Source organism: Rhodococcus sp. P-2 (assembly GCF_016598535.1).
In the GTDB taxonomy this organism is placed as follows: domain Bacteria; phylum Actinomycetota; class Actinomycetes; order Mycobacteriales; family Mycobacteriaceae; genus Rhodococcus_F; species Rhodococcus_F baikonurensis.
In genome coordinates, this window is the sequence record NZ_CP066779.1 from 1,153,430 (window position 1) to 1,265,840 (window position 112,411).

Annotated in this window: 117 protein-coding genes (2 of these 117 cut by a window edge); 38 read left to right on the top strand and 79 right to left on the bottom strand. The window is 63.5% G+C overall.

Annotated elements, in window-relative coordinates:
* Positions 1-1,020: the 5' portion of a 2-succinyl-5-enolpyruvyl-6-hydroxy-3-cyclohexene-1-carboxylic-acid synthase gene (gene menD, locus I7X09_RS05345; protein ID WP_060939060.1), read on the bottom strand. Its footprint begins 594 nt before the window's first position; 1,020 of the gene's 1,614 nt are visible here — the first part of the coding sequence; the start codon lies at positions 1,018-1,020; its stop codon lies off the left edge, out of view.
* A gap of 69 nt (positions 1,021-1,089) precedes the next feature.
* Between menD and I7X09_RS05350 the strand changes: the two genes are divergently transcribed.
* Complete coding sequence (locus I7X09_RS05350) at positions 1,090-1,692, top strand: flavin reductase family protein (RefSeq protein ID WP_200315925.1); 603 nt, start codon at positions 1,090-1,092, stop codon at positions 1,690-1,692.
* Positions 1,693-1,750: 58 nt separating this feature from the next.
* The gene (locus I7X09_RS05355) at positions 1,751-2,578 is read left to right on the top strand and encodes a siderophore-interacting protein (RefSeq protein WP_050655828.1); all 828 of its coding nucleotides are present in this window, start codon (positions 1,751-1,753) and stop codon (positions 2,576-2,578) included.
* A 66-nt stretch (positions 2,579-2,644) separates the two neighbouring features.
* On the opposite strand, the gene I7X09_RS05360 is transcribed toward I7X09_RS05355, so the two are convergent.
* Genes I7X09_RS05360 through I7X09_RS05370 form a run of 3 tightly spaced genes read right to left on the bottom strand, consistent with a single transcriptional unit; the run spans position 2,645 to position 4,781 of the window.
* On the bottom strand, positions 2,645-3,091 hold the full coding sequence (locus tag I7X09_RS05360) for a DUF6918 family protein (RefSeq protein ID WP_003941973.1): 447 nt from the start codon (positions 3,089-3,091) through the stop codon (positions 2,645-2,647).
* 48 nt (positions 3,092-3,139) lie between these two features.
* A complete protein-coding gene (locus I7X09_RS05365) occupies positions 3,140-4,135 on the bottom strand; it encodes an o-succinylbenzoate synthase (protein WP_166811192.1) in 996 nt (331 codons plus the stop codon).
* Between the two features lies 1 nt (position 4,136).
* Entirely contained in the window at positions 4,137-4,781 is a 645-nt protein-coding gene (locus I7X09_RS05370; protein WP_095970475.1) for a PaaI family thioesterase, read from the bottom strand.
* Between the two features lie 83 nt (positions 4,782-4,864).
* Here I7X09_RS05370 and I7X09_RS05375 point away from each other — a divergent pair, with 83 nt between their 5' ends.
* Both I7X09_RS05375 and I7X09_RS05380 read left to right on the top strand, forming a co-directional pair.
* The gene (locus tag I7X09_RS05375) at positions 4,865-5,758 is read left to right on the top strand and encodes a 1,4-dihydroxy-2-naphthoyl-CoA synthase (protein ID WP_024487301.1); all 894 of its coding nucleotides are present in this window, start codon (positions 4,865-4,867) and stop codon (positions 5,756-5,758) included.
* Between the two features lie 29 nt (positions 5,759-5,787).
* The gene (locus tag I7X09_RS05380; RefSeq protein WP_095970345.1) at positions 5,788-6,177 is read left to right on the top strand and encodes a VOC family protein; all 390 of its coding nucleotides are present in this window, start codon (positions 5,788-5,790) and stop codon (positions 6,175-6,177) included.
* Between the two features lie 64 nt (positions 6,178-6,241).
* Here I7X09_RS05380 and I7X09_RS05385 read toward each other — a convergent pair whose 3' ends face one another.
* Genes I7X09_RS05385 through I7X09_RS05405 form a run of 5 tightly spaced genes read right to left on the bottom strand, consistent with a single transcriptional unit; the run spans position 6,242 to position 11,838 of the window.
* Positions 6,242-6,601: a hypothetical protein gene (locus I7X09_RS05385; protein WP_003942018.1), complete on the bottom strand. Its 360-nt coding sequence runs from the start codon at positions 6,599-6,601 to the stop codon at positions 6,242-6,244.
* 2 nt (positions 6,602-6,603) lie between these two features.
* On the bottom strand, positions 6,604-7,362 hold the full coding sequence (locus I7X09_RS05390) for an ABC transporter ATP-binding protein (protein WP_234036802.1): 759 nt from the start codon (positions 7,360-7,362) through the stop codon (positions 6,604-6,606).
* Entirely contained in the window at positions 7,359-8,102 is a 744-nt protein-coding gene (locus tag I7X09_RS05395) for an ABC transporter ATP-binding protein (protein WP_020968954.1), read from the bottom strand. The genes I7X09_RS05390 and I7X09_RS05395 overlap by 4 nt, the downstream gene beginning before the upstream one ends.
* A complete protein-coding gene (locus I7X09_RS05400; protein WP_200315927.1) occupies positions 8,095-10,353 on the bottom strand; it encodes an ABC transporter permease in 2,259 nt (752 codons plus the stop codon). The genes I7X09_RS05395 and I7X09_RS05400 overlap by 8 nt, the downstream gene beginning before the upstream one ends.
* Before the next feature lie 60 nt (positions 10,354-10,413).
* Entirely contained in the window at positions 10,414-11,838 is a 1,425-nt protein-coding gene (locus I7X09_RS05405; RefSeq protein ID WP_124568215.1) for an ABC transporter substrate-binding protein, read from the bottom strand.
* 284 nt (positions 11,839-12,122) lie between these two features.
* On the opposite strand from I7X09_RS05405, the gene I7X09_RS05410 reads away from it, so the two are divergent.
* The 5 genes from I7X09_RS05410 to menE are packed head-to-tail and all read left to right on the top strand — an operon-like array spanning position 12,123 to position 15,434.
* Positions 12,123-13,322 carry an inorganic phosphate transporter gene (locus tag I7X09_RS05410; RefSeq protein ID WP_095970349.1) on the top strand — a complete coding sequence of 400 codons (1,200 nt, stop codon included), beginning with the start codon at positions 12,123-12,125 and terminating at the stop codon, positions 13,320-13,322.
* A gap of 15 nt (positions 13,323-13,337) precedes the next feature.
* Positions 13,338-13,601 carry a hypothetical protein gene (locus tag I7X09_RS05415; protein WP_003942079.1) on the top strand — a complete coding sequence of 88 codons (264 nt, stop codon included), beginning with the start codon at positions 13,338-13,340 and terminating at the stop codon, positions 13,599-13,601.
* Between the two features lie 54 nt (positions 13,602-13,655).
* Positions 13,656-13,991: a DUF3349 domain-containing protein gene (locus tag I7X09_RS05420; protein ID WP_095970350.1), complete on the top strand. Its 336-nt coding sequence runs from the start codon at positions 13,656-13,658 to the stop codon at positions 13,989-13,991.
* A 4-nt stretch (positions 13,992-13,995) separates the two neighbouring features.
* On the top strand, positions 13,996-14,298 hold the full coding sequence (locus I7X09_RS05425) for a DUF3349 domain-containing protein (protein ID WP_095970351.1): 303 nt from the start codon (positions 13,996-13,998) through the stop codon (positions 14,296-14,298).
* Positions 14,295-15,434 (top strand): o-succinylbenzoate--CoA ligase, encoded by a 1,140-nt coding sequence (gene menE / locus I7X09_RS05430; protein WP_200315929.1) that lies wholly within the window; start codon positions 14,295-14,297, stop codon positions 15,432-15,434. Before I7X09_RS05425 ends, menE begins: the two co-directional genes overlap by 4 nt.
* Here the strand turns inward: menE and I7X09_RS05435 are convergent.
* Entirely contained in the window at positions 15,431-16,381 is a 951-nt protein-coding gene (locus tag I7X09_RS05435) for a hypothetical protein (RefSeq protein ID WP_234036803.1), read from the bottom strand. The genes menE and I7X09_RS05435 overlap by 4 nt on opposite strands.
* A 154-nt stretch (positions 16,382-16,535) precedes the next feature.
* On the opposite strand from I7X09_RS05435, the gene I7X09_RS05440 reads away from it, so the two are divergent.
* Complete coding sequence (locus tag I7X09_RS05440; RefSeq protein WP_095970353.1) at positions 16,536-17,543, top strand: ATP-binding cassette domain-containing protein; 1,008 nt, start codon at positions 16,536-16,538, stop codon at positions 17,541-17,543.
* Entirely contained in the window at positions 17,540-18,367 is an 828-nt protein-coding gene (locus I7X09_RS05445) for an ABC transporter permease (protein WP_095970354.1), read from the top strand. The genes I7X09_RS05440 and I7X09_RS05445 overlap by 4 nt, the downstream gene beginning before the upstream one ends.
* A gap of 21 nt (positions 18,368-18,388) precedes the next feature.
* On the opposite strand, the gene I7X09_RS05450 is transcribed toward I7X09_RS05445, so the two are convergent.
* Positions 18,389-21,637 (bottom strand): BTAD domain-containing putative transcriptional regulator, encoded by a 3,249-nt coding sequence (locus tag I7X09_RS05450; RefSeq protein WP_200315931.1) that lies wholly within the window; start codon positions 21,635-21,637, stop codon positions 18,389-18,391.
* 49 nt (positions 21,638-21,686) lie between these two features.
* Here I7X09_RS05450 and I7X09_RS05455 point away from each other — a divergent pair, with 49 nt between their 5' ends.
* Positions 21,687-22,556, top strand: coding sequence for a 1,4-dihydroxy-2-naphthoate polyprenyltransferase (locus I7X09_RS05455; protein WP_166811182.1), 870 nt, complete (start codon positions 21,687-21,689; stop codon positions 22,554-22,556).
* Positions 22,557-22,568: 12 nt separating this feature from the next.
* Here the strand turns inward: I7X09_RS05455 and I7X09_RS05460 are convergent, their stop codons facing one another.
* Genes I7X09_RS05460 through I7X09_RS05475 form a run of 4 tightly spaced genes read right to left on the bottom strand, consistent with a single transcriptional unit; the run spans position 22,569 to position 24,629 of the window.
* A complete protein-coding gene (locus I7X09_RS05460; RefSeq protein WP_003941998.1) occupies positions 22,569-22,949 on the bottom strand; it encodes a phage holin family protein in 381 nt (126 codons plus the stop codon).
* 49 nt (positions 22,950-22,998) lie between these two features.
* On the bottom strand, positions 22,999-23,580 hold the full coding sequence (locus I7X09_RS05465; protein ID WP_200315933.1) for a Clp protease N-terminal domain-containing protein: 582 nt from the start codon (positions 23,578-23,580) through the stop codon (positions 22,999-23,001).
* Between the two features lie 5 nt (positions 23,581-23,585).
* A complete protein-coding gene (locus I7X09_RS05470) occupies positions 23,586-23,837 on the bottom strand; it encodes an HTH domain-containing protein (RefSeq protein ID WP_095970357.1) in 252 nt (83 codons plus the stop codon).
* 54 nt (positions 23,838-23,891) lie between these two features.
* Positions 23,892-24,629 (bottom strand): lysophospholipid acyltransferase family protein, encoded by a 738-nt coding sequence (locus tag I7X09_RS05475; RefSeq protein ID WP_095970358.1) that lies wholly within the window; start codon positions 24,627-24,629, stop codon positions 23,892-23,894.
* A gap of 122 nt (positions 24,630-24,751) precedes the next feature.
* Here I7X09_RS05475 and I7X09_RS05480 point away from each other — a divergent pair, with 122 nt between their 5' ends.
* Positions 24,752-25,390 carry a GNAT family N-acetyltransferase gene (locus tag I7X09_RS05480; protein WP_200315935.1) on the top strand — a complete coding sequence of 213 codons (639 nt, stop codon included), beginning with the start codon at positions 24,752-24,754 and terminating at the stop codon, positions 25,388-25,390.
* Here I7X09_RS05480 and I7X09_RS05485 read toward each other — a convergent pair.
* Complete coding sequence (locus tag I7X09_RS05485) at positions 25,288-26,391, bottom strand: PLP-dependent cysteine synthase family protein (RefSeq protein ID WP_095970360.1); 1,104 nt, start codon at positions 26,389-26,391, stop codon at positions 25,288-25,290. The genes I7X09_RS05480 and I7X09_RS05485 overlap by 103 nt on opposite strands.
* The gene (locus tag I7X09_RS05490; RefSeq protein WP_095970361.1) at positions 26,388-26,774 is read right to left on the bottom strand and encodes a DUF4229 domain-containing protein; all 387 of its coding nucleotides are present in this window, start codon (positions 26,772-26,774) and stop codon (positions 26,388-26,390) included. The genes I7X09_RS05485 and I7X09_RS05490 overlap by 4 nt, the downstream gene beginning before the upstream one ends.
* Before the next feature lie 272 nt (positions 26,775-27,046).
* On the opposite strand from I7X09_RS05490, the gene I7X09_RS05495 reads away from it, so the two are divergent.
* Entirely contained in the window at positions 27,047-27,259 is a 213-nt protein-coding gene (locus tag I7X09_RS05495) for a BldC family transcriptional regulator (RefSeq protein ID WP_003942029.1), read from the top strand.
* 164 nt (positions 27,260-27,423) lie between these two features.
* Positions 27,424-27,630, top strand: coding sequence for a hypothetical protein (locus I7X09_RS05500; protein ID WP_019744349.1), 207 nt, complete (start codon positions 27,424-27,426; stop codon positions 27,628-27,630).
* A gap of 24 nt (positions 27,631-27,654) precedes the next feature.
* Here the strand turns inward: I7X09_RS05500 and I7X09_RS05505 are convergent, their stop codons facing one another.
* The 7 genes from I7X09_RS05505 to hemL all read right to left on the bottom strand — a co-directional run bounded on the left by I7X09_RS05505 (position 27,655) and on the right by hemL (position 35,662).
* Positions 27,655-29,070, bottom strand: a complete 1,416-nt coding sequence (locus I7X09_RS05505) for a nucleotide-binding protein (RefSeq protein ID WP_442800592.1) — start codon at positions 29,068-29,070, stop codon at positions 27,655-27,657.
* 466 nt (positions 29,071-29,536) lie between these two features.
* Positions 29,537-30,499 carry a c-type cytochrome biogenesis protein CcsB gene (gene ccsB / locus I7X09_RS05510; protein WP_050656206.1) on the bottom strand — a complete coding sequence of 321 codons (963 nt, stop codon included), beginning with the start codon at positions 30,497-30,499 and terminating at the stop codon, positions 29,537-29,539.
* The gene (gene resB / locus I7X09_RS05515) at positions 30,496-32,160 is read right to left on the bottom strand and encodes a cytochrome c biogenesis protein ResB (protein WP_095970362.1); all 1,665 of its coding nucleotides are present in this window, start codon (positions 32,158-32,160) and stop codon (positions 30,496-30,498) included. Before resB ends, ccsB begins: the two co-directional genes overlap by 4 nt.
* Positions 32,157-33,005, bottom strand: coding sequence for a cytochrome c biogenesis CcdA family protein (locus tag I7X09_RS05520; RefSeq protein WP_095970363.1), 849 nt, complete (start codon positions 33,003-33,005; stop codon positions 32,157-32,159). The genes resB and I7X09_RS05520 overlap by 4 nt, the downstream gene beginning before the upstream one ends.
* 2 nt (positions 33,006-33,007) lie before the next feature.
* Positions 33,008-33,613: a TlpA disulfide reductase family protein gene (locus I7X09_RS05525; RefSeq protein WP_095970364.1), complete on the bottom strand. Its 606-nt coding sequence runs from the start codon at positions 33,611-33,613 to the stop codon at positions 33,008-33,010.
* A complete protein-coding gene (locus tag I7X09_RS05530; RefSeq protein WP_003941868.1) occupies positions 33,610-34,269 on the bottom strand; it encodes a histidine phosphatase family protein in 660 nt (219 codons plus the stop codon). Before I7X09_RS05530 ends, I7X09_RS05525 begins: the two co-directional genes overlap by 4 nt.
* Positions 34,270-34,336: 67 nt before the next feature.
* Positions 34,337-35,662 carry a glutamate-1-semialdehyde 2,1-aminomutase gene (hemL, locus tag I7X09_RS05535; RefSeq protein ID WP_200315939.1) on the bottom strand — a complete coding sequence of 442 codons (1,326 nt, stop codon included), beginning with the start codon at positions 35,660-35,662 and terminating at the stop codon, positions 34,337-34,339.
* Between the two features lie 110 nt (positions 35,663-35,772).
* Between hemL and I7X09_RS05540 the strand changes: the two genes are divergently transcribed.
* Together I7X09_RS05540 and I7X09_RS05545 are read left to right on the top strand one after the other, a co-directional pair.
* The gene (locus I7X09_RS05540; RefSeq protein WP_166811172.1) at positions 35,773-36,120 is read left to right on the top strand and encodes a hypothetical protein; all 348 of its coding nucleotides are present in this window, start codon (positions 35,773-35,775) and stop codon (positions 36,118-36,120) included.
* A gap of 60 nt (positions 36,121-36,180) precedes the next feature.
* Positions 36,181-38,112 (top strand): acyl-CoA dehydrogenase family protein, encoded by a 1,932-nt coding sequence (locus I7X09_RS05545; protein WP_095970479.1) that lies wholly within the window; start codon positions 36,181-36,183, stop codon positions 38,110-38,112.
* A 40-nt stretch (positions 38,113-38,152) separates the two neighbouring features.
* Here I7X09_RS05545 and I7X09_RS05550 read toward each other — a convergent pair whose 3' ends face one another.
* Positions 38,153-39,169, bottom strand: a complete 1,017-nt coding sequence (locus I7X09_RS05550; RefSeq protein ID WP_200315941.1) for an ABC transporter permease — start codon at positions 39,167-39,169, stop codon at positions 38,153-38,155.
* Positions 39,170-39,300: 131 nt separating this feature from the next.
* Between I7X09_RS05550 and I7X09_RS05555 the strand changes: the two genes are divergently transcribed.
* On the top strand, positions 39,301-39,861 hold the full coding sequence (locus I7X09_RS05555) for a TetR/AcrR family transcriptional regulator (RefSeq protein ID WP_200315943.1): 561 nt from the start codon (positions 39,301-39,303) through the stop codon (positions 39,859-39,861).
* On the opposite strand, the gene I7X09_RS05560 is transcribed toward I7X09_RS05555, so the two are convergent.
* The 9 genes from I7X09_RS05560 to I7X09_RS05600 form a co-directional block, all read right to left on the bottom strand.
* Positions 39,852-40,727, bottom strand: coding sequence for a TIGR03619 family F420-dependent LLM class oxidoreductase (locus I7X09_RS05560; RefSeq protein WP_200315944.1), 876 nt, complete (start codon positions 40,725-40,727; stop codon positions 39,852-39,854). The genes I7X09_RS05555 and I7X09_RS05560 overlap by 10 nt on opposite strands.
* A gap of 68 nt (positions 40,728-40,795) precedes the next feature.
* On the bottom strand, positions 40,796-42,436 hold the full coding sequence (locus tag I7X09_RS05565; RefSeq protein ID WP_200317679.1) for an ABC transporter substrate-binding protein: 1,641 nt from the start codon (positions 42,434-42,436) through the stop codon (positions 40,796-40,798).
* 23 nt (positions 42,437-42,459) lie between these two features.
* The gene (locus I7X09_RS05570) at positions 42,460-43,521 is read right to left on the bottom strand and encodes a DUF1214 domain-containing protein (RefSeq protein WP_166811163.1); all 1,062 of its coding nucleotides are present in this window, start codon (positions 43,519-43,521) and stop codon (positions 42,460-42,462) included.
* 39 nt (positions 43,522-43,560) lie between these two features.
* Positions 43,561-44,706, bottom strand: a complete 1,146-nt coding sequence (locus tag I7X09_RS05575) for a sulfotransferase family protein (RefSeq protein ID WP_124568198.1) — start codon at positions 44,704-44,706, stop codon at positions 43,561-43,563.
* A 23-nt stretch (positions 44,707-44,729) separates the two neighbouring features.
* Complete coding sequence (locus tag I7X09_RS05580) at positions 44,730-45,521, bottom strand: SDR family oxidoreductase (protein WP_200315946.1); 792 nt, start codon at positions 45,519-45,521, stop codon at positions 44,730-44,732.
* Positions 45,515-45,874 (bottom strand): nuclear transport factor 2 family protein, encoded by a 360-nt coding sequence (locus I7X09_RS05585; RefSeq protein WP_166811157.1) that lies wholly within the window; start codon positions 45,872-45,874, stop codon positions 45,515-45,517. Before I7X09_RS05585 ends, I7X09_RS05580 begins: the two co-directional genes overlap by 7 nt.
* Before the next feature lie 15 nt (positions 45,875-45,889).
* Positions 45,890-47,800, bottom strand: a complete 1,911-nt coding sequence (cysN, locus tag I7X09_RS05590) for a sulfate adenylyltransferase subunit CysN (protein ID WP_166811155.1) — start codon at positions 47,798-47,800, stop codon at positions 45,890-45,892.
* Positions 47,800-48,705: a sulfate adenylyltransferase subunit CysD gene (cysD, locus tag I7X09_RS05595; RefSeq protein WP_200315948.1), complete on the bottom strand. Its 906-nt coding sequence runs from the start codon at positions 48,703-48,705 to the stop codon at positions 47,800-47,802. Before cysD ends, cysN begins: the two co-directional genes overlap by 1 nt.
* Complete coding sequence (locus tag I7X09_RS05600; RefSeq protein ID WP_200315950.1) at positions 48,702-49,448, bottom strand: 3'(2'),5'-bisphosphate nucleotidase CysQ; 747 nt, start codon at positions 49,446-49,448, stop codon at positions 48,702-48,704. The genes cysD and I7X09_RS05600 overlap by 4 nt, the downstream gene beginning before the upstream one ends.
* Positions 49,449-49,702: 254 nt before the next feature.
* Here I7X09_RS05600 and I7X09_RS05605 point away from each other — a divergent pair, with 254 nt between their 5' ends.
* Positions 49,703-50,314 carry a TetR/AcrR family transcriptional regulator gene (locus I7X09_RS05605; RefSeq protein WP_200315951.1) on the top strand — a complete coding sequence of 204 codons (612 nt, stop codon included), beginning with the start codon at positions 49,703-49,705 and terminating at the stop codon, positions 50,312-50,314.
* Between the two features lie 11 nt (positions 50,315-50,325).
* Here I7X09_RS05605 and I7X09_RS05610 read toward each other — a convergent pair whose 3' ends face one another.
* The 12 genes from I7X09_RS05610 to I7X09_RS05665 all read right to left on the bottom strand — a co-directional run bounded on the left by I7X09_RS05610 (position 50,326) and on the right by I7X09_RS05665 (position 59,104).
* Entirely contained in the window at positions 50,326-50,607 is a 282-nt protein-coding gene (locus I7X09_RS05610; protein WP_003942012.1) for a metal-sensitive transcriptional regulator, read from the bottom strand.
* A gap of 31 nt (positions 50,608-50,638) precedes the next feature.
* Positions 50,639-50,911 (bottom strand): hypothetical protein, encoded by a 273-nt coding sequence (locus tag I7X09_RS05615; protein ID WP_124568191.1) that lies wholly within the window; start codon positions 50,909-50,911, stop codon positions 50,639-50,641.
* Positions 50,904-51,419 (bottom strand): hypothetical protein, encoded by a 516-nt coding sequence (locus I7X09_RS05620; RefSeq protein ID WP_124568190.1) that lies wholly within the window; start codon positions 51,417-51,419, stop codon positions 50,904-50,906. Before I7X09_RS05620 ends, I7X09_RS05615 begins: the two co-directional genes overlap by 8 nt.
* A complete protein-coding gene (locus tag I7X09_RS05625; protein WP_200315953.1) occupies positions 51,412-51,849 on the bottom strand; it encodes a hypothetical protein in 438 nt (145 codons plus the stop codon). The genes I7X09_RS05620 and I7X09_RS05625 overlap by 8 nt, the downstream gene beginning before the upstream one ends.
* Positions 51,850-51,864: 15 nt before the next feature.
* Positions 51,865-52,020, bottom strand: coding sequence for a hypothetical protein (locus I7X09_RS05630; protein ID WP_003941930.1), 156 nt, complete (start codon positions 52,018-52,020; stop codon positions 51,865-51,867).
* Between the two features lie 57 nt (positions 52,021-52,077).
* Positions 52,078-52,740, bottom strand: coding sequence for a hypothetical protein (locus I7X09_RS05635; protein WP_095970375.1), 663 nt, complete (start codon positions 52,738-52,740; stop codon positions 52,078-52,080).
* A gap of 73 nt (positions 52,741-52,813) precedes the next feature.
* Positions 52,814-53,788 carry a porphobilinogen synthase gene (hemB, locus tag I7X09_RS05640; RefSeq protein WP_200315955.1) on the bottom strand — a complete coding sequence of 325 codons (975 nt, stop codon included), beginning with the start codon at positions 53,786-53,788 and terminating at the stop codon, positions 52,814-52,816.
* 75 nt (positions 53,789-53,863) lie between these two features.
* Complete coding sequence (locus I7X09_RS05645; protein ID WP_003941969.1) at positions 53,864-55,426, bottom strand: uroporphyrinogen-III synthase; 1,563 nt, start codon at positions 55,424-55,426, stop codon at positions 53,864-53,866.
* 60 nt (positions 55,427-55,486) lie between these two features.
* A complete protein-coding gene (gene hemC / locus I7X09_RS05650) occupies positions 55,487-56,461 on the bottom strand; it encodes a hydroxymethylbilane synthase (RefSeq protein WP_050656226.1) in 975 nt (324 codons plus the stop codon).
* Entirely contained in the window at positions 56,458-57,819 is a 1,362-nt protein-coding gene (locus tag I7X09_RS05655) for a glutamyl-tRNA reductase (RefSeq protein WP_003941867.1), read from the bottom strand. Before I7X09_RS05655 ends, hemC begins: the two co-directional genes overlap by 4 nt.
* Complete coding sequence (locus I7X09_RS05660; protein ID WP_095970377.1) at positions 57,816-58,703, bottom strand: redox-sensing transcriptional repressor Rex; 888 nt, start codon at positions 58,701-58,703, stop codon at positions 57,816-57,818. The genes I7X09_RS05655 and I7X09_RS05660 overlap by 4 nt, the downstream gene beginning before the upstream one ends.
* Before the next feature lie 140 nt (positions 58,704-58,843).
* Positions 58,844-59,104 (bottom strand): glutaredoxin family protein, encoded by a 261-nt coding sequence (locus I7X09_RS05665; protein WP_095970481.1) that lies wholly within the window; start codon positions 59,102-59,104, stop codon positions 58,844-58,846.
* Positions 59,105-59,304: 200 nt separating this feature from the next.
* Between I7X09_RS05665 and I7X09_RS05670 the strand changes: the two genes are divergently transcribed.
* Complete coding sequence (locus tag I7X09_RS05670; RefSeq protein WP_124568188.1) at positions 59,305-60,300, top strand: HAD family hydrolase; 996 nt, start codon at positions 59,305-59,307, stop codon at positions 60,298-60,300.
* 39 nt (positions 60,301-60,339) lie between these two features.
* Here the strand turns inward: I7X09_RS05670 and I7X09_RS05675 are convergent, their stop codons facing one another.
* From I7X09_RS05675 to I7X09_RS05705, 7 genes are all read right to left on the bottom strand, one after another.
* Positions 60,340-61,377 (bottom strand): lysophospholipid acyltransferase family protein, encoded by a 1,038-nt coding sequence (locus I7X09_RS05675; RefSeq protein ID WP_200315957.1) that lies wholly within the window; start codon positions 61,375-61,377, stop codon positions 60,340-60,342.
* Complete coding sequence (locus I7X09_RS05680; protein WP_124568186.1) at positions 61,374-62,507, bottom strand: NAD-dependent epimerase/dehydratase family protein; 1,134 nt, start codon at positions 62,505-62,507, stop codon at positions 61,374-61,376. The genes I7X09_RS05675 and I7X09_RS05680 overlap by 4 nt, the downstream gene beginning before the upstream one ends.
* 216 nt (positions 62,508-62,723) lie before the next feature.
* Positions 62,724-62,825 (bottom strand): 30S ribosomal protein bS22, encoded by a 102-nt coding sequence (locus I7X09_RS05685; RefSeq protein WP_003402602.1) that lies wholly within the window; start codon positions 62,823-62,825, stop codon positions 62,724-62,726.
* Between the two features lie 244 nt (positions 62,826-63,069).
* Positions 63,070-63,306 carry a helix-turn-helix domain-containing protein gene (locus I7X09_RS05690; protein WP_003941845.1) on the bottom strand — a complete coding sequence of 79 codons (237 nt, stop codon included), beginning with the start codon at positions 63,304-63,306 and terminating at the stop codon, positions 63,070-63,072.
* Positions 63,307-63,432: 126 nt separating this feature from the next.
* Complete coding sequence (proC, locus tag I7X09_RS05695; RefSeq protein ID WP_124568185.1) at positions 63,433-64,248, bottom strand: pyrroline-5-carboxylate reductase; 816 nt, start codon at positions 64,246-64,248, stop codon at positions 63,433-63,435.
* Positions 64,249-64,282: 34 nt separating this feature from the next.
* Positions 64,283-65,128 (bottom strand): thioesterase family protein, encoded by an 846-nt coding sequence (locus I7X09_RS05700; RefSeq protein WP_124568184.1) that lies wholly within the window; start codon positions 65,126-65,128, stop codon positions 64,283-64,285.
* The gene (locus I7X09_RS05705) at positions 65,128-65,763 is read right to left on the bottom strand and encodes a MerR family transcriptional regulator (protein ID WP_124568183.1); all 636 of its coding nucleotides are present in this window, start codon (positions 65,761-65,763) and stop codon (positions 65,128-65,130) included. The genes I7X09_RS05700 and I7X09_RS05705 overlap by 1 nt, the downstream gene beginning before the upstream one ends.
* Positions 65,764-65,918: 155 nt before the next feature.
* On the opposite strand from I7X09_RS05705, the gene I7X09_RS05710 reads away from it, so the two are divergent.
* From I7X09_RS05710 to I7X09_RS05725, 4 genes are all read left to right on the top strand, one after another.
* The gene (locus tag I7X09_RS05710) at positions 65,919-66,542 is read left to right on the top strand and encodes a TetR/AcrR family transcriptional regulator (RefSeq protein WP_200315959.1); all 624 of its coding nucleotides are present in this window, start codon (positions 65,919-65,921) and stop codon (positions 66,540-66,542) included.
* A 159-nt stretch (positions 66,543-66,701) separates the two neighbouring features.
* On the top strand, positions 66,702-68,168 hold the full coding sequence (locus tag I7X09_RS05715) for a wax ester/triacylglycerol synthase domain-containing protein (protein ID WP_200315961.1): 1,467 nt from the start codon (positions 66,702-66,704) through the stop codon (positions 68,166-68,168).
* Positions 68,169-68,171: 3 nt separating this feature from the next.
* Positions 68,172-70,508, top strand: coding sequence for a glycerol-3-phosphate 1-O-acyltransferase (locus I7X09_RS05720; RefSeq protein ID WP_124568180.1), 2,337 nt, complete (start codon positions 68,172-68,174; stop codon positions 70,506-70,508).
* On the top strand, positions 70,505-71,938 hold the full coding sequence (locus tag I7X09_RS05725; protein WP_003941905.1) for an HAD-IB family hydrolase: 1,434 nt from the start codon (positions 70,505-70,507) through the stop codon (positions 71,936-71,938). The genes I7X09_RS05720 and I7X09_RS05725 overlap by 4 nt, the downstream gene beginning before the upstream one ends.
* Here I7X09_RS05725 and I7X09_RS05730 read toward each other — a convergent pair.
* From I7X09_RS05730 to I7X09_RS05740, 3 genes are read right to left on the bottom strand one after another with little or no spacing between them, the layout of a single operon-like run.
* Complete coding sequence (locus I7X09_RS05730) at positions 71,918-72,802, bottom strand: sugar phosphate isomerase/epimerase family protein (RefSeq protein WP_095970386.1); 885 nt, start codon at positions 72,800-72,802, stop codon at positions 71,918-71,920. The two genes, I7X09_RS05725 and I7X09_RS05730, sit on opposite strands and share 21 nt — an antisense overlap.
* Before the next feature lie 7 nt (positions 72,803-72,809).
* Complete coding sequence (locus tag I7X09_RS05735) at positions 72,810-73,937, bottom strand: hypothetical protein (protein ID WP_200315963.1); 1,128 nt, start codon at positions 73,935-73,937, stop codon at positions 72,810-72,812.
* Positions 73,937-74,887, bottom strand: a complete 951-nt coding sequence (locus I7X09_RS05740) for a Ppx/GppA phosphatase family protein (RefSeq protein ID WP_003941975.1) — start codon at positions 74,885-74,887, stop codon at positions 73,937-73,939. The genes I7X09_RS05735 and I7X09_RS05740 overlap by 1 nt, the downstream gene beginning before the upstream one ends.
* 66 nt (positions 74,888-74,953) lie before the next feature.
* On the opposite strand from I7X09_RS05740, the gene I7X09_RS05745 reads away from it, so the two are divergent.
* Positions 74,954-75,739 carry a hypothetical protein gene (locus I7X09_RS05745; protein ID WP_003941928.1) on the top strand — a complete coding sequence of 262 codons (786 nt, stop codon included), beginning with the start codon at positions 74,954-74,956 and terminating at the stop codon, positions 75,737-75,739.
* 74 nt (positions 75,740-75,813) lie between these two features.
* Here I7X09_RS05745 and I7X09_RS05750 read toward each other — a convergent pair whose 3' ends face one another.
* The 8 genes from I7X09_RS05750 to I7X09_RS05785 form a co-directional block, all read right to left on the bottom strand.
* Positions 75,814-76,503, bottom strand: a complete 690-nt coding sequence (locus tag I7X09_RS05750) for a response regulator transcription factor (protein ID WP_003942020.1) — start codon at positions 76,501-76,503, stop codon at positions 75,814-75,816.
* Complete coding sequence (locus I7X09_RS05755; RefSeq protein ID WP_003941938.1) at positions 76,500-77,735, bottom strand: sensor histidine kinase; 1,236 nt, start codon at positions 77,733-77,735, stop codon at positions 76,500-76,502. The genes I7X09_RS05750 and I7X09_RS05755 overlap by 4 nt, the downstream gene beginning before the upstream one ends.
* Positions 77,736-77,897: 162 nt before the next feature.
* Positions 77,898-78,653: a phosphoglyceromutase gene (locus tag I7X09_RS05760; RefSeq protein ID WP_003941992.1), complete on the bottom strand. Its 756-nt coding sequence runs from the start codon at positions 78,651-78,653 to the stop codon at positions 77,898-77,900.
* A gap of 46 nt (positions 78,654-78,699) precedes the next feature.
* A complete protein-coding gene (locus I7X09_RS05765; protein WP_200315965.1) occupies positions 78,700-80,301 on the bottom strand; it encodes an AMP-binding protein in 1,602 nt (533 codons plus the stop codon).
* A 139-nt stretch (positions 80,302-80,440) separates the two neighbouring features.
* Positions 80,441-80,938, bottom strand: a complete 498-nt coding sequence (locus I7X09_RS05770) for a YbjN domain-containing protein (protein ID WP_047268888.1) — start codon at positions 80,936-80,938, stop codon at positions 80,441-80,443.
* Positions 80,935-82,263, bottom strand: coding sequence for a D-inositol-3-phosphate glycosyltransferase (mshA, locus tag I7X09_RS05775; protein ID WP_095970485.1), 1,329 nt, complete (start codon positions 82,261-82,263; stop codon positions 80,935-80,937). Before mshA ends, I7X09_RS05770 begins: the two co-directional genes overlap by 4 nt.
* A gap of 42 nt (positions 82,264-82,305) precedes the next feature.
* Complete coding sequence (locus tag I7X09_RS05780; protein WP_166811132.1) at positions 82,306-83,133, bottom strand: alpha/beta fold hydrolase; 828 nt, start codon at positions 83,131-83,133, stop codon at positions 82,306-82,308.
* Positions 83,079-84,305, bottom strand: coding sequence for an MFS transporter (locus I7X09_RS05785; protein WP_095970486.1), 1,227 nt, complete (start codon positions 84,303-84,305; stop codon positions 83,079-83,081). Before I7X09_RS05785 ends, I7X09_RS05780 begins: the two co-directional genes overlap by 55 nt.
* Before the next feature lie 111 nt (positions 84,306-84,416).
* Between I7X09_RS05785 and I7X09_RS05790 the strand changes: the two genes are divergently transcribed.
* From I7X09_RS05790 to I7X09_RS05800, 3 genes are all read left to right on the top strand, one after another.
* Positions 84,417-85,190, top strand: coding sequence for a PIG-L family deacetylase (locus I7X09_RS05790; protein ID WP_019744397.1), 774 nt, complete (start codon positions 84,417-84,419; stop codon positions 85,188-85,190).
* A gap of 64 nt (positions 85,191-85,254) precedes the next feature.
* Entirely contained in the window at positions 85,255-85,647 is a 393-nt protein-coding gene (locus tag I7X09_RS05795; protein ID WP_042452984.1) for a PaaI family thioesterase, read from the top strand.
* Entirely contained in the window at positions 85,644-86,648 is a 1,005-nt protein-coding gene (locus I7X09_RS05800; protein WP_200315967.1) for a tocopherol cyclase family protein, read from the top strand. The genes I7X09_RS05795 and I7X09_RS05800 overlap by 4 nt, the downstream gene beginning before the upstream one ends.
* On the opposite strand, the gene I7X09_RS05805 is transcribed toward I7X09_RS05800, so the two are convergent.
* The gene (locus tag I7X09_RS05805; RefSeq protein WP_200315969.1) at positions 86,614-87,483 is read right to left on the bottom strand and encodes a LysR family transcriptional regulator; all 870 of its coding nucleotides are present in this window, start codon (positions 87,481-87,483) and stop codon (positions 86,614-86,616) included. The two genes, I7X09_RS05800 and I7X09_RS05805, sit on opposite strands and share 35 nt — an antisense overlap.
* A gap of 70 nt (positions 87,484-87,553) precedes the next feature.
* On the opposite strand from I7X09_RS05805, the gene I7X09_RS05810 reads away from it, so the two are divergent.
* Positions 87,554-87,913 carry a YybH family protein gene (locus I7X09_RS05810; RefSeq protein WP_166811125.1) on the top strand — a complete coding sequence of 120 codons (360 nt, stop codon included), beginning with the start codon at positions 87,554-87,556 and terminating at the stop codon, positions 87,911-87,913.
* Between the two features lie 15 nt (positions 87,914-87,928).
* Here the strand turns inward: I7X09_RS05810 and I7X09_RS05815 are convergent, their stop codons facing one another.
* A complete protein-coding gene (locus I7X09_RS05815; RefSeq protein WP_124568173.1) occupies positions 87,929-89,200 on the bottom strand; it encodes an ROK family transcriptional regulator in 1,272 nt (423 codons plus the stop codon).
* 342 nt (positions 89,201-89,542) lie between these two features.
* Here I7X09_RS05815 and I7X09_RS05820 point away from each other — a divergent pair, with 342 nt between their 5' ends.
* From I7X09_RS05820 to I7X09_RS05830, 3 genes are read left to right on the top strand one after another with little or no spacing between them, the layout of a single operon-like run.
* The gene (locus tag I7X09_RS05820) at positions 89,543-90,538 is read left to right on the top strand and encodes a TauD/TfdA dioxygenase family protein (RefSeq protein ID WP_234036804.1); all 996 of its coding nucleotides are present in this window, start codon (positions 89,543-89,545) and stop codon (positions 90,536-90,538) included.
* Positions 90,535-92,856 (top strand): arylsulfatase, encoded by a 2,322-nt coding sequence (locus I7X09_RS05825; RefSeq protein ID WP_095970395.1) that lies wholly within the window; start codon positions 90,535-90,537, stop codon positions 92,854-92,856. The genes I7X09_RS05820 and I7X09_RS05825 overlap by 4 nt, the downstream gene beginning before the upstream one ends.
* Positions 92,857-92,871: 15 nt before the next feature.
* Positions 92,872-93,621 (top strand): SDR family NAD(P)-dependent oxidoreductase, encoded by a 750-nt coding sequence (locus I7X09_RS05830; RefSeq protein ID WP_095970396.1) that lies wholly within the window; start codon positions 92,872-92,874, stop codon positions 93,619-93,621.
* 15 nt (positions 93,622-93,636) lie between these two features.
* Here the strand turns inward: I7X09_RS05830 and I7X09_RS05835 are convergent, their stop codons facing one another.
* From I7X09_RS05835 to I7X09_RS05850, 4 genes are all read right to left on the bottom strand, one after another.
* Positions 93,637-94,395, bottom strand: coding sequence for an ESX secretion-associated protein EspG (locus tag I7X09_RS05835; RefSeq protein ID WP_200315971.1), 759 nt, complete (start codon positions 94,393-94,395; stop codon positions 93,637-93,639).
* Positions 94,392-95,927 (bottom strand): hypothetical protein, encoded by a 1,536-nt coding sequence (locus I7X09_RS05840; RefSeq protein ID WP_200315973.1) that lies wholly within the window; start codon positions 95,925-95,927, stop codon positions 94,392-94,394. Before I7X09_RS05840 ends, I7X09_RS05835 begins: the two co-directional genes overlap by 4 nt.
* 128 nt (positions 95,928-96,055) lie before the next feature.
* Complete coding sequence (locus tag I7X09_RS05845) at positions 96,056-97,252, bottom strand: L,D-transpeptidase (protein WP_095970399.1); 1,197 nt, start codon at positions 97,250-97,252, stop codon at positions 96,056-96,058.
* Positions 97,253-97,284: 32 nt separating this feature from the next.
* On the bottom strand, positions 97,285-98,328 hold the full coding sequence (locus tag I7X09_RS05850; protein ID WP_200315975.1) for a UDP-N-acetylmuramate dehydrogenase: 1,044 nt from the start codon (positions 98,326-98,328) through the stop codon (positions 97,285-97,287).
* 74 nt (positions 98,329-98,402) lie between these two features.
* Between I7X09_RS05850 and I7X09_RS05855 the strand changes: the two genes are divergently transcribed.
* From I7X09_RS05855 to I7X09_RS05865, 3 genes are all read left to right on the top strand, one after another.
* Entirely contained in the window at positions 98,403-98,900 is a 498-nt protein-coding gene (locus tag I7X09_RS05855) for a DUF2505 domain-containing protein (protein ID WP_095970400.1), read from the top strand.
* A 77-nt stretch (positions 98,901-98,977) separates the two neighbouring features.
* Positions 98,978-99,478, top strand: a complete 501-nt coding sequence (locus tag I7X09_RS05860) for a DUF2505 domain-containing protein (protein WP_095970401.1) — start codon at positions 98,978-98,980, stop codon at positions 99,476-99,478.
* A gap of 7 nt (positions 99,479-99,485) precedes the next feature.
* Positions 99,486-100,274, top strand: coding sequence for an SAM-dependent methyltransferase (locus I7X09_RS05865; protein ID WP_095970402.1), 789 nt, complete (start codon positions 99,486-99,488; stop codon positions 100,272-100,274).
* Positions 100,275-100,344: 70 nt separating this feature from the next.
* On the opposite strand, the gene I7X09_RS05870 is transcribed toward I7X09_RS05865, so the two are convergent.
* The 3 genes from I7X09_RS05870 to I7X09_RS05880 form a co-directional block, all read right to left on the bottom strand.
* Positions 100,345-102,378: an Ig-like domain-containing protein gene (locus tag I7X09_RS05870; protein WP_200315977.1), complete on the bottom strand. Its 2,034-nt coding sequence runs from the start codon at positions 102,376-102,378 to the stop codon at positions 100,345-100,347.
* Between the two features lie 81 nt (positions 102,379-102,459).
* Complete coding sequence (locus I7X09_RS05875; protein ID WP_234036805.1) at positions 102,460-103,890, bottom strand: Ig-like domain-containing protein; 1,431 nt, start codon at positions 103,888-103,890, stop codon at positions 102,460-102,462.
* Positions 103,891-104,202: 312 nt separating this feature from the next.
* A complete protein-coding gene (locus tag I7X09_RS05880) occupies positions 104,203-104,781 on the bottom strand; it encodes a type IV toxin-antitoxin system AbiEi family antitoxin domain-containing protein (protein ID WP_200315981.1) in 579 nt (192 codons plus the stop codon).
* 127 nt (positions 104,782-104,908) lie between these two features.
* Between I7X09_RS05880 and I7X09_RS05885 the strand changes: the two genes are divergently transcribed.
* Positions 104,909-105,679, top strand: coding sequence for an LmeA family phospholipid-binding protein (locus I7X09_RS05885; RefSeq protein WP_007735358.1), 771 nt, complete (start codon positions 104,909-104,911; stop codon positions 105,677-105,679).
* Here the strand turns inward: I7X09_RS05885 and deoC are convergent.
* On the bottom strand, positions 105,676-106,341 hold the full coding sequence (gene deoC, locus I7X09_RS05890; protein ID WP_095970489.1) for a deoxyribose-phosphate aldolase: 666 nt from the start codon (positions 106,339-106,341) through the stop codon (positions 105,676-105,678). The genes I7X09_RS05885 and deoC overlap by 4 nt on opposite strands.
* Positions 106,342-106,405: 64 nt before the next feature.
* On the opposite strand from deoC, the gene purU reads away from it, so the two are divergent.
* A complete protein-coding gene (purU, locus tag I7X09_RS05895; protein ID WP_003941509.1) occupies positions 106,406-107,293 on the top strand; it encodes a formyltetrahydrofolate deformylase in 888 nt (295 codons plus the stop codon).
* Between the two features lie 12 nt (positions 107,294-107,305).
* Here the strand turns inward: purU and I7X09_RS05900 are convergent, their stop codons facing one another.
* The 5 genes from I7X09_RS05900 to I7X09_RS05920 all read right to left on the bottom strand — a co-directional run bounded on the left by I7X09_RS05900 (position 107,306) and on the right by I7X09_RS05920 (position 111,600).
* The gene (locus I7X09_RS05900; RefSeq protein ID WP_021333908.1) at positions 107,306-108,337 is read right to left on the bottom strand and encodes an alpha/beta fold hydrolase; all 1,032 of its coding nucleotides are present in this window, start codon (positions 108,335-108,337) and stop codon (positions 107,306-107,308) included.
* 168 nt (positions 108,338-108,505) lie between these two features.
* Complete coding sequence (locus I7X09_RS05905; protein WP_003941505.1) at positions 108,506-108,802, bottom strand: DUF2516 family protein; 297 nt, start codon at positions 108,800-108,802, stop codon at positions 108,506-108,508.
* Positions 108,803-108,898: 96 nt separating this feature from the next.
* On the bottom strand, positions 108,899-109,726 hold the full coding sequence (locus I7X09_RS05910; RefSeq protein ID WP_095970406.1) for a heparin-binding hemagglutinin: 828 nt from the start codon (positions 109,724-109,726) through the stop codon (positions 108,899-108,901).
* On the bottom strand, positions 109,719-110,225 hold the full coding sequence (locus I7X09_RS05915) for a helix-turn-helix domain-containing protein (protein WP_234036806.1): 507 nt from the start codon (positions 110,223-110,225) through the stop codon (positions 109,719-109,721). The genes I7X09_RS05910 and I7X09_RS05915 overlap by 8 nt, the downstream gene beginning before the upstream one ends.
* 103 nt (positions 110,226-110,328) lie before the next feature.
* Positions 110,329-111,600 carry a DUF445 domain-containing protein gene (locus tag I7X09_RS05920; protein WP_185564633.1) on the bottom strand — a complete coding sequence of 424 codons (1,272 nt, stop codon included), beginning with the start codon at positions 111,598-111,600 and terminating at the stop codon, positions 110,329-110,331.
* A gap of 179 nt (positions 111,601-111,779) precedes the next feature.
* On the opposite strand from I7X09_RS05920, the gene I7X09_RS05925 reads away from it, so the two are divergent.
* On the top strand, positions 111,780-112,411 hold the 5' portion of the coding sequence (locus I7X09_RS05925) for a TetR/AcrR family transcriptional regulator (protein WP_003941527.1). It continues 103 nt past the right edge of the window; 632 of the gene's 735 nt are visible here — the first part of the coding sequence; the start codon lies at positions 111,780-111,782; its stop codon lies beyond the right edge, outside the window.

The following is a 112,411-nucleotide window of genomic DNA, read 5'->3' on the forward strand; positions in this document are numbered from 1 at the left end:
TTGTTTGCGGACGGCAGTTTCGGCGTGTTCGGTCAGCGCGGCGCAGCGAGCAATCCAGGCGGGATCGGGCGTCCCGGTGACCACTGCCCTGGTTCCGGTGGCGAGTACGTTGCCGGACACGTCGGGCCAGCGCGGCCCGGTTGTCAGCGCATAGACGTCGACGCTCGGGTCGGCCAGCACCTTCGAGACCTGACGATGCAACGTCGGGCGGCCGGTGATGATCGCCTGCTTGGGCTTGAGTTGCGAGAGCGCGAGTGGATGCAGTGCGATCCCGTGCATCGGAGCCGTCGGCTCGGCCACCGTCGGCAGGCCGGCCAGCTCGGGTCGAAGTGCGCTGCCGTGTCCGGAAATGACCACCGTATCTGCGGTGAGGTCCAGATCGACCGGAACATCGAGCGTCGCGTTCTGGGTGGTGGTCCAGGCTGCACCGCCGGGACGGCCTTCCGGAACCGGTCCCTGGACGTGCACGTCCGGCACCAGCGGCTCACGGAGTGGGATGTCGAAATGCACCGGACCCGCGTTTCCGGATCGGGTTCCGCGGGCAGCGGCGAGGACCCGGCAAACCGCCGAGCGCCATTGGCTGTTCTGCGTCGAATCGTCCTCGGCCAAGCCCAGGCTGATGGTTGCGCGGACTTGACTGCCGAAGAGCCCGAGTTGCTCGACGGTCTGGTTGGCTCCGGTGCCGAGCATCTCGTACGGCCGGTTAGCGCTCAGGACCACCAAGGGCACTCGGGCGTAGTTGGCCTCGAGGACCGCAGGTCCGAGATTCGCGACGGCGGTCCCGGAGGTCATCACGATGGGGACCGGGCGTTTACCGGCGATTGCCAGTCCGAGTGCCAGAAAGCCGGCCGTCCGCTCGTCGATCCGCATGTGCAGACGCAACCGGCCGTCGAGATCGGCAGCCTGGAGGGCAAATGCGAGGGGCGCGTTGCGAGAGCCTGGACACAGCACGACTTCACGCACGCCACCACGAACCAGTTCGTCGACGACGGCTGTGGCTTGTGCAGTGGACGGATTCACGCCTTCAAGAGTGTCAGATGTTCAGGTGCAGGCGTGCCGAGGGGCAGCAAGGAGCGGCATTATGTGTGGGTGCGCACACTCTTCGATCCAGCCGAGCTCGAACCCCGCCGGTTCTATCAGTTACTCACCGCTTCGGTGGTTCCCCGGCCGATTGCGTGGGTGTCCACGGTGTCGGCCGACGGCGTCGGCAATCTGGCTCCGTACAGCTTCTTCACCGTGGCCAGTTCGGCGCCGCCGATCGTGCAGTTCACGTCGGTCGGACGCAAGGACAGTCTGCGCAACATCGAAGCGACCGGCGAATTCGTGATCAACCTGGCGACCGCCGCGCTCGCCGACGTGGTGAACGAGAGTTCCGCCTTCTACGACGCCGAGGCCGACGAATTTCTCGAGTTGAACATTCACAGCGAGCCGAGCGAGCGGGTTCGCCCCGTCCGGGTCGCCGACTCCCCGATCGCCATCGAATGCACGCTCCACCAGGTCATCGAGGTCGGTAATTCCTTTGTCGTGATGGGAAACGTGGTCGCGGTCGCAGTACGTCCCGAGGCCGTCGCCGACGACGGGCTACCGGACTTCGCGGCAATCGCACCGATGAGCCGACTCGGCCGAGCGCAATGGGGTCTTCCGCCCGAAGTCGTCGAAAAGGACAGACCCACCACTCCACAGCGACCCTAAATCAGGTTAGGGTTACCTGATTAGGTACGAGTAACAGATAATCAGGGAGCAACCAGTCATGGCCAAGCGCGCCAAGTTCGTGAAACCGGCCTCACGCAGCATCGTGTCGGCGCAGGTCGTGGCGAACAAACGTATAAGCCCCAGCTTCATCCGAGTGACCATCGCCGGCGAAGAACTGTCCACCATCGCACCGATGGGTGCCGATCAGTGGTTCCGCATGTTCATCCCACAGGTCGGCCAGAGTGAACTCCGATTGCCGAGCGCGGCAAGCAATCTCTGGTACGCGCAGTACCTGTTGATGTCCAAGGACACGCGACCCGTCGTGCGCAACTACACGATTCGCGCCTACCGTGCTGCCGGAGCAGGCCTCTTCGGCGAGACCACGGAGATCGACATCGACTTCGCCTACCACGGCGACATCGGTCCGGCATCCGCGTGGGCGGACACCGCGTCGGCCGGCGACAAGGTCGCGCTGCTGGACGAAGGCTGCATCTACAACCCCACACCCGAGGCCAAGTGGCAACTGCTCGTCGGCGACGAGAGTGCGCTCCCAGCGATCATCGGCATTCTGGAAACCGCGCCAGCAGATCTGCGTGCCGAGGTCTTCGTCGAGATTCCGAACATCGAAGACAAGCAAGACATTCCGGAGCTGGCGAACGTCAACGTTCACTGGCTCGTTCGCGAGGACGAACATGCGACGCCGGGTGTTCTCACGCTCGAAACCGTCCGCGCTGCCGAGCTGCCCGAGGGGCCGTCGTACACGTTTGTCGCCGGCGAACAGGCTCTCACCACAGGGCTGCGTCGACATCTCGTGAACGACCGAAAGTTCGCCAAAACCGACATCACCTTCACCGGTTTCTGGCGTCACGGACATTCGGCTCACTGACAAAAGCACCGACAACGACGAGTGGCCCGGGAGAAACTCCCAGGCCACTCGTCGTTTTACGTTCGCTTATGCAGCGTGCTTCTGGATCACATCGCCCAGACGCGGCAGAGCTGCAGTCACATGCTTCTTGGCCGAACCGCGCAGCTTCGAGTACATCGACTTGACGACAGCCTTGTCACTACCCTCGATGCGCTCGTCCGTCACCTCGAGGAGGGAATCGGCGACCGCGTCGCCGCGGGCACTGATGAAATCGGCGAAGCTGCCTTCACCGGAAGCCGAGAATTCCTGCCAGTACGGCTCGAGCTTTGCCACGAAAGCCGGCAGAAGCGCGGTGACGGCGTCCGGCACGATGGACGGGCTCACCTTCTTGACCGCGCCGTAGCCACCCTTGAGAGCCAGCCCTGAGGCCCCCGACTTATCCGAAACCTCTGCGTCGATCAAGGTCTGCACGTCCGCGACGACCGCGGGAACCCGTGATTCCTCGAGCAGGGTTTCGTTCAGAGCTGCAACCACTTTCGATCCCTTCATTCTTCACTGATGTTCATCAGGTCGCGCCCGAGACTATACGAAATTCGGCTGGTCTCTACTGCCGAGTATCCGATGGCAGCGCCTGGCGCGCTCCAACCACCAGTCGCGCCGGTCGGCGGGCGCCGCCAACGTCTCGAGCAGAACCGGATCAGGCTCGACGGCACCAACGGACAAAGCGCCGTCGGCGGCTGCTTCGGTGACCGCGACATCCCGGACGAACAAGCCACCCGTGCCGAGTCCACAGGCAAACGGAAGCGAGGGCAAGGCCGCCGCGGCCGCCAGTCCCGCGGACATCCCCACAGCCGTGTCCAGCGCACTCGAGACCACCACAGGTACCCCGTAGTCCGCCAGCTGCGCCGACAGCGCCACCACAGCACGCATCCCGCCCAGCGGCGGCACCTTCACGACGGCGACGTCCGCTCCCCCGGCTCGTACGACACGCAGCGGGTCCTCGGCACGGCGAATGCTCTCGTCGGCAGCGATCCGCACACCGGTCCCCGCCGCGCGGACCCTGACCAGTTCCTCGACGCTTGCACACGGTTGCTCGGCGTATTCGAGTTCACCGTCTTCGGTGACGGCACGCAAAGCCGTGATCGCCTCGTCCACGCTCCAACCGCCGTTGGCGTCGACGCGCACGTTCGGGATGTGCCGACGCACCTCGTTCACCCGGGCGACGTCCTGCGCCAACGTCTGTCCCTTCTCGGCGACCTTGACCTTGGCGGTCCGGGCCCCGGGGAAACGCTCCAACAATTGCGGAACGGCAGACGCGTCGATCGCCGGAACGGTGGCGTTGACTGGCACTGCCGGACGAAGCGCAGGTGGTGGCCCCAGCCACGCCGCCTCGATCCCGGCGAGCAACCACTGCGACGCCTCGCCGTCGTCGTACTCGACGAAGGGGGCGAATTCTCCCCACCCGGCCGGGCCACGAACGAGCAGAGCCTCACGAGTCGTGATGCCGCGAAAGCGAACTCGCATCGGCAGCGCGAGCACCACGGCGTCCGCGATCAGATCGTCGAACGAGGGGAACATGTCAGGGCTGTCCTGGAAGCAGTTCGATCATGAGCGCATCACCGTCGGCGAGGAGCTTGCCGTCGAGGTCGGTCAGGCGCGCGCTGACGAAGGTCTTGCGCCCCTCGACCCGATCCACCTTCCCTTCGATCACCAGTTGCGTGTTGAGCGGAGTGATCGCGCGGTAGTTGATGTGGAGGTAACCGGTCCGGGAGATCGGACGGCCACCCGCGTGGACCGTCATCCCGAAGATGTCGTCGAACAACAGGGGCAGTACACCGCCGTGAGCGGCGCCGTTGCCACCCAGGTGGTAGCGGCGGAAGACGCCGGTACTGCGGACTCCTTCGGTGTCGAACTTCTCGACCATCCACGGGAGCATGAGGAGGCTGCCGCGTCCGGGCAGTTGGATGTTCGAGCCCGCGGGTGACTTGCCCTCCGGCACCTCGTACGGCGTCAGCCGATCGGCAAGCTCTTCGGCTTGCGTGGCGATGTCAGCGAGTACGTCGTCGGGAACGTTGGTCGAGACCGCAAGGTCCTGCAACCTGCGCATAGCCTCGACGAAACGCCCGAAGTCCGGACCTGCGGGAGTGTGCCGGAACCGCGGAAATCCGCCCCGGTTCTCACCGTCTGTGACGATCTCCGTGCCATCTGCGGTTTGTTCGCTCATGACCTGCACGTTAGCGCGCCCGGGAACGTGTTCTACCTCAGGTATCCGTTAGACGCGCGACGCTTGCCTCTATCGTGGCTCAGGTGACCTTCAACCCGCAGCTCTGGCGCCCTGTCCCCGGATTCGAGAACCTCACCGACATCACGTACCACCGGCACGTCAGCCAAGGCACCGTTCGCGTCGCCTTCGACCGACCGGAAGTACGTAATGCGTTCCGCCCGCACACCGTCGACGAGTTGTACCGGGCCCTCGATCACGCACGTATGACCTCCGACGTAGGCGCAGTGCTCCTCACCGGCAACGGACCGAGCGAGAAGGACGGCGGCTGGGCGTTCTGCTCCGGCGGAGACCAGCGCATCCGTGGTCGCAGCGGTTACCAGTACGCCGAAGGTGAGACGGCGGACACCGTCGACAAAGCACGCGCCGGACGCCTGCACATCCTCGAGGTCCAGCGACTGATCCGCTTCATGCCGAAGGTAGTCATCTGTCTGGTCAACGGCTGGGCTGCGGGCGGCGGCCACAGCCTGCACGTGGTGTGCGACCTGACGCTCGCCAGCCGCGAGCATGCGCGCTTCAAGCAGACCGACGCCGACGTCGGAAGCTTCGACGGCGGATACGGCAGCGCCTACCTGGCAAAGATGGTGGGCCAGAAGTTCGCCCGCGAGATCTTCTTCCTGGGTGAGACGTACACCGCCGAGGAAATGCATCAGATGGGCGCCGTCAACAAGGTTGTCGACCACGCGGAACTCGAGAACGTCGCGATCGACTGGGCCGGCAAGATCAACGGCAAGTCGCCGCAGGCGCAGAGGATGCTCAAGTACGCATTCAACCTGCAGGACGACGGATTGGTCGGTCAGCAGCTGTTCGCCGGTGAGGCAACACGTTTGGCGTACATGACCGACGAGGCCGTCGAGGGTCGCGACTCGTTCCTCGAAAAGCGTGACCCCGACTGGTCACCATATCCCTGGTACTTCTGAGACAGTAGGTGTGAGACGGGAGGCCGGACGTGGAGATTCTGAGTAGCCGTACCATATTGCGCCCGAGCGAGTACGAACGAACGCTGAGCTTCTACCGAGACACCCTCGGTCTGGCGATCGCTCGTGAATACCCCGGCGGCACAGTCTTCTTCGCCGGCCAAGGGCTGATCGAAGTCGCCGCCCACGGTGGCACCGGCGAGGGTGGGTTTCGCGGCGCGATCTGGCTCCAGGTCCGTGATCTCACTGCGGTGCAGACCGAACTGGTTCTCGCCGGAGTCAAGATCGCCCGCGAGGCGAGGCAGGAACCGTGGGGTCTGCACGAGATGTGGATCGCCGACCCCGACGGGACGCCGATCGTGATGGTGCAGATTCCCGAGGATCATCCGATCCGAAAAGATTCCCGGCCGCCGGCGGAATAGTCGAGCAGCGACAGATGCCCGCCACGAACTTCCGTGGCGGGCATCTGTCGGTTCTTCGCAGAGATCAGTTGCGCGTGCTCAGCGCCTGCGAGATCTGATCTGTCTGGGCCTGGCCCTCGAGCAGTTGGCGAACCAACCACAGCCTCAGCACCTTTGCCACCGATGCGGCCAGGAAGAGCGCAGCACCGACCACTGTCAGGGCGAGGAAAACCACCGTGAGAATCTGGTACGACACCAGATCCCGTAGGTCCGAGAGCGTCAGCGAAGAGATGTAGACGACGAAGGCGCCGACCACTCCGACGACCATGAGCACCAGGCCTGCGATGCGCGTCGCCGCGTCGCCGCCTGCCTGCTTCTTGTCCAGCTTCAACTCTGCGATGTTCTTCTTGAATTCCTCACGGCGATCTTCGGCGAGAGTAGTCATCGTCATCCTCCTAGATAACTGGTAGAAAGTTCGTTTTCGATGTCGTGTGGATCGCCGGTCTTCACGACGCGTCCCTGCAACATCAGTGCGGCCGAGGTCGCGATGGGGAGCACCGCTCGTGCGAACTGCTCGGCAACCAGAATGGAAATGCCTTCGGCTGCAAGCGAGCCGACGACGTCGTACATCTGCGAGACGATTCGAGGTGCGAGACCCATCGACAGCTCGTCGAGCAGGAGCACCGTCGGGTGAGTGCCGAGTGCCCGAGACAGCGCCAGCATCTGCTGCTCGCCACCGGACATCGATCCCGCCAACTGACCACGCCGCTCCCCCAGGATCGGGAACCTGCCGTACGCAACCTCTTCGAGTTCGGCCAAGCCGACGCCCGTTCCGGTCGCGATCCACAGATTTTCCCGCACAGTGAGGTTGGCGAAGATCCCGCGTCCCTCGGGGATGGAGCAGACCCCCAGCCGAGCCAACTCCGAAGGCTCGACGCCGTTCACGACCTGGCCCGCGAGCCGGAACTCGCCGCGGGTGACCGGAAGGACACCCGAGCAGATCTTGAGCGTCGACGTCTTACCACCACCGTTGGGTCCGAGTAGCGCCACCACGGCGCCGGGTTCGAGAACCAGATCGACCCCGTGCAGAACCTCGATGGATCCGTAACCGGCACGGACACCGGAGAGTTCGAGCAGCGGTTCGGGGCGGTCGGCGCCGCGTAATCCCTCGCCGATTTTCGCCTCGCCAATTTTCGCTGAGGTCATACTGCCTCCTCCTCGGTCCCGATGTAGGCCGCGATCACTTCCGGATCCGTCCGGATCTTCTCCGGATCACCCGAGGCGAGGACTGCGCCGTAGTCCAGTACGTGGATGGTCGAGCACACCTTCATCACCAGTGGAATGTCGTGCTCGACCAGACAGATTCCGAGTCCCCCCGCTGCCAGTTCGGTGAGCATCTCGGCAAAGACCTCGGTTTCCTGCTCGGTCTGACCCGAGGCCGGTTCGTCGAGCAGAAGCACTCGCGGGTCGGTCATGAGGGCTCGCGCAACTTCGACGACGCGAGCGCGTCCGGTGGGGATGTCTGCGACGTCCTTGTCCGCGACATCCGTCAGCCCGGTCAGCTCCAGCAGACGATCTGTCTCGCTGTCCACGTCGATCTTGTTGCGGCCGTTCGCCTTGTGGATGTCGCCGGCGACGCGCAGGTTGTCACGCACCGACAGCGAGACGAACAGTTCGAGCCGCTGGAATGTACGTGCCAGCCCGCGACCTGCCCGCTTGTGCGGTGGCAGCTTCGTCACGTCGACGCCGCCGAGAAACACCTGACCGGAGGTGGGTTTCTGCAGCCCGGTGATGGTGTTGAAGAGCGTCGTTTTGCCGGCGCCGTTCGGTCCGATCAGTCCGGTCACGGTTCCGGGTTGCACGGTGAGCGAAACGTCCTTGACCGCGACGTGCCCGCCGAAACGAACACTCACACCGCGTGTTTCGAGTAGTGGTGCATCAGACATGGGCGGTCAACTCCTTCCGCGAGCTGCCCTGGTACTGAGGAAGCCTCAGTTCGCGGTCGATCTCGTCACGGATCTCGGGGCTGTACGGGACGTCGATCCCGACGTCCTCGGGGACGACTGTTGCCTTGGCGGCCAGTTCTTCCGTGGTGAGAACCGCACGGGGCATCACCATCTCACCGATCACCGGCAGCATGAACACCACTGCGATCGTGATGGACGCGAACCACCAGTTGCCCAAAACGCCGGTCAGAGCAAGGACGTAGGTCAGCAGAACGACCGCGCCGCCGCCGATCAGAACCGGCTTGGCATCGGCGAGCCGTCGGTAGCCCTCGATCACGCTGTGCACGGTGCCACTGGGGTTCGCGCCGACACCGATACCGATCAGCGCCGGGCTCACCGCGGCGATGTTGCCGAAGAGCAGCCACATTCCCTCCAACTCCGGTTGCGCCGAAGCCAGATTGGTGAACGAGACCATGATGACGGCAAAACCGATTCCGGCCATGAGCCCACCGAACAGTGCGCCGGTGACGTATCCGATTCCTGCGACGACGGTCAGCATGAGCAGCGAGAGGCTGACCATGATGGCAAAGCTCTCACCCGAGACCGAACCCATCGCACTCGACATCAGAATGCCGCCAAGTCCGGCGATCCCCGAAGAGATCATGAAGACGCTCAGCTTGAGCCGAACCAGGCTCTGGCCGAGCATGGCCGAACCGGCCGGGCTGTCCTTCATCGCAGCGAGTCGGCGCCCGTAACCGCTGTTACGCAACGCGATGACGCCGACGCCGAGTACCGAGAACAGGGCGGTCACGGTCATCAGGAACACCGTCTCGTTGCTCAGATCGAGCGGGCCGATTTTCAGCGGCGGGAGGGCGATGTTGCCGTCCTTGAACAGCGAGTACTTCATGCCGAACATCTCGTGTTCGGTGGTGTCACGAAGAACCATGTTGGAGAGGAACACTCCGAAGGCCATGGTTGCAAGCGCAAGATACAGCCCTCTCAGCCGCAGCGCCGGCAGGGCGACGAGGCCGCCGATGACTGCGGTGACCAGGACTCCGACGACGATGCCCCACAGGTTGAGGTGCGCAGCCAACCCGGAACCGGAGATCCCGAAGTGAAAGGCCACGATGGTGGCGATAGCACCGAAAGATACCGGCGCCAAGTTCAACTCACCCGCGTAGCCGGTGAGGAGTGTGAGCGAGAGCGCGATGATCGCGAACGTCATTCCGATGGTCAGTGTTGTGACGGCGGACGTCACCATCAGCAGACGGATCAGGTACACGATGACGATCAGCGCCACGCCCCAGACGACGGCCTTGCGCACGCTCGGCACGTGGTAGCGCTCACGGGTACGAGTGACCGCACCGCGAAGCCGGTCCTGAGGTAGGACGATGAGTACGACGAACAGCGCGATCATCGGCAGGGAGACACGGAAGTTCGATGTCCAACTCCAACTGGTCGGGAAGTACGCCAACACGTACGTACCGGCAAGGCCGAGAACCACGGCGCCGACAAACGTGCGCGGAATGCTGCGCAACCGGCCGAACATGGCCGCGGCAAACGCGTCGATCACCAAGAGCGTCAACATGTTCGCCTCGAGTGTGCCGCCGCTGATCGGGGTGATCAGGATGCCGGCGAGCACTGCGAGCGTCGAACCCATCGCCCAGGACAGTGCCGCGAGACGCTCCGGGTTGTGGCCGTTGAGGCGCAGTAGTTCCGGATCGTCGACGACGCCGCGCATCGCAACACCGGCGCGGGTGCGTGTGAAAAGAACCCGCAGGCCGACTGCGATTGCGATCGCAACGAGGATGCAGATCAACTCGTGGTAGCGGATGCTCGCTCCGAACACCGTGATCTTGGACTGGTCCCCGAAGAACATCTGCATCGTTCGGGCGGTCTCGGGATGCCAGAACCAATGCGAAATCGAGAGCATCCCGAGCAGGATCGAGACCGTCACAACGATTTTGGTGACCTCGGCAGTATCGCGCAGGCCCTTCATGATCAGGACGTAGAGCCCGAGACCCATCAGTGGCCCGACGAGGACCAGTGAAATCAGCAAGGCGACGACGGTGGGAAGTTCCCAGCCGTAGCGCAACTGCCAGTAGATGAACGCACCGAGCATTGCCTGTGCACCGTGCGCGAAGTTGAAGATGCCTGACGTGTTGTACGTGAGCACCAACCCGGAGGCGGCGATCGCGTACACCGACCCCAGGACCAGGCCCAGGATCGTGAAAGTGACAAAAGTGTTCATGGCTGAACCCTCGTTAGGGACTCGGGCGGCGGTTGGCGCGCGCCGCCCGAGTCGGAAGAATCAGGACTGCGGCTTGATGACGTTGGCGTTCTGGTACTTCGTCGACACGCGGTCAGCGCCGAGTTCGGTTCCCCAGGTGCTCTTGTCGGTCGCGACGAGGTACTTGGGGTCGCACTTGAATTCGCCCGCGGTGGACGGGAACGCCTGCGCGTAGGTATTGCCCTTCAGCGAGGTCATGAGGCCGCAGGTGGCCGGCATGTTCTTGCCGGGATCGGTGACGGCATGCAATCCGCCGCCGTCCCACTCGTGAATGTTCGAGAGTTCGTCGACCATGCACTGGCGCGTCAGATCGCTGCCGCACTCGTCCGCGGCGGCGGCCCACAACAGGAACGACGACGCCGCCTGCATCCCGAGGAGCGCCGTCTTGCCGCCCTGCTCGGAGACCAGATCCACGTACTTCTTCACTGCGGGCACCTTGTCCGCGTTCTCGAGCATCTGGAAGGTCATGCCCGCGTTGAGGTTGTCGAGCAGTCCGGTGTCCTTGTTCCAATCCGAGACGGTCGCGCCGTACCAGGTGGCTTCGCCGAAGAAGACGGGGTCGATCCCGACCTGGTCGAGGGCCTTCACGAAGTTCAGCTCCGACGGGCTCGCCGATCGTGACGTCCAGATACCCTTCGCGCCGCACTCCTTGTACTTCTCGGCAAACGGCACGTAGCTCGATTCGCCCTCGTAGTTGAGTGTGACGCCGCAATCCTTGAGCTTGAAGCCCGCGGCCTCGGCAATCGAACGAATCTTCGTGGTGGAGCTGATGATCGTGGGCATCGTGCTGTTGACGACGTCGAAGTCGTTCACCAGATCGGGGTGCATCTCGGCCATCTGGAACCACTGCGAACCGTTCGCGTAGTCGACGGGGAACGGAACTCCCTGGAAGGTCATGGGTCCGTTCGCGGCGTCCGGCGAGACGGTGAAGCCCGGTACGGACACCAGGTTGCAGGCGACACGCGTCTGCTCGGCGGTCTGATCCATGGCGAAGCCGTACCCGACCATCATGAACTGACTCGCGCACGCTTCCTGCATGACCGAGTTGGCCTGCGTCATCGCGGCGTCGTAGTCGGTACCGACGACCTTGCGGCCGTTGATGCCGCCCTGATCGTTGCACCAAGAGATGAGCGCGTTGACGGCATCGCTCATTTCCTTGTTCAGCCCCGGTGACTTCACGTACCCGCGGTCGTCACCGAACCCGATCTTGATCTCGGTGTCGCTGACGCCTTGATCGGTTGCGCCGGTGGCGTCGCCTTCGCCACACGGCGAATCGAGGGTGCCGAACTTCGCATCGGAGGTGCTCGACGCGAGGTCGGCGCCGACGCCGGATCCGCCGACAGCGACGGCGTAGGGATCGTCACCACGATTCGATGCGCAGGCTGACGCCAGAACGGCGGTCGCGGCGAGTGCCACGATCAGCTTCGTGGACTTGTTGGGCTTCACGGTCGGAGCTCTCCTTCTCACTGACAGACACCGAGAAACAGGGGTGAAACCCCTGTTCCGGTGCGCTCGGTGCCCGTAGGTAATCAGCGTTTAAAACGGTCCGAATGCGCCTTCCCGGTGAGTGAGACCAAAAAGTGAGGTCCCACACAGGGTTCCGATTTCGTGGCGCTGAACACATCGCGAACGGCAGCGCCGCAGCCCACGCACGGGGACGTACTCCACGGAGCCCCTGTTCGCATCCCGTTCGCTGTACTTTTACGCGTTCGATACGCACAATTCACGTTGTGACCGCAGAGCTCGTAATCCTCCTGGTGGTAGTTGTCACCGCCCTCGCGTTCGATTTCACGAATGGTTTTCACGACACCGGTAACGCAATGGCCACCTCCATCGCGACCGGTGCACTCAAGCCCAAAGTTGCGGTCACACTTTCCGCGATCCTGAACCTGGTCGGTGCGTTCCTGTCCGTCGAGGTGGCAGCGACGGTGGCCAAAGGTGTCGTCAACCTCGGCGCGGTCAGCGGGCAGGATCTGCTTCTGATCGTGTTCGCCGGTCTTGTCGGCGGAATCATCTGGAACCTGGCGACGTGGCTTCTCGGATTGCCGTCGAGCTCCTCGCACGCACTGTTCGGCGGATTGATCGGCGCCGCAATCGCCTCCATCGGTATGGGCGGAGTCGAGTGGGGTGGAGTTCTGACCAAGGTCGTCGTCCCCGCAATCCTCGCGCCGGTCGTCGCGGCTCTGGTCGCCGGCGTCGGCACCAAGCTCGTGTACCGCATCACCGCATCCGTGAAGGAAGACGAGCGCGAGCGCGGTTTCCGTTTCGGACAGATCGGCACCGCCTCACTGATCTCACTTGCACACGGCACCAATGACGCCCAGAAGACGATGGGCGTCATCTTTTTGGCCCTCGTCGCTCACGGCACCATCACCGCCGAGACCGAGATGCCGTTCTGGGTGAAGTTCACCTGTGCCGTTGCGATCGCCCTCGGGACCTACCTCGGCGGTTGGCGCATCATCCGCACCCTGGGCAAGGGCCTCGTCGAGATCGCCGCTCCGCAGGGACTTGCTGCCGAAGCGTCGTCCGCCGCCATCATCCTCACGTCGAGCCACCTCGGACTCCCCCTGTCGACCACTCACGTCGCCACCGGATCCATCCTCGGTACCGGCATCGGCCGCAAGGGCGCCGAGGTCCGCTGGGGCGTCGCGGGCCGGATGGCCGCTGCCTGGCTGATCACGTTGCCGTCGGCCGCGGTCGTCGGCGCCATTTGTTGGGCACTCGCGCATCTGATCGGCGGACTGGCCGGCGTGCTCGTCGTCTTCGCTGCACTCATCGCCTTCGCGATCTTCATGTACATACGCTCGCGTAAGGAACCCGTAGACGCGGCGAACGTGACTGCCGAATGGGACGAGAATTCAGATGCGGCAGTTGCCGAGATCCCGGCAGCCGAACCCACTCCGTCCACCGAAGCCACCCGCAACTCCTGAAAGGGGCGCAAGAGAATGCATCTACTCACCGATACCCTCGATTCGCTCTGGCAGGTAGTGGCAGTCGGACTGCTCTTCGGAGCGGGACTTCCGGCGATCTTCGCCTTCGGCCTCAAGTCACTGAGCCTGCCGAACGCCGACGGCACCGAAGGACCGTCCACCCTGGGTAAAATGGGTGCGTACCTCTGTTTTGCGGTCGTGCTCGTCACGATCTTCGCCGGAATACTGTTGTTGATGAAGAACTTCTTGGCCAGCACGTTCGGAATACACGTCTTCTGAGTGGTCGTCGCGGTACACCACTGAAACCACCGAAACGAAAATGAGGCCGAGGATTTGAGCAAGTATTCATTGCGCAGCGTGCTCGACTGGCTGCGTGCCGGGTACCCCGAGGGCATCCCGGACAAGGATCATTTCGCGCTGCTCGCGGTTCTCCGTCGTCGTCTGACCGACGAGGAGATCGAGCAGGTCGTTTCGATGTCCATCGAGTCCGCACACGAGGTACCGGACCGGCACGTCGACTACGACACCATCCGCGCCATCATCGAGGGAATCCTCAACGAGGAGCCGTCCGAGGACGACGTCGATCGTGTCACCGAAAGACTGCGCGCAGGTGGATGGCCGGTTATCGAAGACGCGGACGCCGACAACGAAGTTCGAGACGTGAGCTGACGTCATGGCCCTTCCGCCCTTCCTCACGTCGATAGTCGGCTGGTTGCGGGCCGGCTATCCCAACGGCGTCCCCGAACAGGACTACATCCCGCTCTTCGCGCTCCTCACCCGCAGACTCTCCGAATCCGAGGTCGACGCCGTCGCCGACGCGTTGATCGAGGACGGCGATCTGCCTATCGAGAAGACCGACATCCAGGTCCTCATCACGAAGATCACCAACGAGATGCCTCTCGAAACCGACGTCGACCGCGTGCGAAGCCATCTGGCTGACGGTGGTTGGCCGCTTGCCGGGCCGGACATCCGGTGAACGTTCTTCGCACGCTCGCGGTTCCGCAGGGCGAGGCGGTCTTCGAGGTATTGCCGCGCATCGCGCAGATCCTGGGCGGCGAGCACGACGCCGTGCTCCCCGTCCCGGCGACCGACGCACGCGAGACAGCTCGCCTGAGCGACGCTCTGCTCCCCGATCAGCCCATCGACGACGGTATTTCGCTGGTAGTCGCCACGTCGGGAACCACCGGCACTCCCAAAGGGGCAATGCTCACCGCGGCCGCACTGCGAGCCAGCGGCGACGCGACCCACGAACGCCTCGGCGGCACCGGATCCTGGTTGCTGGTCCTGCCCCCGCACCACATCGCCGGTATGCAGGTTCTGTTGCGCAGTGTGCTCGCCGGAACACAGCCGGTGATCGTCGACGTCAGTGCGGGTTTCGACCCGGCAGCGCTTCCGGGCGCCGTCGCCGCGATGAGCGGACCGCGCCGCTACACCTCGTTGGTGCCGACGCAGTTGGTCAAGGCACTCGGTGATCGCGCCGCGGTCGAGGCGTTGGCTTCGCTCGACGCCGTTCTGCTCGGCGGCGCTGCGACGCCTGCGCCGGTGCTCGCGCAGGCCACCGAAGCGGGCATCACCGTCGTCCGCACCTATGGGATGAGCGAGACCTCCGGCGGCTGCGTGTACGACGGAATCCCGTTGTCCGGGGCAAGGATTCGCATCGACGACGGCCGGGTTCTACTGGGTGGACCGATGCTCGCGTCCGGGTATCGTGGGCTTCCCGACCACCCCGCGTTCGCCGAACCCGGATGGTTCCGGACCGACGACGCCGGATCAGTGGTCGACGGAGTTCTGCGTATCAGCGGCCGGTTGGACGAGGCAATCTCCACCGGCGGACTGACCGTCGTACCGCAGGTCGTCGAGGCCGCGCTGGCCGATCACCCCGCCGTTCGCGAGTGCGCGGTGATCGGCATCGAAGACCGGCGACTCGGGCAGCGGGTGGTGGCCGTCGTCGTCGCCGAGGGCGAAGCTCCGACGCTCGAGGAGTTGCGCACACATGCTCAGCGGACACTCGACGTGACCGCAGCGCCGCGCGAGTTGTTCGTCGTGGACGCGCTCCCCCTCCGTGGCCCGGGCAAGCTCGATCGCGCCGCCCTGGTTGCTCGGTTCAGCTAGCAGCCGCAGCACGTTTCTTCAGCCGCAGGCCTGATCAGCGCCGCGGCTGCACAATCAGCGCGCGGCTCCGCGGAGGCAAGCCCGCTCGAACCTTCCCGCACGCGTTCGAAGTCGCGCAGATCCGCCCATACCCACCGGAACACCTCGAACCCCGCGTCCCGAATCGCGTCCTCGCGCAGTTTCTCGCGCTCCACCGCCCTACCCGGATCGTCGCCGCGGTACTTGACCATCCCGTCGAACTCGCCCACCACACCGTGCTCTTTCCAAAAGAAGTCGACCCTTCCGACAAACCGTCCACCGTGACGGATCTCGTGCTGCAAGGTCGGCTTCGGCCAACCGTCGTCGCGCATCCGTACGCGGCTGATGGACTCCCCGGGACTCTCGGCACCCGGTTCGACGAACTCGGCCACGACCCGCGCCCGGCTCATCCCCAGCCGTCCGCGCGCATGATCGAGAGAGGCGTCGACGTCCTCACGTCTCATCCCGCGTCGCAGGGCGCAATCACCGATCACCACGGCGTTCTCGAACGACGTCGTCCGCGCGAGGTCTACGAACGTTCGCGCCAACGACGTGGTTGCGACACCGTCGATCAGCACGACTTCCTCGGGCGGGACCACCGCCGGGTGAAGATGCAAGGTCTGGCTCTTCCGCCCACCCGAGGGTCGGCTACGCGTCATGTGTACGGTGTCCAATCGCAATCCGCCGCAATCCAATCCGTGCATGACAGCTGCCGAAGCATGGCTCACGATTGCGCCGGGTCCACAGGTTTCGGCGGCTGCCATGACAGCGCAGCGATGGCGTGCTCTCGCATCGAGTTCGCGGAAGTGATCGGCCCGCATGTAGATCCCCGCCGCAATTCGGTGCAGCTCACCTCGCTTGACCGCTCGTTGCAACTGTTCGTCGCTGGTGCCGTCGCGGTGTGCCTGTGCCCGCGTGAGAATTTCCATGCAGCGAGCCTGATGCCACCGCGCCCGCGGACCGACGAGCAAGATCCGTCTGGGGAGTGTTTGCCGGTTGTGGAGCACCGACCCCGCGCGCTGTGCAAGTAACCGCAAGTTCCACGCAAGGTCCATGCAAGATCGATCTGCCAAGCTTCACTCCATGAACCACACAGCTTCGCCTCTTGCCATCGAGGCCGACGGACTCGTCAAGAAGTTCGGCGAGCACCGCGCGGTCGACGGCGTCAGCCTGACCGTCCCCACCGGCTCGGTGTTCGGCGTCCTCGGGCCGAACGGTGCCGGCAAGACCACCACCGTCCGCATGCTCGCGACCCTCCTACGCCCCGACGGCGGTGAGGCACGCATCTTCGGCCACGACGTCAGCCGTGAACCCACCGCGGTCCGTTCCCTGATCGGCGTCACCGGGCAGTACGCCTCCGTCGACGAGGACCTCACTGCAACCGAAAACCTCGTGATCTTCTCGCGACTACTCGGTCTGAGCCGCCGCGACGCACGCAGCAAGTCCCTCGAACTCCTCGAGGAGTTCGACCTGGTCGAGGCCGCAACCAAACCGCTGAAGAACTTCTCCGGCGGTATGCGTCGACGCCTGGATCTGGCGGCCAGCCTGATCGCTCGCCCGCCGCTGCTGTTCCTCGACGAGCCCACCACCGGCCTCGATCCGCGCACCCGCGCCCAGATGTGGGTGACCATCCGGCGACTCGTCGCCGAGGGTTCGACGGTGTTGCTCACCACGCAGTACCTCGACGAGGCCGATCAGTTGGCCGATCGCATCGCGGTGATCGACCGCGGCCGCGTGATCGCCAACGGCACCGCCGACGAACTCAAGGCGTCGGTCGGGATCTCTTCGCTACAGCTCAAGTTGGTCGATCGTGATCGAACCGAGGAAGCTCGCTCGCTCATCGCCGCTGCGCTGAGCGTCGAGGTGGGTGTCACGCCCGAGGTCGGTCGGATCACCGCCCCGCTGAGCGACCCGTCGATCACCGCGGACCTGTTGATCCGCCTGCGCGAGCAAGGTATCGCCGTCGACGAGATCAACGTACAGAAACCCAGCCTGGACGAAGTGTTCCTAACCATCACCGGGCACCAGCCCGAAGACGGTGGACGCAACGACGCCCAGTCCGACAACGACTCCGATCGGAGCGTCGCATGACAACCACCCTCACCAAACCCCGGTCGCCGATTGCGCAACCGGACTCTGCGCCCCGCCGGATCAGTCTGCAGCAGAGCTTCGCGAACACGTTCACGATGGCGTACCGCGGAATTCTCAAGATCAAGCACAACCCCGAGCAACTGTTCGACGTCGTCATCCAGCCGATCATCTTCACGTTGATGTTCACCTACATCTTCGGCGGCGCGATCGCCGGTGACGTGACTGCCTACCTGCCGACGATCATCCCCGGCATTCTCGTTCAGACCGTCATCACCGGTTCCATCGTCACGGGCACCCAGCTTCGTGAAGACATGGACAAGGGTGTGTTCGACCGCTTCAAGTCCCTTCCTATCGCGCGCATCGCCCCGCTGTCCGGTGCATTGCTCGCCGACGTCGTGCGTTACGGCATCGCCACGACGATCACGTTCATCGTCGGTTTCGCGATGGGATACCGCCCGGCAGGCGGCGTGGTCGGCATCCTGTCCGCTGCGATCCTGGTCATGGTGTGTGCGTTCTCCATCAGCTGGATCTTCGCCCTCATGGGCGTGCTGATGAACAAAGCATCCACGGTGCAGGGCGTTTCGATGCTCGTGCTGTTCCCGCTGACATTCCTGTCGAATGCGTTCGTCGATCCTGCCACCATGCCGAGCTGGCTTCAGAAGTTCGTCAACGTCAATCCGGTCTCGCACTTGGTGACCGCGGTTCGCGAGCTGGCCAACGACGGCCATTTCGGCATCCACGTGGTCTGGTCCTTGGTCGGCGCCGCGGTGATCGTTGCCGTCATGGCACCTCTGACCGTCCGGATGTACATGCGCAAGACGTAAGTCCCGCAACATCGTCCAGCTCTAGTCCAGCACCGGTCCGCGAAGCGCAGCCAACACTGCTTCGCGGACCGCTCTGCGCGAGTAGCCCGACACCTTCTCGGTTTCCACAGACCACCTGTCGGATCCGACCACACCGACAGCGAAGTCGGACAGGCGCGCATGGTGGAGCGAGACGAAGTCCTGTCTCCCCGGCATTTTCAACGACAGTGCCATCAGTTCGACCCCGCGGTCGATGTTGCCCGTCACAAGATCGAACGACCCGATCGCCGACGCCAACGAACCCGCGAGCGGCAGGTCCGCGTAACCGTTGGGATCGAGCTTGAGAGCACTCGACTCCTTCATCTGCAGAACGCGACCCGCCACGAGTTCGTGCCGGCCGTGAACCGCGTGAGCGCACACGGCCGCGGCACCGAGCAGAACGACGAAGGGATCACCGAAGATGTTCTCGATCGCAGAACCCAACAGCTCCAGCGCTTCTCGATACCGAGCCAGGCCGTCCTCGATACGGCCGTCCGCGAGATCCGCCTCGGCGATACTCGCCATGAGCGCCGCGCGCCGTTGATCGGTTTCGATGGCTCCGGTCCCACCCGAGTGGGCCAAGGCCGGGCGTGCCCGATCGAGAAGTACCCGACCACCAGCGGTGTCACCGGCCGCGATCATTGCTCCGGCTTGAAAGCAGATGAGCTGCATCGCCTCGTCACGCGCACCGAGACGTTCCATCGACGCCGCCGCGATCGCGTAGAACTCGATGGCCTCGCCGTAGCGGGCGGATTGGCTGTGAACCGACCCGACATGTTGGGCCGCCATCGCCAGACCCCACTCGTCACCGATGCTGGTGGCGTAGTCGAACAACGCCTCGCCGTCCAGCAATGCACCGCGCAGATCTCCGATGTTCTCCCGCATGTTCGAACGCGCCGACAGCGCCGCCATTCGGGTCTCGGGATCGGAACTGCGAACGCCTTCGGCCACCAACCGCGCAAGTTTGTGGTTGGCGATCCCACTCGTGGTCAGCTTGATCAGAAATGCGAACAGCGGACCGAGATCATCGCGCTCACGCAACAGCTTTCGAAGGCGGACCCGAGCACGGGCATGGTTTCGATCGGCCTCCCCGAAGAAGAGATGCATCGCCACCAGGATGAACGTCGCGCCGACCAGTTCCGCATTCACGTCGCGCAGATCGTTGTCCGCGGTCGCCCCCACGATCTTCGACGCCCAGTTCGAGATTTCCGAGTTCGATCCTCGTACGGCCCACAGAATCGCGAGGACGGGAAAGACGTTGGCCACCGTAACCGCGTCGCCGCGCTCCACGGCCCAGCGAAGAACAGCGAGAAGGTTGTCGTGCTCGGCGTCCAAGTCGGCAATCAGGCGAAGCTGGTCCGTTCGTGATCGCACGACGGCGTCCTCGGCGATCGCGATCGCCCAGTCGTCTAGGCGCCGAATCACTTCCGGCCCCTCCCCGGACGCGGCGAGTTGCTCCTCGCCGTATTCACGGACCGTCTCGAGCATGTAGTACCGAAGATCGCCCTGTCCGTCGCTGACGGAAAGAAGCGACTGATTGACCAGAGCTTCGACGGCGCCCGCCACATCGGTCAGCTCGCCCCACCCTGCAACTGCCTGCGCCGAAGAAAGCGTGAAGCCTGCCGGGAATCGGCACAGCCGACGCAGCGCGATCTGATCCCCGCTGCCCAGCAGATTCCAACTCCAGTCGATCACCGCGTGCAGCGTCCGATGCCGGTCCGGAGACGTCGGATCGTCGGAGCGCAACAACGCGAACCGATCTCGCAGTCTCGAACCGATTTCGTCGACGCTCATCGTGCGGACCCGAGCGGCAGCGAGCTCGATCGCCAACGGGAGTCCGTCGAGCGTCGTACACAGCTTGACGACCGCGTCGAGGTCCAGATGAACCGACGGCCGCACCGCGCGGGCTCTCGCCGAGAAGAGTTCGACTGCCGACCCGGTTCCGTCGTCGATCGCCAACGGCGGCAACGGGTACACCGCCTCGGCACTGATCATGAGCGGAGATCGACTGGTGGTCAGTACCGTCAACTGAGGACCGGCCGCGATCATCTCGGCCACGATCTCCGAACACGCGCCGATCACGTGCTCGCAGTTGTCGAGGATGAGCAACATCGGACCGGCCGACAGCGCCTCTTTGAGTCGCTCTCGCGCCGAATGCGTCCGGCCGACGGTCAATTTGCCTGGCGCCAGATCGGATTCGCTGATTCCGAGGGTGCCGCCGATGGCCGCGATCACGTCTTCGCTGCTGCGCAACGACGCCAGCTCCACGAGTACCACCGAGACGCCAGGCCGGTTCACGGATGCGCGCAGGCCCAATTCGTGTGCGAGGCGGGTTTTTCCGGCACCGCCGGGTCCGAGAATCGTGACGACGCGAGAGCGGGCGAGCAAGGATTCGATCTGGTCGATGTCACCATCGCGACCGAGCAAGGTGTTGGGGGCAGCGCGTAGACCGATCGCACGCGCAGCCCGTGGTGTAGCTGCCGGCGCGCCCAGAAGTTCTGCGTTCAGAGTCACCAGCGCAGGTGACGGATCAGCGCCCAGACGGTTGGCGAGGTGGTTTCGAAACTCTGCGAACACCTCCAGTGCCTCGTTGACGCGGCCGGCTCCGGCGAGCGCGCGCATCAGTGCTTCGGCTGCCGTGTCGTCGAATGGACTCGCCAGGTGCCGTCCTCGCACCAGTGGAATGGCTGCCGCGTACTCCCCCAACGTGAGGAATGCGTCGATCTGCGCCGACTCCAGTTCGTCGTACACGCGGCCCGCGTCGAGCGCGAGGCGATCTGCGACGTCGCCGACGACGTCGCTTCCGGGGGTACCGCGCCACAGGCGCAGCGCGTCGGTCGTGACGGCAAGCGCCTCGGACGCGTCGGCGCCGCCCGAGCGCAACCGACGGGCCGCGTCCGCTGCCCTGGCCAGGTCGACACGCTCCCGAGCGAGAGTGAGCCGGTATCCGGCCGCCGTCACCTCGAGGGCCCCGTCCGGGAGTGCAGATCGCAGGCGCGAGACCTGAGTGTGGAGCGCGTTCATCGGTGAGCGCGGCGGCTCCAGCCCCCAGACGTCGCCGATCAGGCTCTGCGCGGTACGTGGCTCACCGGGATTGCGAGCCAGCGCCACCAGGAGAGTTCGAGCTCGCGGCCCAGGGAGGGGCACCAGACGATCGCCCACTTTGGTCGAAACGGGTCCGAGCAAGGCAATGTCTGCCAGGTCTGCGCCCGACTGCGCGTACCTGGCGCGCTCACTCACGTCTCGAGTCATGTGCTGATCCACCGCGTTCGATCGTATTGCACAGTGCAAAGATCGTCGTATGGCAACAGCTGCTCAATGGATCGAAGGCGCGAGGCCGCGCACACTCCCGAACGCGATTGCGCCCGTGCTGGTCGGCACCGGAGCCGCGGCGTCACTGGACCTCGCAGTGTGGTGGAAGGCGCTCCTGGCACTGATCGTCTCCTTGGCCTTGATCGTCGGGGTGAATTTCGCGAACGACTACTCCGACGGAATCCGCGGAACGGACGACGACCGCGTCGGGCCACTGCGCTTGGTCGGATCGAAGTTGGTCAGTCCCGGAGCGGTGAAGGCCGCCGCGATCAGCTGCTTCGCCGTTGCCGCGGTAGCCGGTTTCGTTCTGGCTGCGACCACGGCCTGGTGGCTGGTCGCGGTCGGAGTGTTCTGCATCATCGGTGCGTGGTTCTACACCGGCGGCACGAAGCCGTACGGATACAGCGGGTTCGGCGAGATCGCCGTGTTCATCTTCTTCGGGTTGATTGCAGTGCTGGGAACTCAGTTCGTGCAGGCCGAGCGGGTGGACCTGGCCGGACTGGCCGGAGCGATCGCCATCGGTTCGTTCTCGAGCGCAGTGCTTGTCGCCAACAATCTTCGGGACATCCCGACCGACACCGAGTCCGGAAAGATCACTCTCGCAGTCCGACTCGGCGACGCGAAGACCCGCACGCTGCACGTGATCCTGCTGGCCGTCCCGTTCGTCGCGACCCTGCTGCTGATCCTGCGTACTCCGTGGGCATTGCTCGGATTGCTCGCGTTGCCACTCGCAATCCGAGCCAACGCCCCGCTGCGTTCAGGGGGCCAGGGAATGGCTCTGATCCCCGCGTTGCGCGACACCGGACTCGCCATGCTCGTCTGGGGTGCCGCGACCGCAGTTGCGCTCAGTCTCGCCTGAACTTCGCCGTACTCAACGGTTGTCGGGGACGAACGCGCTGAGCAGAAAGTTCACGATCGAGATGATCAGCGCGCCCCAGACTGCCGTCCAGAAGCCGTCGACCGTCAAGCCGTAGGACGTTCCGGACGAGATCCACGCCGTCAGCATCAGCATCAGGGCGTTGATCACGAGTGTGAACAGTCCGAGAGTCAGGATGAGCAGCGGTAGCGAGAGAAGCTGCACTACCGGCTTGATGAAGGCGTTGACCACCGTGAAGATCAAGGCGATCACCGCGATCACGAGAACCGTGCCCCAGGTGCCGTTGTCGTGGTTGGCGATCGTGATGCCGGTGACCCACGCCGACGCCAGCCAGATGGCTATGCCGTTGATGATGAGACGTGCCAGAAATGTCATGTCTGAATGCTGGCACATCCCGCCCCGTGCATGCGGAGCCGTGCCGAATCTAGGCGGCGCGATTCATCTTCGCTTCCAATCGCTCACGGATCACCGACATCGTGACCTGCGTTTCGAGGGCCTGACGGGTGGGCCCGTCGGCGACACGCAGGATGCCGAGCAGGATGTGTTCGGCACCGATTCGGTTGTCCTTGTGCGCGAGCGCTTCACGGAGCGAGAGTTCCAACACCTTCTTGGAGTCCTTCTCGAATCGCGATCGAGGAAACCCGAATCGGCCTTTCCGCGAAGTATCGACACCGTCCGGCACAGGAGTCTCGTCAAGCACACCTTCACCGAACGACTGCTCCAGACTTTCCCGCACCGCATCGAGATCGATGCCGATCGACTTGAGTATCTCGGCGTCGTCGTCGAGGTTGTGCGAGTCACCGCCCTTCGAGTCACCGCCTTTCGCGCCGGCGCCGGCGCGGCGGATCGCGTCGAGGGTGACACCCGACTCGGTGAGCACCTCGGTGGCGATGCCCCGATCAGCGGTGAGCAGGGCGGTCAGAAGTTCCGTCGGCGTGACAGGACCGGATCCGGCGACAGCATCGACGACTACTCCCCTCGCCTGCGCGGAGAACCTTTCGAACATGGCACTTACCTGCCCTTCTCGCGCAGTGAACGCAGCATCGATTCCGACTGCGCGGACGCATATTTCTTGTGGACGGCTTGACGGCTGACCTCGAGAGCTTCCGCGATCGCCTGCCAGGACCATCCGTGCCGGCGCGCATTGGCGACCTGAATGGCCTCGAGTTTGTCGAGCAGACGTCGCAGCGCTCGAACGGCACGCAATCCCTCGGTGGGATCCGGGCTGCCGGCGGCAGCGGCTAGAGAGGTTGCTTCGGTCATGTTGTCAATTTAGGTTGACACACGGAATCTGTCAACCAAAATTGACAACATGCCTCAGTACCCTGCGACTGCCCCGTTCACTGCCACCTGCAGATCAGCCTGCACAGTTCGGGCGATATCCATCGGCTTGTCCGGAAGTTCGGTCACCGGCATTCCGACAAAGACACTCGCCGCCTTGACGTCACCGGAAACCGGGCCGTAGTTGATGCCGATCGACACCAGAGCCGGCGAGCACCCCAACTTCTCGGCCCGGGCCACGATGTGGCCGATTCCGCTGTTGACATGCTGCAACTGCGTCGGATCTTCGGTATTGCACGTCCCCTCGGGAAAAATCGCCAGACAATCGCCATTGCCCAGACGCTCCGCCGCGACGTCCATCATCACTCGGCCGGCATCCGAAACAGCGCGAAGGCCGTAGTTCTTGCTGCGAAAAACCGGGATACTGCCCATCATGTCGATCTTCTTGCGCTGTGAGGGATCAACGAAGAGTTCGTCTTTGGCGAGGACCCTGGTCCGTCCGATCACTCGGCGCAACGGAGTGCGCCACGCGGTCGCGGCGAGCGTGAACTGGTCGCTCTCCGTCAGATGATTGACCGCCACGACCAATTGCGTCTTGCGCTCGAGCAGAGTCTTCAGCGCAGCCTCCGCCCCCGGCGCGTATCGCACTCGCGGGCGGTACTTCAGCGCCAAGGCGGCGTAGGCGAGCTTCGCCACAAACCGGTTCTGCTGATGGCTGCGGTAGTACTCGTACACCGCTTCGTAATTGTCGAGTGAAACTTCAGGATTGCCCATGATCCGCCCTCGCTGGAGAAGTGCCCCTTGGACAAACGATACACAACCTACGGTTGCGTAGGTTTGTGTTTCACACGGCGTAGCGCTGGGCGAAACTCCGCTCTCGAGGTAAAACGGTTTCTGTGATCCGCTCGGCCATATCCACCGACCTACCCGCACTGCAACAGATCGAGATCGCCGCGGGCGAACCGTTCCGAGACATCGGGATGGACGCCATCGCAGACGATCCACCGCCCACGCTCGACGAGTTGAACGATTTCCTCGCGGCCGAGCACATCTGGGTTCAGACCGACGCTAACGACGTACCCGTGGCGTACGCACTCGTCGAAATCGTGGACGGCGGCGCACACATCGAGCAGGTTTCCGTTCACCCCGATCATGCCCGCCAAGGCCTCGGCGCCCAGCTGATCGACGCCGTCACCGAATGGGCGGCGGACCATCACCACGATCTCGTGACTCTGACGACTTTCGTCGACGTCCCGTGGAACGCGCCGTACTACGAGCGACTCGGGTTCGTGCGCCTGGCCGAGAACAGGCTCTCCCCCGGACTGATCCGCATCAGAACCGACGAGCAATCGTCCGGGCTGGATGCCTGGCCACGCGTGACGATGAGCCGCCCCGCCCGTGGTCACGTGTCACCAGCGCAGAAGTACACGGCTCAGGAATTCGCCGTCCAAGCACCCGACCGTACGAACTCGTCCAGCACGGCCGTCGGACCGAGCAGGTCGATCCCTTCCGACGCCACCCATTCGTCGTTGTAGTACGTGCCCGAATAACGCTCTCCGCCGTCGCACAGCAGCGTGACGACGCTGCCGCTGCGTCCGGCCGCCATCATCTCCGCGATCAACGCAAAGGCGCCCCACAGGTTCGTACCCGTCGAGCCGCCGACTTTGCGCCCCAGGGCGGCGCTGGCGTGCCGTGCAGCCGCGATCGAGCCTGCATCAGGGACCTTGATCATTCGGTCGACCACCTGACCGACAAACGACGGTTCGACGCGCGGACGGCCGATGCCCTCGATCCGGGAACCCCGAGTACCGACGATCGACGGATCGCCGGCCCGCCACGCGTCGAAGAACACGGAGTGCTCCGGGTCCACGACGCACAGTCCGGTGTCGAATTTCCGGTAGCGAAGGAAGCGGCCGATCGTGGCGCCGGTTCCGCCGGTCCCGGCTCCGACGACGACCCAGTCGGGAATCGGGTTTTCCTCGTGCTCGAGCTGAGTGAAGATGGATTCGGCGATGTTGTTGTTTCCGCGCCAGTCCGTTGCGCGCTCGGCATGGGTGAACTGGTCCATGTAGTGGCCGTTCGACTCACTCGCGAGCCGATGCGATTCCGAGTAGATCGAGGACGGATCGCTCACGAAATGACAACGTCCACCCTGCGCCTCGATCAATGCGATCTTGGCGGGACTCGTACTCGCGGGCATCACCGCGACAAAATCCAGGCCGAGCAACTTCGCGAAATACGCCTCGCTGACAGCCGTCGAACCGGACGACGCCTCGATGACGGTGGTCTCTTCGGTAACCCAGCCGTTGCAGATCGCGTACAGGAAAAGCGACCGCGCGAGTCGATGCTTGAGACTCCCCGTGATGTGGGTCGACTCGTCCTTCAGATAGAGCTGGACGGTCCAGTTACTCGGTAGCGGATACCGCAGCAGGTGAGTGTCCGCGCTGCGTTGCGCGTCGGCTTCGATCAACCGCACCGCGTTGTCGACCCACTGGCGTGACGTCCGACGATCGACGTCGAGCGACCCCGTGGTCACCGCCCGTCCCCGCGCAGCTTGGAGCGAAGATCGTCACGATCGGACCGGCGCTGGGCGTCGACGGCCGCGATGCCCGCATTGACACGCTTGCGGAGTTTCGCGAAGAGCAGCAGCGACAGTGGCAGCGCGATCAGAACTGCGAACAGTGCCGCGACGATCAGGGGAACGTCAGTGCCGGCGAGCTTTCCACCGCCGATGATGACGGCACCGATCACGACGACCAAGAGCAGTCGAGCGACCGAGTACAGCACCACGTCGCGGGCCAGTTGACCCTTGGTCACCGGCCCGGCAGTCGACTTTGCCTGCGCAGAGTTTGCGGAGGGTTTACTGGCTTTGACCGGCTCAGAAGGAACATTTTCGGGGTTTTCAGACAACTGGCTCACCCTCTCAGGTTACCCATTCCGAATGCGGGTGGGATCAAGCCCGCTATATCCATTTTGTCCTTTACTTAAACATTACTTTGTCTTGAAAGATCGACTACCCGGCTATATCTGTGCAAACATTGCGCTACCACTCAGAAAACGGTCGAATGTGAGCGAAGGACTTCGAAACAAACTCGACGCAGGTTTTTGGCAACTGCTCGACACACCGGTTCGGTATCACTGTTCAGAGTCACTGCTCGTCAACGTTCGACATCAACATGGAGGACCTCACAATGAGCGCACCAACCTTCAATACCGCCGCAGACGCACTCATGACGCCAGGACAGGTAGCGGCATTGTTTCATGTCGATCCCAAGACCGTGACCCGCTGGGCACACGCAGGACGTCTGGGCTCGCTTCGCACGCCAGGGGGACATCGTCGATTCCGTGAGACCGAGGTCATGCAGCTTCTGCGCTCACTGACCACCGAAGCGGACAACAACTGAGCAACTTCAGCTCACTTCGAAGTACTTGTAGCACCCGACAGATCTTGCAGCACCCGACAGATACAGCACTGACGCACTGAACCGAAACCCTTCTCCACACCGCTTCTGGTGAAGCGGGCCGGAGACTGAGTAGGCTCGACCTCAGTTCCCTGAGGAGGTGCGCCGTGTTGTATCTGTTGGCGTTGGTGGGTTTGGTGACATTGATCGTTCTGATGTGGAAGGCATTCGGGCCCGATCCGTCGACGCGTACCCCGGTGAGCGGCGTGCGCGGGCCGGACGACGATCCCGAATTCCTGTGGAATGTGAACCAGCAAACACGACGCAAGCGCACGGAAGGTCCGGACGTACCGCCGACTGACACGTCGACGTAGCGTCCGGGCTCACCCGGCTACCGCTTACCGCCCCGGAACGCCGAACGGGGAGGTGGGAAAGTCCTGTGCAACCACCGCGGCCAATTCCAACACCGCTTGGCGGGTGCCTGGACGCAGCCGGTCCAGATCGATTTCGGCACCTTCTTCCAGATGCGGATCGAACGGAATAAGTCTCACCGCTCGACAGCGCTGCTCGAAATGCTCGACGACCCGTGGCAGATCAACCTTGCCCGAGCGAGGGCGTACCGCATTGATGACGGCTACGGACGTGGCGACCAACCTGCTGTAACCGTGAGCATCGAGCCAGTCCAGTGTTGCGGAGGCGCTACGTGCACCGTCGACGGATCCGGAACTGACGACGATCAACGAGTCCGCACCTTCGAGAATGGCCTGCATCGCCGAGTGCATCAATCCGGTACCGCAGTCCGTCAAAACGATGCTGTAGAACTTTTCGAGCATGTCGACAGTACGCGTGTAGTCCCCGCCGCTGAAGGCCTCTGAAACTGCTGGATCACTGTCGGATGCAAGCACTTCGAGTCGGTGGCGATTTTGTGATGTGTAACCACGGACGTCGCTGTACTTCTCGATGCTGTTCTCGTCGCGCAGCAGGTTCCGCACTGTTGCCGGAGTCTCGAGCGGGATCTTCTGGCTCAAGGTTCCTCTGTCGGGGTTTGCATCGACTGCGACGACGCGATCACCGCGAATCGACGCGAACATCGATCCCAGCGTCGCGGTGGTCGTGGTTTTGCCGACGCCACCTTTGAGACTGAGAACCGCAACCTTGTAGCAGCCCTGCAGGGGCTGGTTGATCTGGCGCGTCAACTCGACGACATGCTGATCCTTTGCACCGTTTCCAAGGTTCACCGATCGGCCGGACATCGTGTACAACGCCTTGCGCCAACCACCGGCCGGGGCGGGTCGAACGGGCTTGACGAGCAGCGCGGCCGAAAGGTCTTGTGCCGTCATGGGGAGAGCCTGCTCAGGGAGATTGCCGGGAGCGGAGTTGAATCCGGTCTGCTGCATCTGAGGGTGAACCGGCGCCGCCGGAGCAACTGGCAGCCCCTGTCCGTTCGGCAGCGCCTGTCCGTTCGGTATCGCCTGCCCGTTCTGCAGCGCCTGCCCGTTCTGCAGCGGTTGACCGTATTGCAGGGTGTGGCCGTTCTGCACCGGCGCAGCGCCAGGGTGGCCGAACTGCCGAATCTCGGGGTTGGGTGGCTGAACGGCAGGCGAAGAAAGTGCCTGTGGTTGCTGGGGTGGTCCCGCGGACGGTCGCGCGGCCGGAGCGGGCTGGTTCTGGAGGGGCGGCGCGCTCTGGACGGGCTGTGGGTGCTGGACGGGCTGTGGGTGCTGAAAGGACTGTGGGTGCTGAAAGGACTGTGGAGCGCCAGTTCGCGAATCCGGAACCGACCCTGCACGATTCGTGGGTTCGTAGGTCTGCATCGGCATCGCGGGCGAGGTCGAGAACTGGCCGTTGACGGGGCCAGGTTGTGCTTCCGGATATTGGATGACCGGGGTCTTGGGGCCTGGCGCCGGAGCTGCCGGCGTCGTCAGCGGTGGCTGAGCGGCGGGTGCACTGGGCCCCGGGCCGGCGACCTGCTGGAGCGGACCGGAGTCGACCGGGGCCACGAATAGACTACGAACATCGCTGGGAACCGAGTCGGATGACGTCTCGGGTGCGGATGTGCGCAACTCGCTCCGCGTCGGCTCGGCAGGGCGCACCGGCTCCCACAATCCTGCTCCGGCGTCTTCGATCTTGTCGGCCATCTCGCCGTTCCCCCTCGTCGATCCCACAGCTACCAAGCAGCTAGTAACTCACCGAGCTGCATCGTAACTGTTGCCGCCCCTGACCTACCTACCGGTAATACCTACAGACCGGTCGGCAGCCACCCACGGTACCTCGAGAGGATCAGTTGAGTCCCGCGTAGGAGTGCAGGCCGGACACGACCATGTTGATGATGAAGAGGTTGAACAACATCGCGACGAATCCGGCGATGTTGATCCAGGCCGCCTTCGTCTCCCGCCAACCGGACGTTGCTCGCGCATGGAGGTAAGCGGCGTAAATCACCCAGGCGATGAAGGACATCGTCTCCTTGGGATCCCAACCCCAGAAGCGTCCCCACGCAGCTTCCGCCCAGATGGCACCGAGGATCACACCGGCGCCGAACAGCGGAAAGGCAATGATCGTGCTCTTGTAGGCCAAGCGGTCGAGGGTCTGGGCGTCCGGCAGTCGCTCCGCGATCCGGCCACCGATGCTCGAGCCTTCGTCACCGGGCGGGAACTTCAGTCGGAGCAGGAACAAGAGGGAAGCGATACCGCCGATCATGAAAATGCCGGAGCCGACGCTGACGATCGTCACGTGAATCGGCAGCCAGTACGAGCGCAGCGCCGGAACCACGGGAGCAGCGTCGGCGTAGAGAACCGTGCCGGCGAGGAACATCAGAATCAGGACGGGAACCAGCAGGAAGACCCACATCGGACGGTACGCCGGCTTGATCAGCAGGACGTGCCCGACCAGCAACGACGCCGCACACGCCATCGCCACGAACTCGTACATGTTGCCGAGCGGGAACCGTTCCGTCGCAAATCCGCGGAGCACGATCGACGCGATGATCAGAACCGTTCCGACAACCAGGACAGCTCGGCCCATTCCGCCGAACCGCTCCGAGAGCGACTTGGTCGGAGTCTCCGCGACCCTGCCCGGCACGGAAGCGTCGACTCCGCCGGCCGAGACCAGTTCCTTGTCCTGAACCGCCTTGGCTCTGGCCGACGCGTACTGCACGATAAGCAGCACGAACGCCAGAACGAGCACGGTGAAGGCGGACTTGAAGGCCCAGTCGCTGTACTGCGCGAGTGTCTCGTTGGTTGTCATCGGGCGTTCTCCTGCGCGTGCGGTTGGTTCACCGCGGTGGTCGGATTGCTTTTCAGCAAGCGGTCGGCGAGGCGGTCGAACTCGTCGCCCCAGCCTGCGTGGTCGGTGCGGGCAAGCCCACCAAGTTCTACTACAGTACGTCGTTCGTCATCGGGATAGATACGTGCCCAGACGCGGCGACGCTTGATCACGAGCGAGACGAGCAGACCCGCCATCATCGTCAACGCCGAAACCAACACCCACACCTGAGCGGGATCGTGGGACACCTGAAGGTTCACGAAGTCGACGGCACCATCGAATCGCACCTGGGTGCCGTCGGCAAGCGTCGCGCTCTCCCCTGGGAAGAGATTGACTCGATCCTGCTTGACCAGTCGACCCTGATTGATCAGTTCGGTGTTGAGTTCGAACAGCGATTGCGGGTTGCCGGTGTCGAGTCCGGTATCGCCCTTGTAGATGTCGATGGCGACTGCCGGGTCGTTCATCGCCGGGTAGCTCGACGACAGAAGGTTGCCGTGGAACAGCGCGGTGGGCGCGAACAATCCTTCGATGGCAATCTGATTCTTCCGACGCTCGTCCGCATCGGGATACATGCCGCCCGGCGGGTCGAAACGCATCGCGCCACTGCTCAGGAACGTCGTGGCGTCGTCGGGACGCCACTGGAGCGTCTCGGTGCGGGTCTCGCCGTTCGGGAAGGTGACGGTGAATGTCGGCGCGTATCCGTGTCCCTGCAGGTACACACGATCGCCGGCGATCCGCAGCGGGTGGTTCACCTGGATGGTCGTGTCCCGCCAGGTATCGGACTCGAGGTCGTCGCCTGCCTGGTACGAGATGTCCGAGGTGAACATCTCGGCCTGACCGGTCTCGAGGTAGTCGGCCTGGAAATTTTTCACACGGACACACAGCGGGGTCATGCCGGTGCCGTCGAGGCTCAAACCGGCGACGAAGGAGTCGAACACGGCCGGCGAGGTGGTGCAGAAGCCAGGTCCGTCGTTGGCGATGACGATGCGGTTGCCCTCGTAGCCGAACAACTTGCCCGCGGCGATCGCGATCAACAATCCGACCAACGACAGGTGGAACACGAGGTTGCCGAATTCGCGGAGGTATCCCTTTTCCGCCGAGATGGTGATCTCGCCTTCACGGCGCGATTTCGTATCGCCGCGACGCGTTTCGACGCGCCACCCACGCAGTTCTTTCGACACCCGGGCAGCAAGTTCGTCGGGAGTCTCGCCGTCGACGACGCTCTTGGTGTGGTGCGGCAGGCGAGCAAGATTGCGCGGCGCATTCACCGGACGGGTACGCAGCGCCTTCGCGTGCTCCACGCAACGCGGCAGGATGCAGCCGACCAGCGAGATGAAGAGCAATGCGTAGATCGCGGTGAACCAGAAGCTGCTGAACACGTCGAACAGTTCGAGGCGGTCCATCCACGGGCCGAGCGTCGGACGCGCGGCGATGTAGTCGGCGACCTTGCCCTCGTTGAGGGTTCGCTGTGGCAGCAGAGCGCCGGGGATAGCAGCCAGCGCGAGGAGGAACAGCAGAACCAGCGCGGTCCGCATCGAGGTGAGTCCGCGCCAGGTGTTGCGCCCGAGTGCAACGACTCGACCGATCACCGACTGCTTCGGGAGCGCGGGTTTCGGGTTGTCGTTATTGTCGTCAGCTGTCATATCGGCAGCGTCACCTCCGAGATAAATGCGTCGCGAACCCAGCCGACGAACTGGTCCCACGCGCCTGTGACGAGGGCGATTCCCACTGCCACCAACATGATTCCACCGAAAATTTGAATGGTGCGTGCATTACGACGCAACCAGCCGACGCCGGTCAGCGCTCGCGCCGATCCCAGCGCCAAGATGATGAACGGCAGGCCGAGTCCGATGCAGTACGCGACGATCAACGTGACACCACGCGCAGCGGTCATCCCGTCGGTTCCCGCGGCTACGGACATCACGCCTGCCAGCGTCGGTCCGAGGCACGGCGTCCAGCCCAGCGCGAACACTCCCCCGAGCAACGGGGCGCCCACCAGTGACGAGACACGACGGGGTTCGAAACGAACGTCTTTCTGGAGGGCGGGGATCAGTCCGATGAACACGAGGCCCATCGCGATCGTGATCACGCCGCCGACACGCATCAGAACCTCGCGGTTGACGAGCAGAGTCGAGATGACACCGAACACCGACGCAGTCGCGAGAACGAAGACGACGGTGAAGCCGGCGACGAACAGTCCGGCCGCACCGGCCACCCTCAGGCGACTGCTGCGGGTGATCGTTCGCGTCTTCGCCTCTTCGGCTGTGATCGCGGGAGCGTCGGCACCGACGACGCCGGCGAGGTAGGACAGGTAGCCGGGAACGAGCGGAACGACGCACGGCGAAGCGAACGACACCAGACCGGCGAGCACGCAGGCGCCGAGGGCCAGCAGAAGCGGACCCGAAGACGCCGCGTTCTGAAATGCCTCGCCCACACCGGCGCTCAGTGTTTCGCTGCCGGCCAGCAGCGTGGTGGTCGTGGTTGTCATGTCTACTGCGCGTCTTCCTGAGCTATTCGTTGGACGACGGGCAGCAAATCCTCGGCGAGTAGTTCTTGGAGGAACACCGCGGCGACGCGGTGTTGACGGTCCAGGACGATCGTCGTCGGAATGACCGACGTGGGGTAGCCCTTACCGAGGGCGATCAGCGAACGCATCGACGGGTCGTAGATCGACGGGTACGAGACCTTGTTGTCGACCACGAAGTCCTGCGCCTTGTTCTTGGTGTCGTCGCGGACGTTGATGCCGAGGAACTGCACGCCCGAATCCTTGGTCTGCTCGTAGACCTGTTCCAGGTCGTCGGCTTCGGCCCGGCACGGTCCGCACCACTGACCCCAGACGTTGAGAACGACGACTTTGCCCTCGAAGTCGTCGACGCCGACCTTCTGGCCTTCGTTCATCAGGTCTGGCCCGGAGAGCTTGCCGATGGTGCCTCGGTCGGACGGCGGATCGTAGAAGATCTTGGTTTGTCCGCCCGGTGATACGAAGTCGAAAGTTCCGCCCTGTGCGACGGCGTCGTCGCCGGTCGCGCAGGACGAGAGAAGAAGCATCGCGGACGCAGCGGCTGCGAGTGCTGCGGCGATGCGGCGCGAAATCATGCTCCTGTCACTCTCGGGTCGGAGGCGCCGGCGGGTTCGGAGTAGACGATGTCAACCAGGGTGTCGCCCTCGTAGACCAGTGAAGTCAACGAGGCCAGGCCGCACTGACGGTGACGAGGGTCGTGCCAGAGTCGCTCGCCCTGCAGGAATCGGCGCAGGGTCCAGACCGGCAGCTGATGGCTGACGACGACGGCTTCGTGTCCGACTGCCGCAACGCGTGCGGCGTTGACGGCTGCGAGCATGCGATGCGCGATCTGCAGGTAGGGCTCGCCCCAGGACGGGGTGAACGGGTCACGCAGTTTCCACCAGTGACGCGGACGTGAGAGCGCACCGTCCCCGACGGCAACCTTGAGACCTTCGAACTCGTTGCCTGCCTCGATGAGGTTTTCGTCCGTGACGATGTCGAGCTTATGTGCCTCGGCGATCGGCGTTGCAGTTTCCTGTGCTCGCTGCAGCGGCGACGCGACCACGTGCGTGATGTCGTGATCGGCGAGCACTGACGCGACCGCACGCGCCTGGGCTTCGCCCGCCACCGACAACCGGAAGCCCGGGAGCCGTCCGTAGAGGATCCCGCGCGGGTTGTGAACTTCGCCGTGGCGAAGGACGTGGACGATGGTGCGGGTGGACGTGTGGTCGGGGTGATCGGCGTCGGTCACAGTCGAGGGTCCTCGCTGAAGAAGATGGATGTCGGAAGCGTGCGGTTGTTGCTCGAGCTTGAACGTGTCAGGACTTGACGGCAGCGGCTGCGGCCTTGGCAGCGTGGGGCATGGCGTCGGCGATGATCGAGAATGCTCGATCGTCGAGTGCTGCGGAGACGAACCACGCTTCGAACGCGCTCGGCGGCGGGTACACGCCGCGGCGGAGCAGTGCGTGGAAGAACGCGGGGAATCGCCAGGTCTGCGCGGCTTTGGCTTCGTCGTAGTTGATCACGGTGTTCTCGGTGAAGAACACGCTCACCAAGGTGCCTGCGTACTGCACTCGGTGCTCGACGCCTTCGGCGGTGAGTGCTTGGGTCATGAGGTCGCCGAGGGCGGTCGCGTTCCGACCGAGCTTGGCGTACACCTCGGCGTCGGCGGCGCGCAGACTTGCGAGTCCGGCGGCGACAGCTACGGGGTTACCCGAAAGGGTGCCGGCCTGGTAGACGGGACCGTCTGGCGCGAGGTGGCCCATGATGTCGGCGCGGCCGCCGAATGCTGCGGCGGGCAGTCCGCCGCTCATGACCTTGCCGAAGGTGTAGAGGTCGCCGGCGACGTTGTCGATGCCGTACCAACCCGAGGCGCTGACGCGGAATCCCGTCATCACCTCGTCCATGATCAGGAGCGCGCCGTGCTCACGGGTGAGACGACGCAGACCCTCGTTGAAACCGGGAAGCGGCGCGACGGCGCCCATGTTTCCGGCGGCAGCTTCGGTGATGACGCACGCGATGGCGCCCGGATTGGCGGCGAACGCCGCGGCCACTGCATCGAGATCGTTGTAGCGGACGACGATGGTGTCTTCGGCTTGAGCGCCGGTCACACCGGGAGAGGTCGGCAGCCCGAACGTCGCGAGGCCCGATCCGGCATCGGCGAGAAGGGCGTCGACGTGGCCGTGGTAGCAACCGGAGAACTTGATGATCTTGGTGCGTCCGGTGAATCCGCGGGCGAGGCGGACTGCGCTCATCGTGGCTTCGGTTCCGGAGTTGACCAGGCGAACCTTTTCCACGGGCGCGACGCGGGCGACGATTTCCTCGGCGAGGGCAACTTCGCCTTCGGTCGGCGCACCGAAGGAGAGACCACCGAGGGCTGCTTCGCGAACGGCTTCGACGACTGCCGGGTGAGCGTGCCCGAGAATCATCGGACCCCAGGACGACACCAGGTCGACGTAATCGTTTCCGTCGACGTCGGTGAGGGTGTAACCGGACGCCTCGCGGATGAACCGCGGTGTTCCGCCGACCGAACCGAACGCGCGGACGGGCGAGTTGACGCCACCCGGAATCACGTTGCCGGCACGTTCGAAGAGCCGAGCGGAGTTCGTTGCATGCACGTCGGGATCACCGGAAGACACAGTCACGGCTTCCAGTGTCCCAGTTCTGTCGAATCTGACAACGACAGGGTGTAGGACTTCGGTGCTCGAGGCGAGTTTTCCGGTCGAACCGGGCCCCGCGTGAGACGATTTCCGGCATGAAGCGACTGTTGACGACGCTGATGGTCTCGGCTGCGATTCTTCTCACATCGTGTGGTTCGGACGCTTCGAACGACGACAAGGCGACAACGTCGTCGCCGCCGAGCGCCACCGACTCGGCTCGAACCACCGCGGCAACGAGCACCGACCCGGCGTTTCTCGGAGGGTGTTCAGCGGTGTCCGTCTACGTTCAGCAGCGTGTTCAGAGCGGCGAGACGTCGACGCAGACAGCGGGCGCCGACTTCCTGAAGATCGTCGAGAACGACCCTTCGTACCAGGCTATGTCCGAGAGCGAGAAGGAACTCTTCCGCCAAGGAATCGAAGCGGGTGCCGCGGGCTCCTGCTGAATGTGAGGGTTGGGATCGAACCGGGTTGCCCGCGGTGCGCTACGCGCTATCGTCGGTTCCATGGCCACCACAGCGGACCACCTCAGGACAACACTCGACGGACGCTGGCGGGAGGTGCGTGAGCGCGTTCGCGGCGAATTGAACGACGAACGTTTTGCTCCGCACTACACACCCAACACCGCCATTGCGCGCTCCAAGGCTCTCGAACAGATGCGCGTCCTCGCCGATCTCGGCTACGCCGCAAACGGTTTCGCGGTCTCTCACGGCGGAACGGGCGACGCGGGTGGCGCCGTCACCAGCATCGAGATGCTCGCGATGTCCGACCTCTCACTGATGGTCAAGGCCGGTGTCCAGTGGGGTCTGTTCGGCGGCGCCATCGAAAACCTCGGCACCGAGCGTCACCACCAGGCATACGTCAAGCCGCTGATCGATCTGGACCTGCTCGGTTGCTTTGCGATGACCGAGACCGGTCACGGCAGCGACGTCCAGGAACTCGAAACCACGGCAACCTACGACGTCGAGACGGGTGAGTTCGTCGTCAACTCCCCCACTCCGTCCTCTCGCAAGGACTACATCGGCGGCGCTGCCCAGCACGCGACCGTCGCGGCGGTGTTCGCACAGCTGATCACCGGAGGCGAAAGTCAGGGCGTCCACTGCTTTGTCGTGCCGATTCGTGACGACGCCGGCAACGACCTCCCCGGTGTCACGACGTCCGACTGCGGGCTCAAGGGTGGACTACCCGGAGTCGACAACGGCCGCATCGTCTTCGACCAGGTCCGCATCCCGCGTGAGAATCTGCTCAACCGTTACGCCGACGTCGCCGAGGACGGCACGTACAGTTCGGCGATCGAGAACCCGAACCGTCGTTTCTTCACGATGGTCGGCACGTTGGTTCGCGGACGTGTGACCGTCGGTGGTTCGGCGGCAGCGGCCGCCCGCGTCGGATTGGCCATTGCCGGTCGATATGCCCTGCAGCGCAGACAGTTCAGTGCTCCGAAGAGCGACGACGAGGTCCTGATCATGGACTACCTCGTCCACCAGAAGCGTCTGCTGCCGTTGATCGCCCGCTCGTATGCTCTGCAGTTCGCACAGAACGAGCTTGTTGCCGCGATGCACGACATCCAGAGCAGCGACGACCCGGATCCGCAGGAGCAACGCGAACTAGAGGGTCGCGCCGCCGGACTCAAGGCCGCCAACACGTGGCACGCCACTCGGGCCATCCAGGAGGCACGCGAAGCCTGCGGTGGCGCAGGCTATCTCGCCGAGAACCGCCTCACCGCGCTCAAGGCTGACACAGACGTCTTCACCACGTTCGAGGGTGACAACCACGTTCTGACTCAGTTGGTTGCCAAGGAACTACTCACCTCCTACGCCGACGAAGTTCGCGGCATGAGCCCGGTCGACTGGATGCGCTTCGCCGCTACGACGGTCTCCGACGTGGTCAAGAAGCGCACGGCAGCGCAGCAGATCCTGCAGACGATCGTCGACACCCGCCAGGACAACGAAGAGGACGGCAGCCTCTTCAACCGCGGCACCCAGATGAAGATGTTCGAAGATCGCGAAGAGTACCTACTCTCCACTGCGGCAAGGCGATTGCAGGCAGCACAGAAGCGCGAGGAAAACCCGTTCGACGCGTTCAACTTCGTGCAGGACCACGTGCTCAAAGCCGCTCAGGCGCACATCGAGCGCGTCATCCTGGAAGCATTCGTCGCGGGCATCGACTCGTGTGAGGACGAGACCGCGAAGGAACTCTTCGGCGAGGTGTGCGATCTCTACGCGCTGTCCGTCATCGAGGAGGACAAGGCCTGGTTCATGGAGCACCGGCACCTGTCGGTGGAGCGTTCGAAGGCCGTGACGCGCGGAATCAACGAGCGGTGCCGCACCCTGCGTCCGCACGTCGAGACGCTGATCGACGGCTTCGGCATCCCGGACATCCTGCTGGGGTCGGCGATGTTGGACGGTCCGGGCACGGACGCCGTACGGCTGAAGTAAACAGTTCGGGTGGGGTCGGCAATCGCCGGCCCCACCACGCTCAGTGCGCTGCTGCCTTCTTCGACTGCCGAGAGGCGAGCAGTCCGGTCAGGCCGAGTGCCGCGACCAGCCAGATCCCCAGAACGAGCAGGTGCGGTCCGGCGCCGTTCCCACCGAAGTAGATGACGGAGCGGATGGGCTCCATGGCCGCTGATCCGAGCCAGAACGAATGGATGTGCTGCCAGAATCCGGGCAGGAACGACACCGGGATGGCACCGCCCGAACTCGGGAAGTTGATGAAGACGAGCACCGTCAGCACCGCGAAGATCGCGGCCTGCCCGAGCAGTCGATTGAGCAGGATGCTCACCGCACCGACGGTGAACGTGTAGAGCATCGAGATCCCCAGCAGTTGCAGGATCTGACCGACCGACGCCCCGAAGGCGTGCATGAAGATGCTGGTGATTCCGAAGGCGATGAGCGGGGTGAGTACCGCCGCACCGGCCAGGATCGAATACTGCTCTCGCAGCCGCATTCTCGGCGCAACCTGACTGAGCACCGTGATGGTCAGGTAGCCACCGAGGGTGCAGACGATCAAGAAGTAGAAGAGCCCGACGGTCGAGGAGTCGCGCGCCGTGACGGGCGCCGAGTCGATCACCGTGACCTGCTGCCCCGTCTGCTCCGCGACGGAATGCGCCAAGCTGCTCACCACGGAAACCGTCGAGGCGCCCGCGCCGGTGGCGATATGTGCGGTCACGATGTCACCGATCTCGATGGCGCCGATCGCGTCGCGGTTGTCGATCCGAGAGAGTGCGTCGGCGGCGTTGGCGGTGGCAACGATGTCGAACTTGTCACCCGACGACGCCTGGATTCCGTCGATCAGCGGGGCCGTGACGGACGACGGACCGACCACCACGATCGGGGCCTGATTCGGCGTCGGCGAGTGGAACGCGCTGACGTAACACAGGCAGAACATGATGACGAAGAACAACGGAAATGCGAGTCCACTGCCCACCATCTTCCAATTGGTCGGCGGATCGACAACCTCTTCGCTGGGAACCCGGACGTCGGTATCTGTCATATTCCACGCTCTCTTCACTCACCGCATCTAGCTGTCAACGCCGTTGACAGACTCAACAGTCAACACCGTTGACACGTTATAGTCAACGCCGTTGACAACGAAGTCGGCACGCGAGCACAGAGGTCGATGTCGTGACACCCACGAAGCACACGCCAGAGCAGGAACAGCCCTCGACGTCCGAGGCGATTCGCGCCGCAGCATTCCGACTATTCGGTGAGCACGGGTTCGGTGGCACGTCGGTTCGCGCCATCGCCAAAGTTGCCGGAATCGATCCGGCCCTGGTGATCCGGCATTTCGGGTCGAAAGAAGCGCTGTTCCTGGAAACCACGCCGGTTGCGGACTACTTCGAAGGCCAGTTCGACGGCCCACTCGACACCCTCGGTAAGCGGATCGCAGCATTCGTCCTGGGCAAGGCCGACGCCCGGATGCTGTCGGTGTACACAGCGCTCATGCGGGCGTCGGACAGTCCACGGATCCGGGAGCGACTGCGCGAGATGACCGGTACGTTTGCCACCAATCTCGCCGCTCGCCTCGACGGCGAAGACGCGTACACCCGAGCACTCCTGGTCTCCGCCCAGGTGTCCGGCTTGTTGAGCGTCCTCAGCGACGAGAGCATCCCCCAGTCGGCAGATCGCGACGAGTTGGCAAAACTCTACGGCCGGGCGATGCAGACGCTGATCGATCAGTACTGAGCGATGACCTCGTCGGCAAACCGTCGAATCGAGTCGAGTCGCGCCTGGCGATCACCGACATCAACTCCGTAGCGATACCACGGCAACACTCTGATTTCCGTGACTCCGAGAGTCTCGAGTTCGCGATATCCGTCCAGATCGCGAACATCCGTCGGCGAGACGTTGACGCCGAAGGGAGCATCGGCACGACCGTACTCGTCCCGCAATTCCGTGAGACGATCGATGGCGGAGGCCAATTCGGCTTTCGTCGTGTTCACCGACATCCAACCGTCAGCCAACCTGGCTGCGCGCCGCAATCCCGGTTCGCTGTGCCCACCGATGTAGATCGGAACAGGAATCTCCGGAGCAGGACTGATCATCAGCGCGTCGAAATCGTAGTGCTTGCCATGGAATTCGACCCATTCGGGTCCACGTCCCGCACACACGGCCTTGATGATCTCGATGGCTTCGTCGGTACGCGCACCGCGGGTTCGCATCTCGGTACCGGTGAAGGTGAATTCCTCGGGAATCCAGGACAAACCGACGCCGAGAGCGACGCGGTTCCGCGACATCACCGCCATGGTCGATACCTGCTTGGCCGTCAACAGCGGATCACGCAGTGGGAGTTTGAACACGTTGGTGTAAAACCGAATTCGCGACGTGACGGCCGCCATTGCGGCCATGGCAATGAAAGGATCGGGCATCGGCGTCTCGGGCGACCACATCCGCTTCCCGTCAGCGGTGTACGGATACGGCGCCGACACCCGCTCTGGATAGAACACGGAATCCGGCATCGCGATTCCGTCGAAACCCCCCTCTTCTGCGACCTGCGCCAACTCGCACAACTCCAGGGCGTCGATCATCGCGCCCGCCAAGGACCACTTCATCGTTCCACCATTTCGCCGCTACACCATTTCGTCAATCGCACGTCGAAAACCCTTCCATCTGCAGGAACTCACGCCGGCGACATCCAAGCATCGCCGAAGAACATGATGTCGGTGATAGTGCGTACGACGCCGTGAATGTTGCCGTCCCAAGCAGTCAACACCGATGCGGGACCCCAGATCACGTAAGGCACAGTCACATTGGCGTACTCCTGCACCCTGCTGATCGCCTCACGGACAGCATCGTCCGTCGATGCAGTCTGCACAGCCGTGATCAGCGCGTCCATCTCCGGGTCCGCGAAGCCGGACGGGTTGTTCTTCGAATCACTGGCCATACTGTTGTACACATTGAGGTACGGCGCTTCTTCTCCGACCGGAGCGCCACCTCTGGTCATGTCGAAATCGTGGTCCCTGTATACCCGTCGAACCAGATCGGTCACATCGGTGGCGTAGTCGATGGTGACGTCGAAACCGATCGCGTTCAGCGACGCCTGAACCGTCAGTGCCGTCGCTTGTTGGCTCGGCTCCGAGGTGGTGAGATAACGGAGTTTCCCGTCGTACCCGTCGGACTTCGCTTGATCGAGCAGCGCTTTTGCCTTCGCCGGGTCGAACGGAATGCCTGCTGTGTTGTTGTACCAACGTGATGTCCGCGGGACCAGTTCGGAACTGGCGGTGCCCAATCCGTTGTTCGCACGGGTATTGACTGCCGCCGGATCCACCCCGGAGGCGATCGCCTGACGAATACGCACATCGGCCCCGGGCTTGCCCTCGCGATTGTTGATCGTGCCGATCCCGTTCTGTCCGGTCGGACTGAGGTAACCCGAGTATCCGTCGTCGAGAGCTTGTTTGATGACGGCCTCGTCTCGCAGAATGTACGTCATGTCGATCTGACCGCTCTTCAGCGATTCGTACTGAGACTGTGCGCCCGAAGTAGGAACGAACCGCAGTGTGTCCAGTGAAGGTTTACCGCCCTGATAATCCGTACGTGCGGCGAGTACCAGTTCTTCGTGCGGCGCGAACTTGGCCAAGGTGAACGGGCCCGCCCCGATCGGCGTGAACGCTCCGTCCCCGGTTCCTGAAACAGACCCTGCCTCTCCGCCTGAACTTCGCGCAACGATCATTCCGGGGCCGAGCGACAACAGCGCCGGGAATTGACTCCAGGGCCGCTCGAGGATGAATTCGACAGTGGTGGCGTCGGGCGTCTCGATCCGATCCACGATGTTGAGCCAGGTCTGCGATACATCGCCCTTACCTGCCACGAATCGATCGATACTCCACTTCACCGCTTCCGCGTCGAGCGGACTCCCGTCACTGAAGGTGAGACCATCAGCCAAAGTGACGGTGTACGAGGTGAAGTCGCTGTTGTTCGACAGAGTCTTCGCGAGTTGCGGTACGAAGCCCCCGCTTGTGGAATCGCTGCGTACCAGCGTGTCGTAAATTGCGGCCATTTCGGTTCCGCCGGTCGAACCGGCGGCTTGCGTTCTGGCGGGGTCCAACGAGGAAGGGAACGAATAGGACCCGAAGGTGAGAACACCTCCGTCGACCCGTTCCCCAGTATCCCGAGCTCCCACGAAACCCGCTGCGCCACTACTGCTCGGTGAATCCGATCCCGCGGTGCCCCCACTACTGGAGGCACACCCGGTCAACCACAATGCACCGGCAAGCCCGAGCGCGACAAAGCGAGGTACGAACCGAATCTTTTTGGTGTACATACGTTCCCAATCTCGTCCGCTGATCAGATCTTGACTACCGTCGACGTCGGGATCGGATGCGAGTCCGCCTTGATCCAGCGCAGCGCCCATGTCCCCTCGGTGTGCGAATCGGTGTCGATCCAGTTGCCGTAGCCGGGATCCTTCGCCGCCACGACGATCGTCATGGTGCCGTCGTCGTTGAGCTTCGCGGTGTGATTGTTGATGTAGATGTTCGTGCGGTTGTAGTCGAGAGACTCGACCCAGAAGTTCTGCAGCACGAAGTTGAAGTACTCGCAGTTCGGGACCTCGGTCTCGATGACCCACGCCTCGTCCTCGGCGAGCTTCCAGTAACCGTGGAAGTAGAAGATCGTCGGATCACCGCCGGCGTCCTGGAAGTAGTCCTGTCCCCAGTCGAAGATCTCGTTGGCGCGGGGCTGGAATTTGCGCGACCACTCCAGGAAGGTCTCCGCCATCCCTTTCACGATCCCGACGGACTTGGTGAGGCGCTCGCCGATCTCTTCCGGAGTCAGCGGGACGAACTCCCCGTCCGGGTTCAGGCATTCGATGGTCAGATCACCGACGACCTCGTTGCGCCGATCCTTGTGGGTTTGCCGAACGGAGATGAGGTTACTTTCGGGCGCCAAAGGCAGCCAGGCACCCTCGGCGGGCTTGTCGACGCTCGCGATGAACTCGAAACGGCCGTTCTCGTCGACCTCGAGGTCGTGGATATGCAGATCGCCGGTCTGCAGCATGGTGCCGTCGATGTGGTACCGATTTACGCGCGAGCCGAAGGTGATCAGCGGGACGGTGCCTCGGGTGCCGATGATCCGGTAGTTGTACTTACCGGAGATGTTGGCACGCATGTAGACGTTGTCCGGGTTGTCGGCACCGATCTTCGTCATCATGTTCGGGTTCGGAGCGGACGAGAACTGCGGCCACCGTGGATCGGTGTACTCGACACAGTTGATCGTGCCGTACCGAAGCAACCGGCTCAGGTAGCGAACGCCCTCGGCTCGAGTCAGCGGATCCTGAGGGACGATCTCGTCTTCCAGGACCTTTCCGACCTCGAGCAGATCTGCGCAAAACTTTTCCCAAACAGCGTTCATGTAAATCTCCTTGTTGTAGTGGGGCTAGGTCTGGGTCGATCAGGGTGTGGTGGCGAACTTCGCTTCGACGTCGGCAGCGCTCACGCCGAACTCCTCGAGCGAATAGCGGTGAGACGGACGACGGTGCTCGGCCAGGCTCGCCTGATGCGACGCCTCCACCGCGGCGCGGGCGTCGTCTGTGAAGGGCAGATCGAATTGTGCGTAGATCTTCTCGACTGTGCCGACCGCGTCGGAGATGAAGTCCTTGTAGTCGACGTCGATGAACTGATCCGGGTTGTAGCGGCTACGGGCACTGTTGAAGTTCGCATTCCCTCTTGCCCACAGGTCCAGTTGCGTGCGCCCGATGGCCGGACGGTCGAAGGCTTTCGACATGTCGTGTCCGCCCTGCTCGGCAAGGCTGAAGGTGGACGCCATCGACGTCAACGGGTCCCGGAAGGTCCGGACGAACAGCGCATCCGGATAAACCGACATGATCTCGTCGATCGCGAAGACATGACTCGGGCTTTTGAGCACCCACCGTCGGTCCTGGTCGTGCAGCCCGATCAACTGCAGGTTCTTCTTGTGCCGCGCATATGTTTCGGTCCAGTCCTGCTTCGCCAGCCACCGGGTGTAGCTCGGTACGTACGCCACGGTCTCGAACGCGGTCGAGAGCATCGTCTGCTGCAGCAGACGCCAACATTCCTCGACTTCCTCCGCCCCCATGAAATGCACCTTCATCAGGTCCGCCTCGTTGCGCTGGCGCGCACGATAGAAAGTGTCGGAGCGAACGTAGTCTGCGTTCTCCGACCACTTGTCGCGCTCGGGGCGCGGCTGCGGCGTCTCGGCGAGCCACATCTCGGCGCCCTGATGCGCTGGGTCGGCACCGAGCAAGCGGTGCAGCGCGGTGCTGCCGGTGCGGGTCAACCCAACCACGAAGATCGGGCGCTCGATCGGAACGTCCATGTGCTCTGGATATTTCGCAAATCCGGCCTCACTGGTCAGGCGACCCGCGAGCGCTCCGATGATCATCTTGCGAGCGATCACCTTGCCGTGCGGAGTGAGGTCGGCCTCGTTCTGGAACGACTCGAGGAGAACTCGAAGCCCTTCGAGATAGCTGTCGCTGCCGAAGTTTTCGTACCCGGTCTCCTCACGCGCGACCTGGTGCAAGTCGTCGACGGAACCGATGCCGTCGTAATCCTGTGTCATCTGTAATTCCTTGTGGGGTGGGTTCAGTGGTGGGTGTGACCGCAGTTGACGTCGAGACATTGCCCCGCGATGGCCCTGGCCGAATCGGACAGGAGGAAGACGACAGCATTGGCAATGTCGTCCGGCTCCGGTAGCCGGCGTAGATCGGTGCCCGCCGCGATTTCGTCGTAAATGGCCTTGGGGTCGACTCCTGCTGCCGCTGCCTTCTTCTCGAACATGTTCTTCACCGAGTCCGCCCAGATATAGCCGGGAGCAACCGAATTGACTCGAACGCCTTTGGGGCCGAGATCGATCGACAAACTGCGTGCCATTGCCAGGAGCCCGGATTTCATGATGCGGTAGGCCCCGAAACCGGGAAGTTGGTTGCGCAGCACCATGGACGTGACCATCACGACGGACCCGTGCGACTCGATCAATGCCGGAGCAAATTCCCTGGTCACGTTCAACGCCGCGAGCAAGTTGATGTCGATGCCCGACTGGATGGACGCCACGTCGGCGTCCAGGAGTGGCACCTGCGCGGGTTGAACAAACGCATTGTTCACCAGGCAATGCACCGCACCGAACTCAGCGACAGTTGTCTCCGCCAACGAAGCGATCGAATCGACGTCGGTGAGGTTCGTCGGTACGGCCAACGCAATTCCGCCGCGGTCTCGGATCTCCCTTGCCACTGATTCCAAGCGCTCGGGTGTGCGGGCAGCCAGAACAACTTTCGCTCCGGACGCCGCACTCTGCAGCGCAATCGAACGACCCAGCGCCGGGCCCACTCCCGAGACGACGACAACCTTGCCTGCCAACAGGCCCGGATGGGTCAGCACTGTGCCTGCGGATCGAGAACAACACTGAGAGAAACGATCTTGCAGTCATCGTCGAACTCGAACAGGTCGGTGGCGGCGAAGTCGGGCATCCCGACCCGCTGAACCCGAAGCTGCATGGCTGCGTACTTTCCCGTCACCGAAATCGGCCCGAGCAGGCTGACGGTGAAGTCGACCTGGGCGCACGCCGTGTCGAATGCGCGAATCTCGTCGATCCCGCGGTAAGTCGTGACACCCAGCGGCTCATGTTGAACTGCGTCGGGCGCAAACAGCGCAACCAGGCCGTCGACGTCGTGACTTGCGAGACAATTGACGTAATCTTCTACAGCAGAAACTATTTCAGCCCTGTCAGGCATGGATGCTCCTCGAGTTCAGACGGATCGAGAAATGGTTCCGCGGGCGCGGAGATAGTCGATGATCGCGATCGCAGCGTCCTCGGTCGTCGTGACACTGGTGTCGATGTGGATATCGGGGTGCTGAGGTGGTTCGTACGGCGAATCGATGCCGGTGAAGTTCACCAATTCCCCACGTCGAGCTTTCTTGTACAGCCCCTTGGGATCTCGCTCCTCTGCGACGGCAAGAGCGGTGTCGACGAAGATTTCGACGAACTGTTGGTCGCCGATCAATTCACGGGCGGCATGACGCTCGGCCTCGAACGGTGAAATGAAGGACGCGAGCACGATCAGGCCGGCATCCGCCATCAGGCGGGTGACTTCCGTGACGCGGCGGATGTTCTCGACGCGGTCGGCTTCGGTGAATCCGAGGTCTCGATTCAGCCCGTGACGGACGTTGTCTCCGTCGAGGAGGTAGGTGTGCGCGCCGAGTGCGTGCAGTTGACGCTCGACATCGTTGGCGATGGTCGACTTTCCCGAACCGGAGAGGCCCGTGAACCACAGAACTGCGGGTTGGTGACCCTTGAGCCTGGTGTGCGCGGCCTCGTCGACGTCGACGGATTGCCAGTGAATGTTGTCCGATCGACGCAGCGAGTGCGTGATCATGCCCGCACCGACAGTGCTGTTGGTCAGGCGGTCGATGAGGATGAAGCTACCGGTGTCACGGTTGCCGACGTACGGGTCGAACGGGACGGGCCGATCGAAACTGAGGTTGCACACTCCGATTTCGTTGAGCGCGAGAGTAGTCGTTGCAGTCTTCTCGAGAGTGTTGACGTTGATCTTGTGTTTGGGTTTCGTGATGCGCGCAGTGACGGTGACGGTACCGATCTGGCACAGGAACGGCCGCTCAGGCAGCATGGGAGCCTCACCCATCCAGACGATGCAGGCCTCGAACTGATCGGCGACGGCCGGCGGGTTGTCGCCGATGGACAGCACATCACCGCGGCTGATGTCGATCTCGTCGGCGAGCGTGATGGTGACCGAGCGGCCCGCGCCCGCAACGTCGAGGTCGCCACCCATGGTCACGATGCGCTCGACCGTGGACGTCTTTCCACTGGGGAGTACGCGGATGGGATCTCCGGGAGATACGGTGCCGGAGACGATCTGGCCGGAGAATCCCCGGAAGTCGAGGTCCGGTCGGTTGACCCACTGCACCGGCATCCGGAACGGAGCCGCAGCGGCAGCATCGTCGATGTCCACGCTTTCGAGATGTTCGATCAGGCTGGGTCCGGAGTACCACGGTGTATTCGCGCTGCGCTCGGTGAGATTGTCACCCATGTATGCCGACATCGGAATGGCGACGAACCCGTCGAGACCGATCTCGTGAGCGAACTCTGCGTAATCCGCGGTGATGGCATCGAAGACCTCTTGCGAGTAGTCGACGAGGTCTAGCTTGTTCACGGCCAGCACCACGTGCTTGATCCCGAGCAAGGACACGAGATACGAGTGCCGACGGGTCTGAGTCAGTATGCCCTTGCGGGAATCGACAAGGATCACAGCAAGATCGGCCGTCGATGCGCCCGTCACCATGTTCCGGGTGTACTGCTCATGCCCCGGAGTATCAGCGACGACGAACTTGCGTCGCTCGGTCGTGAAGTAGCGGTAGGCGACGTCGATCGTGATGCCCTGCTCACGTTCGGCGGCGAGACCGTCGACCAGGAGAGCGAAATCGAGCCCCTCCCCCTGCGTTCCGCTCTTGCGCGAATCGGCTTCGAGCGCCGTGAGCTGGTCGTCGAAGACGAGTTTCGATTCGTAGAGCAGACGGCCGATCAAGGTGCTCTTGCCGTCGTCGACGCTGCCGCAGGTGATGAATCGCAGCATGCTCTTGTTCGCATGACGTTCGAGGTACGCCTCGATGTCGTCAGCGATCAATTCAGAGGAAACAGTCATCAGAAGTACCCCTCTTGCTTCTTCTTTTCCATCGACGCACTCGAGTCGTGGTCGATGACCCGTCCCTGGCGTTCGGAAGTGGTGGTGAGCAACATTTCCGAGATGATCTCGGTCAGACTCGTTGCGGTCGATTCGACGGCACCGGTCAGCGGGTAACAGCCGAGGGTGCGGAAACGAACGCTCTTGAGTTCCGGAGTCTCGCCCGGCAGCAACGGCATCCGGTCGTCGTCGACCATGATCAGCGCACCGTCCCGCTCGACGACGGGCCGCTTGTCGGCAAAATACAGCGGAACGATCGGAATCTCTTCCTGGCGTATGTATTCCCACACATCCAGCTCGGTCCAGTTCGAGAGCGGGAAGACACGCAGGCTTTCGCCCGGCGCTTTGCGGACGTTGTACATCCGCCACAACTCTGGTCGCTGCTGCTTGGGATCCCAGCGGTGCGCAGCTGATCGGATCGAGAAGATCCGTTCCTTGGCACGGGATTTTTCTTCGTCGCGCCGGGCACCACCGAACGCCGCGTCGAATTTGTAGTGATCGAGGGCTTGTTTGAGACCTTCTGTTTTCCACATGTCGGTATGGACAGCGCTGCCGTGAGTGAACGGGTTGATCCCCTGCTTCACGCAGTCCGGATTGGTGTGGACGATGAGATCGAGATCGCCTGCAGCAGCGGTACTGTCACGAAGTTTGTACATTTCGCGAAACTTCCACGTGGTGTCGACGTGCAACAGCGGAAACGGCAGCTTCGACGGATAGAAGGCCTTGCGCGCCAGATGCAGCATCACCGCGGAGTCCTTGCCCACCGAGTACAGCATCACCGGGTTCTCACTCTGCGAGGCAGCTTCACGCATGATGTGAATACTCTCGGCTTCGAGTCGTTCGAGGTGCGTCAGTGTCGCGGTCATCGGCCCAGTTCCTCCAGTGCTTTCGGGGCGAGTTCGGGCAAGCAGATGAGGAGATCCGGCAACCACGGCTTTTCCTGGTTGTAGCACAGCTCACTGCCGTCGATACGTGAAACATGCAGTCCTGCAGCACGTGCGACGGCAACGGGCGCCGCCGAATCCCACTCGTACTGTCCGCCCGCATGTGCATAGATGTCTGCGTCACCCGAGATGACCGCCATTGCCTTGGCTCCGGCGGATCCCATTTCGATCAACTCCGCGCCCATCGAGTCGGCCATGCGCATGACCGGTTTCGGACGTCGCGTCCGCGATACGACGACACGAACCGGCGTCGCGGAATCCCGCCCGGTTCGATCATCACCGCTGCAATAGGTGACGCCAAGGGCAGGCATTGCGACCGCACCTGTTGTGAGAACGCCGTTTTCGGTCAGTGCAACGTGCACGGCCCAGTCCGATCGGCCGGCCTCGCCGTACTCACGGGTGCCGTCGAGAGGATCGACGATCCACACCCGATCCGCGGCCAGCCTCGCGAGGTCGTCAACACCTTCCTCCGACAGCACTGCATCCGCAGGGAAGCGTCGGGCAAGTTCGGCGACGATGAATTCGTGACTGAGTCGATCGGCCGCGTTCTTGAAAGTCGCGACATCACCGTCGTTTTCGCCGAGGGATTTGCGGTGTTCGAGCAGAAGTTCTCCAGCCGCGGTGGCGATGTCGATCGCCGCGCGTTCATCGTTAGTGCGTGTCATAGGTACTCCACAACTGTGTAGACCTCCCGATCGATACGGGAAGAAAGGTCAGGCCGACCGCAGAGTGTCCAGCGCGATGCACTGGTCTCGATGTGGTCTGCGCCATACCGTAACACCAGAATGAACGATGTTCATTCTATTTCGAACAATGTTCATTCTATGATCTGAATCACGTTTTGTTCCGGGTGGCGTTCAACAACGAACGGTGTTCGATGTGAATTGAGGATGCCGACCACCGCGACTACGGTGATCAAATGAGCAGTACCAGCAGCAAGTCGATCTACGGCGACGCCGAAGTGCGTCGACGCCGAACGCTCGACGCGGCGATTTCGCTTCTGGACGAGGGCGGCTACTCCGCGCTCACCATCCGCGCGGTCGCCAAACGAGCCGGCACCAGCACCGGACTGATCTACCAGTACTTCGTCGACAAGCAGGACATCTTCGCCGCCCTCCTCAGCGAGAGTCAGCTGGAAATGGCCGATTTCGTGAACTCGCTCCCCCGCGAGCAGGGGCTGAGCGCATTACTGGAGTCCGTGATCTCCGAGTTTGCTCGGCACTGGGCACGGGTGGGCCGACTCACCACCACCTGGCGCGACATCGAAGGCATGGCCGGCTCCGACCGAGAGAGCATGCGGGAACTTCACGCATCCGTAGCGGTCTTCAACTCGGCGTTGGTTCGAGCGCTCACGGAATCTGCTGCAGCCGAAGGAAACCGGTTGATCGACGACCCCGCGCTTGTCCATGTGGTGCTCTCCGGGCTCAAAGGCCTGTCGGACACCATCGTCATCAACGTCGCCAAAGAGATCACACCCGAGCATTTCGTGAACTTCTCCGCCCGGGCGCTCGCGCGGTCCATCACGCAGTGACGGACCGCACCTTACGAACGAACGAGACGAGCGATGGCCGCCTGAGCTTCCTTGATCTTGACGTCCGCTTCCGGACCACCCTGCTTGGCAGCTTCGACGACGCAACCAGCAAGGTGGGCGTCGAGAAGCTTCAGGGATACGGACTGCAACGCGCTCGTCGCGGCGGACACCTGGGTGAGCACGTCGATGCAGTAACGGTCGTCTGCGACCATGCGCGAGATTCCGGCTACCTGACCTTCGATACGACGAAGGCGCTTGAGCAGATCGTCCTGCTCGGGGCTGTAACTACTCATACCGCAACTATACCCCCTACCCGTATGAGGGCTACCGGGATGCGACGAAGCCCACCCGGACGCGGCGCACGACATCGATGGCCATCAGCCCCGCCACCAGAATCGACAGCCCGGCACCCGAGATCCAGAGCCCGTCGTAGTGTGTGCTCTCGAACGGCGGAGCGCCCTCCAGTATCGGCCCGAAGTCGGACGTCGTGGTACCCGCTCGCCAGCACACGACCGCCAGAATCGTGGCGGCGACGATCCCGAGGACACCGATCCACGTCTTCACATCGACGAATGGAGACGACTGCGGCTCACTCATCGGCAGACCCGTCCGGTTCTACACCAACCGTGACAACCTGGCTCAACGCCTCGCGAAGTGCCCGATCGTCCTTCGCCCACGCTCGCACCAGTCCCCCGGTGGTCAGACGCAAGCCGATCCCGTGCCGTCGCCGGGGCACTCCGGACAACTCACCGAGCGCGCGAGCCGTTTCCCACGGCTCCATTTCGTCCTCGTAGGCGGCGTCGTCGGACTCCGGGAACACCTCGGCGATCTCGGTGATCGGTACCTCTTCGGTTCCCTGACGCAACGTGGTCGCGGTCAGAAGCACGCTCGCATGCCGGCGCGCGGCAATCACCTGCACGTACACCAATCCGGTGAGGATCACGGCGAACATCGCCAGACCGAACCAGTGCACCACCGGGCCGGTGAACAGTTCGATGACCAGGGCGATCAGGCAGAAGATCGGACCGAACGCGATGGCCCACCACCGAGAACCCGGTTCGTAGTACAGAACGTCCGGGCCGCTTTCGGGAGCACGGTCAACCACGGGCGAACCAACTTCGGGTGGTGTCGCGATAGATCGCGACGCAGGCACAGATCAGCATGACGGGAACGACAAGCGCGAGCACGGTACTGATCCCCGCGACGACCAGCGCGATTTGCAGCACCGCGAACACCCCGGACACGATCACCAGGATCCGTCGGCACAGAGGTTTGCCGGCGCGAGTGGGACCGGCGAGGCCGCCGATCGCGAGGCCGATCAACAGCAGAACCAGTCCGGACACCCGCACGAAGGTGACGTAGATGTCGATGTTTCCGGCCGAAACGCCTTGATCGGTGAACTGCTCACGCAGCGAATACGACGCGCTGGTGACATTGATCAGGCCGAAGAGTATGAGCAGGAACGCGCTGGCGATCCACAGCCAGAATGCTGCCTCGACGGCCGTCGGGCGCCTGACCTTCGTAGAGATACTCACGGGTTCAAGTGTGCGCTATCCGCTGACGATGCCCGGAATCATGAGCATCAGGAGTGTCACCAGAACAGAGGCTCCGAGGATCGCGAACAAGATCACTTCGGTGCGTGAACCACGTTGGCGCAGTGGCGCGTCGTGGGTGCTTTCCGTACGCAGGGCTTCCTGAGAACTCATCGCGTCCGACCTCTCCCCTACTACTTCAGTGACCCGTTTCACAGTACCCCGAGCTACCTACCGGTTCCCCGCCGGGGGGAAACGAAGAAAGTACGGATTGGACTCTTTTCGGTGCATCATCACGATCGCCCCGACAGCCGCAACTGCCTGCAGGATTTCCGCTCCGCCGAACAGCAGAGTGGCCGCACCGCCGTCGCCGCCGAGCCCGAAGATCACCGGGATCGCGGAGACCAGCATGAAGACGCCACAGAACGTCAGCAACATTCGAGCCCAGTTCTTGCCGCGACTCATCGCGCGCACGAACAGGAGGAACACCGCGGTGACGATCACGACCAGAACCGCAGAGAACACGATGACCAGTGGGAACATGCCCTCCACGTCGGAACGCGTCAGGCCGGCGTCGACAGCTGCTTGGTTTCTGAGCATCTCGTCGACGAACATCGACTTCTGCCCGAGCAGCATCCAGATCATCGCGCCGCCCTGGACCAACCCCAGAGCCGTCACGGCCCACCACAGCTGAATCGCAGTCACGACGTCCGTCGGCGGCTCGAGCTTCGGCTGGGGCCCCGGGTATCCGTTGTAACCGGGGCCGTATCCCGGGATCTGACCCGTCGGCATCGGTCCGAGTTCGCGGTACGGCTGATTCTCGAACGGCTGGTTGTCGTAGGGAGGTTCCCGGCGGGGCGGTTCCTGGCGCGACGGCGGCCACTGCTCGGTCATGACACCAGCGTATCGGTCGACGCCGGCGCAGCCACCATGTGTGACTCCGTCACAGCCACCATGTGTGACTCCGTCACAGCCATCCGGCAACTTCCGACGCCCAGTACGTGAGGACCACGTCGGCACCGGCGCGGCGAATGCTGGTGAGCGATTCGAGAATCGCCGCATCCCGATCGATCCACCCGTTCTGCGCGGCGGCGGTGATCATCGAGTACTCCCCCGAGATCTGGTACGCAGCGACCGGAACCGGAGACCGGTCGGCGGTCTCACGCAGAATGTCGAGGTAGGACATTGCCGGCTTGACCATCACCATGTCGGCGCCCTCGGCGATGTCGAGGTCTACCTCGCGCATCGACTCGCGGCGATTGGCCCCGTCCTGCTGATAAGTACGACGGTCGCCTTGCAGTGAGGATCCGACGGCTTCACGGAACGGCCCGTAGAACGCCGACGCATACTTCGCGGCATAGGCGAGCTGGCCGACCTCCACATACCCGGATGCATCGAGTGCGCCGCGGATCGCGGCCACCTGACCGTCCATCATGCCACTGGGACCGAGCAGATGCGCACCCGATTCAGCTTGCGCGAGAGCCATTTCGACGTATCGGATCAAGGTTGCGTCGTTGTCGACGGTGCCGCCTGCAGTCAACACGCCGCAGTGGCCGTGATCGGTGAACTCGTCGAGGCAGGTATCGGCCATGATGACCGTCGAATCGTCGAGTTCGTCTGCCAGAGCACGCAATCCGACGTTGAGGATGCCGTCGGGATCGGAGGCGCCGGACCCCTGCGGGTCCTTGTCCTCCGCCTTCGGTACACCGAAGAGCATCAGGCCACCGACTCCGGCTTCCACCGCTTCCACCGCGGCGGACCGCAGCGAATCGAGGGTGTGCTGGAAAACGCCTGGCATGGAACTGATCTCACGCGGCGCGTCGATGCCGTCTGCAACGAACATCGGCAAAACGAGGTGCCGGGGTTCGAGCGAGGTCTCAGCCACGAGTCGCCGGAGCGCAGGGGTGCGCCGGAGCCGGCGAGGGCGATGAGTGGGAAACACGAGAAGTAGCCCTCCTTCGTCGGGACCTGTGAGTGGTTGAGGAGTCCACAGACTCCTCAACCACTCACAGGTGCGCTAGCGCCTTCGAGACTTCTTGCGCGGGGGCGGCAAAGCGCCTTCGGCACGCAAGCGAGCTGCGTGCTCGGCGAGAGCCTCCACCAGCGGTCCCACCTGCGAGGTCTCGGGCTGCACGTCGACGCGCAGACCGAACTCGATAGCGGTTTCAGCCGTCTTCGGGCCGATGCACGCGACCAACGTGCGGGCGTGCGGCTTGCCGGCGATGCCGACGAGGTTGCGCACGGTCGAGGACGAGGTGAAGCAGACGGCGTCGAATCCACCGGTCTTGATCATCTCGCGGGTCTCGGCCGGCGGCGGCGCTGCCCGGACGGTGCGGTAGGCGGTGACGTCGTCGATCTCCCAACCACGTTCACGTAGGCCCTCGGCGAGGGTTTCGGTTGCAATGTCCGCGCGCGGCAACAGAACCCGGTTGACCGGATCGAAAACGTCGTCGTACGGGGCGAATTCGGCCAACAGGCCTTCGCTGGACTGCTCACCGGTCGGGATCAGCTCGGGGTTGATACCGAACGAGCGAACCTTGGCAGCGGTTGCTTCGCCGATGCAGGCGATCTTCACACCGGAGAAGGCGCGAGCGTCGAGACCGAACTCCTCGAACTTCTCCCACACTGCGCGAACGGCATTGGTGGAAGTGAAGACGACCCACTGGTAGCGACCGTCGACGAGACCCTTGACCGAACGCTCCATCTGGGCCGGGCTGCGGGGCGGCTCGACGGCGATGGTCGGAACCTCGATCGGGATGGCTCCGTGAGTGACCAGACGGTCGCTCATCTCGCCGGCCTGATCCTTGGTGCGCGGAACGAGGACGGTCCAGCCGTACAGTGCGCGCGATTCCCACCACGACATCTTGTTCCGCTGCGCGACAACCTTGCCGACCGTGACGATGAGCGAGCCCACCAGTTCGGATCCGGCTTCGTTGAGAGTGGCGAGAGTTGCCTCGACGGTTCGCTGCTGACGAGTGGTGCCGCGGACGGTGATGGCAGCGGGCGTCTGCGGAGCCAAGCCGTTCTCGACCAGCGCGCTGGCGGTCTCGGCGAGATGTCCTGACGTTGCATGCAGGACAAGCGGTCCCGGTGCAGCGGCCAGTGCAGCCCAGTCGACTTCACCGCGAACGTCGGCCTCGGTGTGACCCGAGCCGAGCGCCATGCCTGCGTAACTCGGCACAGCCGAACCGGAAGGCAGACCCGGGAGAACCTCGAACTGAACCTGCGTGCGGGCGACTGCGGTGACCTCCGCGATCACGGAATCCGTGGTCAGCGGGTCGCCGGAGACCAGACGCACGACGTCGTGGCCGTTCTTGGCCTCGTGAACCAATGTCTTTGCAACCTCGGCAGGTTCACCGAGTGCCGGACGCACGTCCGCGATCAGCTCGCCGGTCTCCTCGTCGCGGCCCATGTCGATGCCGACGAGCGCGACGACGCCCTTGTCGACGTCCGGATCGGTGAATGCCATTGCGGCGCCGGTGAGGACGTCACGTGCGCGAACGGTGAGCAGGGCGGGGTCGCCCGGTCCCGATCCCACGAACAGGATCCGTCCGGGAGTGTTCTTTCGGACTCGGGTCATCGGTGATTCTCCAGTGCGCTGTATCGAAATGGGAACTTGGTGCAAGTGCAAAGTGGGGCGTCAAACATCGGCTGCCTCGCCTGTAGTCACGTTCATCAACTCACGGGCGCCGAGTTCGAGTAACTCGCGCGCTACCGCTCGGCCGAGTTCCTCGGCCTTGTCCGGCGCACCCACTGCGCCGGTACGGATGACGTCCGAACCGTCGATGGCGGCTGCGCAGCCGCGTACCGACAGTTCGTCGAAGATTCTGCCGTCGTCGTCGAGAGATTCGACGATTTCCGCGATCGCACCGACCGGCGCGGTGCAGCCGGCTTCCAACTCGGCGAGCAGGGCACGCTCGGCAGTGACTGCCGCACGGGTACCGGCGTCGTCGTGCTCGGCCAGGATCGCCGCCAATTCCGTATTGGCAGAAAGGCATTCGACAGCCAGAGCACCCTGGGCCGGAGCGGGGAGCATCTGGACGGGCTCGATGTTCTCGGTGATGAGGTCGAGCAGACCGATCCGGGACAAGCCGGCGCGAGCGAGGATCACGGCGTCGAGTTCACCGGATTCGACCTTGCCCAGACGGCGTTGCAGGTTGCCCCGCAACGGCACGATGTCGAGGCCGAGCCCGAGTGCCTTGAGCTGCGAAACACGGCGGGGCGCCGAGGTTCCCACCTTGGAACCGGCCGGAAGCTCCCCGAGGACCAGACCGTCGCGGGCGACGAGCGCGTCACGCGGATCCTCACGAGGCGGAATCGCAGCAATGACGAAGCGCGGATCCTGAGCGGTCGGCAAGTCCTTGTAGGAATGCACAGCAACGTCGACGCGGTTGTCCAGCAAGGCTTCCCGAAGCTCTGCGGTGAACACTCCGACGCCGATCTTCTGGACGGGATCGGTGGACTGGTCGCCCTTGGTCTTGATGATGACCAACTCGGCGGGATGTCCCGCTGCAATGAGGGCATCGCGCACGGTGCCGGCCTGCGTGGTCGCGAGAAGACTTCCGCGAGTGCCGATCCGCAGCGGGCTCCCCGATCGAGGGGTGGTGACGCTCATGCCTGCAGGTCCCTTCCAGTGCGGTCGCCGTCCACCAGATCGGTGGGTGTGGCCACGGCCGCGGGAGATCCGGGGCTGAGTTCGAAGAGTTCGCGCAGCGCTGCTGCGTAGGAGTCGCCCCCGGGGGCCGACGCCAGTTGCTTGACGCGCACGGTCGGGGCGTGGAGAAGCTTGTCCACGACGCGTCGCACGGTGCGCGCAACCTCGTCGCGCTGCGGATCGTCCAGGCCGGGCAGACGCGAATCGAGACGCATCAGTTCGGCTTCGACGACGTCGGCGGCGCGCTGACGCAAAGCCGTCACGGTCGGAGTGACCTCGGCGAGGCGTTGTCCGGCAAGGTAGGTCGCAAGTTCGCCGGCGACGATGGTGCGTGCGGCATCTGCGTCGGACGCGGCTGCGCCTGCCGCCGGATCACGCTGCAGCGTCTCCATGTCGAGAACGGTGACACCCGGCAGGCCGGCGACGGCGGGATCGATGTCGCGCGGCAGCCCGAGGTCGCAGATGACCAGGTGCTTGGTGTTGTCGCGATCGGGCTCGGCGAGTGCGCGGTGCACATCCGCCAGGGTGACCACTGCCCCGACCGCGCCGGTACAGGTGACCATGACATCTGCCTGCGCCATCGCGGCCGAAAGCTGGTCGAAGGCAACACCGTCGGCGTCGACGCCGTTGGATCGTGCCGTCTCGGCGAGGTGCTCGGCGCGTTCCTGGGTCCGGTTGACGACGACGATGCGTGCGATTCCGGCGCGGGTGAGATGCGCAACCGACAGACCGCCCATCGAACCTGCCCCGACGACCACGGCGGTGCGGCCGACCAGGCCGCCCTCGCCGATGATGCCGGCTGCACGATCGAGAGCCACGGACACGACAGATGCTCCGGCGGAGTCGATTCCGGTTTCGGAATGCACTCGCTTGCCGACGCGCAATGCCTGCTGAGCCAGTTCGTGGACGACGCGTCCGGCGGCCTGTTGCGCGTCCGAAGATGCGTAGGCCGAACGGATCTGGCCGAGAATCTGCTGTTCGCCGATCACCATCGAGTCGAGGCCACTGGCCACGGCGAAGAGATGTTCGACCGCTGCTTCGCTGTAGCGGACGTACGCGTGAGCGTGCAGCGCCGTCAGATCGAGACCCGAATGGTCGGCCAGGATTTCACCGACCTCGGTGAGTGCACCGTGGAACGCGTCCACCACCGCGTAGACCTCCACCCGGTTGCAGGTGGAGACGATCATCGCTTCGGAGATGTGCGAAGACGCCAGAAGCTTGTCGATCAGCTTCGGACGATCGGTGTCGGTAACAGCCACTCGCTCGAGCACCGGGACGGGCGCGGTTCGATGCGAGACCCCGACAAGCAGAACACTCACGGCGCGATCACTGATCCGTTTCTTGTCGAACCTGCTCCGACCGGAGCGGGTGAACTGGTGGATGGGACTGACGAAGCGGATGCGGCGTGAGCCACGCGTACTCGCGGCGCACTGGATGCCTGATCGGCATTGCGTGCGCTGTTGAAGGAAAGAACCTGCATCTCGACGGCAAGATCTACGCGTCGCAGTTCCACGTGATCGGGAACGTCGAGGGCGATCGGCGAGAAACTCATGATGCAACGCAACCCGGCGCTGACGAACTGGTCGCACACGCCCTGTGCTGCCTCGTCCGGGGTGGAGATGACGCCGATGGTCGCGTTCAGTTCGCGGCAGGCGACGGTCAGTTCCTCGGTGCTACGCACGACGAGGTCGCCGACTCGGCTTCCGATTCGATCTGCGTCACTGTCGAAGAGTCCGACCATCTCGAAACCTCGGCGACTGAATCCGCCGTAACCGACAAGCGCCTTGCCGAGATTTCCGACTCCGACGAGAACGACCTTGTGCCCGCGATCGAGTCCGAGTGCACGCTCGATGCGAATGCGGAGCCTGTTGACGTCGTACCCGACACCCCGGACGCCGTTGGGTCCGAGGAACGAGAGATCCTTGCGCAATTTCGCTGATCCGACGCCCGACGCCTGGGCGAGCTCCTCGCTCGAGACGATGGAGGTACCGCGATCGGACATCACTCCGAGGACCCGCAGGTATGCGGCCAAGCGCGTCACCGTAGCCTGGGGGATGACGCGATCCTGAGTGATCGAGTCGGTAACCGAGGCGCTGGCAGCGTCGGTGACGGAAGAGCCCGCAGCGCCGGTGACGCGCTGAGCCACAGGCTCATGCGTCTGGTGCGGTTCGGTCACGTCGCTGGCTCCTCGTCCGGTCGACACGACTGTCGACCTCCACGATGCTCCGGGGGAATGTTCACACCACGGTAACCGCTTGTGAACCCATGCACAAAGTTGCTCGAGACGGGTTCGATGTGCCGTTCACCTGCAAAGCGGCTCCGCGGACAACTTTGAGGGTTGCCTTACTTGCGTAAATCGTCACGAAGGCGCTCTTCGTCAACTTCCCAATAACCGTGCTCGCGTCCGTCGAGAAGAATCACCGGCAACCGGTCTCCGTATTCCGCTCTCAGCTCCGGATCCGTCGCAGCAGCTTCGTCCACGTCGATGCACGTCAATTCGAGCTGGAACTCGGAACAGACCCGTCGTAGTACCTCCGCCGCGCCGACACAGGACGCGCATCCTGCGCGTGTCAACAGGGTTACTTCATGCGTAGCTGTAGTCATCGACGCATACCTTTCTTCTACTGGGACGCCATCTACTTGATCGGTCGAGTGTGCCTCCGGAGCCCCACTCGGTACCAAATCAGCGGAGAGGAACGTCACACACCACAGGGAAGGTCGCCATCCAACCCATCGGGCCTCACCGCGGAGGATAGGCTGACTCGAAGAGTTCTCTGCTCGAGAGTGCAACACGGGAGGTGCGGGTGCCTGCGCGATCACTACCGAACGGCTCCGGATTCGGATCAGGGCTGGCCGGGGTCATTCTCCCCGGACGTCGACATGTGAAGAATCCGCTGGGCCCGAGTGAGTCGGAAGTTCGAGCCAATCTCGCCGGCGAGGCGAGCGCTGACGCAGCTCTGGCATTGCACGAAGCTGCCAATCCCTCCGAACCGGAAACCGGCGAAGAGCCCCCGGCCGTTCCGCGCGACCTCACGGCCGCCGCATTCTTCGACGTCGACAACACCATGGTGCAGGGTGCCTCGATCATCCACTTCGCCCGTGGTCTCGCCGCACGCAAGTATCTCAAGACCTCGGATCTGGTGGATTTCGCGTGGAAGCAGATCAAGTTCCGAGTCACCGGCCGAGAAAGCAGTGACGACGTCGCGGAAGGCCGCGAGAAAGCACTGTCCTTCGTGGCCGGTCGATCCACCGCCGAACTCGCCCGCCTCGGCGAGGAGATCTACGACGAGGTCATCGCCGACAAGATCTGGCCAGGCACGAGGGCGTTGGCCCAGATGCACCTCGATGCCGGGCAACAGGTGTGGTTGGTGACGGCCACTCCGGTCGAACTGGCTCAGGTGATCGCCGAGAAACTCGGACTGACCGGTGCACTGGGCACCGTCGCCGAGAGTGAGGACGGCGTCTTCACCGGTCGACTCGTCGGTGACATCCTGCACGGCATGGGCAAGGCGCACGCCGTGCGGACGTTGGCGGTGCGTGAAGGACTCAATCTCAAGCGCTGTTCCGCCTACTCGGACAGCCACAACGACGTACCGATGCTCTCGCTGGTGGGAACGCCGGTGGCGATCAATCCCGACGCGGATCTTCGTGAACTCGCCAAGAACCGCGGCTGGGAAGTTCGCGATTTTCGCACCGGACGAAAGGCCGCCAAGATCGGCGTGCCGACGGCACTGGTGCTCGGGGCGGTCGGCGGTGCGCTCGCGGCAATTCTCGCCCGGCGCAAAGAACAGAACGCCTGAGCGGGTTCGGTCCGGATCGATTCTCGCTCCGGACCGAACTCAGCCGAGAAAGACGTTGCGCCGCTTGGCCAGCAACCGATACAGCGTCTGCTGAATCGTTTCCCGAACGTGGTCCGTGACCTCGAACAGGACCATCGGATCGTCGGCGGCACCGCTCTCGAACGTGTCGGTGACGATGGGCTTTCCGAATTCGATGTACCACTTCGACGGCAACGGCACCAGGCCGAGCGGCCCGAAGTGCGGAAACAGTGGCGTCACCGGGAAATACGGAAGACCGAGAACTCGTGCGAGAGTGGTCAGATCACCGATCTTGGGATAGATCTCCTCCGAACCCACGATCGAGCACGGAATGATCGGGACGCCGGTACGCATCGCGGCCGACACGAATCCACCACGCCCGAACCGCTGCAACTTGTACCGCTCACTGAACGGTTTCCCGATGCCCTTGAATCCTTCCGGGAACACGGCGGCGACTTCACCGTCGTTGAGCAGACGCTCGGCGTCGGGGTTGCACGCGAGCGTGTGACCGGCCTTGCGCGCCAGTCCGCCCACCACCGGCATCTCGAATGCCATGTCCGCAGCCAGCATTCGCAGTGGACGATGCGCCGGATGATGATCGTGCACGGCAACCGACGTCATCAGTCCGTCGATCGGGATCACACCGGCGTGATTGGCGACCACCAGCGCTCCCCCGGTGAGGGGAATGTTCTCGATCCCACTGACCTCGACGCGAAACCATTTCTCGAACAACGGCCGCAACATCGGCATGACGACGTTGTCCGCGAAATGCGGGTCGAATCCGAACTCGTCGACCTCGTAGTCGCCGGAGACCCGACGTCGGAAGAATTCTGCTGCCGAGGCGATCTGGTCGACGAGCGCAGACCGGGCCGCATCGACGAGCGTGTTCTCGCCGCCGTGGTCGGCTGCCGACGACGCTCCGGACGGATGCCGACGCTCACTTTGTTCACGGATGTCACGCTCCGCGCCGGTGACGGACTCACGCGAACGAGAAGTTGCCGACTTTCCGGCGTGAGTTGCGCTGGGCCGCAGGGGAATTACTTTCGCCACGTCAGTCACCCCTTCACCGCACTTCGTCCCGACAACGGCATGTGCATCACGTCTGCACTTGCTGTCGCCGCCGCGGAGTCACCGCCGAGGATGGTGGTCAACGCATTCTCCGCCCGATCGATCCACTCGGACTTGATGATCCGGCGGGTCTGCGTCGCGCGCATGAAATCGTCGAGTGCTTGCATGGTGGTCCATCGCGGCTCGAACCCCAGTTCGCTGCGCATGCGAGTGGTGTCGAGTCCGCAGCCGAATCGGAAGTACTCGAGTTGCTCGTCGGTGTAGAGCCTCATGGACGATCCCACCAATGCGCTCCCGACGCTGCGGAACAGAGCGAGCGGCATGGGAACTTCCACGCGTCCTGCCCGGCGGATCGCCTGCGACATCATCACCACTCCGTCGCCGGCGATGTTGTACGTACCCGAGGCGTGGCCGATGGTCGCCTTCTCCAACGCTGCGAGCGCATCCTCGACGTGGAGCAATTGCAGGCGCGCGTTGCGGCCGACGATGGTCGGCACGAGCGGGGCGGTGACGTAGTGGCCGACGGTCGCAGTCAGCTGAGGTCCGATCAACGGCGCCAACCGCAAAATCCCGACCGAGATGTCCGGGCGCCGACGCCCCATTCCGCGAAGGTATCCCTCGATCTCGAGACTGTCGCGGGCATATCCGCCCGGCGGCCGGCGGCGCGCACTCATTTCTTCGGTGAACTGAGCGGGATCCTTCGCACTGCACCCGTAGACGACCGAAGCCGAGCGCAGGACCACCTTGCGAACCGTCGGAGCTTTCTGGCAGACCGCGAACAGTTGCATGGCGCCGATGACGTTCATGTCCTTCATCGCGGCGCGGCTGCCGGCTTTGGGGGCTTTCTGAAGCGTCGACGCGTGCACGACGGTGTCGACCTCGGCGTTTCGGATCACTTTGCCGATCAGCGGATTGCGGATGTCTGCTCGCACGAATTCCGCGCGGCCCATCCTGCGCATCATGTCCTTGCTCGGACTGACGGCGTCGACGGCGATGACACGCTCGATCGACGGATTCTGCGCAAGCCTGGTCACCAGGTACCCGCCGAGGAATCTGCTCGCCCCGGTCACCAGTACGACGCGAGGCGTCGTGCCCCCTGAAGTGTTGTCACCTTCAACCACCAAGTACCCCCATATCCAGTAGAAACGCGCTCTGCCGAAGCGTCCCTCCCGCGATTTTCCCCCACTTTACGGGCAGAGGGGGTCCCGCGCTGACTACCCAAAATTCGGCCATTCAAGACAAACCGCCCAGCCGATGAGACGCGGCACACATCGCTTCCCCCGAATATGCTGATGCCCGCCACCCCGGAAGGGGCGGCGGGCATCAACAGGTACTGCTTATTTACCGAGTTTCCTGCGCTGTACTCGGGTACGACGAAGCAGCTTGCGGTGCTTCTTCTTCGACATGCGCTTGCGACGCTTCTTGATCACTGAACCCATAGCGGGTGTCCCTCACGTTCTTCTCTAGCGTTCCTGCGCACGCCGGTCACGTACGCCTGCGCCAAGCAATTGGCGCCTGGCCCTCGTTTTAACTAGCTCAGCGCCTTACGACACCAGCTTGCTGGTACGACAGTGACTCATCGTACCGGTGTGGAGTCACTCGGCATAAACCGAGCCTCCGGCACAGCAACCGCTGTGCCCGCGACTCGGCTCACGCCGAGGTCATCCTCCTCGAACCGGCTGGTCAGCCGGCATCGAAGTACGAGGTTTCGAGGTAATCGTGCACTGCCTTCGCATGTACACGGAACGAACGACCCACTCGTACAGCGGGCAATTCGCCACTGTGTACCAACCGGTACACAGTCATTTTCGACACCCTCATCAAAGTTGCTACCTCAGCAACAGTGAGGAATTGCGTGCCGGCCACTGCCGGCTTTCCGTCGTGGGACGAACCCATGGACGGCTTGTTTGCAGACACCATTAATCCACATACCTCCAGCACGACTCGCGCCGCCGGCTTCCCCTCCGGCGGAACAGACACGTACGTACTAAGTCGAGCTTAGCTGTACTGGTGGGGTTAAAGCGACGGGTGTGGCTAAACGGACGACTATTCCGCAGCTGCACCCATCGCGGCCGAACGCGACTTCGCGGCATCCAAGGCATCGAAGAACGCCGTCCGCAGGCCGCCCGCTTCGAGCTGACGCAGTGCTGCAGCCGTCGTTCCGCCCGGTGACGTCACCGCGGCGCGAAGATCCGTCGCACTGTCGCCGGTGCGATCGAGCATCGCTGCGGAACCGACCATCGTCTGCACCACCAATTCGGTGGCGACCGGGCGTGTCAGGCCGAGACCGACTCCCGCGTCGATCATCGCTTCGGCAACGAGGAAGAAGTAGGCCGGGCCGGAACCGGAGACAGCAGTGACCGCGTCGATCTGCGATTCGGGAACCGTCACCACCTTGCCGACGCTGCCGAGGATGCCGCGTACGAGCTCGAGATGCTCGGCCTTGACGTGGCGTCCGGGTGACAGGACGCTCACGCCCTCTCCCACCAACATGGGGGTGTTCGGCATGACCCGGACGACCGGAAAGCCTGCGGGCAGACGAGTTTCGAAGAACCCGGTGGGGATTCCCGCCGCGAGAGAAACGATCAGCTGCTCGAGGTCACCGTCCAGATCGACCTTCGTCAACGCGGTGAGGGCTGATTCGACGTCGTTCGGCTTGACCGCGATGACGATGACGTCTGCACCCTCGGCTGCGTCCGCGACCGAACTGACTCGAATCGAGTATTCGGCAATCAATTCGTCTGCGCGAGGCTGATACTGCTCCGCGACAACCAGATCCTTGATGGCGTGGCCGGCCTGCAACAGCCCGGAAATCAGCGCCTCGCCGATCTTGCCGCCACCGATAATCGCAATTCTTGTCATGGCGAACAGCCTGCCACGACCGCAGCGATCGACCCTAGCGGGGCATCATCGCCAATTGACGACTCTGTACGACGACTGCGCCCGCCGAATCGAGAACAGCATGATCCTCTTCGAACCACGTGCTGCCCAGAACATCCGAGCTTGCCCGCACGCGAAGCCATCCCGGCGTCGGTAGTCGGCGCAGGTACGTCGTCAACTGCACGGTCGGCGCCCACCCGAACAGGCCACGGTTCATCGTCACCGGCGCGCTGATGTCACCGGCCATGATCGCGAACAGCACGGCGGTGTCGAGGTCGTTTTCGTCCTCGGGTCGAGGACGAACCCACATCCTGACCTCGGCCTCGCCTTGGCTCCCGGTGAGGAAGTGCGCCGAGGTGGTGTCGATCCTCATGTCGCAGCCCTGCCCGACGTGCACGACCTGCGCCATCGGGTGATCGCCGATGACTGCCACCGCACTCTCCGGCGGTTCCGGTGACATGTCGTCGATCGACGAGGCCGTGACGAAGGTGGGATCGCCGTCATCGGGGAATCCGAGCGTGACCGCCGCGCGAACAGCGCTGCGGCCCGCCTGGCTCAACTCGACGTCGAACAACGCGACCTGGCGTCCCTGCTTTCGGACGATCACCTCCAGTTCGACTTCACCCGGATCGGGCGCTGACAGATAGTTGGCGCTCACCGCGAGTGGCTGCATCTTCACCAGCGAGTCGTTCTCACCTGCGCCGTCTCGCAGACATTGACGCGCGGCAGCGGCGCACACAGCCATCATGGAGCCGCCGTGCACTTTCGGCCCGATGGTCCAGATCGGATCGATCGTTGCGGTGTATCGCCCGTCGCCGAGCGAGGTGAGGCGATTGAGATCTTGAAAGGGGCTGGTGCTCATCAATTTTCCTGTTCGGTGCTGTCTCGGTGTTGCGAGAAATGTCGTGCGGCCAAGTCTTGGTGCGCCAAGCGTCGTAAAGCTGTCAGAACGGGTTCGTACATGGCGGTTCCGAGGACGGCATATCGGATGCCGTCCTCCGTCGTGCTGGTGGGCATCAGCTCGATTTCCACCTCGGCAATCCCTCGGATGTGGTCACCGTAAGCCTGCAAGCGCTCGTCCGAGAGACTCAGTCCTGCGTCCTCGAGGCCGATCAGTGCCCGCTCGAGGTGAGCGACCGCCACGTACCTCGGCTCGAAGACTTGACCGAGAAACTCCAGAACCTTGCGAGCTCTGGGGAACTCTGGATCCGGTTCAGGTTCGACGTACGGCGGTAGTTGCGCGATTGCGCGGCCGAACGTCTCGAATTCGGATCGCTCGTCACTGTCCACCAGTTCGAGCACCGCGCGAATCCTCGGAATCGCGAGTCCCGCCCCGGCCAGGGCTCTGATCAACGCGAGTCGCCGCACGTGCTGTTCGCCGTACCTCGCTCCCGTTGCGCTGGTCGGCTCACCAGGCATCAGCAGACCTTCACGGAGGTAGTACTTGATCGTGGCCAGCGCGACACCGGACTGCGCGGCCAGTTCGGAAACCTTCACCGCTCCTCCGTCCATCCGATTCGCTTCGGCCTACTACTGGATAGTGATGCTATCCAATGGCGGCCGAGCCCCGATGAGGAGGACGTGCCTTGCGCTAGGGTTGAACCCTCTTTGCGCACACCACCAGAAATTTCCGAACGGAGCGAACAGGCGGAATGACGGATTTGCAGTCGGAGGCTCAGCCCGACGAACAGTGGCGCATCGTCGAACCACTGACGCTGACTCCCCTGCTCACCGCCGCACTCGAGGTCTTCCACGAACTCGGTTACCACGGAGCGTCGGTTCGTGACATCGCAAAACGCGCCGGCGTCACCGTGCCGACGCTGTATTACCACCACGGCAACAAACAGGGCATCCTCGTCGCGCTGATGGAACCGGGCATCGAGAACGTCACCGCACGCGCGAGCGCTGCGGTCGACGCTGCCGGACCGTCGCCGACGGCACAGTTCGGCAATCTCATCGAGGCGTGTGTTCTGCACATGACCAGTCGCTCCGACATAGCCTTCCTCGATTCCGAACTGCGGTACCTCGAGGAAGCGGAACGAAAGAGCTACGCCGCCAAACGAAAGAAGCTCGAGAACCTACTCGTCGACGTGCTGACGGCAGGCGTCCAGAGCGGTGAGTTCACGGTCCCCGACATCACCGGAACGGGCCGCGCACTGCTGGGCATGTGTCAGTCCGTCGTCCTCTGGTATCGACTCGACGGACCGCAGACTCCGCGCGAAGTCAGTGTTCTCTATCGCGAGATAGGGCTGAAAGCCGTCGGTGTCACTGCGTGAGCGCTGGTCGAATTTCCAGTCATGTCCGATTAGCCCTTAACTGACGAACGTCACACCTGTCGGCTGACACCGAAACCGGGACGCGCCCACGGTCACGGGTCCACACTGAGAAGCAGAGATGCGCGGGGTGGATCCGCAGACCGAGGGAGTTCTTGACGTATGGCCAACAGCAATCCATTTGTTCCTCCGAGCGCGGTCGACGTCGACCTTTCCGCGGTTGCCTGGGGGGCGAACCGCACGATGTCCGACTTCGAGACGGGAATGTGGCGGATGGAAGAGGCGCAGCCGCAACTGCGCTCACCGATCGTTGCGGTCGAGGTTCTCGATCGTGCCCCGGATTGGGACCGGCTGCTCGACGCGGTCGAGTGGGCATCGCACGTGGTTCCGCGTATTCGTATGCGCGCGGTGGAACCGGCGATGCAACTGGGCAATCCGGTGTGGTCGGTTGATCCCGAGTTCGACATCGGCTACCACCTACGACGCGTCCGCTTGCCCGCGCCGGCGGACTTCGATCACGCGCTGCGCATGTGTCGTCACCTTGCGACCGAACCTTTCGACAAGGCTCGACCGCCGTGGAGCGCGCTGCTCATCGAAGGTCTCGACGACGGTCGTGCCGTGTTCGTGGTCAAGACTCACCACTCCATCACCGACGGCATGGGCGGCATCCAGATGATGACGCTCCTGCACAGCCGTCGCCCGGACCCCACCCCGAACAAGCCCGACCGCACGCCGCCTGCTCCTGAGCACCTGTCGTCGGTAGGCGCCTTCGGCGAGGAGGTCGTCAGCGAGATCCGGCGTGCGCCCTCCCGTATCGCCAAGCTGGTCCGCGGCGCCACCAATGTTGCGACCACGGCGATCTCGAGTCCGTTCAGCACCGCTTCCGAGGTCCTCGGCTACGCCAATTCACTCCGCAAGATCGTCACTCCCCCAGCTCGTTCCGGTTCCCCTCTTCTCCACGATCGTGGTCTCGGACGGTGGTTCGGAACTCTCGAAGTGGGTGTTCCCGAACTCAAGGCCGGAGCGAAGGCTGCCGGTGGTTCACTCAACGACGCCTACGTCGCCGCCCTGCTCGGCGGTTTCCGTCGCTACCACGAGTCGTTCGGACAATCCGTCGAGAGCATCCCGATGGGTATGCCCATCAGCATGCGCACCGGCGCGGACGCCAACGGCGGCAACCGGTTTGCAGCCGTTCGCTTCAACGGTCCGGTCGCCGAGACGGATCCCGCCAAACGCATCAGGCAGGTGCGGGAAATCGTTCTGGGTCTGCGTGAGGAACCGGCGTTGGACGCTCTCGACGTCGCCGCCCCGTTCCTCGCCCGCCTGCCGAATTATCTACTCGCGAACTGGTATCTGTCCCAGTCGACAGGACTGGACCTGCAGGCGAGCAATGTCGCCGGCGTACCGGTACCGGTGTATCTCGCCGGAGCGAAGATCGAACGGATGTTCCCGTTCGGCCCGGCCCCCGGTTGCGCGGCAATGGCAACGCTGGTCTCCCACGTCGGAGTGTGCTGCATCGGAATCAATCTCGACACCGCCGCGGTCACGAAGCCCGCACTGCTCATGCAGTGCTTGCAGGAGAGCCTCGACGAGATCGTGGCTCTCGGAGTCACAACGGAAGGTGCGTGAGTCATGAGCGAAAACACGACCAACCCGCGCGTGTACCTCACCGAAACCATGACAGAGGCCGAAGCCGGAGTGCTGCGAAAGTGGCTCGCCGACAAGGCGACCGCATCCGAAACTCGGCCGGTCACCGTCAACATCACCGACAAGACTCTGGCCGAACTGGCGGCACGGACCGACGACCCGATGCTCGCGCCGCTTCGCGTGGTGTGGATTCCGGACACCCATACCAAGCACAACGTCGCGGTGCGACTGCGTGACGCACTGGCACCACGCGATCCTCTCCACCCCGGACGCGGCGCACAACGCAGAACTCTGCGCACCGACCCGTCACGGTGCCAGGTCATCGAAGGCGAGCCGGCGCCACTGAGCGATCTCGAGCGTCGTCTCGAAAAGAGCGGTGGCGGTTCGCTACCCGAGTTCATCCGACGGCAGGCCGCCCTGGCGCTCGAGCGTGCCGAATTGGGCCTTCTGGGTGGCCAGTACAAGGTGTCGCGGTTCGTCGTCGACGAGATCACCGACACCCGCCGGTTCGCCACCGAGGTCATGGCTCTGGCCGACCGCTTGAACATCGCCGTCGCCGAAGTCGACCGCCGCGCGCGTGAAGCTCTCGAAGAAATGGTTGCCACCCAGAGTCGCCAAGCCATCGCGGTGTGGGATCGTCTGGGGCGCTATTTCGCTCGCGCCTACAAGCTCGACGTGGACACGAGCCGGTTCGAGGAACTCCGTGAGCTGAACAAGGAACACTCACTGGTCTTCCTCCCCAGTCACCGTTCGTACCTCGATCCCCTCGTCCTGCGCCCGGCGTTGATCGCGAACGGCTTGCCGCTCAATCACGTCATGGGCGGCCTCAACATCAGCTTCTGGCCCATGGGCTCGATCCTCAAGCGCAGCGGCACCGTCTTCATTCGTCGAAGCATCGGCAACGACGAGGTCTACAAGTGGTCGATGCACGAGTACATGCGCTACCTGCTGACCAAGCGCTTCAATCTGGAGTGGTACATCGAAGGTGGGCGCGGGCGTACCGGGAAATTACGCCCGCCGCGCTTCGGTCTCCTGACCTACCTGACCAAGGCCTTTCAGGTCAGCGGCGCATCCGACGTGTATCTCGTCCCGGTCGCGCTGAGCTACGACCAGCTCTACGAGGTCGGGGCCATGGCTGCGGAGGCTCTCGGCGCCGAGAAGACACCGGAAGGCCTGCGCTGGATGGTGGGTTACGTACGCGCACAGGGAAAACGGAACGGTGTCGCACACGTGACCATCGGCCGGCCGCTCTCACTTGCGGACGCACTCAGCCAGGAAACCGATCAGCGCCTCGCCATTCAAAAGGCCGGCATCGAGGTGTGTCACCGCATCAACGAGGTCACACCGGTGACCGTGTCTTCGCTTGCGATGCTGGCGTTCCTCGGAATCGAAGACCGGGCGTTGACCGTTCGTGAGCTCACCGCGATCCTCACGCCGCTGTTCGGGTACATCACCGCGCGAAATCTTCCGATCGCCGGCGACGTCGAACTGTCCGATCCGCGCGTCATCGAGAAGGCGTTGCAGACACACGTCGATTCCGGTGTCCTCGAGCGCTTCGATCGCGGCGGCGAGCAGGTCTTCTACCTCGGCAAGGACCAGCACCTTGTCGCTGCCTTCTACCGCAACAACACAATTCACTTTCTCGTCGTGCGTGCCATCACCGAACTCGTACTCCAGGCAGCCGTCGAAGAACGGTTCGAGGATCCCATCGGGGACGGTTGGGCCGAGGCCAAGCGCATCCGCGATCTGTTGAAATTCGAGTTCTTCTTCAGCGATCGGGACACCTTCGAGCAGGAGATGCGGACCGAGCTGACCCTGATCGATCCCGAGTGGGAAACCGTCATGGCCGACGACAAACGAACCGAGCACATGATCGAGTCGGTGCGGCCGTACCTCGCGCACCGTGTGCTCCAACCGTTTCTCGAGGCGTACCAGGTTGTCGCCGATCAGCTTGTGCTTGCCCCGATTTCGACGTCGTTCGACGAGAAGTCCTTCGTCAGCAACTGCATCGACGTCGCACATCAGCGTCGCCTACGGCAGCAGATCGCCAGCAACGAATCGGTTTCCGGTGAATTGTTCGCCACTGCACTGAATTTGGCGCGCAACCGGAACTTGATCGAAGTCGACGACGACGGCGTCCGGGCCAGGCGCCTGGCATTCGCCGCGGAAATCAAGGTTCAGGTCGAGCGTCTGCGCCACCTCCGAGCACTCGCGCATGCACGGCTCGATCAGGTAGCCATGCCGGTGCCCGACGCCGCTGCAGTAGTCACCATTCCCGAAGCAAACAGAGCGCCCGCCGCGAACGAGGAAGTAGGACTGTGACCGGACTCGAGCGTCTGCACTCCGCCATCGAAGCCGCCCCTCCCGGACCCGGAACGATCGCCGCCTTCGACCTCGACGGCACCTTGATCAGTGGATATTCGGCCAGCGTCGTCTACCGAGACCGCCTGCGACGCTTGGATATCAGCGTCGGCGAATTGTTGCGCACCACCGGTGCCGCGATCGACACCCAGTTCCGTGGCGCTGATGTCGGAGCGTTGATGGACATCGGCGTGCGCGCCCTGGGCGGCCGTACCGTCGAGGAACTGAACGACTGGGGCCGACGGTTGTTCAAGCAGGAGATCGCCGCGATGATCTACCCGGAAGCCCGTGGGCTACTGGCGGCGCACCGGCGAGCAGGCCACACGATCGTGATGGCCACGTCGGCGACTCCGTTCCAAGCCAAGTACGTCGCCGAAGATCTCGATATCGAAGATGTGCTGTGCACCGAGCCCGAAGTCGTCGACGGCATGCTCACCGGCGAACTGTCCTCGCCCGCTCTGTGGGGGCCGGCCAAGGCCAATGCCCTTGCGGGCTATGCCGAGAAGATGGGCGCCGACTTGAAGAACGCGTTTGCGTACTCCAACGGTGTCGAAGACGTGTTCATGCTCGAGGCCGTCGGGCGACCTGTCGCGTTGAACCCCGATCGTGGTCTGGCCAAGATCGCGTTGCGCAATCACTGGCCTTCGGTCAGCCTGCGTAAACCGCAACGAGGCGCAACACCGATCTCGACGATCCGAACGGCGACGGCCATGGGCGCGCTTGCTGCCACCGCCGCCCTCGGTGCGTCGGCAGGCATCGTCACCGGCAACCGTCAACTGGGTGCGAACCTGGTGGGCACGTACGGCCCCGACATCTCACTCTCACTGCTCGGCATCGACGTCGAGATCGACGGCGAGCACAACGTGTGGGATCACCGCCCGGCGGTGTTCATGTTCAATCATCAAAGTTCCCTGGACATGTTGGTCCTCGGCACCGTCATCAAGCGTGACGTGACCGGCGTCGCGAAGAAGGAAGCGGCAAGCGATCCACGGTTCATGCCCGTCGGTGCACTGCTCGACGTCGCCTACATCGACCGCACCGACACCACAAAGGCGAAGGCTGCGCTGCAACCGGCAGTCGACAAGCTGAAGAATGGTGTCTCGATAGTCATCGCTCCGGAGGGCACCCGTTCTCCGACGCCACGCCTGGGCCCGTTCAAGAAGGGCGGCTTCCACTTGGCGATCCAGGCCGGTGTGCCGATCGTGCCCGTGGTGATTCACAACGCGGGCGAACGGATGTGGCGCAATTCGCTTGTCGCCCATCCGGGTCCGGTCTACGTCTCGGTGCTCGATCCCATCTCCACCGAAGGCTGGGAGACCAAAGACCTCGACGCACACGTCGAGAAGGTGCGCGCGCAGTTCGAAGCTGCGCTACTTGCCGGCCACCGCTGAGCGTGCCAGGTGCTCGCGTGCAAACGCGAGCGCCTGCGCCAGCATCGACGACCGCTCCCGACGGGTACGCGCATTTTGAGTGTTGATCTCGATGACAGCCTGGCCGCTGAAGTCGCTCGCAGCCAATTGCCGACACAACTCCGCGCACGGCTGTGAACCGTGTCCAGGAATCAGGTGCTCGTCCATCGACGCCCCGCGGCCGTCGGCCAGGTGCAGGTGCTCGAGTCCCTTGCCCATCCGGGAGGCCAACTCCAAAGCGTCCATGCCCGCCGTCGCGGTGTGCGACAGATCGAGTGTGTAGTGAGCGTGATCGGAATCGGTCGGGTCGTACGACGGGCTGAACGCGGACAACGCTGCCCCCGGACCGCCCCGTTTACGCAGACGCTCCGCGGACTTGTCCTTGCCACCGAAGAAGCTGTCGGCGCGCATGGGGAACATGTTCTCCACCGCCACCACGACGCTGCTCTTCGATTCGAGATCGACAACTTGTTCCGCGAAGCCTTCGGCGTACTTGCGCTGCCACCGGAACGGCGGGTGGACGACCACCGTCGTCGCGCCCAAGGTTTCGGCCGTGCGTACCGAACGCTCGAGCTTCTCGACCGGATCGGAACCCCACACGCGCTGCGAAATCAGCAGACACGGCGCATGCACGGCCTGCACCGGAATCGCGTACTTGCGAACGAGGGCAGCAACAGCACCGATGTCCTGACTGACGGATTCGGCCCACACCATCAGCTCGACACCGTCGTATCCGAGATCGGCGGCGTAGCGAAATGCTGCTTCCGTGTTCTCCGGATACACCGAGGCCGTCGACAAACCGACGGCTATCGGCCGACGAACCATGCGCTGCGATCCCCCGATCATCGTCCGATCAACCCGAGGTCAACAAGAACGCCAGTGGACCGAGCGTCACGATCATGCCGACAACCACCGCGATCACGAAACTCGTGATGTCGTCCGTCTTGCGTAGAACCCGCACGACGGCCACCAAGCCGACGATCACGATCAGCGCGAGCACCAACGCCACCCACGGCAGCATGTCCCACAGCTTCTCGAAGCCCTTGAACATCGCGCCGCCGACGATCAGTGCAACAACCACCTGACCGGCAAGCACTGCCCATTCACGGATCGAGCTACGCTCGCCGGCCTCTTCCGCTGCCGGTTGGGCTTCCACGTCGGTCTCGGACTCGGCGACGGCAGTGGACTTTATCGCACCGTCAGCGACCACCGGCGCCTTGACCAGATCGACCACGGCGGTCGATTCGGCCTCGCCGGCATCCGCGTCTGCGATCTTGTCGATCAGTTCGGTGCTCTCTTCCGGCGCGGCCGGAGCAGGAGCAGTCGGTGCAGGTGCCTTGGCGACGGGAGTGGGGACACGCGGCGGCAGGATCGGCGGACGCAACGACGGCGACTGGGTTGCGGCGCGCTCCTGACGCATCAGGTCGCCCGCCAGGGTCTGACCCGACAGCAGGGCTGGTTCCTGCGTTACCTGCGTCGGCGAGGAGGAGTTGAGCGGCGCTCGGCTCACCCACTGTCCGGGCGAGGACTTCGAGGTCTGTCCCGGCGACGGTGTGGAAGTCGGCTTCGGAGTGGTGACCGGCGGCGCGGCAACCGGCTTCGACTCGGCCTTGGGTGTCTGCGGCTCGTCGTCATCGTCGTCATCGTCATCGAACGAGACGGCGAAGGCTGCGGTGCGGTCGGCGGGAACCTTCGGTGCCGGTTCGGCTGACTTGGCGGTTTCCGCGACGGCTTCGGCCGCCGCTGAAGGTGCAGAGTTCTCCGGCGCAGCGGCTTCAGGCTGGGCTGCTGCTTCGTCCGACTCGGGCTCGGCGGCGGCGCGCGATCCCGACTGGCGAACGATCGGGATCTCACCCGTCAGTTCTGCGACGGAGATGCCACCGGCTACGCCGCGCCGACGTCGTCCACCTCGGGATTCGACGCTCTGACCGTTCCGCTTGAGCAGTTCCGCTACGGAAATCTGCTGACTGTCCTCGGTCATCAAGCACTCACCACCAATTCACCGCCCATTTCTGTGTCGAGCTTTCGCAGAATCAGACCCTCACGCAATGCCCAGGGACAAATTTCCAGTTCGTCCACTCCGAGCGCCCGCATGGTTGCCTCTGCGATGAGCGCGCCGGCCACAATCTGCTGTGACCGATCCGAGCTCACTCCTTCCAATTCTGCACGGTCCGCTGCCGTCATCCTGGATATGAAGGCTATGAGTTGCCTGAGTCCGCTGGAAGTCAGGGTCCGTTTCGCCCGGGGGCCTGCGGCAGAAGGGGCAGCGCCGGTGAGCCGAGCCAACGATCGGAAGGTCTTCGAGGTCCCGACCGTGCGGTCCCAGTCGCCGGCGGCGCGCAGTTCCTTGGCTGGTCCGACCAACTCCGCGTCCAGCCAGTCGCGCAAGACGGCGACTCGGCGCTTGCCCGGCGGATCGGCCTGGAGCCAGTCGCGCGTCAACCGTCCGGCGCCGAGTTGCAGTGAGAAGGCGACGTCCGGATCCTCGTCGCCACCTGCGGTGAGTTCGAGCGAGCCGCCGCCGATGTCCAGGTTCAGGATGCGTCCGGCGCTCCAGCCGTACCAGCGGCGCACTGCCAGAAAGGTCAGCCGTGCTTCGTCGACCCCGGAGAGAACCTCGAGATTGACTCCGGTCTCGGCGCGCACGCGGGCGAGCACGGCTTCGGAATTGTTGGCGTCACGGACGGCGGACGTGGCAAAAGCCATCATTTCCTCGCATCCGGACGTCTTGGCGATACCGGCGAATTCGGAGACCGTCGACACCAAGCGATCGGCTCCTGACGTGGTGATATCGCCGCGGTCGTCGGTGTTCTCTGCCAGCCTCAACGTGGACTTGGTCGAGCTCATGGGTGTTGGGTGGCCGCCCCGATGGGCGTCCACAACCAATAGATGGACGGTATTGCTTCCGACGTCGAGTACCCCTAGTCGCACATCGCCACGTTACTGGGTCTACGGTCGGCCCTTGTGACAGCAGGTAACCCAGACCGGTCCCACAAGATGACTCCGAGCCCCGAGGTCGATCTCGATTTCCCGCGCGAATGGGTCGAATTTGTCGATCCGGATAACTCCGAACACCTCATTTCCGCTGATATGACGTGGTTGCTCTCGCATTGGACCTGCGTGTTCGGCACGCCGGCGTGTCAGGGCATCATCGGCGACCGCCCGGACGACGGTTGCTGCTCGCACGGCGCTTTCCTCTCCGATCAGGAAGATCAGGACAAGCTCGACGCGTCAGTGAAAATGCTCACAGCCGAAGACTGGCAGTTCATGGAAAAGGGTCTCGGCAAGAAGGGCTACGTCGAGGAAGACGACCTCGAGGACGAGCCCGCGCTGCGCACCCGCCGCTACAAAGGTGCGTGCATCTTCCTCAACCGGCCCGGTTTTGCCGGCGGTGAGGGCTGCGCACTGCATTCCATGGCGCTCAAGAAGGGCATCGAGCCGCTCGAGGTGAAGCCGGACGTGTGCTGGCAGCTACCGATCCGCCGCACCCAGGACTGGGTCGACCGACCGGACGGCGTCCAGATCCTCAAGACCACGATCACCGAGTACGACCGCCGCGGTTGGGGCGAGGGCGGCGACGACCTCGCCTGGTACTGCTCCGGCTCCCCTGACGCTCATGTCGGGGAACGGCAGGTCTGGCAGTCCTACGGGCCGGAACTGACGGAGCTTCTCGGAAAGCGTGCGTACGACGAGCTGGCTCGCCTCTGCAGGCGTCGTGCCGGCCTCGGCCTCATAGCAGTCCATCCGGCGACCACGATCGCTCAGAACAAGGCTCAGGGCTGACTCCGCAAGAACAAATAAATTCAGCCGCTCACACGATCGTGTGAGCGGCTGAATTTCTTCTCGACGAACTTAGATCACGCTTCGAGCTTGTAACCCAATCCACGGACCGTGACCAGATGTTCCGGCTTGGCCGGATCCGATTCGATCTTCGAACGCAACCGCTTCACGTGTACGTCAAGGGTTTTGGTGTCACCGACGTAGTCGGCGCCCCAGACGCGGTCGATCAACTGTCCGCGGGTCAGCACCCGGCCGGAGTTGCGGAGCAAGTACTCGAGGAGGTCGAACTCCTTGAGCGGCAACGTCACCGGGTTTCCAGCGACCTGCACGACGTGGCGCTCGACGTCCATCCGTACCGGTCCGGCCTCGAGCACCCCGTTGTCGGAGGCGAGGTCCGCCTCGTTCTCCACCCCGCGGCGCAGCACCGCACGGATGCGGGCGATCAGCTCTCGCGCCGAATACGGTTTGGTCACATAGTCGTCCGCACCCAGTTCCAGGCCGACGACCTTGTCGATCTCGCTGTCACGCGCCGTCACCATGATGACGGGAACGCCCGAACGCGATCGCAACGCCTTGCAGACGTCCGTGCCGCTCATGCCGGGCAGCATGAGGTCGAGCAGGACGATGTCCGCTCCGGAGCGATCGAATTCCGCCAACGCCGACGGTCCGTCGTTGACGATGGTGGTCTCGAAGCCTTCCTTGCGGAGCAGGAACGCCAGCGGGTCCGCCAAGGACTCCTCGTCCTCCACGATCAGCACACTCGTCATCGTTTGGCCTCCATGCCGTTTTCTCTACTGCCTTGTTCTCGTCTGCCGATCCGCGTGGAACCGGCGGTTCCCGCGTCGTCAGAGTCGATGTCGTCGTCCGACTCCACGTGTGCCGGTATCTGCAACGTGAAGGTAGACCCTGTTCCCGGTTTGCTCCACAATTCGATGGAGCCGTTGTGATTGGCCGCGACGTGCTTGACGATTGCCAGCCCCAGACCCGTTCCGCCGGTCTGCCGTGACCGTGCCTTGTCCACGCGGAAGAATCTCTCGAACACTCGTTCCTGATCCGCTTTCGCGATGCCCTCTCCTCGGTCGGTGACCGCGATCGCGACATTGTCGCCGCGTACCGACCGACTGACTGACACCGGAGACCCCTTGGGCGAGTAAGCAATAGCGTTCTCGATGAGGTTGGACAGTGCCGTCACGAGAAGAGTCTGATCCCCGAGCACCTCCAACCCACTCGGATGGTCGGTGGTGACGGTGATCCCGGCGGCCTCGGCCGACAGATTCGACCTCGACAGTGCCTCGGACACCACGGTGTCGACGTCGACCACGTCGAGATCGGGCAGCTTCTCGGCACCTTGCAGGCGCGAGAGTGCGATCAACTCGGTGACCATCTTGCCCAGACGAATCGACTCGCCCAGCACTCGTTCGCCGAAGTGGCGCACGGATTCCGGATCGTCAGCGGACTCGAGCAGCGCCTCCGCGAGCAAACTCATCGCGCCGACCGGCGTCTTCAGTTCGTGGCTGACGTTCGCGACGAAATCGCGTCGCGTCGCCTCCATGCGGACCTGCTCGGAATCGTCGTCGGCGAACAGGACCACGAAGTTGCGATCGTCCTTGCTGAGCAACCGGGCCGTCCCACGTACCGCGATCTTGTCGCGGCCGCGCTGCGCGGTCTGCGCCGTCAGATCGACCTCGACGGGCTGACCTGTCCGCAGGACTTCCTGCGCCGCCCGCCACGCCCGCTCGTCGACCAGACGATTCTTGACGAGGCCGAGTTCTTCGGCGCGAGGGTTGAAGAGCACGACGTCGTGGAAACCGTCGACGACGGCGATGCCGCTTTCCGACGCCAACACGATCAGGTCCAGAACCTGGGACATCGTGAGCCCGGTCTGTTCGTCGGAGCGCTGACTCTGGCGCGACGACAGCCTGGGGACCAGCACCCCGCCTACGAGGTAGCCGACCAAGCCGGCGACCACGACCAGCAGCACTGCAATCACGACACTCACGGCGCAATCGTACGTTCGCGCGAAGTGTCGGTTACGGCGGGTTCGGACGTTCCCGCCCGCGTAATCCGCCAGGTGGACGGCGTTGGTTCGTCGTTCATCTGTTGTTGGCCGAGGCCCCCCGAAAACACTGTTCGGGGGGCCTCGACGCACATCATCGGTTTGCTACTTTCCGCCCTGATTCGCCACCGCGGCGGCGCCGGCAGCTGCGGCCTCCGGATCCAGGTAGGTGCCGCCGGGATTGAGCGGCTTCAGGTTCTCGTCGAGGTCGTAACGCAGCGGGATTCCGGTCGGGATGTTCAGCCCCGCGATGTCCTCGTCCGAGATGCCGTCGAGGTGCTTGACCAAGGCACGCAGCGAGTTGCCGTGCGCCGTGACCAGTACGTTCCGGCCGGCGAGCAGCTCCTGCGAGATGGTGTCCTCCCAGTACGGGATCAGGCGCTTGACGACGTCGAGCAGGCACTCGGTCAAGGGAACCTCGTCGAGGTTCGCGTACCGGGGATCGGTGTCCTGGCTGTACTCGCTGCCGGCTTCGATGGCGGGCGGCGGGGTGTCGTAGCTACGACGCCAGAGCATGAACTGCTCGTTTCCGTACTCTTCCTTGGTCTGAGCCTTGTTCTTGCCCTGCAGAGCGCCGTAGTGGCGCTCGTTGAGACGCCAGTCGCGGACCACCGGGATCCAGTGGCGATCGGCGGCGTCGAGTGCGAGGTTGGCCGTGCTGATCGCGCGGCGGAGCAGAGATGTGTAGAGAACGTCAGGCAAGAGGTTGTGCTCGGCGAGCAGTTCGCCGGCGCGCTTGCCTTCGGCCATGCCCTTGTCTGTCAGGTGGACGTCCACCCAGCCGGTGAACAGATTGAGTGCATTCCATTCGCTCTCGCCGTGGCGGAGCAGGACCAGGGTTCCGATACTCATGGCGTTCATCCTGGCACGAGTACCGGAACCCTTCTTGATCAACCCTGTCTGGAAATCAGCTCGGAGCTACTTCCGCTGTTCGCAGATCCTTGCGGAGGATCTTTCCGGCCGCGGATTTCGGCACGGTGCTGATGAACGAAACCTGGCGAACCTTCTTGTGCGGTGAGACGCGCTCGGCGACGAACGCGATCACGTCGTCTTCGGTCAATTCGGCGCCGTCCTGGAGCACGACGAATGCCTTCGGAACCTCTTCGCCTTCGGCGTCGAGCACACCGATCACTGCAGCGTCGGCGATCTGCGGGTGTGTCAGAAGCAAAGCCTCGAGTTCCGCCGGGGGAACCTGGTAGCCCTTGTACTTGATCAATTCCTTGAGGCGGTCGACGATCTTGACGACGCCGTCGCCGTCGACGGTCGCGATGTCACCGGTGTGCAGGTAACCGTCGTCGTCGAGGGTGTCCTTGGTGGCCTGGTCGTTGCCGAGGTAACCGAGCATGATGTTCGGTCCCTTGCACCACAGTTCCCCGGGCTCGCTGACGCCGTCCGAGCCGAGTTCGGGGTACGCGACCTCTTCGCCCGTTCCCGGGTCGACGAGCTTGCATTCCATGTTGGCGATGGTCGGACCGCAGGTGTCGAGTGCGATGTCGTCACGATCGAACGGGATCGCATGCGAGACGGGGCTCATCTCGGACATGCCGTAGCCCTGGCGCACATGGCAGTTCAAACGGTCCGCGACGGCCTTGCCGAGCGCCGCGTCGAGGGGGGCCGCGCCAGAGAAGATGGTGTGCACGCTCGACAGGTCGTACTGATCGACGAGCGGGTGCTTGGCCAGCGCGACGGCAACGGGCGGTGCGACGAAGATGTACGTCGACTTCTGCTCGGCGACGATCCGTAGGAACTCGACGAGATCGAACTTCGGCATCGTGATGAGGCTCGCGCGGCGGTAGAGCGCAGCGTTGAGCAGCACCGTCATGCCGTAGATGTGGAAGAACGGCAGGACCGCGAGGATCTTGTCGTCGGTCTCGATCCCCATCCGCGGAATGATCTGGCAGACGTTGGCCACGAGATTGCGATGGGTGAGCATGACGCCCTTGGGCCGGCCGGTGGTGCCCGACGAGTACGGCAGCACCGCGAGCTGGGTGGCCGGATCGAAGGAAACCTCCGGCGCCGCTGCGCCCTCACCGAGCAGATCTCGCAGCGACAGATGGCCTTCGGCGCCGTCGAGCACGAACACGTTCTCGGTCGGGATACCGACCAGCTCGGCGGCGGCCTTGGCCTGCGGCAGCAGCGGCGAGACGGTGAAGAGGAACTTGGCCTTGGAATCGGTGAGCTGCTTGGCGATGTCCTCGGCGGTGTAGAGCGCGTTGATCGTGGTCGCGACGCCACCGGCACGCAGGATGCCGTGGAAGACGGAACCGAAGGCCGGGACGTTGGGCGAATGGAGCCCGACGACGTCGCCGACGGCGAGTCCACGCGCTGCGAGAGCGCCTGCAACGCCGTTGATCTGTGCGATCAGCGAAGCGTATGTGGTTACGGCGCCCGAACTGCCCTCGACGAATGCCGTCTTGTCGAGGTCTGCGGGGTCGGTGTTTCCGAACAGGAAGTCGTAGACGCTGAGGTTGGGGATTTCAACGTCGGGGAACGGACTCTTGAAGCTCACTGTGCTCCTCGAAAAGTTGCGCGGCGGGGTGGTGTGACCAACTTACTGTGACTCACGGGAACAGTATTATTCCGTGACGACAGTCACAAGTAAAGGCCACTTTACGTGACACATCCGCGATGTGTCTCACCCCGCTCGATCAGCTTTGCGCGGGCTCTTCCTCGATGAGGTGCTTGAACGGCTCGAGATTCGCCAGCGACTCACCACGCGACACCCGCCACGCCCACTCACGCTTGATCGACGAGGAGAAACCGAGTTCGAGGATCACGTTGAAATCGCCGTCGGCGGCCTCGAGAACCTGACCGAGCACTCGGTCCAGTTCGTCGCCGGTCACGGCATGCTCGGCGATCTTGCCGACCAGGTAGATGTCCCCGACCTTGTCGAGTGTGTAGGCCACTCCGTACAGACGACGGTTGCGCTTGAGCAGGAACTTGTAAACGCCTTCGAAGTTCTCGTCCACCTTGCGGCACACGAAGGCCTCGACCCGCACGCCGTGATTACCGACGGTGAGCAGCGTCGACGTCTTGAGTTTGTGTTCGCCGGGAAGTTCGACGATGAAATGCGCGTCGTCTTTTCTGGTGAAGTCGAGTTCACGCTCCGTGAGAGCCTGCTCGATGGTGTCCGAAATGCTGCTCATGTACGCACCCCTCCGGTCCGGCGCAGACGCCACAGACCCCGCGCACGGCGGGGCGAGAAGTCGCTGGGACCGGTTCCGTTGTTGTAGTTGACTGCGGCTTTGCGATAGCTCTCGAGCAAACCGTCCGCGGTGTGTTCCCACGAGAAATTCTCGGCGTGACGCGGTGCCTGCGCGGCGAGTTCGGCCAAGCGTTTCGGCGCTGTCACCAAGGATTCGAGAGCGCCGGCCCAGTCTTCGGTGCGGTGCCCTTGAACCAGCAGACCGGTCTCACCGTTGCGTACGGCCACTCCCAGTCCGCCGACATCCGCGGCGATCACCGGGGTTCCGCAGGCCTGAGCTTCGATGGCTACCAGTCCGAAGGACTCCGAATAGCTCGGCACCGCAACCAGATCCGATGCGCGGTAGACATCGGCGAGACGCTGCGGCGCCTGCGGCGGCAAGAACGTCACCTGCGCTGTGATGCCCAGTGAGCGTGCCAGTTCGATCAACACGTCCGGCCGCGCGAGACCGGTTCCGGACGGCCCGCCGACAACGAGGATGCGCAGCGGCAACCCCGGGCGACGGCTGATCACCTCGGCTGCTGCGCGCAGCAGAACGTCCGGCGCTTTGAGCGGTTGGATGCGGCCGACGAAGGTCACGACGATCTCGCCCGGGTTCAACCCCAACGACGCGCGGGCGGAATCGCGATCGCCCGGTCGGTAGCGGGTGAGATCGGCGCCCGGAGCCACGACGTCGATACGCGTGGGATCTGCGCCGTACAACTCGTGCAGCGCTTTGGCTTCGTCGGTGGTGTTGGCGACCAGGCGATCGGACTCGGCGACTACTTGTTGCTCACCGATCTGACGCGCTGCGGGCTCGGGGGTGTCCCCCTCGGCCAGCGACAGATTCTTCACCGCCGCGAGGGTGTGGGCGGTATGTACGAGGGGCACGCCCCAGCGGTCGCGGGCCAGCCATCCGACCTGCCCGGACAACCAGTAGTGCGAATGAATCAGGCTGTAGTACCCGGGCTCGTGACGCGCTTCCTCCCGCAGAACTCCCGCGACGAAGGCACACAGTTGAGTCGGCAGATCTGCCTTGTCCAGTCCTTCGAAGGGACCGGCCGCGATGTTCCGAACCCGCACTCCGGGAGCGGCGTCCACCACGGGTGCGTCGGCCGAGGACGTCGCGCGGGTGAATATCTCCACCTCTACGCCACGTTTGGCGAGCTGAATGGCGGATTGCAGAACGTAGACGTTCATCCCACCCGCGTCACCGGTGCCGGGTTGCGCCAATGGCGAGGTGTGGACCGAGAGAACGGCCACCCGGCGAGGGCGCGAAATGTGCATGGGCGTCACCACTCCATACTGCCCCCTCACCGGGCGCGAACTCTAACCGAGGCTCGAGATGAAGGCTCGCACTTCGGACACGAATCGTGTCGGATCCTCCACGAACGGTCCGTGATTGCAGCCTTCCCAGTACGACGCCTGGGACTTGGGAATCAGTTCCTCGGCGTGCTTACCTGCGCTCACGTCGACGACGGAGTCCTCGGTTCCGTGCAGAACGAGGACCGGGATGTCGAGGCTGCGGAGCAACTCGTCGTGACCGACGGCACGGTTGAACAGTGCTGCGCGCACCCGCGGACGCGTCGAGAGGCTGTACCCGAACAAGGCCTGCGACGCTGCGCCCTTGCCCTCGGGTGGGCCGGTGAGCGCGTTGCCGAAGGCACCGAGAGCCCGGATCGCCTCGCGGGGATCTTCGGACATCGCGCCGGGAACCGCACTCCGCATCGCCGAGCCGACCTTGCCGCCCTTCTCACCGCGACCGATGCTGGTGATCGCACCGACCAGAACCGCACCCGCCACCGCACCGGTTCCGTGTGCTGCCAGGTAATCGCAGATCACCAGTCCGCCGTACGACCAGCCGAGCAGGATCGCGTTCTCGGTGACGTCTTCTGCCGCGAGAACGGCCGCGACGTCGCCGGCCCAGTTCGCGGAGTCGTCGTATCCGGATTCAGGCGCATCGGAGTAACCGTGGCCGCGCAGATCGACGGCGATCAGGCGGTAGTCCGCGGCGAGGTCCGCGAGGACCTGCTCACCCCAGCACTGCGACGACTGAGCCCAGCCGTGCAGCAGCACCAGCGGGGTCCCAGCCGAATTTCCGGTTACTCGATAGACGATGGACGTGCCGTCGACGCTGACGGCTTCACGAATAGACATGCCGTCACGATAGAGGCTGCGACTGCGGCGCCGACGGCGAGCATGTAGGCCGACGGGACGCCGTAACGATCGATCAGCTGTCCGGCCAGCGCAGACCCGAGCGCCACGCCGACGCCGAGGCCGGTGACCGTCAGGGTCATTCCCTCCGTGAGCTTTTCCGGGGGGACGATCTGCTCGACCAAGGCCGTCGCGATGATGAGGGTCGGAGCAATGGTCGCGCCCGCGAGCACATATGCACCCGCCAGTGCGGCCACGTTGCCGACGAGGAGAAGGGGGACGCTGAGAACGGCGACCGCCGAGGACGCGATCATCAGCTGACCGCGCAGCGATCTCGCCGGGTGCATCGACCCGAAGATCAGTCCCGCGATTCCCGAACCGCCGGCGAACAGCGCAAGGACCAGCGTCGCGGATCCCGGCGAATTCTGTTCCTCGGTGAACGCGATGGCACCGACGTCGATGACGCCGAAGATCGTTCCGAGCATCACCATGATCACGATGACGATCCACATCACGTGGTTACCGAGAACCGATCGTCCGCGGCCGGGTCGACGCGGATGCACCTTAGGTTCGGTTCCACGTTGAATGACCAACAGCAGGGTCCCGGTCACCAGCAGAATCAGTCCCGCCAGCGGTCCCGCTTCGGGAAAGAGTCCGATGCTCAGGCCCACCGAGATGACCGGACCCGCCACGAAACAGAGTTCGTCCACCACCGATTCGAAGGCGAAGGCGGTGCGCAGCTGAGGTTTTCCGACGTAGATCGCGACCCACCTGGCGCGGATCATCGCCCCGATCGTCGGGGTGGCGCCACCGGGGACGACCAGAACGAAAAGCAGCCAGTCAGGAGCTTCCATCCGTACGGCGAGCAAGAGCGCCCCGATCGCGGTGACGCTCACGGCTGCGGCAATCGGCAGGACCGCTCGCTGCCCGAAGCGGTCGACCGCACGCGAGACGGCGGGCGCGATGATCGCCGACGACAGCGCGAAAACCGCGGCGAGCGCGCCGGCGAGCGCGTAGTCACCACGAAGTTGCGAGATCATCGTCACGATTCCGATGCCGATCATGGCTATCGGCAGCCTTGCAACAAATCCGGCGGCCGAGAAGGCGACCGATCCGGGGGCGGCAAAGATCTCGCGGTAGGCGCTCAACAGGCCTTTGTTGGTGGATTCGCTCATGTCAGCTTCTCGTGCACTGAACAAGGTTCACAGAGCCGAGGCCGACTCGACAAATCGTTTTCACTGTGCGCTCGGGTTGACCTGTCGGTAACTTGCCTTACGATTGCGCGAATGAGTGTCCTGGTGTGTTTCCACGCCCATCCCGATGACGAAGTTTTCACTACGGGTGGCGTGATGAGAATGGCCGCCGACGCAGGTCACCGCGTCGTAGTCGTCACCGCTACCGACGGTGCTCTCGGTGAATTCCCCGACGGCCTGTTGGACGAATACGAGACATTGGCTCAGCGCCGCAGCCGTGAACTCGAGGCGTCCACCGACGCGTTGGGCGCCAATCGCGTCGTGTCCCTGCACTACCCGGATTCGGGGATGGTGGGTACGCCCGAGAACGAGAATCCGGAAGCGTTCTGCAACGTCGACGTCGAGAAGGCCGCCGAGCGTCTGGCCGAGGTACTTCGTGAAGAGAACGCCGATGTCCTGACCATCTACGACCCCAACGGCGGATACGGGCACCCGGATCACATCCAGGTCCACCACGTCGGCGTCCGGGCGGCAGAACTCGCAGGCACGCCGTTCGTCTACGAGGCGTCCACCAACCGCGATCACATGAAGATGCTGATGCAGGCCAACCCCGAGTGGACCGAGGAGGCGCAGCCGCCGGACATCGAATCGTTCGGGCTTCCGGCAGATCAACTCACCACCGCCGTCGACGTCAGTTCGGTGATCTCGTCCAAGCGCGCGGCCATGTACGCGCACGCAACGCAGGTCGGCGATTTCGGCCCGTTCCTCGAAATGCCGACGGAGCAGCTCGCCGCGGCATTCGGCACCGAGTGGTTCCGTCGCCGCAACGCGCCCGAGGGACTGTCCGAAACCGCCCTCCCCCTCTGAGCCACCGCCCTCGATAAACCGAAGTCCCGACGGAGGTTTCGGCGGCTCGTTACCATCGGTAGGCATGGACCTCGAACAACTTGTCGCGAGCATGCCTTTTGCAGTTCACACCGGAATTCAGTTGGACAGCGCGGCCCCCGAACAGGTTGTCGGCCATCTGGATTGGGACAGCCACCGCACCACCGCCGGCAACGGAATGCACGGCGGCGCCTTGATGACGCTGGCAGACAGCGTCGGCGCCGTCTGTGCGTTCCTCAATCTTCCGCCCGGTGCAAGCACTTCCACCACCAGTTCATCGACCGTGTTCACACGCGGGGTCCGCAAGGGCACGGTCACCGCAACCGCCCGGCCACTGCATGCGGGGCGCAGCACCATCGCGGTCGTGACCGAGATTCGCGACGACGAAGGCCGCCTCGTCGCTCAGGTCACCGCATCACAGGCAGTACTGGGACCGTGAAACTTCCCGCGTACCGCGCTTCAGGCGCCACCCTGCCGTACGGCAATCTGCTTGCCTCCCATGACGTTGCAATGGAGGGTTACTTCTGGCGATTCACGATGCCAGGCAGCGGACGGGTAGTGATCGCGCTCGCCGGTATCAACAAGTCCGACAGTGGCAACTGGTCGACCCTCGCTCTCGCGGCCCATCCGGGCGGATTTCTCCGTACCGCCGAACATCCGCGTGGATCGGCGGATCCCCGCACACTGGGGGCCTACGCCGACAACGTTTTCCGCGGTAACGCCGATCGACTGCAGGTCGATTTCGGCGACAGCCACCTCGACGTGCGGATCAGCAATCAGCGATTCTGGCCGCACCGCCGCTTCGGCGGATCGAGCTACTTCCAATCAGTTCCCGCGCTCAATCAGTACTGGCATCCGTGGCTGCTCGGCGGCCGGGTCGAGGGAAGCGCCGTCATCGACGGACAGAGCTGGGATCTCACCGGAGCGCAGGTGTACGGCGAGAAGAACTGGGGAAAGGGAGGATTCCCGGATTACTGGTGGTGGGGACAGGCACAGGGGTTCACCGATCCACGAGCCTGCGTGGCGTTTGCCGGCGGACAGGTCAGCGCCGGACCTCTGCGCACCGAAGTCACCGGCGTGGTGGTCGCCCTGCCCGACGGCACGGTATTGCGGCTGGGCAATCCACTGACGTCACAGGTGGAGACAACCGTGTCCGACGATCGCTGGACGCTTCGGGGTTACAGCAGGAAGTGGAGCGTCGACATCGACGGGACCGCGCCCATCGCCGACGCACACATACTTCCTGTTCCGATACCCGCCGAGCGCCGAAACGTGCCCGGAGCGCTCGAGCATCTCGGTGGAACCATGTCGGTCATCGTCCGACGACGCGGAACCATCGTCTGGAAGGACAGGTCCCGATTGGCCGCTCTCGAGCACGGCGGATTGGATCGGGCGCAGGCCGAACTCACTCGGCGGAAACAGCTCTCGCAAGATCGATGAGAGCTGAGGCCGCCGGATTCTTCCCGCCGGAAGCACGCCAGACCAATTCCAGCCGAGACCGCGCTTCCGGTTCGAGATCGATCCGATGCAACTCCCCCACTGCCGACTCGGGAATCACGGCCATTCCCAACCCCTGAGCGGCCAAGGACACGATGATGCCGAGGTTGCTTGCCTCGAGTGCCACCGTCGGCTTCGTGCCGGCCGCGGCACACGCGAAGTCCAGACACGTTCTGATTCCGGTTCCCTCCGGCAGGCAGATGACAGATCGCGTGGCGAGCTCGGCAAACGGCAGAGCCGACACCTCGGCCAGCGGATGATCCGCTGCCACTCCGGCTACCAGTCGCTCGTCGGTGATCACCCTCGACTCGAGCCCTTCCGGCAGTTCGCCCGCCACCCCGATGACGGCTATGTCGAAGGTTCCGTCCAACACTCCGGCAAGCAAGCTGCGCGAGTCGTCCTCGGACAGGGAGATGTCCAGACCGGGGTGTTTGTTGTGCAACCGACTGAGCAGGTCGGTCAGGTCGGCAGACGCGCATGCAGTGACCATCCCCACCGCTACCGAGCCCCGCACCAGTCCGTTCAGGGCGTCGACGACATCTCGGGTGCTCTGAACGGACGCAAGCACAGCGTGGGCATGTGGGAGGACAGCTCGCCCGGCCTCGGTCAGACGAACGGTTCGACCACTCCGATCGAGCAATTCCTGACCCAGCTCACGTTCCAGCCTTTTGACCTGCGCACTCACACCCGGCTGCGCTACGTGAAGCCGCTCGGCGGCGCGAGTGAAGTTGGCTTCCTCCACTACCGTGACGAAGTATTCGAGCTGCCGAAGTTCCATAACTGATAATTCTAGCTTTGAGACAAACTAGATCTTGGACTTATCGCCGGCGGACTCGCAAGATGGAGACATGACAACAACACATGAAGCTCAGAAGGCCGAAACCCCGGAAGACATCGCCCGATTGTTCGTCCAGTTCGCGAACGCCGGAGATGCAGACGCCGTCGCCGGACTCTACGAGGAAAACGCCGTGATGGCGTTTCCACCCGGGTCACTCACTGTGGGAAGGACGGCCATCCGAGACGTCATTTCTCAGATGCTGGCCGCAGCACCGACATTCACCGTCGAGGAAGCGCTACCCACGGTAATCAGCGGCGACCTGGCCATGACCTCGACCAAACCTTCCGACGGGACCGGCGGACGCACTCAGGTGGCACGCCGCCAGCCCGACGGTTCGTGGTTGCGGGTGCTCGATCGTCCGGAACTCTGACTGCCCTCTTCGCAGTCAGATGGCCGAAGCACGCCGCATGGCCGCCGCAGGATCGGCGAACAAGGAACTCAGCGACACGACGGTGGACGCGTATTCCTGAACCCGATTGCCGAACCCGGTAATCCGAATGTCCTTACGCTCCAACGAGGATGCCGTCGAGAAGGCCTCGGCGACGTGCGGCACGCCGGCCGGGTAGTCGGTGAAGGCCTGGCCGCCGAGGATCACCCGATCCGGATTGAACAGGTCACGCAACATCGCCACCGTTCGTCCGAGGACGCGTGCTCGATCAACCAGAAGGTCGTGTGCCGGAATGGAACCCGCCGACGCAGCACGGTAGACATCCGCGATCGTCACACGCTCACTGCCCTGGATCACTGCACCCGAAGACAGTGCCTGCGCGACAACAGCGCGGTCGCTGATCGTCGCTTCCAAGCAACCCACCGCACCGCAGGTGCACCGTGCCGACGAACCGGTGGGGAGGTGTGCGATCGAGCCTGGCCCACTGGACGGCGTGTGCACTCGCCCTTCGAAAGTGATTGCGATACCGGCAGTCTCGCGGGCATAGAAGTAGAGCCCGGTGGTTCCCGGCGTCGGGGCCTCGGCGCGGTCGGTGCTGAGCAGAAGTTCCGACGCCGCCATCGCCTCGACGTGGGCGGCAACCGAAACGGGAAGGTCCAAGCCGGCTCCGATGATGGATCCGACTTTGGCGCCCTTCCACCCCAGGCGCGCGTGGTCGACTACTCCGGTAGCCGAATCGACGCGACCGCCGATGGCCACCCCGACCGCGAGCGGACGACGCTTGTGCCACCGCGAGGCGAACGATTTGGCCGAGCGCGCAATGGTGGCAAGCGCGACAGCGGAATTGGTGGCGGGCGTCGGGATCTCGACGGCACCGAGCACCTTGCCCCGAATGTCGCTGGCGATGATGCTGGTGACGACGGCACCGATGTGGATGCCGACGGTCAGGTACGGCTCGTGATTGACCTCGAACGGAACTCGCGGACGCCCAATGGCGCCGGAAGCTGTCAGGTCTGCGCGTTCGCGCAGGATCCCGAGGTCCAGCAGGCTCGTGACCTGCCGGTTCACGGTCGCAATACTCAGCCCGGACGCTTTGGCCGCGGTATCGCGAGAGAGCGGTCCGCGGGATCGAGCAATGCGCAACACCGTCGCGGACGGACCGTCGGCAATGCGCAGCTCCGGCGCAACTATCTGGGTTCGGGTCCGGGTTCCCGAGAGCGCGGTTCGCGATCGGATGTTCGGAATGGCGGAGATTGTGGGTGTCGACATGGCTGTCCCTTGCAGAAGGAGGAGAAGGCGCACATCTCTGTCGACCGAGAACTCAGCGTTTCCACTGGTCATACGAAGGAATAGACAGAAAAGGCGCAGAAATTAGCTGCAGAAAGAACGGCGGCGACAACACAGCTCTCGCGCCAGAGGCAGACGCGAACCAAGCGCAGCGGTCACATAGGTGACCCGCAAAGCGGCAGGCTGGTCGGTCGACATGGCTCCAAAAGTAGCAGCTTCACCGAGATTCACAAATCAGGTGCGGTAACGATCACACTGAACGCAACCCTGTCGTGGCGAAATCTCGCATGTTTGGGTGGGCACACTCCCCACGAAAGGTGCACCATGTCTACAGCTTTCGCCAAGCCGACTCTCACGAACACGGCATCAACGAACGGGGTGGCTGCTGACGCCGCTCGCGGCACTGTCACCACCCTCGGCGCGCATATCGGCGCCCGAATCGACGGAATCACTCTCGGCGGGCACCTCGACCCGGCGACGATCTCACTCATCCGACAGGCACTTCTCGAGCACAAGGTGATCTTCTTCCGCGGGCAGGACCACCTCGACAACGATTCGCAGTACGAGTTCGCCCAGCTACTGGGCACCCCGACCACTGCCCACCCCACGGTGAAGTCGCACGGCGCAAAAGTTCTGCCCATCGATTCGGACCTGGGCAAGGCCAACAGCTGGCACACCGACGTCACCTTCGTCGATCGCATCCCCAAGGCCTCGATCCTGCGCGCGGTGCAGCTCCCCGAGTACGGCGGTTCCACCACGTGGGCGTCGGGGGTAGCCGCGTACAACGGACTGCCGGATCCGCTCAAGGCACTCGCGGAGAACCTCTGGGCCCGTCACACGAACGTCTACGACTACGCGGCCACCAGCGCCGAGCGGCTCACCGAAGATCGCACGGCCGCCTACCGCGAGGAGTTCCAGTCCACGTACTTCGAGACGGAACACCCGGTGGTGCGTGTACACCCCGAAACCGGAGAGCGCACGCTCGTCCTCGGGCATTTTGTCAAGAACTTCGTCGGGTTGAGCACCGAACAGTCGAACGGTGTGTTCAAGCTCTTGCAGGATCACGCCATCAAGCTCGAGTACACGACGCGATGGAACTGGGCGGCGGGTGACGTCGCGATCTGGGACAACCGCGCCACCCAGCATTACGCGATCGCCGACTACGACGACCAGTACCGCCGTCTGGAGCGCATCACACTTGCCGGTGACATTCCGGTCAACATCCATGGGGAACGAAGCCGGAGCATAGCCGGCGACGCTTCCGAATACTCGGTTATCGAAGGTGCAGTTGCGGCAGAAGGTGCCTCGAACAACTCATGACTCACGCAGATTCCGCCCTTCCGCCGCACGCCCGCGGCTACGAAGGCTTCGAAGGTCGAATCGGCCGCACTGCAGCCGATTCGACCCCGTCGTGGCCCACCGCCACGGCCCCGGCCCCCGGCTCACCCAACATCGTCGTGGTTCTGATCGACGACATGGGATACAGCGACATCGGGCCGTTCGGCTCCGAGATCGAGACTCCGACCCTCGATCGCCTTGCCGCGCAGGGTATTCGAATGACCAACTATCACACGACGCCCCTCTGCTCGCCGTCGCGCGCCGCTCTTCTCACCGGCCTCAATCCGCACCGCGCCGGATACGGATTCGTCGCCAACGCCGATCCGGGATACCCCGGACTGCGCCTGGAATTGGCCGACGACGTACAGACACTCCCCGAAATCCTCCGCGGCGCAGGCTATGCCACCTATGCGGTGGGCAAGTGGCATCTCGTGCGCGACGCAAACCTCGCCCCGGGACGAAGTCGTGACTCCTGGCCGACTCAGCGCGGATTCGATCGCTACTACGGCTCTCTCGAAGGACTGAACTCCTTCTACTACCCCAATCAACTGATCTCCGACAATTCAGTGGTCGACGTCGACGAGTATCCCGAGGGCTACTACCTCACCGACGATCTGACCGACAAGGCCGTCGGGTACATCAAGGACCTTCGCGCCCACGATCAGGACAAGCCGTTCTTCCTTTACTTCGCACACGTCGCCATGCACGGACCGTTGCAGGCCAAGCCCGCCGATCAGGCGAAATACCGTGGTCGATACGACGAGGGCTGGGATCGAATCCGCGAGTCGCGGTTCGCCTCTCAACTCCTGCAAGGACTCTTTCCGGAGGGGACACGGCAGGCACCACGAAACTCCGAACCCGGTTTCGACGTGCCCGAATGGGATTCGCTCACGCCGGAGGTGCGGTCTCGGTTCGCCCGCTACATGGAGGTGTACGCGGCGATGGTCGACTCGATCGATCAGAGCGTCGGACGCATTGTCGACACCCTGGACGAACTGGGCGAACTCGACAACACGATCATCGTCTTCACCTCGGACAACGGCGGCACCGCCGAGGGCGGTTCGGACGGGACACGAAGCTACTTCGCGCAGTTCGCGCATATCCAGGATCCAGACTGGGTCGGCGATGTCCCCCACGACGAATCCCTCATCGGCGGACCTGAATTGGGCGTGCACTATCCACGTGGATGGGGGCAGACGTCCAACACCCCCTTCCGGTTCTACAAAGGGCAATCCTTTGCCGGTGGAATCCGTGTTCCCTTCCTCCTGTCCTGGCCCGCGGGACTGAAACCCGAAGCGGGCGACAACGGGATCCGCGACCAGTTCGCGTATGTCACCGACCTGACGCCGACGCTTCTCGAACTGGCCGGAATCGAAACCCCCACCGTGCGAAACGGGCTGCCTGTCAAGGAGTTCGACGGCGCGTCGAGCGCGCCGGTTCTGCGTTCACCCACCGCTCCGAGTACCCACACCGAGCAGTACACCGAGGTGACCGGAATCCGCGGCTACTACAAGGACGGATGGAAACTGCTGGCGCTCGCTCCAGCTGACATCGACAAACCGCACTGGCAGTTGTTCGACGTCCGAGCCGACCCGACCGAGCTCGACGACCTCGCATCACGGTTTCCCGACAAGGTTCGCGAACTCGCCGAGGCCTGGGACCACTCGGCGTGGGCGAACACCGTGTTTCCTCTACTGGGCAATACCGTCGGCGCGGTTCGCCGTCCGGAGGAGGAGGCACTCTCACGCCCGGTGCGACTACTTGCGGGAACGCCCCCACTGGAGCGCTACCGCTCATCCAAACTGATCGGGTTCCGTGACTTCGACATCACGATCGAACTCGACGGTTACCGCGAAGGCGACGCCGGTGTCCTTGTCGCCCACGGGGATCCACAAGGTGGATATCTTCTCTACGTCGAGGACGGCAACCTGCATCTCGGATACAACGCCTTCGGTTCCTACTCCGTGGTCGATGCGGGGCCATTGCCGGTCGGCACCAAGCGAATCGACGTGTCCGTGGCGGTGTTACCGCGGTTGCGTTGGGATCTCCACGTCAGCGTCGACGGCATTCACGCGGGCCAACTGCTCGGGCAAGTACAACTGGTCGGGATGGCGCCGTGGACCGGCATCTCGGTCGGGGTCGACGCCAGAGGACCTGTGTCGTGGGAAGTACGACGACGCCACGGACCATTCCGGTACAGCGGGGCGCTGCGCGCCGTCACCTACACCCCCGGCCCGGTCAAGGTACCGCGTCGTCACATTGAATCCATCGAACGGGAAGCAGAGTATGCCGCCGACTAGCCCTACGATTGCATCATGACCATTTCTTCCGATGCCCGCATCGCCGTAGTCACCGGAGCCAGCTCCGGAATCGGTGAGGCCACCGCCCGCACCCTGGCAGCTCAGGGATTCCATGTCGTGATCGGTGCTCGCCGCGTCGATCGTCTCGAGAAGATCGCCGAGGAAATCGGTGGTACCGCGCTCGAACTCGACGTCACCGACGAGGATTCCGTCGACGCATTTGCCGCCGTGGTCCCCCGTGTCGACGTGCTGGTCAACAACGCCGGTGGTGCGAAGGGCCTGGCGACGGTCCTGGACGCCGATCTGGACGACTGGCGATGGATGTGGGAGACCAATGTCCTGGGCACGTTGCGTGTGACGAAAGCACTGCTGCCCAAACTGATCGATTCGGGTGACGGTCTGGTCGTGACCATCACCTCGGTAGCGGCGCTGGAGGCATACGACAACGGTTCGGGCTACACCACGGCCAAGCACGCTCAAGCCGTCCTTCATCGGACATTGCGCGGTGAACTCTTGGGTAAGCCCGTTCGTCTGACCGAAATCGCGCCCGGAGCAGTGGAGACCGAATTCTCACTCGTCCGGTTCGAAGGTGATCAGGACAAGGCCGACAAGGTGTACGAGGGAATCACACCGTTGGTGGCGCAGGACATCGCCGAGATCATCGGTTTCGTCGCGTCCAGGCCGTCACACGTGAACCTCGATCAGATCGTCGTCAAGCCGCGGGATCAGGCAAGCCCCGGTCGGTTCCACCGCACCACCAGCTAGTTCGAACAACTCTGGCTAACCAGTCCGAATCGCCCGGTGCAGGACGAGGCCGAGATTGCGTGCAATCTCGGCCTCCGTCATTTCCGTGGAAGCGCTGCGGGCACTCACTGTTTCACCTGCGGTGATGATGTACCGACCGTCACCGGCATAGTCGTACCAGTGGAAAGTCATGCCGTCGTCAGTCGGCCTGCTGTCGACGGCTCCGCCCGGATATACAGTGACTTCACCGATCGAGGTCCGCTCTCGGCCGAAGAACCTGCTCACTTCCTCACTCGCTCGCGCACCGTCGACACTGCGCAGAAACCCCTGTTTACCACCAGGTTTCGACGTTTCGATGCTCACCCCACGCTCCGATCCGGCGGGGCAGGTCGGCAGGTGATCGACGAGCATCCGTGGAATTGCCGATGGCCGTGCCACGGTGAGAACCACGTCGGAGCCACAGTCGACAGTCCTGCCGGGCAGTTGAGCCAGGAGCACACCCAGGTCGCCGGCGACAGCGCCGTGCAATCGCGTCGCCGTACTCATTTTCTGTCCGTGAAAACCGGAAACCTCCACGCGAGCATCAGGATTCGCAAGAACACCGAGAACGTGATGCAGCCGATCGTCGAGAACGCACGACAGGTGCGCTCCCGCTCGACGACGCTGCGCCCTCAGCTCGTCCATGGTTTCGGCCGCCGGACGAAATCGCAGCGGGTACGGGAGTCGGTCGCGTCCGATCGCTTCCCAGAGGATCGAGAATTCGAGGCCGATGAACTGCCACCGCGTGGTCGTCATTCGCCCAACACCGCCGGAGAGACCATGGGCAGGTCGCCGATCAGGGCGTTGCCGTTCTCGACCGTGACGAGGTAGCCGGGGGTGTCGTGAACGTTGTCTTCGTCGTGTCCTTGTCCGCGTCCCGGTGCCATGCCGCCGACGCCACCCATCGCGCCCCGACCGCTCTGCGCGCCCGCCGCCGAGGTACCGCCAGTTCCGTTGACGCCCCCACTTCCGCCACCGGCGAGGCCGCCGGAGCCGCCAGGGCCAAGGGTTCCACCTCCGGTTCCGACAGGCCCGAAGCCGCCGGTACCGATTCCACCTGCGGAACCACCACCCGAACCGCTACCCATGAGGCCTGAAGGCACTCCGGAACCGAGCTGAGCACCATTCGGAGTTGCACCTGCCAGGCCACCTGGCGCTGCACCGGCCGGCAGTGGGCCGGCATGTGCCGCGGCAGTCCCGGCCGGGCCGGAATCGTGTGCGAACCGGGCAGCATCGGCACCCGAATTCCCTTGAGCATCAATGCCGCTACGGTTGTCACCAGGTTCGGAAGCGGTGCCGGATGGGTTCTGACCGGAACCGTCTCCGGCCGGGTTTGCACTGCCGAGGTGTCCACCGTCCGCTCCTCCACCAACTCCGCCACCCGATGTAGATGGCGCGCCGAGTCCGTTCCCCGAACCCGACGTGTTCCCGCCGCCGGAACCACCGCCACCGAATGCGCCGCCCCCAGCCCCTCCACTGCCAGCCCCTCCACTGCCGGTGACCGGATTGAACGCGGCCGGGAGGATGGGCACCTGGTCGTCCGCACGCTTCATGTACGGCAGATACACGTCCTTCATCACCTGACGCGCTTGACGTTCGGCTTCTTCCGCTTCGTATTGGGCCTGCTTCCACGTAGCCCCGGGAACCATGCTGAGGATCATCTCGACCGTCGAGGCGCCGTCGGGTGCCGGAATCGAGCGTTTGGCCTCGTGGAGTGCGATCTTCGCCTCCTCGATCTTGTTCGAGATCAGGTCGACCCGCACCTTCAGCTCACCCGCATCTGCCGAGTAGGCCAGCACGGCTTCCAACGCCGCCGAGCCGCCCCGCCCCTGCCAGCCTTCGGTGATCGCGCCGTTCACATCGCTCCGGAACTTCCCGATGCCGGCTTCCACCCGACCGGCAATTGCCTTCCAGGCCTCGCCGATTGCGCTCAGGGTTGCCGGATCCATCTCGTTGACGTGATCGAAGATTTCGGAGTGCGACATCGCGTCGAACGGATCGTCGTCCACGATTGCATGTTCGCTGTACTGCAGCGACGAGGTCTGAGCGGAGAGGGCATCGCGCTCGCCCCAGGCCCGTGCGCGCTCCGCATCGGCGTCAGCAGTCGCAGCAGCCATCTCGTCGTCGAACGCTCCGCGGTCGTCGGTCACGGATTGAACCAGAGCAGATGTAGCGATTGCGCTCGCGATGGGAGTGCCGACAACCGGCAATGCCGCCACGCCGGGAGGCACGGCCCGCGTCGCTTCGGAGATCCTTCCCAGCACGTCTTCCAGAAATGGAATGCCCACCGCTGTCCCCCTGAAGTCGAAGATCCCCGTCAGACTCCCCGAGCCGACAGCACTTACCTGTACTGACGGATGCAGAGCACGGACGGTTCCCTTCGTCCACCGATTTCTCGGTTCACAGCAGGAGAAATCTAAGCCAGTGCAGACATCGACTTCCAGGTCGGCAGATCGATCGCCCAGTCGTAGATGTCGCCGTCCGCAGGAGACAGGTCGATCGACGTGCCGGTCACCTCGACGGGGTCACCGTAGAGGGCCGTTCCGAAGTACTCCTGCGCGTCGGACGTCGACAGATTGATGCAACCGTTCGTGACGTTCGACGAGCCCTGCACCCCGGTGGTTTCAGGATTGGCGTGGATGAATTCGCCGTTGTTGGAGATGCGCACCGCCCAACGCTCACGCACGTTCTCGTAGAACGGCGGATTGGACATCATGAAGTCTTCGTACTTCTCCGTCACCATGTGAATGCCGCTGCGCGTGACGTTTCGAGGTTCGTTTCCCTCGCCGTAGCTGACGGGAATGTCCATGATCGTCTGACCGTCGCGCACCACCTGCATGCGGTGGCTCGGCGCATTCGCCTTGACGATCTGGCTACGACCGATTGTGAAGTCGAGCGTGAGATCCTGGTCGCCGAAGGCGCCACCGCCGTAGTTCAAGCCGTAGAGCTTGGCGTCCAGATGGACAGTTGTGCCCGGCACCCAGTAATCGGCCGGACGCCAATGGGCCCGTGATCCGCCGTTGTCGTCGGCCAGCCATGCCCACGATCCGGCGGTGGGCGGCACGGTGGTCACGACAAGTGCCTTCTCGACGGCCGCCTTGTCGACGACGGAGTTGTCGAACTGCAACGTGATCGGTGCCGCGATACCAACTTCCTGGCCGTCGGCGATGTTGAGGGTGGCGCCGGTGGTCGACTCCGGGGCAACCGTCGTGAAGCTGCCCTGGACCGGCACCGCTTTGCCGTCGGTTCCGGTTGCCGTACCCGACCACGAATACGTGGTGCCGTAGCCGAGTGCCTCACTGACGGTGAAGGTTGTCTTGTCAGGCGACAGTTGCCCGGCGACGGCCTTACCGGCCGCGTTGCTGAGATTGACGTCCGACAGTGTCCCCTGGGTCACCGCTACCGAGACGGGAGCTACCGGGCTGACGTCTTTGGTGCCTGGTGCGGGCGTCGACACCACGGTCGCGACCGGGGCTGGTTCGGCGGCGGCAGCGCCGCCCTGTCCGTCCTTGCCGCCGATCGTGCAGCCGACTACGGCCACCATCACAGCGAGTAATACAGCTACCAACGCAACAAGACGCGAACGACTTCTCCGACCACCCAGCTCATGCACTTCAACAGGCTACCTGCGGGCTCTGTCAGGAATCAGATGGTGCAGCCCACAGTTACCGGTTCCGGTTCCAGCCGGACGCCGAACGCGGCCTCGACGCCGTCGCGCACTGTCTGCGCGAGCGAGACCACATCCGCACTTGTTGCGGACCCTCTGTTGGTCAACGCCAAGGTGTGTTTGGTCGACAGCCTGGCCGGTGCATCTTCGCCGGGATAACCCTTCGAGAATCCGGCCCGTTCGATCAACCATCCGGCCGAGAGCTTGGTTCCACCACTGCCGGGGAACTGTGGCACGGTGACGTCTCCGAGCTGTTCGGTGATGGCCCCGAGCACAGCAGGCAGCTCCGCGTCCGGCACCACGGGGTTGGTGAAGAAGGAACCCGCGCTCCAGGTGTCGTGGTCGTACGGATCGAGGACCATCGCCTTACCGGTCCGCAACCCCAGAACTGCCTCGCGGACCTGCGACGCAGGCAACCGCGCGCCTTCCTCGGCGCCGAGTGCAGTGAACAGTTCGCGGTACGCGAGCGGGGCGCTCAACCCGTCGGTCGACGCGTCGAATTCGACGGCCAGAACCAGTGCTGCATCCGAATGCTTGAGAACGCTCGACCGATAACCCAATTCGAGTGTCGACGGTTCGACCCACGACACTTCCCCGCTGCGTCGGTCGAGCAATTGAACCTGCCGGAGCCGCGAGCCCACCTCGACGCCGTACGCGCCGACGTTCTGCACAGGCGTCGCACCGGTCGAGCCCGGAATCCCGGACAGACATTCGAGGCCGCCCAGTTCCGCGGCGACGGATTGGCCGACTACTTCGTCCCACACTGCGCCCGCTTCGGCGACGACGCGGTCCGTGTCGAGGCTCACGGTGGTGTTGGCCACACGAACGACAACTCCGTCGAATCCCGCGTCGGAGATCACGAGATTGGACCCGCCGGCGAGAATCAGCGTCGGGATCTGCTCGCGATCGAGCAGCGTCACGACGTCGATCAACGACTGCGTCGTCGGGCATTCGGCGAGCAGCCGCGCCGGTCCCCCGATTCGGAGCGTCGTCAATCCCGACAAGTCAACGTTCTCGGACACGAAAGCGCCTGATTCCACGACGCGTCTGCCAATGGTTACGTCCCACACATCGATAAACGGTAGCCTCCACAATCGTGAGCCGTCGCATCGAGCATTCGTCGAAGTACACAGTCCCCGCCGAGAAGGTCCATGAGGCGGTGACCTCCGAGCAGTACTGGCGCGACCGAATCGTCGCTGTCGGCGGTCCCGGCGCAACGATCGAAGAGCTGACCGTGCGCGACGAGACCGTCGCGGTCACGATGTCGCAGATCATTGCCGCCGAACATCTCCCGAGCATGGTGTCGAAGGTTGTCAACGGCGACATCGTCATCAAACGCAGCGAAACGATGGCGCCGTTCAAGGACGGCAAGGCCACTGGCACCTTCTCCGCCCACGTCGACGGCGTTCCCGCCCGTATCGAGGGCACTCAGGTCCTGACGGGTGACGAGAACTCCGCCACTCTCGAGATCGACGGTGAGGTCGAGGTCAAGATCCCGTTCCTCGGCGGAAAGATCGAAAGCGCGATTGTCGACGAGGTTGTCCGGCTCATCCAGGCCGAGCAGGACTTCACCCGGGAGTGGATCGCGAAGTAATTCGCTGCGGGCGGCGAGAGTTTGTCGATACAGCCAATTTGCCTTGTCACAACGCGTAACCGGTATTCTTTCCGATCATGGCTCGCCGCATCGACTACTCCGCCCGCTATCAGCACTCCCCCGAGCAGGTCTACGCGGCGCTGGCGGACCGCTCGTACTGGGAGGCCCGCGTCGACGAGATGCGCAAGCATTCCGAGAACCATGTCGAACATTTCGAGGTCACCGATTCCGGAATCGATCTCGTGCTCCACCACATTCTTCCGCGTACCGATTTGCCGGACATCGCACAGACTGTGATGAAGAAGGACCTGGTCATCACCCGTAAGGAGTCGTACGGCGCCTTCGGTGACACCGTGACCGGCACATACGAGGCTTCGATCCCGGCCGGTCCGGGAAGTCTGTCCGGAACCATGGAGTTGTTCGCCACCGATACCGGGTCCACGCTACGAACCACGTCCGAGGCCAAGGTATTCATACCGTTCATCGGCGCGAAGTTGGAACAGCTCATGCTCATCAACCTCGTCGATCTGTTCCGCACCGAAGCTCAGGTCACGGCGACCTGGCTCGCCGCTCGCTGAAGCCGTCGTGAAGAAGGCTCCACCCCCGAAGATCGAGGGGGTCATCACCCGTGGCACGACGGGGATCAACCGACTACGCCGTAGTGACCGGTGGATCGTCCACAACCGGACGATTGCGCATGCCCTGAACAACGCAGCCGATCCGTTGATCGTCGACCTCGGATACGGAGCGAGGCCGGACACCACCTTCGAGATGGCAAGCCGCCTCACCGCTGTCCGGCGGGATCGACGCGTCATCGGCCTCGAGATCGACCCTGCCCGCGTGGTCGAGAGTCGTGACGGTGTCAGCTTCGCCCGTGGTGGATTCGAACTGGCCGGTCTCACACCCGTTTTCGTACGCGCCTTCAACGTGCTCCGGCAGTACCCGGAGGACGCCGTGGGTTCGGCCTGGTCGCACATCCAGTCCGGCCTCGCACCAGGCGGACTGCTACTCGACGGAACCTGCGACGAACTCGGGAGGCGTTGCGCCTGGGTGCTTCTCGACGCCGATCGTCCCTTGACCCTGACACTGGCATGGGATCCCTTCGACATCGATCGCCCTTCCGACATCGCCGAACGTCTCCCGAAGGCCCTCATCCACCGCAACGTTCCGGGCGAGCCGATCCATGCACTGCTCAGCGCTGCCGATCGAGCCTGGGCAACTGCCGCGCCGCACGCCTCCTTCGGCCCTCGCCACCGCTGGGCCGCTGCCTTGGAGATTCTTCGGGCGCAGGGAATTCCCGTTCAACCGGCGCGACGTCGCCTTCGCGACTGCATCTTGACGGTGCCCTGGCATGTGGTGGCGCCGAACCCCTGAAGTCGCCGACGTGAAACGCCCCGCCGCGGAGGTTCTCTCCGCGGCGGGGCGTCTTCGTGCAAGCGTCGGGCTAGGACCCGAAGATGTTTTCCAGGCTTCCGAGCGAACCGGTCGAACTGCCGCCGTTGCCGGGCTCTCCGCCGTCGGACTCTGCCGTGACCTTGACAGTGACTGCAGTCTGGGTCTCGGAACCGAGGTAGCCGTCGGTTCCGCTGAACACCGCGGTGATTCGGCGATCACCGAGTTCGGTGAAGGTATGCGAGAGCGTGGCCTTGCCGTTCACTACCGCAACCGGTCCGCCGATCGGGGTGGTTCCGTCCATGAACTGGACCGTTCCCGCACTGAGCGTAGGAACAACTGCCGCAACAAGATCGACCTTCGCGCCCTTGACCGCTGACGTCGGAGCGCTCACGGTGATGGACGTTTCCTGATCCTCCGCAGCCGGAGCTGTGACCGAAACCGTTTGCGCGGCCGAGGTAGAGGTGAGAAATCCTGCTGCACCCGAGTACACCGCCGTGATGTCGTGAGTGCCAACGCTCGCGAACTCGTGCATGATCGACGCTTTGCCGTCTACGACCGGCACCGCCGAGCCGAGATTGCCCGAGCCGTCCTTGAACTGCACCGTGCCACCCACCGGCGACGGAGTGACCGTCACGGAGAGACCCACTGCCGTACCGGTTTTCGCATCCGCCGGAACTGTCAAGACCGTCTGGGTCTGCTGGTCGGTGGGAGCCGGCGCCTTGACGTTCACAGTCTGGGTGTTCGACGTCGACCCCAGGTAGTTGCCCGAACCCGAGAATACTGCGGTGATGCTGTACTCGCCCGCCACGTTGAAGGTCGGCATGGTTGTCGCCTTACCCGCGGCGTCCACGGGAACCGAGGGGCCCAGATCCCTGCCACCTTCCTTGAACTGCACGGTGCCACCTGCAGCACCGGTAGAGACCGAGGCAGTGAACGACAATGCCTCTCCGGTCGAAGCGGTCGACGGACCGACGAGAGTGGTCGTGGTGTTCTCCTCGACCACCACCGGAGCGACCGTCAAAGCATGCGGCGCTGACGTCGAGGTTTGGTAGACGCCGGAACCGGAGTACACCGCCACGATCGAATGTGCGCCTTCTGCATAGGAATTCGCCAGTGACGCCTTGCCGTTGGCGTCGACCGCAACAGCGCCGCCGAGGTCGGTTGCACCGTCCTTGAACTGCACCGTGCCACCCGCCGGAGTAGGCGACACCGTAGCCTCGACGGTCACGGACTCACCTGCAACTGCACTTGCGGGACCGGTGATCGCGGTTGCAGTGCTCTTGTCCGCTTCGGACACGACGACGTCGACAGCTGACGACGCTGAGGTCGCCACCTTTGCATTACCGAGGTACTTGGCCGTCACGCTGTGGGTTCGGACGTCAGCCGGTGTCCAGGCAAGTGTTGCAACACCATTGGCGAGCGCGCCCGCACCGATCTTGGTGGCACCGTCGAAGAACTCCACCGAATCACCGTCGGCACCACCGGTCACCGTCGCGCTCAGCGGAACAGGTTGTCCCAACTTCACGCCACTGGCCGGTGACAGCGTCGTCGTCGAGACGTTCTTCTGAACATTGATCGACGGACCACGACCATTCGTCGTGTCGTCAACGAACACCGTCCCGTCGAAATGCACCGTCGTCGACAAATTGGTACCACGAGCACAATCCGCGCCGACGCGATACTGGAATTCGAACGTCTTGACGTCACCGCCCCACATCGGCCACTCCGTAGCACCCGCACTCAACCGAACAGAATCAGTAGCCACCTCGTTGACACGGAACGCACTACCGTTCACCGTCGCCGAACCATCGACATACGTCATACACGCCGGATGAAAATCGCGCACCGCATACAGATTATGAACCGCGGCAGTTCGCTTGAACACCGTCTTCGACGTGATCACATCACCCTCGGACGGCGTGCCGTTACTGATCGTCCGAGTCACCTTGTACCCATCGGAATTGAACTCCGCCGTCACCGGAGCCGCACCAGCAACCCCGACACCCACAACCACGGCGAAACCCGCAGAAACAGCAAACACACTCAAACCTGCAACTGCACGACGTGCAGAACCTACAGACATAGATTTTCCTTCTCGAGAAGTGAGGGATATGGGTGATGCCCCACCACCTGAAGCGGGCGGGGCATCACCGGGCATCGATTGCTAGGAGCCGAAGATGTTGCCGAGGCTGCCGAGCGAACCGGTGCCGTTGCCTGGTTCTTCACCGTCGACCGGTGCGGCGATCTGGACGGAGACCTGATCGGAGGATGCCGTCACCGTGCCGGCGCCCGAGTACTCCGCCGCGACAATTCGCTGCCCCTGAGTTGACGGCTTCCACGAGATGCTGGCTTTTCCGGAGGAGTCGACCGTCGCCGTGCCGATGACGGTCTCGCCGTCCTTGAAAGTGACTGTGCCACCGGCATTTGCAGGACTGATCTGAGCGGAGATCGTCTGTGCAACGCCGACCTGCCCCGCTACTACGCTGAGATCTGTTGTGGAGCTTGTTGTTCCGGCGGGCTGTTCGGCAACTGTCACATTCGCGGTGGTGCTCGATCCGGTGACGCCGGATCGACCGGCGAATACGGCCTCGAGGGTCTGCGCACCGGCAACCGTCGGAACCCAGGCGTAGGTCGCTTCACCGTTGCCCGCCACCGGCACCGAAGCGAGCACCGTTCCGCCGACCTTGAACGTGACCGTTCCACCGGTGCCCGACGCGGACACAGTCGCTTTGAGAGTGGTCGACTTGCCGACCTGCGCGCCCGAGATCGGCGCCAGCGTCGTACTGGACTGAGCATCGGCCTGCGAAACGTTCACGATCAGCGCTGCCGAAGCGGAACCGACGGCACGCGCCGTGTCGGCGAACTTCGCTGTGATCGAGTGGTCTCCACGGGTCGTCGGTGTCCAGGCAAGTGTTGCAACACCATTGGCGAGCGCGCCCGCACCGATCTTGGAACCGGCGTCGAAGAACTCCACCGAATCACCGTCGGCACCACCGGTCACCGTCGCACTCAACGTCACCGGCTGCCCCACCTGAGCGCCACTGACCGGTGACACGGCCGTCGTCGACACGTTCTTCTGAACATTGATCGACGGACCACGACCATTCGTCGTGTCGTCAACGAACACCGTCCCGTCGAAATGCACCGTCGTCGACAAATTGGTACCACGAGCACAATCCGCGCCGACGCGATACTGGAATTCGAACGTCTTGACGTCACCGCCCCACATCGGCCACTCCGTAGCACCCGCACTCAACCGAACAGAATCAGTAGCCACCTCGTTGACACGGAACGCACTACCGTTCACCGTCGCCGAACCATCGACATACGTCATACACGCCGGATGAAAATCGCGCACCGCATACAGATTATGAACCGCGGCAGTTCGCTTGAACACCGTCTTCGACGTGATCACATCACCCTCGGACGGCGTGCCGTTACTGATCGTCCGAGTCACCTTGTACCCATCGGAATTGAACTCCGCCGTCACCGGAGCCGCACCAGCAACCCCGACACCCGCAACCACCGCAAACCCCGCAGCAACAGCAAACGCACTCAAACCACCGACAACGCGACGAACACCACTCACGGACATCCACATCCCTCTCGACAAACGGGGGCAGACAGGCGTCCAGGACAAGCGTCCGTCTGCTTTTGATGCCGTGACGTTATCCCATTGACTGTAAAGTAACTACGCTTTTCACCGAATTAGTTCATCGCCGACATCACCAAGCTGCAGCGATCACGGGTCGAAAGTCCCGAAGTACTGGTCCAGATATCGCTCCACCTGCACTGAAGACAGAATATTCGACCCGAAGTAGCGCACTTCAAATCTCTGATATTGGTGTCATATTCGATTTCGAACGTGATGCCAGAAGGTCGCAGAAGCATAGAAAATCAATCTCGATTACAGGCTTGCGGCGAGCGCCAACTCCACTCGGACGGCAACGTCGATGCTCGCGTTTTCACACGAGAGATACAACTCGTGCGCGTCGAGTCGACCTATCGCTACCGCATCGGCGACTACTTCATTGAGCAGGACTTGAGAGATTCCACCCGAAGCGAGGTCGTGCACGGTACGCAAAGGCGTGGTGATGCGGATGGGCCCGATCTGTTCGCACTCGTCGTCCGCAAGCGGCAGTCGGTGCAGTGCCACCTGACGGGTGGGCGCCGCGAGAGGGTGAGCTATCGAGAGGTGAATGAAACGAGGTTGCAGGTGCCCGAGGCCATGGAGGTCAGCGGCGCTGTAATGCGAGACGGTGGCACTACCGGCGAACCACGTGCACCACTTCGCGAACTCGTCCAAGGCGGTATGCCTGACGCGTTCGAGACGAAAGAGTCCACGGCACTCACATGTCCATGTTCCGGATTCCGTCATTTCCTCCATCAACGCCAGACCGAAACCCAGTTCCGATGCCTGGAGAGCCGTGACAAATCCGCACTGACGCAGCGCCAGCAGCTCGAGTGACTCGTAGTCCGAAGCCATGACCACCTCCGGTGACCGTCGAAAACGCCGTTTCGAACAGACTACGGGCGACTGTGTCGCGCATCACAGGAATGAGGAAGTGCGTATTCACAGAGTTCGTTCAGACTCGTCGGGAAGAATCTGGCGAATGACTGTCGCAGCGAACAACCCTCGTCCGCGCAACCGAGTGCTCATCATCCTTCTCGTGGTGATCGCCGTACTCGTCGCGGCACTCGTCGGTGGAGAACTGTACGTACGCAACCAGGTGAAGACCTGCATGGCCGATCAGTTCCAGAGCGAACTGGGATCCCAGGTCGACGTCGGGTTGAGCTGGAAGCCCGTACTCCTGCAGGCAGTCGACAAGAAGGTGCCGTACATCAGCATCGACAGTGACGACTCTTCGTTCGGCCCCGCAACGGGAATGCAGGTTCACGCGAAGGTGAACGACATCAACTTGCAGCCTTCGGCGGGTAACAGCGGCACCATCGGCAGTTCCAGCGCCGACGTCACCTGGTCTACCGCAGGCATTCTCGCCACCTTGCAGGAGCAGACCTTCGGTGGCCTCGTCTCCGGCGTCACCGCCGACTCGAGCGCCGGAACACTCGCTTTCGACGTCGGACCGGTCGGGCTCGCGAAGCTGACAGTCAAGCCCACCGTCACCAACGGCGTAGTCGACGTTCAGACCGTCGGCGCCGAGATTCTGGGATTGGGTCTGCCGACCGACCTGGTCGACGGCATCGTTCAGACACTCACCGACAGCCTGCAGACGTACCCGCTGGACATGAAGCCCACGAAGCTGACCGTCACCGACGACGCGATCCAGATCTCACTGGAGGGCGGCGCTTACGCCATGCCCGTCGCCGACGCGAACAACCAGAACACCTCGGCGGTGCCGGACAGCTGCGGCCTGCTGACCTAGTCGGTCAGACCGTCCAATACTGCTCGGGTTCCGGACAATCCGAGGCGGGTGGCGCCGGCTGCAATCATGTCGAGTGCGGCCTGCGTCGTACGTATTCCGCCACTGGCCTTGACTCCCACGCCCGGGCCGACGGTCTGCGCCATCAGTCTGACGGCCTCGACGGTTGCCCCGCCTGCAGGGTGGAATCCGGTGGAGGTCTTGACGAAGTTCGCCCCGGCGCGCACGGCTGCGCGGCAGCATTCGACGATTGCCTCGTCGGACAGCGCTGCGGTTTCGAGGATCACCTTGAGGATCGCACTCTCCCCCATCGCCTCACGGACGGTGAGGATGTCTGCGAGCACAGCGCTGTAGTCGCCCGCGACCGCCGCTCCCACATCGATGACCATGTCGATCTCGGCGGCGCCCTGATCGACGGCGAGTCGCGCCTCGGCACCCTTGACCAGTGAATGATGCTTCCCCGACGGGAATCCGACGACGGCCGCCGTCACCAGTCCGTCGGCGCGAATCGGCAACATCGACGGCGAGACGCAGACAGCCAGCACACCGAGGCTGCGCGCCTCGTCGATCAGGGCGGTCACATCGGCCGCGGTGGCTTCGGGTTTGAGGAGAGTGTGGTCCACCATCGCGGCAACCTGGGAACGAGTGAGTGCAGCTTCAGACATGTTGGAAAGCTTGGCACACCACCACGCGACCGTCGCTGCAGCCGCACCTGAGAGACTAGGCCGCATGACCGCTGCACCTTCGATCGATGATCGTCGCTATGTTCTGTCCCTCGGCTGCCCCGACACCACGGGCATCGTCGCACGCATCTCGACCTTTCTCACCGATGTCGGTGGATGGATCGTGGAGGCCGCGTATCACGCCGATGCCGACACAGGATGGTTCTTCACGCGTCAGGCGGTCCGTGCGTCGTCTGTGAGCATGAGCATCGACGAACTTCGTGAACGGTTCAAAGCTGTTGCGGCCGAGATCGGTCCGGAAACCGAGTGGACTCTTCACGACTCCGGCGCACCCAAGAAGATCGTGTTGCTCGTGAGCAAGGAAGGCCACTGCCTGCATGACCTCCTGGGCCGTGCCGCGGGCGGAGAACTTCCGGCAGAAATCAGCGCCGTCATCGGAAACCACGAAGATCTGCGCAGTGTCACCGAGCGCCACGGGATCGACTTCCACCACGTTCCGTTCGCCAAGGACCCGGCCGAACGCGGACCGTCCTTCGAGAAGGTTCGCGCCCTGGTCGACGCTCACAACCCCGACGCCGTCGTTCTTGCGCGCTTCATGCAAGTGCTGCCGGAATCACTGTGCGAGCACTGGGCCGGACGCGCGATCAACATCCACCACAGCTTCTTGCCGTCGTTCATCGGTGCCCGCCCCTATCACCAGGCGTTCGCGCGCGGCGTGAAGTTGATCGGCGCCACCTGCCACTACGTGACCGCCGAACTCGATGCCGGTCCGATCATCGAGCAGGACGTGATCCGCGTCGACCACGCCGACGATGTCGCCGACATGGTCCGGCAGGGTCGAGACATCGAAAAGCTCGTGCTCTCACGCGGACTGCGCTGGCACCTCGAGGATCGGGTTCTGGTCCACGGGCGCAAAACGGTCGTCTTCAGCTAGAGCTGCGTTGCGCTAGAGATTGCGCAGTCGCACGATTTCCTTGTCGAACTCGTCGATGTTCTCGATCGACGACATATGACCGACGCCCGGCAACACGATCAACCGTTCGAGGTTGCCGGCGTCGTCGAGGACCTGCGCAAGCTTGCGCGCATGGACCGGCGGAGTGAGCCGATCGAGCGAACCGACGAGCACGGTGGTCGGCACTTCGAGATTGTCGAGTCCCTCGTGAATGTCGAGGGTGCTCAGCGCTGCTCCCCAACCACCACGGATGCGGGGCTTGCACTCACGAACGATGTTCTCGCAGAACTGAATCTCGGCCTTGGTCGCGTTCGGTGACATCGAGACGTACTGGATCGCCTTCGTCATGGCGCCCGAGGAGACAAATGGAACGGGCGAGCTGAGGATGGCGCGGCCCACGGGGACCGGAACCCGAGGAAAACGATTGGGCAATGGGATGACCGTGGTCTCGGCGATCAACCTTTCACTCGCCGTACTCGCGAGCATGACCGCCGACGCGTACTTCTTGACTTCGTCGGGGTGACGACCAGCCCAGGCGATGATGCTCATCCCGCCCATGCTGTGACCGACGATGACCGCCTTCTTGTCTTCGCGAACCGTGGCTGCCAGCACGGCAGAAAGGTCGTCGGCGAGGACGTCCGGGCCGAGCGGAAGATTACCGACGGTGCTGCGTCCGTGACCGCGCTGATCGTAGGTGATGACGCGATATTCACCGGCAAGCGCATTGACCTGCGGGTACCAGAATTCGGTTGAGCACGTCCAGCCGTGGCTGAGAACGATCGGATCGCCGTCGACGGGACCGTAAGCCCGGACATTGATGATCGCACCGTCGTCGGTGGTCAGTTCGCTGATATCAGCTTTGAGCGTCGGAGTCTTCAGGAGTGCGTTGGGCTCGACGTCGCTCGAAAGCGTCAACCCGCGCGTGGATCGCCTATGACGGATCCCAGCGACTGCCGCGACGAGTGCTCCCACTCCGACGGCGCCTGCCAGTACTCGAAGCTCTGTGGTGCGCGAACGACTGGACATGCATTTACCCCTGACTGCTGCTGACGACAGACGGATGCAATCTATGTGTGACTGCCGTTAACCGACACTATCACTCGAACAACGCGCGTTGTCAGCGTTGGAGCGAAGAGTGGGGCAACACACGGTGACCGGGAACCACGTCACCGGATGAGCAGAAACCGCGGCCCACTACCAGCGGGAACCGCCATGCTGGATGTCGTCCACGCGCGGTCGAACGTCGACGAGATATACACACACTGCAACAACCGCGATGATGCCCAGGAGACCGACAGGGGATGTCGCCAGCAGGATCAACGCCGCAACGATCAGAATTCCGAGCCAGATCGGCTTGGTCAATTTGTTGACCGCGGTAAAGGCGTCCGGACGCTGCCTGACGGCATGAACGATCGCGTAGACAGCACCCACCAACGCGAGCACTTTGAGTGCGAGAAAGATCAGACCGACTAGCCCATCGACTTGAGTCACAACTACATCCTAAGTTCTCATCCGGTTCCCGACGAACACGAAGGCTCCCACACTCGGCTGAGCGCGGGAGCCTTCGTCAGGTGGAGCTGGGCAAAATCAGGCCTTCTTGGCCGGAGCAGCCTTCTTGGCCGGAGCCGGCGCGGTGGCCTTGGCCGGAGCAGCCTTGGCCGGTGCAGCCTTGGCCGGAGCAGCCTTCTTGGCGGCGGTGGTTGCGCGCTCCTGCACGTCGGAGGCAGCAGCGGTCACGCGAGCGGCAGCTTCCTTGGAAGCCTCGTCGGCCTGGTCACCGAGGTCGAGAACCTTCAGTGCAGCCTCGTCGCCTGCGTCGGCGATCTTCTCGCCGGCGTCAGCGATCTTCTCGCCGACCTCTTCTGCGGTGTCGGAGATGCGTCCGGCAGCGCGGCCGGCCAGCTTGGCAGCCTGCTCGCCCACGGCACGCGTCTGACGAGCAACGGTTCCGAGTGCGTCTTCGGTCAGCTCGACGGCGTCGCCGAGTGCCGACTCCGCAGCAGCGATGCCTTCTTCGACTGCGGGCTGCTTGCGGATGCGCTCGACTGCGTCTTCGCCGCGCTCTGCGAGGGAGTTGTACAGATCGCCGGCAACCTTGAGGTATGCCTCGGCGACCTTGCGGAGCTCCTCGGGTGAGAACTTCTCGCGCAGCTCGGCAAGCTCTTCGGGCAGCTCGGACGGCAGGCCGGCGAGACGCTCGCGCAGTGCCTCGACGCTTTCGGCAACGTCACCCTGAACGGAAGCGAGCTTCTCGCGGGCACCGTCGACACGGCCGTTGACGTCGCCCTGCGTGTTCTCGGCGCGCTCACGAACCTGAGCAACGACGTCGGCTACGGCCTGGACAACCAGGTCGCCTGCGCCGACGGCGGCGTAGAGCGAGGTCTTGACGCTGTCGATGGCGTTCTTGTCAGTCATCTTGTTCTCCTAGTGAAGTCTCGGTGTCTGGAATTGCGGCCGATTCGGCGAAATCGGGCGCTGCGACTGGTCTCGACGACTCGTTCTCGCGACAGAACGAGTCGTAGATTTCGAGCAGTACTTGCTTCTGCCGTTCGTTGATGGCCGTCTCGGCCAACACCGCGTCCCTGATGGGACTGTGCGGGCGTTGTTCGAGATATCCCGCTTGGACGTACAGGACTTCCGATGAGACTCGAAGGCCCTTGGCAATTTGCGCCAGTACGTCTGCCGACGGTTTGCGCAATCCGCGTTCGATCTGACTCAGATACGGATTGCTGACGCCGGCGAGTTGAGCGAGTTGGCGCATCGAAACTTGGGCGGCTTCCCGCTGTGCACGAATGAACCCCCCGATGTCGTGTGCCGCAGAGCTGACGACGCGAGCTGCCAAGTCGCTTGCTCCGGCTGCGGCACCGGATGATTCACGATCTCCGTCATCGGAGTTCGTCGACTTCGCTGGCATTGCGTCCTCCCTTTCCAGTGGACATTTCCCAGGATAGGAGAGGGTGCTAACTATTGCAAGCACTACTGCTAGCACTCGTGGTGGACGTCACATACCGGACAGCTCAGCCGAAGACGAGCGTCGAAATCGTGTAGATCAGCAGCCCGGCAATCGAGCCGACAACGGTGCCGTTGATACGGATGAACTGAAGATCTCGACCGACCTGCAGCTCGATCTTCTGGCTCGCTTCGTCGGCATCCCATCGCTCGACCGTGTCACTGATGACCCCGGTGATCTCGTCGGTGTAGTTCTCCGCGATGTACTTGGTGCCCTGCACCAGCCAGCCGTCGACCTTCTCACGCATCGACTCGTCGTCACGCAACCTGATTCCGAAGCCGGCCACGTTCTCGGCGACCTTGGTTCGCAGGGTGCTGTTCGGATCGTCGACGGACTCCATGATGAGGCGCTTGGCGACCTGCCACGTCGACGACGCCAGGCCAGTCACTTCCTCGCGCCCCATGATCTCGGCCTTGATCCCCTCGGCCTTCTTGATGGTCTCCGGATCGTTCTGAAGATCATCGGCGAAGTCGATCAGGAATCGATTGGCGGCGAGGCGCACCTCGTGCTCGGGATTGGAACGGACCTTCCAGGTGAACTCGACAAGTTCCTTGTAGATCTTCTCCCCCAGCATCGCGTCGACGAACTTCGGCGACCACGCCGGCGAATCGCGCACGATCACACGGTCGATCGTCTCCTGGCTGCCCAGAGCCCACTGATGCGCCCGCTCGGCCAGAAGCTCGATGATCGGAAGTTGCTTGTTGTCCTTGAGAAGCTCACCGAGCACTCGGCCGATCGGCGGTCCCCACATGGGCTCGGCCAACCGCTTCACGATCGTGTTGTCGATGATCTGGGCGATGTCCTCGTCGCGAAGAACCTCGACCATGCCGCGCAAGACCGTCGACGTCTCGGCGGCGACGCGAGCGGCATTGGCAGGTTCGGCCATCCACGTACCGAGGCGGAGCGGAATCTGCGCCTGCTGCACCTTGGCCGACACAACTTCGGGAGCCAGGAAGTTCTGGCCGACGAACGAACTCAGACTGGCGCCGAGTTGGTCCTTCTTGCGCTTGATGATGGCGGTGTGCGGGATGGGGAGTCCCATCGGATGACGGAAGAGCGCGGTGACGGCAAACCAGTCGGCCAGGGCGCCGACCATGCCGGCCTCGGACGCGGCGCGGACGTATCCGACCCACTCTCCGGCACCGCGGGATTCCTGCCACCGACAGAAGATGTAGACCACCGTCGCGAAGCCCAGAAGGCCAGTGGCGAAGACCTTCATCTTGCGAAGGTCCCGACGCTTGGCGGCGTCGTCGAAGGCGGAGAGGCTCAGTTGCTGCACCCTCGCCATTGTGCCGAAAGGTGTGACTCGGCGTAGCGCGAGTGACACGATGTCTGATTCCTCAGGACCTAATCCCCCGAACTGCCGATGTGAGTGCCCGAGATAAAGGCACGGACATTAAGCTGGACCGGAAAGTAGACCGATCGGACGTGGCTCGCACCACAGATATGAGATGACTCGTGGCCAAGAATGCCGTGCAGGACAACGAGCAGGTAGACGGCCCAGTCGTTGCTGATGCGAAGCCCGAGAAATCCGACGGTCGCAAGCGTCGGTGGCGCGAACACAAAATCGCTCGCCGCGAGGAACTCGTCGACGGCACCATCGCCGCTATTCGGGCGCGGGGGCGCGAGATCGGCATGGACGAGATCGCGTCCGAGATCGGTGTCTCCAAGACCGTGCTCTACCGGTACTTCGCCGACAAGAGCGACCTCACCACCGCCACGATGATGCGGTACGTCGAAACCATCCTGTCGCCGCGTATCTACGAAGCGATCAGCGGCGATCTCGACGATTTCGAACTCACCCAGGCCAGCATCACCGCGTACGTCGAGACGGTGGCGTCCGACCCGGACATCTATCTCTACGTCATGGCCAACGGCGCCGGCGCCAACCGCGACGTCGTTGCCGATTCCGAGCGCATGATCGCCGAATTGCTTTCCACGGTGTTGGGCAATCGTCTTCGCGAGATGGAGATGGATTCCGGCGGTTCCCTGCCGTGGGCGTTCGGGATCGTCGGCGGAATTCAGCTTGCGACGCACTGGTGGATCTCCAACAAGTCGATGTCTGCAGAATCGTTGATCGACTACCTCAC

What these genes read in the sequence shown, in the direction of transcription:
- I7X09_RS05385 (WP_003942018.1), bottom strand. Translation starts at nt 6,601, where the DNA reads ATGACTACTCTCGCCGAAGATCGCCGTGAGGAATTCAAGAAGAACATC.
- I7X09_RS05710 (WP_200315959.1), top strand. Translation starts at nt 65,919, where the DNA reads ATGACGGATTTGCAGTCGGAGGCTCAGCCCGACGAACAGTGGCGCATC.
- purU (WP_003941509.1), top strand. Translation starts at nt 106,406, where the DNA reads ATGACCGCTGCACCTTCGATCGATGATCGTCGCTATGTTCTGTCCCTC.
- I7X09_RS05470 (WP_095970357.1), bottom strand. Translation starts at nt 23,837, where the DNA reads ATGACCGAAGCAACCTCTCTAGCCGCTGCCGCCGGCAGCCCGGATCCC.
- I7X09_RS05700 (WP_124568184.1), bottom strand. Translation starts at nt 65,128, where the DNA reads ATGAGCACCAGCCCCTTTCAAGATCTCAATCGCCTCACCTCGCTCGGC.
- mshA (WP_095970485.1), bottom strand. Translation starts at nt 82,263, where the DNA reads ATGCACATTTCGCGCCCTCGCCGGGTGGCCGTTCTCTCGGTCCACACC.
- I7X09_RS05370 (WP_095970475.1), bottom strand. Translation starts at nt 4,781, where the DNA reads ATGAGCGAACAAACCGCAGATGGCACGGAGATCGTCACAGACGGTGAG.
- I7X09_RS05355 (WP_050655828.1), top strand. Translation starts at nt 1,751, where the DNA reads ATGGCCAAGCGCGCCAAGTTCGTGAAACCGGCCTCACGCAGCATCGTG.
- I7X09_RS05565 (WP_200317679.1), bottom strand. Translation starts at nt 42,436, where the DNA reads ATGTACACCAAAAAGATTCGGTTCGTACCTCGCTTTGTCGCGCTCGGG.
- I7X09_RS05585 (WP_166811157.1), bottom strand. Translation starts at nt 45,874, where the DNA reads ATGCCTGACAGGGCTGAAATAGTTTCTGCTGTAGAAGATTACGTCAAT.
- I7X09_RS05795 (WP_042452984.1), top strand. Translation starts at nt 85,255, where the DNA reads ATGGACCTCGAACAACTTGTCGCGAGCATGCCTTTTGCAGTTCACACC.
- I7X09_RS05610 (WP_003942012.1), bottom strand. Translation starts at nt 50,607, where the DNA reads ATGAGTAGTTACAGCCCCGAGCAGGACGATCTGCTCAAGCGCCTTCGT.
- I7X09_RS05460 (WP_003941998.1), bottom strand. Translation starts at nt 22,949, where the DNA reads ATGACATTTCTGGCACGTCTCATCATCAACGGCATAGCCATCTGGCTG.
- I7X09_RS05885 (WP_007735358.1), top strand. Translation starts at nt 104,909, where the DNA reads ATGACTGTCGCAGCGAACAACCCTCGTCCGCGCAACCGAGTGCTCATC.
- I7X09_RS05505 (WP_442800592.1), bottom strand. Translation starts at nt 29,070, where the DNA reads ATGCAGACCTACGAACCCACGAATCGTGCAGGGTCGGTTCCGGATTCG.
- I7X09_RS05825 (WP_095970395.1), top strand. Translation starts at nt 90,535, where the DNA reads ATGACTCACGCAGATTCCGCCCTTCCGCCGCACGCCCGCGGCTACGAA.
- I7X09_RS05445 (WP_095970354.1), top strand. Translation starts at nt 17,540, where the DNA reads ATGACAACCACCCTCACCAAACCCCGGTCGCCGATTGCGCAACCGGAC.
- ccsB (WP_050656206.1), bottom strand. Translation starts at nt 30,499, where the DNA reads ATGACAACCAACGAGACACTCGCGCAGTACAGCGACTGGGCCTTCAAG.
- I7X09_RS05785 (WP_095970486.1), bottom strand. Translation starts at nt 84,305, where the DNA reads ATGAGCGAATCCACCAACAAAGGCCTGTTGAGCGCCTACCGCGAGATC.
- I7X09_RS05770 (WP_047268888.1), bottom strand. Translation starts at nt 80,938, where the DNA reads ATGAGCAGCATTTCGGACACCATCGAGCAGGCTCTCACGGAGCGTGAA.
- I7X09_RS05570 (WP_166811163.1), bottom strand. Translation starts at nt 43,521, where the DNA reads ATGAACGCTGTTTGGGAAAAGTTTTGCGCAGATCTGCTCGAGGTCGGA.
- I7X09_RS05760 (WP_003941992.1), bottom strand. Translation starts at nt 78,653, where the DNA reads ATGAACGCCATGAGTATCGGAACCCTGGTCCTGCTCCGCCACGGCGAG.
- I7X09_RS05900 (WP_021333908.1), bottom strand. Translation starts at nt 108,337, where the DNA reads ATGTCCAGTCGTTCGCGCACCACAGAGCTTCGAGTACTGGCAGGCGCC.
- I7X09_RS05365 (WP_166811192.1), bottom strand. Translation starts at nt 4,135, where the DNA reads ATGTTCCCCTCGTTCGACGATCTGATCGCGGACGCCGTGGTGCTCGCG.
- I7X09_RS05525 (WP_095970364.1), bottom strand. Translation starts at nt 33,613, where the DNA reads ATGATTTCGCGCCGCATCGCCGCAGCACTCGCAGCCGCTGCGTCCGCG.
- deoC (WP_095970489.1), bottom strand. Translation starts at nt 106,341, where the DNA reads ATGTCTGAAGCTGCACTCACTCGTTCCCAGGTTGCCGCGATGGTGGAC.
- I7X09_RS05600 (WP_200315950.1), bottom strand. Translation starts at nt 49,448, where the DNA reads ATGACACGCACTAACGATGAACGCGCGGCGATCGACATCGCCACCGCG.
- I7X09_RS05475 (WP_095970358.1), bottom strand. Translation starts at nt 24,629, where the DNA reads ATGGGCAATCCTGAAGTTTCACTCGACAATTACGAAGCGGTGTACGAG.
- I7X09_RS05875 (WP_234036805.1), bottom strand. Translation starts at nt 103,890, where the DNA reads ATGTCCGTGAGTGGTGTTCGTCGCGTTGTCGGTGGTTTGAGTGCGTTT.
- I7X09_RS05735 (WP_200315963.1), bottom strand. Translation starts at nt 73,937, where the DNA reads ATGACCGAGGACAGTCAGCAGATTTCCGTAGCGGAACTGCTCAAGCGG.
- I7X09_RS05455 (WP_166811182.1), top strand. Translation starts at nt 21,687, where the DNA reads ATGGCAACAGCTGCTCAATGGATCGAAGGCGCGAGGCCGCGCACACTC.
- I7X09_RS05830 (WP_095970396.1), top strand. Translation starts at nt 92,872, where the DNA reads ATGACCATTTCTTCCGATGCCCGCATCGCCGTAGTCACCGGAGCCAGC.
- I7X09_RS05540 (WP_166811172.1), top strand. Translation starts at nt 35,773, where the DNA reads ATGAAGCGACTGTTGACGACGCTGATGGTCTCGGCTGCGATTCTTCTC.
- I7X09_RS05805 (WP_200315969.1), bottom strand. Translation starts at nt 87,483, where the DNA reads ATGGAACTTCGGCAGCTCGAATACTTCGTCACGGTAGTGGAGGAAGCC.
- I7X09_RS05465 (WP_200315933.1), bottom strand. Translation starts at nt 23,580, where the DNA reads ATGTTCGAAAGGTTCTCCGCGCAGGCGAGGGGAGTAGTCGTCGATGCT.
- I7X09_RS05615 (WP_124568191.1), bottom strand. Translation starts at nt 50,911, where the DNA reads ATGAGTGAGCCGCAGTCGTCTCCATTCGTCGATGTGAAGACGTGGATC.
- I7X09_RS05685 (WP_003402602.1), bottom strand. Translation starts at nt 62,825, where the DNA reads ATGGGTTCAGTGATCAAGAAGCGTCGCAAGCGCATGTCGAAGAAGAAG.
- I7X09_RS05730 (WP_095970386.1), bottom strand. Translation starts at nt 72,802, where the DNA reads ATGATCGGGGGATCGCAGCGCATGGTTCGTCGGCCGATAGCCGTCGGT.
- I7X09_RS05400 (WP_200315927.1), bottom strand. Translation starts at nt 10,353, where the DNA reads ATGAACACTTTTGTCACTTTCACGATCCTGGGCCTGGTCCTGGGGTCG.
- hemC (WP_050656226.1), bottom strand. Translation starts at nt 56,461, where the DNA reads ATGAGCGTCACCACCCCTCGATCGGGGAGCCCGCTGCGGATCGGCACT.
- I7X09_RS05630 (WP_003941930.1), bottom strand. Translation starts at nt 52,020, where the DNA reads ATGAGTTCTCAGGAAGCCCTGCGTACGGAAAGCACCCACGACGCGCCA.
- I7X09_RS05750 (WP_003942020.1), bottom strand. Translation starts at nt 76,503, where the DNA reads ATGACGAGTGTGCTGATCGTGGAGGACGAGGAGTCCTTGGCGGACCCG.
- I7X09_RS05390 (WP_234036802.1), bottom strand. Translation starts at nt 7,362, where the DNA reads ATGACCTCAGCGAAAATTGGCGAGGCGAAAATCGGCGAGGGATTACGC.
- I7X09_RS05395 (WP_020968954.1), bottom strand. Translation starts at nt 8,102, where the DNA reads ATGTCTGATGCACCACTACTCGAAACACGCGGTGTGAGTGTTCGTTTC.
- I7X09_RS05440 (WP_095970353.1), top strand. Translation starts at nt 16,536, where the DNA reads ATGAACCACACAGCTTCGCCTCTTGCCATCGAGGCCGACGGACTCGTC.
- I7X09_RS05715 (WP_200315961.1), top strand. Translation starts at nt 66,702, where the DNA reads ATGGCCAACAGCAATCCATTTGTTCCTCCGAGCGCGGTCGACGTCGAC.
- I7X09_RS05720 (WP_124568180.1), top strand. Translation starts at nt 68,172, where the DNA reads ATGAGCGAAAACACGACCAACCCGCGCGTGTACCTCACCGAAACCATG.
- I7X09_RS05425 (WP_095970351.1), top strand. Translation starts at nt 13,996, where the DNA reads ATGGCCCTTCCGCCCTTCCTCACGTCGATAGTCGGCTGGTTGCGGGCC.
- resB (WP_095970362.1), bottom strand. Translation starts at nt 32,160, where the DNA reads ATGACAGCTGACGACAATAACGACAACCCGAAACCCGCGCTCCCGAAG.
- I7X09_RS05915 (WP_234036806.1), bottom strand. Translation starts at nt 110,225, where the DNA reads ATGCCAGCGAAGTCGACGAACTCCGATGACGGAGATCGTGAATCATCC.
- I7X09_RS05910 (WP_095970406.1), bottom strand. Translation starts at nt 109,726, where the DNA reads ATGACTGACAAGAACGCCATCGACAGCGTCAAGACCTCGCTCTACGCC.
- I7X09_RS05790 (WP_019744397.1), top strand. Translation starts at nt 84,417, where the DNA reads ATGAGTGTCCTGGTGTGTTTCCACGCCCATCCCGATGACGAAGTTTTC.
- I7X09_RS05520 (WP_095970363.1), bottom strand. Translation starts at nt 33,005, where the DNA reads ATGACAACCACGACCACCACGCTGCTGGCCGGCAGCGAAACACTGAGC.
- I7X09_RS05780 (WP_166811132.1), bottom strand. Translation starts at nt 83,133, where the DNA reads ATGTCTATTCGTGAAGCCGTCAGCGTCGACGGCACGTCCATCGTCTAT.
- I7X09_RS05745 (WP_003941928.1), top strand. Translation starts at nt 74,954, where the DNA reads ATGACTCCGAGCCCCGAGGTCGATCTCGATTTCCCGCGCGAATGGGTC.
- I7X09_RS05835 (WP_200315971.1), bottom strand. Translation starts at nt 94,395, where the DNA reads ATGACGACCACGCGGTGGCAGTTCATCGGCCTCGAATTCTCGATCCTC.
- cysN (WP_166811155.1), bottom strand. Translation starts at nt 47,800, where the DNA reads ATGACTGTTTCCTCTGAATTGATCGCTGACGACATCGAGGCGTACCTC.
- I7X09_RS05860 (WP_095970401.1), top strand. Translation starts at nt 98,978, where the DNA reads ATGGCTCGCCGCATCGACTACTCCGCCCGCTATCAGCACTCCCCCGAG.
- I7X09_RS05820 (WP_234036804.1), top strand. Translation starts at nt 89,543, where the DNA reads ATGTCTACAGCTTTCGCCAAGCCGACTCTCACGAACACGGCATCAACG.
- proC (WP_124568185.1), bottom strand. Translation starts at nt 64,248, where the DNA reads ATGACAAGAATTGCGATTATCGGTGGCGGCAAGATCGGCGAGGCGCTG.
- I7X09_RS05665 (WP_095970481.1), bottom strand. Translation starts at nt 59,104, where the DNA reads ATGACTACAGCTACGCATGAAGTAACCCTGTTGACACGCGCAGGATGC.
- I7X09_RS05605 (WP_200315951.1), top strand. Translation starts at nt 49,703, where the DNA reads ATGAGCAGTACCAGCAGCAAGTCGATCTACGGCGACGCCGAAGTGCGT.
- I7X09_RS05635 (WP_095970375.1), bottom strand. Translation starts at nt 52,740, where the DNA reads ATGACCGAGCAGTGGCCGCCGTCGCGCCAGGAACCGCCCCGCCGGGAA.
- I7X09_RS05880 (WP_200315981.1), bottom strand. Translation starts at nt 104,781, where the DNA reads ATGGCTTCGGACTACGAGTCACTCGAGCTGCTGGCGCTGCGTCAGTGC.
- I7X09_RS05495 (WP_003942029.1), top strand. Translation starts at nt 27,047, where the DNA reads ATGAGCGCACCAACCTTCAATACCGCCGCAGACGCACTCATGACGCCA.
- I7X09_RS05450 (WP_200315931.1), bottom strand. Translation starts at nt 21,637, where the DNA reads ATGACTCGAGACGTGAGTGAGCGCGCCAGGTACGCGCAGTCGGGCGCA.
- I7X09_RS05690 (WP_003941845.1), bottom strand. Translation starts at nt 63,306, where the DNA reads ATGGTGTCTGCAAACAAGCCGTCCATGGGTTCGTCCCACGACGGAAAG.
- cysD (WP_200315948.1), bottom strand. Translation starts at nt 48,705, where the DNA reads ATGACCGCGACACTGACGCACCTCGAACGACTCGAAGCCGAGAGTATT.
- I7X09_RS05560 (WP_200315944.1), bottom strand. Translation starts at nt 40,727, where the DNA reads ATGAAGTGGTCCTTGGCGGGCGCGATGATCGACGCCCTGGAGTTGTGC.
- I7X09_RS05545 (WP_095970479.1), top strand. Translation starts at nt 36,181, where the DNA reads ATGGCCACCACAGCGGACCACCTCAGGACAACACTCGACGGACGCTGG.
- I7X09_RS05435 (WP_234036803.1), bottom strand. Translation starts at nt 16,381, where the DNA reads ATGGAAATTCTCACGCGGGCACAGGCACACCGCGACGGCACCAGCGAC.
- I7X09_RS05815 (WP_124568173.1), bottom strand. Translation starts at nt 89,200, where the DNA reads ATGTCGACACCCACAATCTCCGCCATTCCGAACATCCGATCGCGAACC.
- I7X09_RS05575 (WP_124568198.1), bottom strand. Translation starts at nt 44,706, where the DNA reads ATGACACAGGATTACGACGGCATCGGTTCCGTCGACGACTTGCACCAG.
- I7X09_RS05415 (WP_003942079.1), top strand. Translation starts at nt 13,338, where the DNA reads ATGCATCTACTCACCGATACCCTCGATTCGCTCTGGCAGGTAGTGGCA.
- I7X09_RS05645 (WP_003941969.1), bottom strand. Translation starts at nt 55,426, where the DNA reads ATGACCCGAGTCCGAAAGAACACTCCCGGACGGATCCTGTTCGTGGGA.
- I7X09_RS05550 (WP_200315941.1), bottom strand. Translation starts at nt 39,169, where the DNA reads ATGACAGATACCGACGTCCGGGTTCCCAGCGAAGAGGTTGTCGATCCG.
- I7X09_RS05810 (WP_166811125.1), top strand. Translation starts at nt 87,554, where the DNA reads ATGACAACAACACATGAAGCTCAGAAGGCCGAAACCCCGGAAGACATC.
- I7X09_RS05870 (WP_200315977.1), bottom strand. Translation starts at nt 102,378, where the DNA reads ATGTCTGTAGGTTCTGCACGTCGTGCAGTTGCAGGTTTGAGTGTGTTT.